General features: G+C 67.1%; 108 protein-coding genes, 2 tRNA genes, 1 other RNA gene and 1 pseudogene (1 of these 112 only partly in view). 62 read left to right on the plus strand and 50 right to left on the minus strand.

Features of this window, described 5'->3' with window-relative positions:
- On the minus strand, window positions 1–1,608 hold a 1,608-nt coding region (gene recQ / locus KBY86_RS00005), incomplete at its 3' end, for a DNA helicase RecQ (RefSeq protein ID WP_255139693.1).
- Window positions 1,609–1,719: 111 nt separating this feature from the next.
- Here recQ and KBY86_RS00010 point away from each other — a divergent pair.
- The 3 genes from KBY86_RS00010 to ssrS all read left to right on the plus strand — a co-directional run bounded on the left by KBY86_RS00010 (window position 1,720) and on the right by ssrS (window position 4,165).
- Window positions 1,720–2,628 carry a carbohydrate ABC transporter permease gene (locus KBY86_RS00010; protein ID WP_255139694.1) on the plus strand — a complete coding sequence of 303 codons (909 nt, stop codon included), beginning with the start codon at window positions 1,720–1,722 and terminating at the stop codon, window positions 2,626–2,628.
- A 76-nt stretch (window positions 2,629–2,704) separates the two neighbouring features.
- A complete protein-coding gene (locus KBY86_RS00015) occupies window positions 2,705–3,976 on the plus strand; it encodes a 5-(carboxyamino)imidazole ribonucleotide synthase (RefSeq protein WP_255139695.1) in 1,272 nt (423 codons plus the stop codon).
- A 6-nt stretch (window positions 3,977–3,982) separates the two neighbouring features.
- Window positions 3,983–4,165, plus strand: a non-coding RNA gene (gene ssrS, locus KBY86_RS00020) — 6S RNA.
- A 122-nt stretch (window positions 4,166–4,287) separates the two neighbouring features.
- On the opposite strand, the gene KBY86_RS00025 is transcribed toward ssrS, so the two are convergent.
- Window positions 4,288–4,566, minus strand: a complete 279-nt coding sequence (locus KBY86_RS00025; protein WP_094510513.1) for a DUF2103 domain-containing protein — start codon at window positions 4,564–4,566, stop codon at window positions 4,288–4,290.
- Window positions 4,567–4,634: 68 nt separating this feature from the next.
- Here KBY86_RS00025 and KBY86_RS00030 point away from each other — a divergent pair, with 68 nt between their 5' ends.
- Window positions 4,635–4,850, plus strand: a complete 216-nt coding sequence (locus KBY86_RS00030; RefSeq protein ID WP_094510512.1) for a hypothetical protein — start codon at window positions 4,635–4,637, stop codon at window positions 4,848–4,850.
- A 5-nt stretch (window positions 4,851–4,855) separates the two neighbouring features.
- Here the strand turns inward: KBY86_RS00030 and clpS are convergent, their stop codons facing one another.
- Window positions 4,856–5,221 carry an ATP-dependent Clp protease adapter ClpS gene (gene clpS, locus KBY86_RS00035; protein ID WP_094510757.1) on the minus strand — a complete coding sequence of 122 codons (366 nt, stop codon included), beginning with the start codon at window positions 5,219–5,221 and terminating at the stop codon, window positions 4,856–4,858.
- Between the two features lie 75 nt (window positions 5,222–5,296).
- Here clpS and petN point away from each other — a divergent pair, with 75 nt between their 5' ends.
- From petN to KBY86_RS00055, 4 genes are all read left to right on the plus strand, one after another.
- On the plus strand, window positions 5,297–5,398 hold the full coding sequence (gene petN / locus KBY86_RS00040; RefSeq protein ID WP_094510511.1) for a cytochrome b6-f complex subunit PetN: 102 nt from the start codon (window positions 5,297–5,299) through the stop codon (window positions 5,396–5,398).
- A gap of 24 nt (window positions 5,399–5,422) precedes the next feature.
- Window positions 5,423–5,572, plus strand: a complete 150-nt coding sequence (locus KBY86_RS00045) for a hypothetical protein (RefSeq protein ID WP_198948206.1) — start codon at window positions 5,423–5,425, stop codon at window positions 5,570–5,572.
- Window positions 5,569–6,816: a CofH family radical SAM protein gene (locus tag KBY86_RS00050; RefSeq protein WP_255139696.1), complete on the plus strand. Its 1,248-nt coding sequence runs from the start codon at window positions 5,569–5,571 to the stop codon at window positions 6,814–6,816. Before KBY86_RS00045 ends, KBY86_RS00050 begins: the two co-directional genes overlap by 4 nt.
- A gap of 101 nt (window positions 6,817–6,917) precedes the next feature.
- Window positions 6,918–8,306, plus strand: a complete 1,389-nt coding sequence (locus KBY86_RS00055) for a hypothetical protein (RefSeq protein ID WP_255139697.1) — start codon at window positions 6,918–6,920, stop codon at window positions 8,304–8,306.
- A 25-nt stretch (window positions 8,307–8,331) separates the two neighbouring features.
- On the opposite strand, the gene psb29 is transcribed toward KBY86_RS00055, so the two are convergent.
- Window positions 8,332–9,105 carry a photosystem II biogenesis protein Psp29 gene (gene psb29, locus KBY86_RS00060; protein WP_255139698.1) on the minus strand — a complete coding sequence of 258 codons (774 nt, stop codon included), beginning with the start codon at window positions 9,103–9,105 and terminating at the stop codon, window positions 8,332–8,334.
- Between the two features lie 176 nt (window positions 9,106–9,281).
- Between psb29 and clpP the strand changes: the two genes are divergently transcribed.
- On the plus strand, window positions 9,282–9,875 hold the full coding sequence (clpP, locus tag KBY86_RS00065) for an ATP-dependent Clp endopeptidase proteolytic subunit ClpP (protein ID WP_255139699.1): 594 nt from the start codon (window positions 9,282–9,284) through the stop codon (window positions 9,873–9,875).
- Window positions 9,876–10,528: 653 nt separating this feature from the next.
- Here clpP and KBY86_RS00070 read toward each other — a convergent pair.
- From KBY86_RS00070 to pyk, 5 genes are all read right to left on the minus strand, one after another.
- The gene (locus KBY86_RS00070; protein ID WP_315855819.1) at window positions 10,529–10,771 is read right to left on the minus strand and encodes a hypothetical protein; all 243 of its coding nucleotides are present in this window, start codon (window positions 10,769–10,771) and stop codon (window positions 10,529–10,531) included.
- Between the two features lie 117 nt (window positions 10,772–10,888).
- On the minus strand, window positions 10,889–12,817 hold the full coding sequence (ftsH, locus tag KBY86_RS00075) for an ATP-dependent zinc metalloprotease FtsH (protein WP_255139700.1): 1,929 nt from the start codon (window positions 12,815–12,817) through the stop codon (window positions 10,889–10,891).
- Between the two features lie 76 nt (window positions 12,818–12,893).
- Entirely contained in the window at window positions 12,894–13,184 is a 291-nt protein-coding gene (locus KBY86_RS00080; protein WP_255100914.1) for a DUF1830 domain-containing protein, read from the minus strand.
- 121 nt (window positions 13,185–13,305) lie between these two features.
- Window positions 13,306–14,535: an ABC transporter permease gene (locus tag KBY86_RS00085; RefSeq protein WP_094510504.1), complete on the minus strand. Its 1,230-nt coding sequence runs from the start codon at window positions 14,533–14,535 to the stop codon at window positions 13,306–13,308.
- Between the two features lie 54 nt (window positions 14,536–14,589).
- Complete coding sequence (gene pyk / locus KBY86_RS00090) at window positions 14,590–16,377, minus strand: pyruvate kinase (protein ID WP_094510503.1); 1,788 nt, start codon at window positions 16,375–16,377, stop codon at window positions 14,590–14,592.
- Window positions 16,378–16,443: 66 nt separating this feature from the next.
- Here pyk and KBY86_RS00095 point away from each other — a divergent pair, with 66 nt between their 5' ends.
- Both KBY86_RS00095 and KBY86_RS00100 read left to right on the plus strand, forming a co-directional pair.
- Window positions 16,444–16,773 (plus strand): nucleoside triphosphate pyrophosphohydrolase family protein, encoded by a 330-nt coding sequence (locus KBY86_RS00095; RefSeq protein ID WP_094510502.1) that lies wholly within the window; start codon window positions 16,444–16,446, stop codon window positions 16,771–16,773.
- A 332-nt stretch (window positions 16,774–17,105) separates the two neighbouring features.
- Window positions 17,106–17,561, plus strand: a complete 456-nt coding sequence (locus KBY86_RS00100; protein WP_255139701.1) for a hypothetical protein — start codon at window positions 17,106–17,108, stop codon at window positions 17,559–17,561.
- 49 nt (window positions 17,562–17,610) lie between these two features.
- Here KBY86_RS00100 and KBY86_RS00105 read toward each other — a convergent pair whose 3' ends face one another.
- From KBY86_RS00105 to ilvA, 3 genes are read right to left on the minus strand one after another with little or no spacing between them, the layout of a single operon-like run.
- A complete protein-coding gene (locus KBY86_RS00105) occupies window positions 17,611–17,916 on the minus strand; it encodes a YggT family protein (RefSeq protein WP_255100911.1) in 306 nt (101 codons plus the stop codon).
- 26 nt (window positions 17,917–17,942) lie between these two features.
- Complete coding sequence (gene scpB, locus KBY86_RS00110) at window positions 17,943–18,530, minus strand: SMC-Scp complex subunit ScpB (protein ID WP_094510501.1); 588 nt, start codon at window positions 18,528–18,530, stop codon at window positions 17,943–17,945.
- 48 nt (window positions 18,531–18,578) lie between these two features.
- On the minus strand, window positions 18,579–20,141 hold the full coding sequence (gene ilvA, locus KBY86_RS00115; RefSeq protein ID WP_094510500.1) for a threonine ammonia-lyase, biosynthetic: 1,563 nt from the start codon (window positions 20,139–20,141) through the stop codon (window positions 18,579–18,581).
- Between the two features lie 178 nt (window positions 20,142–20,319).
- Between ilvA and dxs the strand changes: the two genes are divergently transcribed.
- Together dxs and KBY86_RS00125 are read left to right on the plus strand one after the other, a co-directional pair.
- Window positions 20,320–22,230, plus strand: a complete 1,911-nt coding sequence (gene dxs / locus KBY86_RS00120; protein ID WP_094510499.1) for a 1-deoxy-D-xylulose-5-phosphate synthase — start codon at window positions 20,320–20,322, stop codon at window positions 22,228–22,230.
- A gap of 8 nt (window positions 22,231–22,238) precedes the next feature.
- Window positions 22,239–23,447 carry an NAD(P)/FAD-dependent oxidoreductase gene (locus tag KBY86_RS00125; protein ID WP_255139702.1) on the plus strand — a complete coding sequence of 403 codons (1,209 nt, stop codon included), beginning with the start codon at window positions 22,239–22,241 and terminating at the stop codon, window positions 23,445–23,447.
- A gap of 25 nt (window positions 23,448–23,472) precedes the next feature.
- Here the strand turns inward: KBY86_RS00125 and psaK are convergent, their stop codons facing one another.
- The 3 genes from psaK to KBY86_RS00140 form a co-directional block, all read right to left on the minus strand.
- Window positions 23,473–23,730 (minus strand): photosystem I reaction center subunit PsaK, encoded by a 258-nt coding sequence (gene psaK / locus KBY86_RS00130; RefSeq protein ID WP_094510498.1) that lies wholly within the window; start codon window positions 23,728–23,730, stop codon window positions 23,473–23,475.
- Window positions 23,727–24,197 carry a DUF3593 domain-containing protein gene (locus KBY86_RS00135; RefSeq protein ID WP_315855820.1) on the minus strand — a complete coding sequence of 157 codons (471 nt, stop codon included), beginning with the start codon at window positions 24,195–24,197 and terminating at the stop codon, window positions 23,727–23,729. The genes psaK and KBY86_RS00135 overlap by 4 nt, the downstream gene beginning before the upstream one ends.
- Before the next feature lie 104 nt (window positions 24,198–24,301).
- Window positions 24,302–24,601, minus strand: coding sequence for a DUF2499 domain-containing protein (locus tag KBY86_RS00140; protein WP_255100908.1), 300 nt, complete (start codon window positions 24,599–24,601; stop codon window positions 24,302–24,304).
- Between the two features lie 137 nt (window positions 24,602–24,738).
- Here KBY86_RS00140 and csaB point away from each other — a divergent pair, with 137 nt between their 5' ends.
- Complete coding sequence (gene csaB / locus KBY86_RS00145) at window positions 24,739–25,791, plus strand: polysaccharide pyruvyl transferase CsaB (protein WP_255139703.1); 1,053 nt, start codon at window positions 24,739–24,741, stop codon at window positions 25,789–25,791.
- A gap of 331 nt (window positions 25,792–26,122) precedes the next feature.
- On the opposite strand, the gene KBY86_RS00150 is transcribed toward csaB, so the two are convergent.
- From KBY86_RS00150 to KBY86_RS00195, 10 genes are all read right to left on the minus strand, one after another.
- Window positions 26,123–26,932, minus strand: coding sequence for a mechanosensitive ion channel family protein (locus KBY86_RS00150; RefSeq protein ID WP_094510495.1), 810 nt, complete (start codon window positions 26,930–26,932; stop codon window positions 26,123–26,125).
- A 200-nt stretch (window positions 26,933–27,132) separates the two neighbouring features.
- The gene (locus tag KBY86_RS00155; RefSeq protein ID WP_255139704.1) at window positions 27,133–27,705 is read right to left on the minus strand and encodes a peroxiredoxin; all 573 of its coding nucleotides are present in this window, start codon (window positions 27,703–27,705) and stop codon (window positions 27,133–27,135) included.
- Between the two features lie 19 nt (window positions 27,706–27,724).
- A complete protein-coding gene (gene rpmB / locus KBY86_RS00160; RefSeq protein WP_094510493.1) occupies window positions 27,725–27,961 on the minus strand; it encodes a 50S ribosomal protein L28 in 237 nt (78 codons plus the stop codon).
- A gap of 72 nt (window positions 27,962–28,033) precedes the next feature.
- Window positions 28,034–29,923 carry a molecular chaperone HtpG gene (gene htpG / locus KBY86_RS00165; RefSeq protein WP_094510492.1) on the minus strand — a complete coding sequence of 630 codons (1,890 nt, stop codon included), beginning with the start codon at window positions 29,921–29,923 and terminating at the stop codon, window positions 28,034–28,036.
- Between the two features lie 735 nt (window positions 29,924–30,658).
- Window positions 30,659–31,240, minus strand: a complete 582-nt coding sequence (locus tag KBY86_RS00170) for a molybdopterin-dependent oxidoreductase (protein ID WP_255139705.1) — start codon at window positions 31,238–31,240, stop codon at window positions 30,659–30,661.
- Between the two features lie 128 nt (window positions 31,241–31,368).
- The gene (locus KBY86_RS00175; protein WP_255100904.1) at window positions 31,369–31,965 is read right to left on the minus strand and encodes a cytochrome b/b6 domain-containing protein; all 597 of its coding nucleotides are present in this window, start codon (window positions 31,963–31,965) and stop codon (window positions 31,369–31,371) included.
- A gap of 1 nt (window position 31,966) precedes the next feature.
- A complete protein-coding gene (locus KBY86_RS00180; protein ID WP_094510489.1) occupies window positions 31,967–32,191 on the minus strand; it encodes a ferredoxin family protein in 225 nt (74 codons plus the stop codon).
- A gap of 57 nt (window positions 32,192–32,248) precedes the next feature.
- Window positions 32,249–33,436 (minus strand): ATP phosphoribosyltransferase regulatory subunit, encoded by a 1,188-nt coding sequence (locus tag KBY86_RS00185; RefSeq protein WP_255139706.1) that lies wholly within the window; start codon window positions 33,434–33,436, stop codon window positions 32,249–32,251.
- Window positions 33,437–33,496: 60 nt separating this feature from the next.
- A complete protein-coding gene (locus tag KBY86_RS00190) occupies window positions 33,497–34,399 on the minus strand; it encodes an inositol monophosphatase family protein (RefSeq protein WP_255139707.1) in 903 nt (300 codons plus the stop codon).
- Between the two features lie 52 nt (window positions 34,400–34,451).
- Window positions 34,452–34,820, minus strand: coding sequence for a 2Fe-2S iron-sulfur cluster-binding protein (locus KBY86_RS00195; RefSeq protein WP_255100902.1), 369 nt, complete (start codon window positions 34,818–34,820; stop codon window positions 34,452–34,454).
- A gap of 61 nt (window positions 34,821–34,881) precedes the next feature.
- Between KBY86_RS00195 and KBY86_RS00200 the strand changes: the two genes are divergently transcribed.
- Window positions 34,882–34,968 (plus strand) — tRNA-Ser (locus tag KBY86_RS00200).
- A gap of 211 nt (window positions 34,969–35,179) precedes the next feature.
- Here KBY86_RS00200 and pstB read toward each other — a convergent pair.
- From pstB to pstC, 3 genes are read right to left on the minus strand one after another with little or no spacing between them, the layout of a single operon-like run.
- Entirely contained in the window at window positions 35,180–35,989 is an 810-nt protein-coding gene (pstB, locus tag KBY86_RS00205) for a phosphate ABC transporter ATP-binding protein PstB (protein WP_255139708.1), read from the minus strand.
- Between the two features lie 60 nt (window positions 35,990–36,049).
- Window positions 36,050–36,940 (minus strand): phosphate ABC transporter permease PstA, encoded by an 891-nt coding sequence (gene pstA / locus KBY86_RS00210; RefSeq protein WP_094510484.1) that lies wholly within the window; start codon window positions 36,938–36,940, stop codon window positions 36,050–36,052.
- Window positions 36,941–36,945: 5 nt separating this feature from the next.
- A complete protein-coding gene (pstC, locus tag KBY86_RS00215; protein ID WP_255139710.1) occupies window positions 36,946–37,899 on the minus strand; it encodes a phosphate ABC transporter permease subunit PstC in 954 nt (317 codons plus the stop codon).
- Window positions 37,900–38,156: 257 nt separating this feature from the next.
- On the opposite strand from pstC, the gene dnaK reads away from it, so the two are divergent.
- The 4 genes from dnaK to murQ all read left to right on the plus strand — a co-directional run bounded on the left by dnaK (window position 38,157) and on the right by murQ (window position 42,924).
- Window positions 38,157–40,442 (plus strand): molecular chaperone DnaK, encoded by a 2,286-nt coding sequence (gene dnaK / locus KBY86_RS00220; protein WP_255139712.1) that lies wholly within the window; start codon window positions 38,157–38,159, stop codon window positions 40,440–40,442.
- A gap of 5 nt (window positions 40,443–40,447) precedes the next feature.
- The gene (locus KBY86_RS00225; protein WP_255139713.1) at window positions 40,448–41,452 is read left to right on the plus strand and encodes a DnaJ domain-containing protein; all 1,005 of its coding nucleotides are present in this window, start codon (window positions 40,448–40,450) and stop codon (window positions 41,450–41,452) included.
- A gap of 63 nt (window positions 41,453–41,515) precedes the next feature.
- Window positions 41,516–41,980, plus strand: coding sequence for a DUF3110 domain-containing protein (locus KBY86_RS00230; RefSeq protein ID WP_094510480.1), 465 nt, complete (start codon window positions 41,516–41,518; stop codon window positions 41,978–41,980).
- A complete protein-coding gene (gene murQ, locus KBY86_RS00235; protein WP_255139714.1) occupies window positions 41,977–42,924 on the plus strand; it encodes an N-acetylmuramic acid 6-phosphate etherase in 948 nt (315 codons plus the stop codon). Before KBY86_RS00230 ends, murQ begins: the two co-directional genes overlap by 4 nt.
- A 32-nt stretch (window positions 42,925–42,956) precedes the next feature.
- Here the strand turns inward: murQ and KBY86_RS00240 are convergent, their stop codons facing one another.
- The gene (locus KBY86_RS00240) at window positions 42,957–43,901 is read right to left on the minus strand and encodes an S-methyl-5'-thioadenosine phosphorylase (RefSeq protein ID WP_094510478.1); all 945 of its coding nucleotides are present in this window, start codon (window positions 43,899–43,901) and stop codon (window positions 42,957–42,959) included.
- Between the two features lie 89 nt (window positions 43,902–43,990).
- On the opposite strand from KBY86_RS00240, the gene KBY86_RS00245 reads away from it, so the two are divergent.
- Window positions 43,991–44,431 (plus strand): peptidylprolyl isomerase, encoded by a 441-nt coding sequence (locus KBY86_RS00245; protein WP_255139715.1) that lies wholly within the window; start codon window positions 43,991–43,993, stop codon window positions 44,429–44,431.
- A 144-nt stretch (window positions 44,432–44,575) separates the two neighbouring features.
- Here KBY86_RS00245 and ribBA read toward each other — a convergent pair whose 3' ends face one another.
- Window positions 44,576–46,168 (minus strand): bifunctional 3,4-dihydroxy-2-butanone-4-phosphate synthase/GTP cyclohydrolase II, encoded by a 1,593-nt coding sequence (ribBA, locus tag KBY86_RS00250; RefSeq protein WP_399220932.1) that lies wholly within the window; start codon window positions 46,166–46,168, stop codon window positions 44,576–44,578.
- 247 nt (window positions 46,169–46,415) lie between these two features.
- On the opposite strand from ribBA, the gene argC reads away from it, so the two are divergent.
- The gene (argC, locus tag KBY86_RS00255; protein WP_094512828.1) at window positions 46,416–47,492 is read left to right on the plus strand and encodes an N-acetyl-gamma-glutamyl-phosphate reductase; all 1,077 of its coding nucleotides are present in this window, start codon (window positions 46,416–46,418) and stop codon (window positions 47,490–47,492) included.
- Here argC and purN read toward each other — a convergent pair.
- Window positions 47,483–48,148: a phosphoribosylglycinamide formyltransferase gene (gene purN, locus KBY86_RS00260; RefSeq protein ID WP_094513006.1), complete on the minus strand. Its 666-nt coding sequence runs from the start codon at window positions 48,146–48,148 to the stop codon at window positions 47,483–47,485. The genes argC and purN overlap by 10 nt on opposite strands.
- A gap of 7 nt (window positions 48,149–48,155) precedes the next feature.
- Between purN and KBY86_RS00265 the strand changes: the two genes are divergently transcribed.
- Genes KBY86_RS00265 through KBY86_RS00275 form a run of 3 tightly spaced genes read left to right on the plus strand, consistent with a single transcriptional unit; the run spans window position 48,156 to window position 51,168 of the window.
- Window positions 48,156–48,497, plus strand: coding sequence for a DUF1257 domain-containing protein (locus tag KBY86_RS00265; RefSeq protein ID WP_255100896.1), 342 nt, complete (start codon window positions 48,156–48,158; stop codon window positions 48,495–48,497).
- Between the two features lie 14 nt (window positions 48,498–48,511).
- Window positions 48,512–50,239 carry a M61 family metallopeptidase gene (locus tag KBY86_RS00270; protein ID WP_255139717.1) on the plus strand — a complete coding sequence of 576 codons (1,728 nt, stop codon included), beginning with the start codon at window positions 48,512–48,514 and terminating at the stop codon, window positions 50,237–50,239.
- The gene (locus KBY86_RS00275; RefSeq protein ID WP_255139718.1) at window positions 50,233–51,168 is read left to right on the plus strand and encodes an N-acetylmuramoyl-L-alanine amidase; all 936 of its coding nucleotides are present in this window, start codon (window positions 50,233–50,235) and stop codon (window positions 51,166–51,168) included. Before KBY86_RS00270 ends, KBY86_RS00275 begins: the two co-directional genes overlap by 7 nt.
- Before the next feature lie 60 nt (window positions 51,169–51,228).
- Here KBY86_RS00275 and KBY86_RS00280 read toward each other — a convergent pair whose 3' ends face one another.
- A complete protein-coding gene (locus tag KBY86_RS00280) occupies window positions 51,229–52,086 on the minus strand; it encodes a helicase DnaB (RefSeq protein ID WP_233132965.1) in 858 nt (285 codons plus the stop codon).
- Window positions 52,087–52,296: 210 nt separating this feature from the next.
- Here KBY86_RS00280 and KBY86_RS00285 point away from each other — a divergent pair, with 210 nt between their 5' ends.
- From KBY86_RS00285 to fghA, 3 genes are all read left to right on the plus strand, one after another.
- A complete protein-coding gene (locus KBY86_RS00285; protein ID WP_255139719.1) occupies window positions 52,297–53,898 on the plus strand; it encodes a glucose-6-phosphate isomerase in 1,602 nt (533 codons plus the stop codon).
- A 47-nt stretch (window positions 53,899–53,945) separates the two neighbouring features.
- A complete protein-coding gene (locus tag KBY86_RS00290; protein ID WP_261347306.1) occupies window positions 53,946–55,064 on the plus strand; it encodes an S-(hydroxymethyl)glutathione dehydrogenase/class III alcohol dehydrogenase in 1,119 nt (372 codons plus the stop codon).
- Between the two features lie 131 nt (window positions 55,065–55,195).
- The gene (gene fghA / locus KBY86_RS00295; protein WP_255139720.1) at window positions 55,196–56,050 is read left to right on the plus strand and encodes an S-formylglutathione hydrolase; all 855 of its coding nucleotides are present in this window, start codon (window positions 55,196–55,198) and stop codon (window positions 56,048–56,050) included.
- 35 nt (window positions 56,051–56,085) lie between these two features.
- Here the strand turns inward: fghA and leuS are convergent, their stop codons facing one another.
- Window positions 56,086–58,716: a leucine--tRNA ligase gene (leuS, locus tag KBY86_RS00300; protein ID WP_255139887.1), complete on the minus strand. Its 2,631-nt coding sequence runs from the start codon at window positions 58,714–58,716 to the stop codon at window positions 56,086–56,088.
- 177 nt (window positions 58,717–58,893) lie between these two features.
- Window positions 58,894–59,115, minus strand: a complete 222-nt coding sequence (locus KBY86_RS00305) for an Hfq-related RNA-binding protein (RefSeq protein ID WP_094512834.1) — start codon at window positions 59,113–59,115, stop codon at window positions 58,894–58,896.
- A 32-nt stretch (window positions 59,116–59,147) separates the two neighbouring features.
- On the opposite strand from KBY86_RS00305, the gene dapF reads away from it, so the two are divergent.
- The 4 genes from dapF to KBY86_RS00325 all read left to right on the plus strand — a co-directional run bounded on the left by dapF (window position 59,148) and on the right by KBY86_RS00325 (window position 63,106).
- A complete protein-coding gene (gene dapF, locus KBY86_RS00310; protein WP_255139721.1) occupies window positions 59,148–60,350 on the plus strand; it encodes a diaminopimelate epimerase in 1,203 nt (400 codons plus the stop codon).
- 40 nt (window positions 60,351–60,390) lie between these two features.
- On the plus strand, window positions 60,391–61,209 hold the full coding sequence (locus KBY86_RS00315) for a DUF1995 family protein (RefSeq protein ID WP_255139722.1): 819 nt from the start codon (window positions 60,391–60,393) through the stop codon (window positions 61,207–61,209).
- A 96-nt stretch (window positions 61,210–61,305) separates the two neighbouring features.
- Window positions 61,306–61,833, plus strand: a complete 528-nt coding sequence (locus tag KBY86_RS00320; protein WP_094512836.1) for a DUF4330 domain-containing protein — start codon at window positions 61,306–61,308, stop codon at window positions 61,831–61,833.
- Between the two features lies 1 nt (window position 61,834).
- A complete protein-coding gene (locus tag KBY86_RS00325) occupies window positions 61,835–63,106 on the plus strand; it encodes a D-alanyl-D-alanine carboxypeptidase/D-alanyl-D-alanine-endopeptidase (protein ID WP_255139723.1) in 1,272 nt (423 codons plus the stop codon).
- Here KBY86_RS00325 and KBY86_RS00330 read toward each other — a convergent pair.
- The gene (locus tag KBY86_RS00330; RefSeq protein ID WP_255100890.1) at window positions 63,081–64,034 is read right to left on the minus strand and encodes a hypothetical protein; all 954 of its coding nucleotides are present in this window, start codon (window positions 64,032–64,034) and stop codon (window positions 63,081–63,083) included. The genes KBY86_RS00325 and KBY86_RS00330 overlap by 26 nt on opposite strands.
- A gap of 1 nt (window position 64,035) precedes the next feature.
- Window positions 64,036–64,527, minus strand: coding sequence for a pantetheine-phosphate adenylyltransferase (gene coaD, locus KBY86_RS00335; RefSeq protein ID WP_094512839.1), 492 nt, complete (start codon window positions 64,525–64,527; stop codon window positions 64,036–64,038).
- Window positions 64,528–64,657: 130 nt separating this feature from the next.
- Here coaD and KBY86_RS00340 point away from each other — a divergent pair, with 130 nt between their 5' ends.
- From KBY86_RS00340 to KBY86_RS00365, 6 genes and pseudogenes are all read left to right on the plus strand, one after another.
- Window positions 64,658–65,176: a flavin reductase family protein gene (locus KBY86_RS00340; RefSeq protein ID WP_094512840.1), complete on the plus strand. Its 519-nt coding sequence runs from the start codon at window positions 64,658–64,660 to the stop codon at window positions 65,174–65,176.
- Window positions 65,127–67,124: pseudogene (gene uvrC, locus KBY86_RS00345) on the plus strand (excinuclease ABC subunit UvrC); the annotation flags it as partial. The gene KBY86_RS00340 and the pseudogene uvrC, both read left to right, overlap by 50 nt.
- A gap of 155 nt (window positions 67,125–67,279) precedes the next feature.
- Window positions 67,280–68,863, plus strand: coding sequence for a cryptochrome/photolyase family protein (locus KBY86_RS00350; RefSeq protein WP_255139725.1), 1,584 nt, complete (start codon window positions 67,280–67,282; stop codon window positions 68,861–68,863).
- Between the two features lie 27 nt (window positions 68,864–68,890).
- Entirely contained in the window at window positions 68,891–69,481 is a 591-nt protein-coding gene (gene hemJ, locus KBY86_RS00355; protein ID WP_255139726.1) for a protoporphyrinogen oxidase HemJ, read from the plus strand.
- A complete protein-coding gene (locus KBY86_RS00360; protein ID WP_369803023.1) occupies window positions 69,471–70,124 on the plus strand; it encodes a PHP domain-containing protein in 654 nt (217 codons plus the stop codon). Before hemJ ends, KBY86_RS00360 begins: the two co-directional genes overlap by 11 nt.
- Window positions 70,125–70,153: 29 nt before the next feature.
- Entirely contained in the window at window positions 70,154–70,696 is a 543-nt protein-coding gene (locus KBY86_RS00365; protein ID WP_094512845.1) for a hypothetical protein, read from the plus strand.
- Between the two features lie 60 nt (window positions 70,697–70,756).
- Here the strand turns inward: KBY86_RS00365 and cobN are convergent, their stop codons facing one another.
- Complete coding sequence (gene cobN, locus KBY86_RS00370) at window positions 70,757–74,617, minus strand: cobaltochelatase subunit CobN (protein ID WP_255139727.1); 3,861 nt, start codon at window positions 74,615–74,617, stop codon at window positions 70,757–70,759.
- Window positions 74,618–74,694: 77 nt separating this feature from the next.
- On the opposite strand from cobN, the gene KBY86_RS00375 reads away from it, so the two are divergent.
- The 3 genes from KBY86_RS00375 (at window position 74,695) to KBY86_RS00385 (ending at window position 79,720) form a co-directional block, all read left to right on the plus strand.
- Window positions 74,695–75,612: a branched-chain amino acid transaminase gene (locus KBY86_RS00375; protein WP_094512847.1), complete on the plus strand. Its 918-nt coding sequence runs from the start codon at window positions 74,695–74,697 to the stop codon at window positions 75,610–75,612.
- A gap of 47 nt (window positions 75,613–75,659) precedes the next feature.
- Window positions 75,660–79,376, plus strand: coding sequence for a methionine synthase (gene metH, locus KBY86_RS00380; RefSeq protein WP_255139728.1), 3,717 nt, complete (start codon window positions 75,660–75,662; stop codon window positions 79,374–79,376).
- A 71-nt stretch (window positions 79,377–79,447) separates the two neighbouring features.
- Complete coding sequence (locus KBY86_RS00385; RefSeq protein ID WP_094512849.1) at window positions 79,448–79,720, plus strand: DUF4090 family protein; 273 nt, start codon at window positions 79,448–79,450, stop codon at window positions 79,718–79,720.
- Between the two features lie 265 nt (window positions 79,721–79,985).
- Here the strand turns inward: KBY86_RS00385 and KBY86_RS00390 are convergent, their stop codons facing one another.
- Window positions 79,986–80,207 (minus strand): hypothetical protein, encoded by a 222-nt coding sequence (locus tag KBY86_RS00390; RefSeq protein WP_094512850.1) that lies wholly within the window; start codon window positions 80,205–80,207, stop codon window positions 79,986–79,988.
- Between the two features lie 136 nt (window positions 80,208–80,343).
- Here KBY86_RS00390 and KBY86_RS00395 point away from each other — a divergent pair, with 136 nt between their 5' ends.
- Window positions 80,344–80,754 (plus strand): DUF2237 family protein, encoded by a 411-nt coding sequence (locus KBY86_RS00395; protein WP_094512851.1) that lies wholly within the window; start codon window positions 80,344–80,346, stop codon window positions 80,752–80,754.
- A 116-nt stretch (window positions 80,755–80,870) separates the two neighbouring features.
- Here KBY86_RS00395 and KBY86_RS00400 read toward each other — a convergent pair whose 3' ends face one another.
- Complete coding sequence (locus KBY86_RS00400) at window positions 80,871–81,641, minus strand: SDR family NAD(P)-dependent oxidoreductase (RefSeq protein ID WP_255139729.1); 771 nt, start codon at window positions 81,639–81,641, stop codon at window positions 80,871–80,873.
- A gap of 49 nt (window positions 81,642–81,690) precedes the next feature.
- Between KBY86_RS00400 and KBY86_RS00405 the strand changes: the two genes are divergently transcribed.
- From KBY86_RS00405 to KBY86_RS00415, 3 genes are all read left to right on the plus strand, one after another.
- The gene (locus tag KBY86_RS00405) at window positions 81,691–82,602 is read left to right on the plus strand and encodes an NAD(P)H-dependent glycerol-3-phosphate dehydrogenase (protein WP_315855821.1); all 912 of its coding nucleotides are present in this window, start codon (window positions 81,691–81,693) and stop codon (window positions 82,600–82,602) included.
- 149 nt (window positions 82,603–82,751) lie between these two features.
- Window positions 82,752–83,846 (plus strand): SpoIID/LytB domain-containing protein, encoded by a 1,095-nt coding sequence (locus KBY86_RS00410; protein ID WP_255139731.1) that lies wholly within the window; start codon window positions 82,752–82,754, stop codon window positions 83,844–83,846.
- 19 nt (window positions 83,847–83,865) lie between these two features.
- Complete coding sequence (locus KBY86_RS00415) at window positions 83,866–84,672, plus strand: ATP adenylyltransferase (protein WP_255139732.1); 807 nt, start codon at window positions 83,866–83,868, stop codon at window positions 84,670–84,672.
- Between the two features lie 340 nt (window positions 84,673–85,012).
- Here the strand turns inward: KBY86_RS00415 and KBY86_RS15180 are convergent, their stop codons facing one another.
- Entirely contained in the window at window positions 85,013–85,330 is a 318-nt protein-coding gene (locus KBY86_RS15180; protein WP_255139733.1) for a hypothetical protein, read from the minus strand.
- A gap of 34 nt (window positions 85,331–85,364) precedes the next feature.
- Between KBY86_RS15180 and KBY86_RS00425 the strand changes: the two genes are divergently transcribed.
- Window positions 85,365–86,087: a sigma-70 family RNA polymerase sigma factor gene (locus tag KBY86_RS00425; protein ID WP_255139734.1), complete on the plus strand. Its 723-nt coding sequence runs from the start codon at window positions 85,365–85,367 to the stop codon at window positions 86,085–86,087.
- Here the strand turns inward: KBY86_RS00425 and KBY86_RS00430 are convergent.
- Window positions 86,035–86,229: a sigma factor SigF gene (locus KBY86_RS00430; protein ID WP_094512857.1), complete on the minus strand. Its 195-nt coding sequence runs from the start codon at window positions 86,227–86,229 to the stop codon at window positions 86,035–86,037. The genes KBY86_RS00425 and KBY86_RS00430 overlap by 53 nt on opposite strands.
- Window positions 86,230–86,421: 192 nt before the next feature.
- Here KBY86_RS00430 and KBY86_RS00435 point away from each other — a divergent pair, with 192 nt between their 5' ends.
- A complete protein-coding gene (locus KBY86_RS00435) occupies window positions 86,422–88,089 on the plus strand; it encodes a DUF3370 family protein (RefSeq protein ID WP_255139736.1) in 1,668 nt (555 codons plus the stop codon).
- 61 nt (window positions 88,090–88,150) lie between these two features.
- Window positions 88,151–89,218, plus strand: a complete 1,068-nt coding sequence (locus tag KBY86_RS00440; protein ID WP_255139737.1) for a J domain-containing protein — start codon at window positions 88,151–88,153, stop codon at window positions 89,216–89,218.
- A gap of 251 nt (window positions 89,219–89,469) precedes the next feature.
- Here KBY86_RS00440 and KBY86_RS00445 read toward each other — a convergent pair whose 3' ends face one another.
- Window positions 89,470–89,613, minus strand: a complete 144-nt coding sequence (locus KBY86_RS00445) for a hypothetical protein (RefSeq protein WP_255139738.1) — start codon at window positions 89,611–89,613, stop codon at window positions 89,470–89,472.
- 974 nt (window positions 89,614–90,587) lie between these two features.
- Here KBY86_RS00445 and KBY86_RS00450 point away from each other — a divergent pair.
- Window positions 90,588–90,875 carry a hypothetical protein gene (locus KBY86_RS00450; protein ID WP_255139739.1) on the plus strand — a complete coding sequence of 96 codons (288 nt, stop codon included), beginning with the start codon at window positions 90,588–90,590 and terminating at the stop codon, window positions 90,873–90,875.
- Window positions 90,876–91,044: 169 nt separating this feature from the next.
- Here KBY86_RS00450 and apcD read toward each other — a convergent pair whose 3' ends face one another.
- Window positions 91,045–91,539, minus strand: coding sequence for an allophycocyanin subunit alpha-B (gene apcD, locus KBY86_RS00455; protein ID WP_094512860.1), 495 nt, complete (start codon window positions 91,537–91,539; stop codon window positions 91,045–91,047).
- Window positions 91,540–91,674: 135 nt separating this feature from the next.
- Here apcD and rlmD point away from each other — a divergent pair, with 135 nt between their 5' ends.
- A complete protein-coding gene (gene rlmD / locus KBY86_RS00460; protein ID WP_255139740.1) occupies window positions 91,675–93,063 on the plus strand; it encodes a 23S rRNA (uracil(1939)-C(5))-methyltransferase RlmD in 1,389 nt (462 codons plus the stop codon).
- Window positions 93,064–93,085: 22 nt separating this feature from the next.
- Here the strand turns inward: rlmD and pheT are convergent, their stop codons facing one another.
- A complete protein-coding gene (pheT, locus tag KBY86_RS00465) occupies window positions 93,086–95,584 on the minus strand; it encodes a phenylalanine--tRNA ligase subunit beta (RefSeq protein ID WP_255139742.1) in 2,499 nt (832 codons plus the stop codon).
- Between the two features lie 109 nt (window positions 95,585–95,693).
- On the opposite strand from pheT, the gene rpmG reads away from it, so the two are divergent.
- The 3 genes from rpmG (at window position 95,694) to KBY86_RS00480 (ending at window position 98,260) form a co-directional block, all read left to right on the plus strand.
- Window positions 95,694–95,888, plus strand: coding sequence for a 50S ribosomal protein L33 (rpmG, locus tag KBY86_RS00470; protein ID WP_094512862.1), 195 nt, complete (start codon window positions 95,694–95,696; stop codon window positions 95,886–95,888).
- A gap of 76 nt (window positions 95,889–95,964) precedes the next feature.
- Complete coding sequence (gene rpsR, locus KBY86_RS00475) at window positions 95,965–96,186, plus strand: 30S ribosomal protein S18 (protein WP_094512863.1); 222 nt, start codon at window positions 95,965–95,967, stop codon at window positions 96,184–96,186.
- 7 nt (window positions 96,187–96,193) lie between these two features.
- Window positions 96,194–98,260, plus strand: a complete 2,067-nt coding sequence (locus tag KBY86_RS00480) for an RNB domain-containing ribonuclease (protein WP_255139743.1) — start codon at window positions 96,194–96,196, stop codon at window positions 98,258–98,260.
- Window positions 98,261–98,290: 30 nt separating this feature from the next.
- Here the strand turns inward: KBY86_RS00480 and KBY86_RS00485 are convergent, their stop codons facing one another.
- A complete protein-coding gene (locus KBY86_RS00485; RefSeq protein ID WP_255139744.1) occupies window positions 98,291–100,099 on the minus strand; it encodes an FAD-dependent oxidoreductase in 1,809 nt (602 codons plus the stop codon).
- A gap of 201 nt (window positions 100,100–100,300) precedes the next feature.
- On the opposite strand from KBY86_RS00485, the gene KBY86_RS00490 reads away from it, so the two are divergent.
- Window positions 100,301–101,887 carry a methionine--tRNA ligase gene (locus KBY86_RS00490; RefSeq protein WP_255139745.1) on the plus strand — a complete coding sequence of 529 codons (1,587 nt, stop codon included), beginning with the start codon at window positions 100,301–100,303 and terminating at the stop codon, window positions 101,885–101,887.
- The gene (gene lptC, locus KBY86_RS00495) at window positions 101,884–103,032 is read left to right on the plus strand and encodes an LPS export ABC transporter periplasmic protein LptC (RefSeq protein ID WP_255139746.1); all 1,149 of its coding nucleotides are present in this window, start codon (window positions 101,884–101,886) and stop codon (window positions 103,030–103,032) included. The genes KBY86_RS00490 and lptC overlap by 4 nt, the downstream gene beginning before the upstream one ends.
- On the opposite strand, the gene KBY86_RS00500 is transcribed toward lptC, so the two are convergent.
- A complete protein-coding gene (locus tag KBY86_RS00500) occupies window positions 102,974–103,636 on the minus strand; it encodes a cofactor assembly of complex C subunit B (protein ID WP_158217467.1) in 663 nt (220 codons plus the stop codon). The two genes, lptC and KBY86_RS00500, sit on opposite strands and share 59 nt — an antisense overlap.
- A gap of 98 nt (window positions 103,637–103,734) precedes the next feature.
- On the opposite strand from KBY86_RS00500, the gene psb32 reads away from it, so the two are divergent.
- The 6 genes from psb32 to KBY86_RS00530 all read left to right on the plus strand — a co-directional run bounded on the left by psb32 (window position 103,735) and on the right by KBY86_RS00530 (window position 107,912).
- Window positions 103,735–104,403 (plus strand): photosystem II repair protein Psb32, encoded by a 669-nt coding sequence (psb32, locus tag KBY86_RS00505; RefSeq protein WP_094512866.1) that lies wholly within the window; start codon window positions 103,735–103,737, stop codon window positions 104,401–104,403.
- A 6-nt stretch (window positions 104,404–104,409) separates the two neighbouring features.
- Entirely contained in the window at window positions 104,410–105,552 is a 1,143-nt protein-coding gene (gene pxcA, locus KBY86_RS00510) for a proton extrusion protein PcxA (RefSeq protein WP_255139747.1), read from the plus strand.
- The gene (gene cobU, locus KBY86_RS00515) at window positions 105,539–106,093 is read left to right on the plus strand and encodes a bifunctional adenosylcobinamide kinase/adenosylcobinamide-phosphate guanylyltransferase (RefSeq protein WP_255139749.1); all 555 of its coding nucleotides are present in this window, start codon (window positions 105,539–105,541) and stop codon (window positions 106,091–106,093) included. The genes pxcA and cobU overlap by 14 nt, the downstream gene beginning before the upstream one ends.
- Window positions 106,094–106,096: 3 nt before the next feature.
- Window positions 106,097–106,594 (plus strand): tRNA (cytidine(34)-2'-O)-methyltransferase, encoded by a 498-nt coding sequence (locus KBY86_RS00520; RefSeq protein ID WP_094512869.1) that lies wholly within the window; start codon window positions 106,097–106,099, stop codon window positions 106,592–106,594.
- Between the two features lie 142 nt (window positions 106,595–106,736).
- Window positions 106,737–107,789, plus strand: coding sequence for a M23 family metallopeptidase (locus KBY86_RS00525; protein WP_233132971.1), 1,053 nt, complete (start codon window positions 106,737–106,739; stop codon window positions 107,787–107,789).
- Between the two features lie 49 nt (window positions 107,790–107,838).
- A tRNA-Met gene (locus KBY86_RS00530) sits at window positions 107,839–107,912 on the plus strand.
- Between the two features lie 457 nt (window positions 107,913–108,369).
- Here the strand turns inward: KBY86_RS00530 and KBY86_RS00535 are convergent.
- On the minus strand, window positions 108,370–108,648 hold the full coding sequence (locus KBY86_RS00535) for a hypothetical protein (RefSeq protein WP_144037006.1): 279 nt from the start codon (window positions 108,646–108,648) through the stop codon (window positions 108,370–108,372).
- A 407-nt stretch (window positions 108,649–109,055) separates the two neighbouring features.
- Here KBY86_RS00535 and KBY86_RS00540 point away from each other — a divergent pair, with 407 nt between their 5' ends.
- Complete coding sequence (locus KBY86_RS00540) at window positions 109,056–109,658, plus strand: peroxiredoxin (protein WP_255139750.1); 603 nt, start codon at window positions 109,056–109,058, stop codon at window positions 109,656–109,658.
- A 26-nt stretch (window positions 109,659–109,684) separates the two neighbouring features.
- On the opposite strand, the gene purQ is transcribed toward KBY86_RS00540, so the two are convergent.
- Both purQ and purS read right to left on the minus strand, forming a co-directional pair.
- Entirely contained in the window at window positions 109,685–110,338 is a 654-nt protein-coding gene (gene purQ, locus KBY86_RS00545; RefSeq protein WP_255139751.1) for a phosphoribosylformylglycinamidine synthase subunit PurQ, read from the minus strand.
- The gene (gene purS, locus KBY86_RS00550) at window positions 110,335–110,607 is read right to left on the minus strand and encodes a phosphoribosylformylglycinamidine synthase subunit PurS (RefSeq protein ID WP_094512874.1); all 273 of its coding nucleotides are present in this window, start codon (window positions 110,605–110,607) and stop codon (window positions 110,335–110,337) included. The genes purQ and purS overlap by 4 nt, the downstream gene beginning before the upstream one ends.
- Window positions 110,608–110,701: 94 nt before the next feature.
- On the opposite strand from purS, the gene KBY86_RS00555 reads away from it, so the two are divergent.
- Complete coding sequence (locus KBY86_RS00555; protein ID WP_255100871.1) at window positions 110,702–111,073, plus strand: hypothetical protein; 372 nt, start codon at window positions 110,702–110,704, stop codon at window positions 111,071–111,073.
- 141 nt (window positions 111,074–111,214) lie between these two features.
- Here the strand turns inward: KBY86_RS00555 and cobW are convergent, their stop codons facing one another.
- A protein-coding gene (gene cobW, locus KBY86_RS00560; RefSeq protein ID WP_255139752.1) for a cobalamin biosynthesis protein CobW crosses the window boundary here: on the minus strand, window positions 111,215–111,816 show its 3' portion. The gene runs 562 nt beyond the window's last position; 602 of the gene's 1,164 nt are visible here — the last part of the coding sequence; its start codon lies beyond the right edge, outside the window; the stop codon is at window positions 111,215–111,217.

Raw genomic sequence — 111,816 nt, forward strand, 5'->3', positions numbered from 1 at the left:
GCCGCTGCGTGCCCGCGAGCGCCGCTCCTGGCGCGGTGGTGGCCGCGGCAGGTCCAGCCGCTGTTCGCCACGCAGCAGCGGCCGCACCTGCGCCTCGGCCCCCCAGCGCAGCCCCCCGTGTCCATCGGGCACCGGCTCCAGCAGCCCGGCGGCGGTGAGCTGCCGCAGCAGGGTGCGCCACTGGCCCCGGTCCAGTTCCTTGCCGATGCCGTACACACTCAGTTCGTGGTGCCCCAGGGCCCGTAGGCGCGCTGTGTCGGCCCCCAGCAGCACATCCACCACATGGGCGGCGCCGAAACGCTGCCCGGTGCGGTACACCGCCGAGAGGGCTTTCTGGGCCGGGATCGTCACATCGGTCAGCTCCTGAGGCTCCAGGCAGCGGTCGCAATTGCCGCAGGGCTGCTCCAGGGTTTCGCCGAAGTGGGCCAGCAGCACCTGACGGCGGCAGCCGGGCGCTTCGGTGAAGCCGATCAGGGCCTCCAGTTTTCCGTGCTCGATCCGTTTCTGGGCCGGCTCGGCCTCGGAGTCGTCGATGAAGCGCCGCAGCTGCGGCACATCACCGGCGCCGTGCACCATCCAGGCGGTGGCCGGCAGCCCGTCCCTGCCAGCCCGGCCGGTTTCCTGGTAGTAGGCCTCCAGGCTCTTGGGCAGATCGATATGGGCCACAAAGCGCACATCCGGCTTGTCGATGCCCATGCCGAAGGCGATCGTGGCCACCACGATCACACCGCTGTCCCGGCGGAAGCGGCTGAGTGCGGCGCTGCGCTGCGGCGCCTCCATTCCCGCGTGATAGGCGATGGCGTCATGGCCAGCGGCGCGCAGGTCCGCGGCGAAGCTGTCCACCCGGGCGCGGGAGCGGGCATAGACAATGCCGGCATCGCCGCGGTGCGCCTCAAGGAAGGCCAGCAGCTGGGCCTTGGCCTCGTCCTTGTCACGCAGCAGGTAGCGGATGTTGGGGCGATCGAAGCTGGCCGTGAAGACACGGCCCTGCTCCAGCGCCAGCCGCGCCACGATCTCGTCGCGGGTGCGCGGGTCGGCGGTGGCGGTGAGCGCCAGCCGTGGCACCTGGGGAAAGCGGGTCGCCAGCTCCGCCAGCTGCAGGTATTCCGGCCGGAAATCGTGCCCCCACTGCGACACGCAATGGGCCTCATCAATGGCGAACAGCGCCAGCGAGCGCTCCGCCAGCCGATCGAGCAGGTCGCCGGCCAGCAGCCGCTCCGGCGACACATAGAGCAGATCCAGGGTCTGGGCCTGAAAGGCTCTCCAGATGGCGCTGCTCTCTTCCGGCGTCAGAGCCGAATGGAGCGCCGCCGCTCGCACCCCTGATTGCCGCAGGGCTTCCACCTGGTCCTGCATCAGGGCGATCAGCGGCGAGATCACCACCGCCAACCCAGGGCGGCACAGTGCCGGGATCTGATAGCAGAGCGATTTCCCGCCGCCGGTGGGCATCAGCACCAGCGCCGAGCCACCGTCGATCACGTGCTCCACGATCGCCTGCTGCGGGCCGCGGAAGGCCTCGTAGCCGAACACCTCGCGCAGCACGCCCTGCGCTGAAGCTCCGGGCTGCAAGGGGCCCTGCGGCGACACGCTCGGCTGCGGGTGTCCCAAGGCGGTGGCCCCTGCGCGCTGATCTCCCACAATGGCGCCATGAACGGCCCATCCGTACCGCGCCCGGCCCCTGCTGCGGCCCCGGCTCTGGCCACGCCCACGGGAACGGCTATGTCCACAGCCCCGGTCACGCCCTCGCCCTCGCTCCTTGGTCGTCGCCTCACCCCCTGGGGCTTCCTGGCGCCGGCGCTGCTGCTGCTGGCGGTGTCCGTGCTTGTGCCGGCGGCGATGGCTCTGGTGATCAGCTTCACCGCCACCGGCCTGGACATGAGCGAACCGCTGCGGTTCGTGGGCCTCGCCAACATCCGCCGCCTGCTCACCGACCCGGTGTTCTTTCAGGTGCTGGGCACCACCTTTCTCTATCTGGTGGGTGTGGTGCCGCCGATCGTGTTCGGCTCGCTGGCCCTGGCGGTGCTCGTGAACCGCAGCCTGCCCGGCATCCACTGGTTCAGGGCCGCCTTCTACACCCCCGTGCTGGTATCGATCGTGGTGGCGGCGATCGCCTTTCGCTGGCTGTACGCCGAAAACGGCCTGATCAACGGCTGGTTGGCAGCGCTGCTGGGCGGCACGTTCGAACCGATCGGTTTTCTCACCAGCCCGTTGCTGGCCTTGCCGGCGGTGATGCTCGTCACCCTATGGAAGGGACTGGGTTATTACATGGTGATCTTCCTGGCCGGTCTGCAGGGCATCTCGCCGGAGCTCTATGAAGCGGCGGCACTGGATGGCAGCGAAGGCTGGCGCTGCCATCTCGATATCACCCTGCCCCTGCTGCGTCCCTACATCACCCTGGTGGCGGTGATCTCGGCGATCGCGGCCACCAAGGTGTTCGAAGAGGTGTTCCTGATGACCCAGGGGGGGCCGGCCGATTCCACCCGCACCCTCGTCTATTACGTCTACGACCAGGCCTTCTCGGAACTGGAGATCAGCTATGCCTGCACCGTGGGCCTGGCCCTGTTCCTGATCGTGCTGATCTTCTCGCTGCTGCGCTACCTGCTGACCGGCAACCGCAGCCTCACCTGAGCCCGATGGACGCGGTGGATGTCAGGCTGCACGCTTGCTCGGCCGCCCCGGCGGACCACCATCAGGGGCAGCAACCATGAGCGGCAGCATCGGCGTGGTGGGGGGCGGCCAACTGGCCCTGATGCTGGCGGACGCGGCGCGACGGCTGGGCGTCGAGCTTCACGTCCAGACGCCCCTGGCCACCGACCCGGCCGCAGCCCTGGCCACCAGCGTGGTTCTCGCCCCCATCGATGACCTGGCCGGCACCCGGGCCCTGGCTGCCCTGTGCCAGGCGATCAGCTTCGAGAACGAATGGCTCAACCTCGACGCCCTGGCAGCGCTGGAAGCAGAGGGTGTGGTGTTCCTGCCGCGGCTGCAGGCGCTGCAGCCGCTGGTGTCGAAGCGCAGCCAGCGGGAACTGCTCGGCCGCTTGCAGCTGGCCTCGCCCCGCTGGATACCGCTCGAAGCGGTGCTCGCGCCTCCTGCGGGGCTGGCTCCCGGTCCGCTGCCACAGCCAGAGGGCGGGCCCGCCGCCGGGGGCTGGCAGCCGGTCATCCTTCAGCCTGCCAACCCGCCCGAACCTGCCGCCCCCCATCTGCCGGAGGGCTTCAGCTTTCCCCTGATGGCCAAGGCCGCCACCGGCGGCTACGACGGCCGCGGCACCGCCTGCATCCACGACGACGAGGAACTGGCCGCACTGCTGGAGCGTGTGCCGCCTGAGCAGTGGTTGCTGGAGGAGTTCGTGACTTTCGAGCAGGAACTCGCCCTGGTGGCCTGCCGGGATCGCGACGGCAATGTACGCACCTTCCCGCTGGTGCAGACCCACCAGCACAACCGCGTCTGCGACTGGGTGCTCGCCCCCGCCCCTGTGAGCCATGCGGTGCAGGCGCGCGCCCGGAACGTGGCGGCTTCCCTGCTCACGGCGCTCGATTACGCCGGGGTTCTGTCGGTGGAGTTCTTCTACGGTTCAGCCGGGCTCCAGGTGAACGAACTGGCACCCCGCACCCACAATTCCGGCCACTACACGATCGAGGCCACCGCCACCAGCCAGTTCGAGCAGCAGGTGCGCATCGTGCAGGGTCTCGACCTCGGCGACACGGCCCTGAAGGTGCCGGGCGCCCTGATGGTGAACCTGCTGGGCTTTGAAACTGCCGCGTCGTCCTACGAGGAGCAGCGCCGAGCCCTGGCCGACCTGCCCGGCGCCAGCGTGCATTGGTACGGAAAACGGGAGTCGAGTCCGAGCCGCAAGCTGGGCCACGTCACCGTGCTGCTGAGTGAGCAGCAACCGGAACAGCGGCTGCAGGAGGCCATGGATCGCCTCGATCAGGTGCGTGCGATCTGGCCGCTGCCTCCCGAGGAAAAGCCTTAGGGTGTGGGCGAACTGCTGTGTTGGTGACTGCCTTTCACAGTTTTCTGATCTGACTCCTTCTTCGACGTGGGTGGTCTGTCGCGACGGTGACGTATGCCGGCCTTGCTGCTGGAAACGAAGCCCCGCTTTGCCTGCCCCTCTGGTTCTTCCAGGTCGAAATCTGGGGCAAGACGGCACGGCGGTTCACCCTTTTCTCTCTCAAGGTCCCCGGCCGTTGCTGCGTCGTTCATGCGGGCCGGATCACTGCCTCGCCGCCGCCTGGATTCGTCCAGCAAACCGGCGCAACCTCCCGCCGCACCTCTTGCTGTCCATCAAGCCTCAGTGAGGCCATCCAACCTCGACTGCAGCGCCTCCTTCTCCAGGGTGGTCACCACGAACACCTCCTGGGCGGTGGTGCCCTTGCGCGCCAGCAGCTTGAAGCCACCCCGGATCGGTGCGGACACCTTCAAGCGCAGCACTGGACTGCGGCCTTTCACGCGGGTGATCACCGCCGGGGTCACCGTGTCGACGCCATCGCCGGCCGCCAGTCGCCGCAACACCGGAATCAGACCCTCGATGTAGGTGCTGTGGGTGATCACCACGCGACCCATCAAACGGTGTCCTTCATGAGAAACGGTCGCAGGAACTGTTAAAACAATGACAGTTCGGAGGGCATTCCGTGCATCAGACACGCGCCGCCATCGCCCGTCAGCTCAGTTCGCACCAGGGTGAAGCCGTTCAGGTGGTGAAGGCCGATGTGGCCCAGGGGCACAGAATCCGTGGATTGGCCGTATGCCCCGGGCGCGTGATGAGCTTCGTGCTCGATGCCTGCACCGGCTCTGTGCGCACGCGCAATCTGCTGGAACTCTCCTCGCTGACGCGTGATCTGGCCTGAGCCGGTCATGCCCGCTCCAGGGGCGCCATGGTGAGCCCTTCGGCGGCGAGTTGCTGGTGGTAAAGCTCCGCCTGCTCCTGCGGACCACACCACACCACCGCCGAGCCTTCGGTGTCGATCCGCTTGGCCAGGGCCCAGGCGTGGTCCGGCTGCATGCCGGGGATGTAGGTCAGCAGGCAGGCCACCACGTGCTGATAGGTGTTCACGTCGTCGTCGAGCACCACCACCTTGAAGTTGGGATAGGGCTGCTGCAGGCGCACAGGCTCCAGCACCGTGGCGGCTTTGCCAGGAGCAACGTTCCAAGGGGCAGACCCGGCCCATGGGTTGGCAGACACCCCTGCCCCTGGCGTGGCGAAGAAAAGACGAACCATGGCCATCGCGACCGGCCAATACCGGCAAGGCAGCAGCTTAGGTAAAGTGCGCCCAGTCAAAGCCGTGTCCACGCCATGCTGATCACCCTGGGTTGGTCCTCGCTCGCCGCCCTCTTCAGCTTCTCGATCGCCATGGTGGTGTGGGGCCGCAACGGCGACGGCAGCATCAACTTCTGATCTGAGCCCCGTTCGGCGCAACTGATGCCTGAAACAGCCTTCACCCTCACGAACGCTCTGGCGGTCGTGGCCTCTGTGCTGCTTGTGTTCGTGAGTGGAGGCGTCGTTTACCTGTCCACCGTCGAGTGGCGGGATCGCCGCCGCCGTCAGCGCGCCGCCAACCCGCGTCGATGACCCTCGACCCGCTCAGGCCCATCGCGCCGTGGGCCTGGCGCGAAGCGGGTGACGCGCTGGTGCCGCCTCCCCCACCCTCTGCTGCCGATCGATGGAGCTCGGTCCCCACGGACGAGCTGATCGCCAGCCTGGCCTCTGACGAGGAGCAGCTCCCCGATCCTGGCGCTGCCCTGGCACTCTGCGGCGGCGACCATCCTGCGGCAGCCCTGCAGCACGGCGCTGACGCGCTGCGCAGGCAACTGGCGGGAGAAACGGTCACCTACGTGATCAACCGCAATCTCAACTTCACGAACCACTGCGTGAAGCACTGTGGGTTCTGTGCCTTTCGCCGGGATGCCGGCGCCGAGGGGGCGTTCTGGCATGGCTTTGCGTTGCTGCAGGAGAAAGCCCGCGCCGCTCAGGCGTGGGGCGCCACTGAGCTGTGTCTGCAGGGCGGCCTCAACCCGATGGCCCGCGAGGCGGGCAGCGCCCTGCGCTACTACGAGGCGCTGCTTGGAGCCTTGCTGGAAGCCGCCCCGGGGATCCATCTGCATGCCTTCTCGCCTCAGGAGCTGCTCTTCATCGCCGAGCAGGACGATTGCCCGCTCGACACCGTGATTCAACGCTTGCGGGAAGCCGGTCTGGGCTCGGTGCCCGGCACCGCCGCCGAGGTGCTGAGTGAGCGGGTGCGTCGGCAGCTGTGCCCCGAAAAGTTGTCGGCGCGCGCCTGGTGCGCAGTGGTGCTGCAGGTGCAGCGCCACGGTCTGGCCAGCACCGCCACGATGATGGCGGGTCACATCGAAGCGGCCGCCGATCGTGTGGCCCACTGGTTCACGTTGGTGGCGCTGCAGCAGCGGGCCTGGCAGGCAGGGGTGCCGGGCTTCTCCGAGTTTGTGCTGCTGCCGTTTATCGGCGCCGCCGCGCCTGAGCCCCTGCGGCGCCGGGTGGGCCGCGACCAGCCCGATCGCGCCGCCATGCTGACACTCACCGCCCAGGCCCGCCTGCTGCTGGGGCGCTGGTTGGTGAACCATCAGCCCAGCTGGGTGAAGCTGGGCCTTGATGGGGCCACCGAGGCCCTGCGTTGGGGTTGCAACGACATCGGCGGCACCTTGATGGAAGAACACATCACCACCATGGCCGGTGCCACTGGCGGCACGAGCCGCAGCCCCCAGGAGCTGAGCAGCGCCGCCCTGGGTCTGGGCCGCCCGGTGCGGCAGCGCACCACCCTGTACGGCCCTGTCGCGGCTGAGGCATTGCCCGCATGAGCCTCACCTTCCCTCGCTGGCGTCCGCCTCCGCTCCCCCGGCCAGGTCTGCCCACTCCCAGGCTGCCTCGTTGGCGCTCGCTGCTGCCTGTCACAAGCGGCGTGATCGTGCTCCTGCTGCTGCCGGCGCTTCAGCTGCAGCGGTTCCCCCGCTCCAATGCCGCGGGCCTAGAGCGGCTGGTCCCCGTCGCTGCGCTGATTCAGAGCTTTGCCGCTGCGCCCGCTCGCCCCGTGCCCGCCCTCTGGCAGGAGCGGCTGTCGCAGCCACTGGCCGCGCGGCTGTGGGCACGGCAGCAGGGGCAATGGTGGCAGCTGTGGGGAGAGAGCGGTGATGGGGGCACCCTGCTGGCGATCAGTGGCAGGGCCTTCGAAGGACTGCCCGAGCGCGCACTGCCTGCCAACAGCTTTCGCCTTGATGATCTGCTGGTGATTGCCGCGGATCCCCTCTCCCGGCAGCAGCTGCAGCAGCAGCTGAGCCGCACGGCTCGCCCGCCCAAGGGAATGGAGAAGCGCTGCGTGGACCAGCTGCGTTCCGCCCAGACGGTCGCCTGGACGGGCACGGCTGTCAGCCAGCTGACCGGAGCCCTGGCGCCGCTGCTGGGCCGTTTTCAACAGGGTTGCCTGGTGCTGGCGGGAGATGCCACGGGCCTCACCTGGCGGGGGGAAGCCACAGGATCCGGCAAGGCCGCAGCTGCGGCAGAGCTGGCTGAACTGCCGGCCGTGCCGTCGCGTCAGCCCCTGCCCGCAACCCTGCTGCTCGACGTGGAGGGGGATCGCCTGGATCTGCTGTTCGAAGGCCTGCTCAGCCGTCAGTTGATCCGCCAGCCGCTGGTGGATCGGTATGGACTGCAGGAAACCCTCCTGCGGCGGTTAGGCGGCAGCCCGTTCCGGTTGCGGCTGAGCCCCCAGCCGGCGGGGGCCTTCCAGGCGTCCCTCGACCTGCAACTGCAGGTGGGCAAGCAACGGCAGGAGTGGATCCAGTGGCTGGCCCAGTTGCGTGAGGTGCTCAAGGAACAGGGGCTGGTGGAGCAGCTGCCGTCAGCAGCGGAGCGTGCTGGTGGAGCTGCTGCCGACCCGGCCCCACCCTTGCCCACGGGCGTGTGGCTGCGCCAGGACGGCACCGTGGTGGGGGGATGGCGCTGGATCCGGCCGACCGCCGGCGCCCCGCCGCTGCTGTCCCTGTTTCTGGGCTCGTTGCCGCCACCCGTGCCGGCGCCGCCGCTGCCGAGGATCGAGCTCATTCCTGCAGTTGCCACCCTTCCGCAGACCCTGCGGCTGCGTGCAAGACCCCAGGCGCTGGCTGCGTTGGGACTGCTGCCCCCGGCTCTGCCTCCGGTGCTGCAGCAATCTGACCAGTTAGAGCTCGTCGCCCGTTGGCCAGCTGTCGCGAAAGGAAGCAGTGGTGGTCAGTCCCAGGCCTTGTTGGCAGGCTCTCTCACCCTTGACGCTGCACCGGGCGCCGCACCGGCGGAGTCACCGCCAAGGCCCTGAGGGTCAGCCCCAGGGCAAGCCAGCTTCAGGCGCTGGGAGCTGCGGTGCCGCTGCCCGCTTCAGGACCTGCGGCGATGTCAGCGGAACCGGAGGCCACAGCCACACCGGGCTCCGCGGCAGGGGCTTCAGAGGTAGCGCCAAGGCTCTGGCGCTCACGCCGCCGCCGCTCAGCCGCCACCGTTTCCTCCATCAGCTCAACGGCCTGGGCCATCTTCTCGAGGTTGGACACATACAGGCTGAGGTCCTTGTCGACACGATCCTTGAGCAGACCCATGGCTTCGCCGGTGTCGTGGGCGGCCTGGCGCAGGGCTTGGGGCTCCACAGCGTCAGCCCCTTTGGCCTGTTGCAGCAGGCTGAGCAGCCCGACGGCAAGCAGACGCGAATAGTGGAAGTCCGGGCGCTTCACCGCCTGGAGAACACCAGCGATCGGCTCAGGAGCACCGGTGCCCTGCTCGGTGATCCAGCGGCGCACGTCTTCGACGCTGTGCTGGCCCACGGCCGCCACTGCCTCATTGCGCAGGCGGCGGAAATGATCGGCCTCGTAGCCACAGGCCGCGCACAGGGCCTGGAACAGCGGTTCCCGCTGCGCTTCAGGCCGATAGCCACGGGCGAAGCTGTCGAACACCTGGGTCAGGCCGACCGCGAACAGCGGATCGATCTGAAAGCCCTTCTGGCGGCTTAGCAGATGCAGCTCCACGAGCAATTCGTCCACCATGCGCCGGTAGAGGGGCGCGATCACATGGGGAAACGCACGATGGAACGAACGCTTGCTGTCAGCGACGGTGAGGCAGGCGCCCACACTGATTCTCCTGGTTATCTGGACCTTAGCGCTGCCCCCCTCCCGCCCGATGGGCCGCCGCCACCGCTAGCGCTCACTGAGCTGGACCAGCTCCGGCGAGCTGGCCCAGGCCCAGCGAGGGGGAACCGTGGGTGCACTGGCCTCGGTAAGATGGGGGAGTTGCTGATTTTTCGTCCATGATCCCGATCGTGATTGAGGATTCGGGCCGGGGCGAGCGCGCGTTCGATATTTATTCCCGGCTGCTGCGCGAGCGCATCATTTTTCTTGGTGAAACGGTCACGGCGGAATCTGCCAACCGGGTGGTGGCTCAGTTGCTGTTTCTGGAAGCAGAAGACCCTGAAAAGGACATCTTCCTTTACATCAACTCTCCTGGTGGCTCCGTCTACGACGGCCTTGGCATCTTCGACACGATGCAGCACATCAAGCCCGACGTCCAGACCGTCTGCGTGGGCCTGGCCGCCAGCATGGGGGCCTTTCTGCTCACGGCCGGCGCCAAGGGCAAGCGCAGCAGCCTGCACCACTCGCGCATCATGATCCACCAGCCGCTCGGTGGCGCCCGCGGCCAGGCCAGCGATATCCGCATTCAGGCCAACGAAATCCTCTTCCTCAAAGACAAGCTCAACCGCGAACTGGCTGATCGCACCGGCCAACCCCTCGAGCGCATCCAGGTCGACACCGACCGTGACTTCTTTATGTCACCGGCAGAAGCGGTGAGCTACGGCCTGATCGACAAAGTGATTGAACGCCGCCCGATCCGCCCTGTGGATTGAGACGTCAGGTCCTGGTTGCCGGCACATCCGCAACTCTTCACGCCTGGAGCCAAAGGCCAAAGCGCGGTGGTCCTCACCAGCGTCTGTTGCTTCCAGGCGTATTGCTCAGCACGCGCTATGGCAGCGCCATCAGCACTCAGTTCATCGCCCCGACGCGCACCGCCGACTTTACGCCTACCCAAGAGTCAGCAAACTTCAAAAGCTTGTTCCATGAAACAAATAGGCCCGAAGGATAACTCGAAAACTGACCCTACAATCTGACCCTAAAATCTAACCCTGCCAACTGACTCAAAAGCGCCCCGAGAGAGAGGATGGAAGGAGGCAAACAGGAGGCAAACGATAGAGCCAACCCTCAATCGATGACGATCCGCGCAAACAAGCAAGAAATTGCCGTGCATTGATAAACATTCTCAGGAGTGGTTCTCCGAGAATGGATAACTCAGAACTTGGATGATCGCGAAATCAATGACTTGATGATCAACCATCTATTAACTTAACGTTCTGTAAGCAGTCTTCCGAGAATTGGGCTAATGAAGCCTATTGAAGTTGAATCCTTCAGACTTTACAGACCTTCTGGAATTGCTGCTTTGGAAGCTGAACTCCAAGAAAGGGCGCAGGCCGGCTTCCTGAAAGCGAGGAGTCGAAACCAAGGCTCAATCTTTCGGCTTATCCGACTTAAGCAAGTAGCTCTTGCTGAATTTCAGCTCTTTCCAAAGAGAGCGGATCTGGTCGTAGGCATCGGTTTGGGTGATCTTGCCATTGGCCTGCAATCCCACGATCAGTCCCACACGGTCGGCGAACTGCTCAAGGTTTTGGTGAAAGGCTGCGCCCTCAGGAGTCCAGTCGTCACCGTGGTAACGACTGAACGACTCCATCGGGGATTTGATATCGCTCAACGCTCTGATGCAATGAGGCCAATTTTATCGGACCAAGCGCGATGAAAGGACTGATCAGGGTTAATAGCAGATAAAGGAAGGGGCTGATGTCGCAAGGTCATCAGCCCTTGGCCTGGCTCAGGTGGTGGCTGGCAGCAGGGGGGAGAAGCGTTCCTTTTCTGGAATCACACTGAATTCAGCCACGATGCTGCGGAACTCGTCGCCGTTGAGGCTTTCCTTTTCGATCAACAGTTCCACCAGGCGATCCATGCATTCGCGGTGATTGCCAACCAGCTCAAGGGTGTCCTGGTAGCAACGGTCCACGATCAGGCGCACCTGCTCATCGATGCGGCGCGCGATCGATTCCGACACGTCGCTGCGGGTCATCAGGTCGCGGCCAAGGAACACCTCCTGGTTGCCTGCCTCCAACGAAACGGGGCCGAGGTCGCTCATGCCGAAGCGGGTGACCATCTGACGGGCAAGGCCCGCCACCATCTGGATGTCACCGCCAGCACCGGTGGTGACTTCGGCGTGGCCGAACACCACGGCTTCAGCGGCACGCCCGCCCAGGGCACCCATGATCCGTGCCTGCAACTGGGAGCGGCTCACAAGCATCTGCTCTTCATCGGGGGCAAACCAGGTGAGGCCCTGGGCCTGGCCGCGAGGAATCAGCGTGACCTTCTGCACGGGGTCGTGGTTTTTCACCAGGGTGCCCACCAGCGCATGGCCCACTTCGTGATAAGCAATCAGGCGCTTGCTGCGTCCATCGGTGAGCGGCTTGCCTTCCATGCCGGCGATCACCCGATCCACAGCGTCGTCGATCTCAGCCAGGCTGGTGGCCTCCTTGCGGCGCCGCGCGGTGAGGATGGCCGCCTCGTTGAGCAGGTTGGCGAGATCGGCCCCTGTGAAGCCTGGGGTGCGACGCGCAATCGCCTCAAGCGACACATCCTCGGCGAGTTTCTTGTTGCGGGAGTGCACTTCCAGAATCGAGAGGCGGCCCTTGATGTCAGGCGCGTCGACGCTTACCTGACGGTCGAAGCGGCCCGGACGCATCAGCGCTGAATCGAGCACATCGGGGCGGTTGGTGGCCGCGATGATGATGATGCCGCTGTTGCCTTCAAAGCCATCCATCTCCGTCAGGAGCTGGTTGAGGGTCTGCTCGCGCTCATCGTTGCCGCCGCCGATGCCGGCGCCGCGCTGGCGTCCCACCGCGTCAATTTCATCGATGAAGATGAGGCAGGGGCTGTTTTCCTTGGCCCGCTTGAACAGGTCGCGCACGCGGCTGGCGCCGACGCCCACGAACATCTCCACGAACTCGGAGCCGGAGAGGGAGAAGAAAGGCACACCGGCCTCACCGGCGATCGCCTTGGCCAGAAGGGTCTTGCCGGTGCCAGGGGGGCCCACCAGCAGAAGTCCACGGGGAATCTTGGCGCCCACGGAAGTGAAGCGTTCGGGCTGCTTGAGAAAGGTGACAACCTCCTGCAGGTCTTCCTTCGCTTCTTCCACGCCGGCCACATCGGCGAACTTCACGCCGGTTTCCGCTTCCATGGCGAAGCGGGCTTTGGTTTTGCCGAACTGCATGGCCTGGCCAGGACCGCCGGGCATGCCCGAGGAGCGGCGTGCCAGGAAAATCAGGGAACCGATCAGCAGCAGCGGGAACAGCAGGTTGCCGAGCAGGCCCAGGGCCGGCGGCGAATTGCGCGGCGGGTGGATGTCGAAGCTGATGCCCTTCTGCTTGAGATTGTTGATCAGCTCAGGGGCCACGCCGGGCAGATCCACACGCAGGCGCTGCACGCGGTTGTCGAGGTCAGGGTCCACCGCCTCGATCACGGCACTGCGACCGCCGTCGTAGATGTCCACCGCGGTGACGCGTCCCGCCTCCACGTAGTCGAGAAAGCGGCCGTAGCTCATGCGGGCCACAGCCGTGTTACGTGCGCTGGAGATGCCTGCACCGGTGCTCTCAGCGAAGCGGGCGGGGCCGCCACTGCCGAGCACCTGCCAGCCAAGGAACACAGCCACTCCCACAGGGAGAAGCCAAAGTGCGATCAGACGCCAGCGCTGGTTCATGGCTGAGAGGTTGTTTTAACAACTGTAAAGCTCGGGATCCAAGATGGAGACTGCTCCCTCCAGATCCGCGCTTCCCTCAGCCTGCCATGGTGGGGCGGGTTTCCTGAGAATCCGGCTGCAGCCCCTCGGCCAGCACCACTCCTGGCTCGCTTTCCATCAGCAGGTCGTTCACCGACAGCGTTTCGATCAGGTCGGGGCCGCCCAGGGTGTGGGTCCAGATCTCCACTTCACTGCTGGGGGGTGCCTCGAAGCTGAGGAACTCGAAGGGAAACGCCACCCGTTCCAGATAGAAGGTTTCAGGGCCGCAGCAACGAAGGATCACCATGCGGTCGCTGGCGTTGCGATACCCGCAGGGGAGTAGTGCCACGGTTGGTGCCTCATCTCAGAACCCTCATAAACGCACCATCGGCACCTCCCGTTTGGTCACAGTGACCACCAATAGGCTTTCTTAATCTTTTCTCGGGATTGTGTGGCGGGGCCTGATCGGTTCAGAGGCTCCGCAAAGCCACGATCGGATCCAGCCGCGCCGCACGCCGCGCCGGCACCACCCCGAAGAACAATCCGATCGAGCCGGATAGCCCCACCGTGAACAGCACGCTGCCGGCATCGATCGATGCCGGCAGGGGCGTGAAGCGGGCGACCCCTGCCACCGTGGCCAGCCCCACCGCGCTGCCGATCAAGCCACCGAGGCTGGCCAGCACCAGCGACTCCACCAGGAACTGGGCCAGCACATCGCCGCTGCGGGCGCCCACCGCTTTGCGTAGCCCGATCTCCTGAGTGCGCTCGCTCACCGACACCAACATGATGTTCATGATGCCGATGCCGCCCACCAGCAGGGACACGCCGCCGATCGCGCCGAGCATCAAGGTGAGTCCGCCGGTGATGGTGCCCACGATCGAAAGCGCATCCTGCTGGGAGCGCACCGCGAAGTCGTCCTCGCGCAGGATGCGGTGCCGCTGGCGCAGCAGGTTGGTGATCTGGAACTTGGCGGCGCCGGTGCTGGCCTCATCGCGCGCCTCCACGCTGATGAACGTCAGTACCACGCCGTACGTTGGATCGCGGCCGCTCAGTTTGCTCACCATGGTGGTGAGCGGGATGTAAGCAGCCTCGTCCTGGTTGTTGCCGAACACCGCCCCCTTCGCGGCCGTCACGCCGATCACCTCAAAGGATTGGTCGCGGATGCGCAGGATCTTGCCGATCGGGGAATCGCCAGGCAGCAGCTTGTTGCGCAGATCCGGGCCGATCACCACCACGTTGCGGGCGGAGCTGAGATCTTCTTCGCTGAAGAAGCGGCCCTGGGCGATCTCGAAGCGGCGCACTGGCAGGAATTCAGGCGTGATGCCCGACACCGACGCGCTGGAGCTGCGCGCGCCTGCCTGCACCACCAGATTCATGGTGATCTGGGGGGCCACCCGCCGCACAGAAGGCACCTGGGAGGCGATCGCTTCCGCATCTTCCAACACAAGAGTGCGGGGGTTCTGGAGCCCCTGGCGGCGGGTGTCGTTGTTGCCGGGCACCACAAAGAGCACGTTGGCGCCCAGGGTGCTGAGCTGCCCTTCCGCCAGGTTCTGGGCCCCCTTGCCCACCCCCACCAGGGTGATCACCGAGGCATTGCCGATCACGATGCCGAGCATGGTCAGCAGGCTGCGCATGCGGTTGGCCCCCAGCGTGGAGAGCGACATCCGGATGGTTTCGCCAATGGGCAGCTTCGACGCCATGCCTGAAACGGGTTCAGGGCTCATCATGGCCAGCCCGAACGGCGCCCGGGCGTGTCAGATCTCTGGGGTCTGGCGGCCGCCCTGGGTGTGGTTGCGTGCGCCGCGGTGCACGAGGCCCTCGCGCAGCTCGAGCGTGACGAACTCGCCGTGGCGGAGATCGGTGGTGGCATTGGCCACGCCCACGATCACCGGTACGCCTAGGCGCTGAGCGATAACGGCGGCATGGCTGTCACTGCCATCCGTTTCGGCGATCACGCCCCGCGATTTGCGGATCGCCTCCACGTAGGCCACGGTGGTTTCACGCACCACCAGGATTTCACCTGCCTCCAGCCGCGCTGCGTCTTCAGGGCTGTTGGCCACGTGCACCCGGCCACTGACGGAGCCATCGCCGATGCCCAGACCGCGACCGAGCACGGCCGAAACAATGCCCACTTTCACCAGATCGGTGGAGCCGCTGACACCCGCCAGGGTGCCGGCGGTCTGCACCACCAGGTCGCCGTCCTTGAGCAGGCCCTGCTCCTGAGCCACCCCCATCGCCAGGGTGAAGGTGCTGGTGGTGGAGTCCTGGTTGCTGATCAGCAGGGGGTTCACCCCCCACACGAGCTGCAGCTGGCGGGCCACGTTCACATCGTTGGTGATCGCCAGAATCGTGGTGGAGGGGCGGAACTTGCTGACGTTCCGGGCGGTGGCACCGGTTTTGGTGAGCGGCAGGATCGCCGCCGCCTGGAGCTGGCGCGCAATCGTGCTCACCGCCTGGCTGATGGAATTGGGGATCGTGCTCGCCATATGCGAATCGACGTGCCGGGTGGGGTAGTCGCGCTCGATCCTCAAGGCGATGCGAGCCATGGTGGCTACCGCCTCCACGGGATAGTCACCCACGGCGGTTTCGTTGGACAGCATCACCGCATCGGTGCCATCCAGGATGGCGTTCGCCACGTCGCTCACTTCGGCGCGGGTTGGCCGCGGACAGCTGGCCATGCTGTCAAGCATCTGCGTGGCCGTGATGATCGGGATCCCGAGCATGTTGGCCTTGCGGATCAGGTCCTTCTGCAGCAGCGGCACTTCCTCGGCAGGCATCTCCACGCCCAGGTCTCCGCGGGCCACCATCACCCCGTCGCAGAGGGGCAGGATCGCGTCGATCTGATCGATCGCCTCGAACTTCTCAATCTTGGCGATCACCGGAGTGCTGTGCCCAAGCGTGGCAATCAGCTCGCGGATCTCCTGCATGTCGGAGGGGTTGCGCACGAAGCTGAGCGCCACCCAATCGACCCCCTGTTGCAGACCGAAGGCGAGGTCCTGGCGGTCTTTGGTGGTGAGAGCCCGGATCGAGAGCTGCACATCGGGGAAGTTCACCCCTTTGTTGTTGGAGAGCACGCCGCCCACCACCACCGTGCAGTGGAGTGTGCGACCCGTCTGATCCACCGCGTCGACCACCATCTCCACCCGGCCGTCATCCAGCAGGATGCGGCTGCCGGCGGGCACCTCATCGGCCAGCTTGTCGTACGTGATCGTGGCCACCGACTGGGTGCAGGGCACCTCCCTGGAGGTGAGCGCAAAGGGATCGCCGTTGGCGAGGGTGATCGGCCCCTGCTCGAAGCGACCGAGCCGGATCTTCGGCCCCTGAAGGTCGAGCAGGATGCCTACGTGGATGCCCAGCTCATGGGCCACCTGACGGATGGTGGCGATGCGCAGGGCGTGCTCGGAATGATCGCCGTGCGAGAAATTCAGGCGAAAGGTGGTGGCACCGGCGTGAATGAGTTCACGCAGGCGCTCGGGGCTTTCGGTGGCCGGACCGATGGTCGCCACGATCTTGGTGCGACGCGAAAGATCGGGAGCAGCCATCGGAGCGCCGGACGGTGAGCGGAAACTACCATCCGAAACCACCAGGCACCCGCCGCGCCCGTCGCCATGGAGCTCAACCACTACCAGCAGGAAGCGCGCTCCACCGCCCGCTACCCCTCGGTGGGAAGCAATCCCATCTACCCCACCCTGGGGCTCTGCGGAGAGGCCGGCGAAGTGGCAGACAAGGTCAAGAAGGTGCTGCGCGACGGGGACGGGAGCTTCGACGCGGACGTGCGAAGCGCGATCATGCTGGAGCTGGGAGACGTGCTCTGGTACGTGGCTCAGCTGTCAAGCGAGCTCGGTTTCGATCTCAACACCGTGGCAGCCGCCAACCTCGCCAAGCTTGCCGACCGCCAATGCCGCAATGTCATCGGTGGCAGCGGCGATCAGCGCTGAACCCAGCGGCAGCATCCGATGGGGCCGGCACGCGCTCGTACCGCGGCCACCTGGCCTCACCCGGGCCCACTCGCAACTGCAGGGCATGACCAGCCCCCTGTCGCTCTTGGTGCGCCTGAGCCCGTCTTTCGCCATTGTTTTCCGATGCCCTGCGTTCCTGGAGTGCCATGCAGAACCTGCGAGATCGCCTTGTTCATGCCATGTGCTGGGGGCGATTCTCCGCACCGATCCAGAACGCGTCACAAGCTTTGAGCCGGAGGTCTGCCCGCGCCCTGAAAGCCTGCCTGGCTCGCCGTCCTCAGCGCCTGCTGGGGCCGCTTCTGCCCCCTGTGATGCTGGCTTCCCTGCTGGTGGCCTTCGTGCTCCTCGGCCCTGTGCCGCCGGGCTGGGCCGCCGATCTGGTGGTGAGTGACGTGTCCCTGGAGGCCTGCCCGGCCGCTGATGCGGGCGCCCAACCCCTCCTGCGCCGTGCCGCCGAAGCCAGCTGCTATGCCCTGCGGGGCGTGGTGGAGAACCCGGGCCGCAAGCCCGTTGTCGACACTGATGTGTTCGCCGTGATCGTGGATGCCAGCGGCGAGCCGGTGCTGCAGAACCGCAGCCGGGTGGGCTCGATCGGTGATGTGCCGCCCGGCCGCTCCGACTTCGCTTTGCGCCTGGCCGTTCCCGCCGGAACGCCAGAACCCTTGCAGGTGCGCAAGGCCCGTGCCCATGGCTTCAGCGCCCCCGTGCGCACACGCGCGGCGGAAGGCGATGAATTGCTGCCACTGGAGGAGGCGGTGCAGGAGTAGGAACTGAGCTGATCGCGCAGGCCTCAGCCGCCGTGATCAGCGGGAGGAGTCAGTAACCGAAGCCGGAGCCGGCGCCCATCAGCGAGCCACTCGCTGCACCCAGCAGACTCTGGCCCAGGCTGAGCGCCAGGAAAGCGATCAGGGCAGAAAGGTCAAGGCCGCCAATGGGCGGAATCAGCCCCCGAAAGGCGTTGAGATAGGGATCGGTGATTGAGCTCACGGTGGAGAGCACCGGGTTGCTCCAGTCGAGATTGGGGAACCAGCTCAGCAGCACCCGCACCAGCAGCACCAGGCTGTAGATGCTGAGGGTCTGGGCCAGCACCGCAAACAACTGGCTCAGGATCGTCAGGGACATGGGCGCCATCGGCTCGTGCTTCGACTTTATGGGGAGGTGCGCGGTGGCGTGCGGCCGCCAGGGAGTTCCGCCTCACCACGCACGGCGAACGTGCGGTGGAACTTCTCACTGAGGCTGAGCCAATAGGAACGGCCGTCGCTCTGCCGGCGACGTTCGATGAAGTTCTGGGCCAGCAATTCCTTGATGTGGTCGTAGGCCCCGGAACCGCGCAGTTCCACAAGATCTGACTGAAGGATGCGTTTCTTCAGGGCGATGGTGGCCAGCGTGCGCAGGGTGGCGGTGGAGAGCTCCACCGGCAGCAGGTTCTGCACCAGGCCGCTGAGGCTCTCGCGGAGCTGGAGGCTGTACTGGCGCCCCTCCTGGCGAATCTCCAGAGCCGTGTCCCGATGGGCGTAGTCGGCCATCAGCGTGATCAGGGCCAGCTCAACCGCTTCGGGGACCAGCGCCACGCCAGGCTCCAGGCTGGCAAGCCGGGCCAGCTCGGCCAGATCCAGGGGCCGTCCCTTGAGATAGAGGATCGCCTCGATGCGCGCCGCCAGCGACAGGGAAGCCGCGCCCGTGGCCGCCGCACCCAGGGAGCCTCCGGTGAGGCCCGTCGTGTCGTCGCTGGACATGGAGCCGACCAGCAGAGTCTGGGCCGAACGTACCGCAGCCGTTCAGGCTCAGGCCAGGGCAGGGATCGGCGGCAGGACGGGTCCGAGGAAAAGGCGGTAGGCGGGGTTGTCGGTCTCGTCCCAGTAGCGGTAGCCCAGCCCTTCGAGAAAGGTGTGCCAGGCGGCATTGTCTTCCGGTTCCACCTGCACCCCCACCACGATCCGCCCCACGTCGGCGCCCTGGTTGCGGTAGTGGAAGATGCTGATCGACCAGTTGGGGTGCAAGGCGTTGACAAACGCCATCAAGGCGCCCGGCCGTTCCGGGAACTCGAAGCGGTAGAGCAGTTCCTGGCGCAGTTCCTGCCCCTCGCCGCTGAAGCCCTGGGGACGGCGGCCCCCCACCATGTGGCGCAGATGCAGCTTCGCCAGCTCGTTGCCGCTGAGGTCGAGGCAGGGGAAGCCACTCGCCTGCAGCTGGGCGATCAGGCCGGCCGTGTCGTCGGCGCCGCTGATCTGAACCCCCAGGAAGATGTGCGCCAGCTTCGGGTCTGCCATCCGGTAGCTGAATTCCGTGAGGCTGCGGGAACCCAGCAGCTCGCACAGCTGCCGCAGGCTGCCGGCCCGCTCCGGGATCTCCACGGCCACCATCGCTTCGCGCGCCTCGCCCAGCTCGGCCCGCTCGGCCACGAAACGCAGGCGGTCGAAATTCATGTTGGCGCCGCAGGCCACCGCCACCAAGGTGCGTCCCTGCAGCTGGCGGCGCTGCACGTCTGCCTTCATGCCGGCGATCGCCAGGGCGCCGGCCGGCTCCAGAATCGAGCGGGTGTCTTCGAAGACGTCCTTGATCGCTGCGCAGATCTCGTCGGTCGTCACCGTCACCATGGCATCCACGTGCTGCTGGGCAAGAGCGAAGGTGTGTTCACCCACCTCCCGCACCGCAACCCCATCGGCGAACAGGCCCACCGTCTCCAGGCGGATGCGTCGGCCGGCCGCCAGGGAGCGGGCCATGGCGTCAGCATCCACCGGCTCCACACCGATCACCTCCACCTCCGGCCACACACTTTTCACATAGGCGGCGATGCCGGCGATGAGGCCGCCGCCGCCCACCGCCACGTAGATCGCATCGGGGGGTGAGGAGCACTGGCGCAGGATCTCCAGGCCGATCGTTCCCTGGCCGGCGATCACCTCAGGGTCGTCGAAAGGGTGGATGAAGGTGAGGCCCGCCTCCCGCGCGCGGCGCCGGGCTTCCAGGCAGGCCTCGTCATAGGTGTCGCCGTGGAGCACCACCGCGGCCCCGAGCGCGGCAACAGCGCGCACCTTCATCTCCGGGGTGGTGAGCGGCATCACGATCACGGCCCGGCAGCCGAGGCGGCCCGCCGCCAGCGCCACACCCTGCGCGTGGTTGCCCGCACTGGCGGCGATCACCCCCCGTTCCAGCTCCTCGGCGGTGAGGTGGGTCATGCGGTTGTAAGCACCGCGCAGCTTGAACGAGAACACCGGCTGGAGGTCCTCCCGTTTGAGCAGCACGTGGTTGCCGATGCGGCGCGAGAGATTGGGCGCCGGGTCGAGCGGCGACTCGATCGCCACGTCGTAGACGCGGGCACGCAGGATCCGCTGGAGGTAATCGCTCATTGACCCAGTGTGACAAGGGCCGGCCGGTGGCTGGCTGCAGACCGCTCAACCTCGATCTGGAGGCCGTTCACAGGCGGCTCACTCCCTCAGCACTCGCCTTCCCCTGCCCATTGGTGACCATTGCCGCCAACCGGCGGGAGGGGGAACGTAGATTGACCTGTACTGAACAGGCCGGGGCATGCATCTCAGCGAGCTGAGCCATCCCAATCAGTTGCATGGGCTCAGCGTCGCCGAGCTGGAAGGCATCGCGAGGCAGATCAGAGAGCGCCACCTGGAGGTGGTCTCCAGCAGCGGCGGCCACCTGGGCCCCGGCCTGGGGGTGGTCGAACTCACCCTCGCCCTCTACCAAACCCTGGATCTCGACCACGACAAAGTGGTGTGGGACGTGGGCCACCAGGCCTATCCCCACAAGCTGGTCACCGGCCGCTACCTCCGCTTCAACACCCTGCGTCAGCAGGGTGGCGTGGCCGGCTATCTGAAGCGCAGCGAGAGCCGTTTCGATGCCTTCGGCGCCGGCCATGCCTCCACCAGCATCTCGGCAGCCCTGGGCATGGCCCTGGCCCGCGATCGGCGCGGCGAGGATTTCAAGTGCGTGGCGGTGATCGGCGATGGCGCCCTCACCGGCGGCATGGCGCTGGAGGCGATCAACCATGCCGGCCACCTGCCGCACACCCGGCTGCTGGTGGTGCTGAACGACAACGACATGTCGATCTCACCACCAGTAGGTGCGCTCTCCACATACCTCAACCGCATGCGGCTGAGCCCGCCGCTGCAGTTTCTCTCCGGCAGCGCTGAAGAGGCGGTGAAGCACCTGCCCTTCATGCACGGCGAGCTGCCACCTGAGCTCAAGACCCTCAAAGAGAGCATGAAGCGGCTCTCGGTGCCCAAGGTGGGCGCGGTGTTCGAAGAGCTGGGCTTCACCTACATGGGCCCGGTCGACGGCCACGACATCGCCGGGATGATGCGCACCTTCCAGGCGGCACACCGCTGCGAAGGCCCGGTGCTCGTGCATGTGGTCACCACCAAGGGCAAGGGGTACCCCTACGCCGAGGCCGATCAGGTGGCCTATCACGCCCAGTCGGCTTTCGATCTGAAAACCGGCAAGGCCTACCCCTCCAGCAAGCCGAAGCCACCCAGCTACAGCAAGGTGTTCGGCCAGACGCTGGTGAAGATCTGCGAGCTCGACCCCACCGTGGTGGGCATCACGGCCGCCATGGCCACCGGCACCGGCCTCGATCTGCTGGAAAAGGCACTCCCCGACCAGTACTTCGACGTCGGTATCGCCGAGCAGCACGCCGTCACCATGGCGGCGGGCATGGCCTGCAACGGCGTCAAGCCTGTGGTGGCGATCTACAGCACCTTCCTGCAGCGCGCCTACGACCAGCTCATCCACGATGTCGGCATCCAGAACCTGCCGGTCACCTTCGTGCTCGACCGCGCCGGCATCGTCGGTGCCGACGGCCCCACCCACCAGGGCCAGTACGACATCAGCTACCTGCGCGCCGTACCCAACTTCACGGTGATGGCGCCCAAAGATGAAGCCGAGCTCCAGCGCATGCTGGTCACGGCGATCGCCCATACCGGCCCCACCGCGATCCGATTCCCCCGGGGCGAAGGCGAAGGGGTGCCGCTGGTGGAAGAAGGCTGGGAGCCGATCGCCATCGGCCGTGGCGAACAGCTCGCCGATGGCGACGACCTGCTGATCGTGGCTTATGGCGCCATGGTCTACCCGGCCATGGCCACCGCAGGGCTGCTTCAGGAGCAGGGTGTGCGGGCGGCCGTCGTCAATGCCCGCTTCCTGCGCCCTCTCGACGACTCCCTGATCGTGCCCCTGGCCCAGCGCATCGGCCGCGTGGTCACCATGGAAGAAGGCGCTCTTCCCGGTGGCTTCGGCGCTGCCGTGGTGGAAGCCCTCAACGACAACGACGTGCTGGTGCCGGTGCTGCGCATCGGCATTCCAGATGTGCTGGTGGATCACGCCAGCCCCGACCAGAGCAAGCAGGCGCTGGGGCTCACCCCGCCGCAGATGGCCACCCGCATCCTGCAGCGCTTTCAACTCGGCGTGCTGCGCCAGCCACTCACGGTCTGAATCGCGCCTTGAGCTCAAGCGAACGGCTGCGCTGCCAGGTGCTGGTGGTGGGCTGCGGACCGGCGGGCGGAGAGTTGGCCCGGGGCCTGGCCCGCAGCGGCGTGGATGTGCTGGTGGTGGATGCCCTGCCGGATCTACGGACGCGTGCCTTCAGCAGCGCCGCGCTACCGCTGCAGGCGATCGAACGCTTCGGTCTGCCGCCGGAGGTGGTGGCCAGCCGCTGGACCGGTTGGCAGCTGTTCGGCCCCGGCGACGACCAGCGCCATTGGAGCCAGGAGCAACCACTAGGGGCCGTGCTCGACTTCGGGGCCCTGCGCCACTGGCTGGGGCTGCAGGCCAGTGGCTGGGGAGCTCGCCTTGCGTTGGGCCTGCGGGCGAAGCGCTGCGACGCGGTGGGCGATCGCCTGCGCACTTCGTTGGTCGGGGCGTCAGGTGCTCTGGTGGAGGTGGAGAGCGACTGGGTGGTGGACGCCAGTGGCCAGGGGCGAGCCTTGATCGGTGACCCTCCCCCCAGCCGCGATCCGCTGGTGCGTGGGGTGGGGGTGGAATGGCTGCTGCAGGTGCCGGAGCCGCTCTGGCGCCGCTGGAGCAACCGGCTCAGCTTCTGCCTCGGCTCCCAGTGGATGCCCCAGGGCTACGGCTGGGTGTTTCCCATGCAGCCCGGCCTGTTGAAACTGGGTGTGTGCCGCCTGGAAGATCCTCGCCGCCAGGGAACTCAACCGGCCCTTGGCACCTGCCTGCAGCAGTTGCAGCGCCGCTGGCTGCTACAGGAGGCAGAGGTGGTGGATCGGCACGGCGGTGTGATCCGCAGCTCGGTACGTCGCCGGGAACCCCACCGCCGCGGCAGGTTGCTGGGCCTGGGCGATGCCATCAGCACCGCCAACCTGCTGGGCGGTGAGGGAATTCGCCACGCCATGGCAAGTGGCCGCCTGCTGGTACCGGCGCTGGTAGAGGCGTTGGCCGGCAACGAACGGCCGCTGGACCGCTACCCAGGCCAACTCAAGCGCATGCTGGGCTGGCGTTGGAGCCTGAGCGGCAGGTTGGCCCAACGCACCTGGCTTGGCCTGGTGGACGAGCGGGGAGACCGCAGACTTTCAGCTCTGCTGCACGGCCTCGAGCAGACCGCTGCCGCCGGCGATCTCTCCGCGCTGTTGTTCCACTACCGCTTCGAGCGTTACGGGGGGCGGATGCTCCCCTACCTGCTGGGGTGGCGCTGAAGCGCCACCCACACGGCCCTTGAACTCAGAGCACACCCCGGGAGGCCAGGCCCTGAATGGCGCCGATGCCGAAGATGTGGCCCAGGCTGGTGGTGGCCAGCAGGGAGGCATGGCTCAGGCCGCCGAAGAACTGCGGGCTGGGCAGCTGGGCGCCTTCGGAGGGGTACTTGATGGTGGCCTTGCCGATGCCGATGGCAATCACATTGCAGACAATCATCACCAGAGCCACTTTCGGTGACCAGGAAATCGAAGCGGGGGCAAGCGCGAGGAGCGGAGCGATCATCTTGGATCTGAAACCGACGCCCCATCTTCCGGGTGAACCACTCCATCCTCACCCGGGCGTAAAACTTGTTCATGGCCCTGAGGCGGTGGGCCGTCCGCGGAGGCGGTGCTGAAACCCAGCAACACCATCAGATTGGCCACGGTGAGGAAGGCCTCGGCAGCGCCATGCAAGGGGTCCACATCCGCCAGCTGCTGGCCAAAACGGAGTTCTGCCACCACCGCGGCCACGATCGTGACGGCCACGAACACCAGCGTGAACTGAAAGCCTCGCAAGGCCAGCGGCGGGAAGCGGCCGCTGCGCCCGGCCCAGCGAAGGAAGGCCAGGTAGGGCAGCAAAGAGAGCACGAACAGGGGCGCAGGATCCACAGCTGCCAGCGGTTGCAGCAACCAGAGGCCGTGGCGCCATCCATCCTGAACAGCGCCAACGGCCCCGCTCAGACCGGAGCTGCCTGCAGCGCTGGTGGCCATGACGAACGCATGGAAAGGGGCAGCAAGCTGATTGATGGAGTGGAGGGGGGCAGTGAGCAGAGCGATGACAGACAACGGAATGACAAGAAGCGGCATGATCTCCGTCAGGCCTGACGCGGAGACGGCAGCAACTGCCAGCCAGCTACCGCCAGTGCGATGTTGCCGACCAAGGTGGTGAAGGCCTGAAACACCACCAGGCCACGCAGAGCTTCGGTGTTGTCGAACAGGTGCCAGGTGCAGGCCGCCATGGCGCTCACAAGCGCAGGCAGCATGGCCAGGGCCAGCCAGCGCCACTGCGGTTCATGGCGCCGTTCCCCCCAGCGCACGATCGCTGCGATGGCGAGCATCCACTCCAGCACCGAGGCGATGTGGATCCACCAGGTGGGCAGCGAGAGCGCGTGCATCGGAGCGTCCGCTTGAGTGGCCTCATCATGAAGGAGCCCGCTGCGACCATGCCAGCGTTGGCAGTTTCGATCTCGCCCCTGCCTGCCGCGCCCCTGCCTGCCACGTCACTGGCAGCCCGACTGATGCCGACCCCCTGATGCCGAACCGTCCCCTGCTCTGCGGCTACTACGGCGAGCACAACCTCGGCGACGACGCCCTGCTCACCGCCTTGCTGGCGCAGCTGCCAGCGGGATGCGATCCACTCGTGACCGCATTCGATCGCGAGGAGGTGGAGCGCTGCTTCGGGGTGCGCACCGTAGACCGTCGGCGCCTGGCGTCGGTGTTGCAGGCCCTGGGTGGCTGCGATGCGCTGGTGCTGGGTGGCGGCAGCCTGCTGCAGGACGTCACCAGCTTCGGCAGCCTGATCTATTACACGGGACTGATCCTGCGGGCGCGCCTGGCTGGCCTGCCGGTGCTGCTTTGGGGACAGGGGCTGGGCCCACTGCGCCGCCGCCGCAGCCGCCTGCTGGTGCAGCGCCTGCTGCCTCTGGTGCAGGGGATCACCTGGCGGGATGCCGGTTCAGCGGCCCTGGCTGCTGAGTGGGGCGTGCAGGCGCCAGTGGGTAGTGATCCGGTGTGGTCGTTGCCGGCTCAGTGCTGGCAGGGGCCGGGCGGACCGATCGTGCTCTGCTGGCGCCCCACCAGGCTGCTCAATGACAGCGGCTGGGCCGTGCTGCTGCAGGCCCTTGACCAGGTGGCGCGCCGCCTGGACCGGCCGGTGCACTGGCTGCCCTTCCACCGGGAGCAGGACACGGGCTTGCTGCAGGAGTTGAAGGAGAGGAGCCTGTTGCCGCAGGGGCTTGAGGCCCGCAGCCGGGAGCTGCAGGTGAGGACTCCAGAGGAGGCCTGCGAGCAGTTCCATGGGGCCGCGCTGGTGGTGTCGATGCGGCTGCATGGCCTGATCCTGGCGGCCCTGGCAGGAGCCCCCTGCGCAGCACTCAGCTACGACCCCAAGGTGAGGAGGGCCGCTGATGCTCTCGCCTGCCCCTGCATCGATCTGGAAGCAACGGCCCTGGCGGCGCACCAGGCAGGACCCCTGGCGCAGAGCTGGCTGAGCGCTGCCGAGATTCCCCCGGCAGGAGCCACCATTGAGCAGTTGCGCCAGCAAACGGCAGTTCACGCTGCGTTGCTGCATCAGCAGCTGGGCTGACCACCGGCTTCGGCTCGCAGAACCGAAGGACGACGGCCCCGCGGCACGCATCAGAAGTGCTGCCACATCCGGCTGGCAACGGAATTGTTGGCAGGATCCGGCTCGAAGCACAGCTGTTTGCCGTCTGTGGCTCGCGGCCGGCTTGGCGAGTGGTTTGACTGGCAAGCCGGTGACCTTTGCCCCTCTCCGATGGACCGCGTGAAACTGCAGATCCTGCTCAGCGTGCTGATCCCGCTGGGGGCGATGGCCTACTGGCTGAGCACGCTCGGCTTCTTCGACAAGCCGTGAACCTGGCCGCGGAGGGTGGTCAGCGGCCAGTGACCGCAGCCTTCTAGTTGCTGGCAGGAGCGGCCATCGCCAGCGGGATGCGGGGCACCGGGAAGCCATTGCTGCCCAGCACATCCACGATCATGCGGTTGGTGTCGAAGTAGACCTGCCAGTAGTTGTCCGTATGGGTGTAAGGGCGAACGGCAAGTTTCGGGCCGCGCTCGGTGAACTCCAGCACCTCCACATCTGCCGGCATGCCGTCGTACTGGTTGGGAACGCTCTTGATGCCCTCCTTGAGCAGGGCCACGGCACGGGCCACATCGGCGCTGTTGTCGAGCTGGGCCACCAGTTCCACCCGCCGGAACGGATGCACGGAATAGTTCTGGATGTTGTCGCTGAAGAGCTTGCCGTTGGGAATGATATTGCGGACATTATCGGGAGAGAGCACCGAGCTCACGAACATGCCGATTTCCTCCACGGTGCCGGTGACGCCGGCGGCAGTGATGAAATCGCCCACGCTGAAGGGGCGGAAGACCTGCAGGAACACCCCGGCGGCGAAATTGCCCAGCATGCCGCTCCAGGCCGCGCCGATGGCCACGCCTGCACCGGCCAGCAGGGCGGCGAAGCTGGCCGTTTCAATGCCGAAGAAGCCAAGGATGGCCACCACCAGGATCACCCGCAGCACTGCCGCGAGGATGTTGAGCAGGTAAGACACCACCGTCGCGTCGAGGCTGCTGTGGCGCAGAGAGCTGCGCAACAGGCGCACGGCCAGGGTGATGAGCCAGCCGCCGGCAATCCAGAGGGCAACAGCGCCCACCAGCTTGAAGATGAACGGAACGACGATCGCAGTGATCAGGGCGAGGCTCTCAGGCACGGAGAGAGAATCGGGGTGCAGCAGAACGCTGCTGTTTCCTGAGCCTCACGTCAACCGAATGTTGAGGTCTTGGCACGGCGGGATGGAACGTACGACGTGCAGGGTGCAGCAGAGGCACTCTGCGTCCCTCTCACCAGATGCACGCAGCAGAACGCTCACCCCATGCTCGCTGCCGCAAGTTCAGCAGGTCCCCCCCGCCATCAGGTGGTAAGCGAACCGCTGGATAGCCCGCGAAGGCGCTCGAGTTCATCAAGCACTTCCTTGCTGTGGCCGCTGGGCCGCACGGCCACCCAGCGGGTCCGCAGTATCCCTTCAGGATCGATCAGGAACGTGTGACGCTGGGAAAAGGGCGGCAGCCAGGAGCCGTAACGCTGGCTCACCTTGCCGCCGGGGTCGGAAAGCAGCGGAAAGGCCAGTCCCTCGCTGTCGCAGAAGGCGGCGTGATCATCGAGTGCATCGGCGCTGATGCCCACCACCTCAGCCTGAAGGCTGTGGAAGCGGGCCAGATCGTTCTGAAAGCCTCTCGCTTCCAGCGTGCAACCGCCGGTGAAATCCTTGGGATAGAAGTAGAGCGCGAGCCAGCGGCCGCGGAAATCTTCAAGCCCGAGGGTGGTGGGTTCCAGCTGATCGGCCGTGAAGGCCGGCAAACGAAACGAAGGAGCTGGACGGTCGAGCTCCGGAAGGGTTCCACCCATCGCTGTGGCCGCACGCGGTCGGGCCAGCCATGCGGATACAAACAGGGCGGAACCCTGGAGGAGTCGTCGACGCTTCACCGAACCGGAACGTACCGGCTCAGATTTTGGCCAGGTTGATGCCCAGTTCGCGGGCGTAGGCGCCCAGACCCTTCTTCTGGATGGTGCGAAGGGTGCGGGTGGCCACGCGCAGCTTCACCCATCGGTTGCCTTCAGCCCACCACAGGCGACGCTCCTGCAGATTCACCTGCTGGAGCTTCTTGGTGCGCACGTGGGAATGGCTGACCGCCATGCCGTTGTTGGCACGCTTACCGGTGAGTTGGCAAACCCGGGACATGACGTTCAGCTGCTGAAAATGACAAACGGGCCAGGCCCGAAGGGGCGAATCTAGCAAAGGGGAGGCGAGGCCTCAGAGGCCCCTCTCCATGAGGCGACCCATCAGGTTGGAGCTGCGCTGCTGGAAGCCCGCCAGCTCGTTGGGTTCAAGGCCTCCCACCGAAAGGCGGGCCAGCTCGTAGATGTGACGGCTGAGGTCGTCGGCGAGCTGCTGGCTGGGGGAGCTGCCGCCACCGGTGATCACGGCGCCGGCGGACAGCTTGAGCAGCCCCTCCACCAGGGCATGGCGGCGGTTGATCAGCAACACGTGGTGGTCGGGCAGGCCGGGCAGACGTTGCTCCATGAAGGCGCCCATGTCATTGATGCGCCGCATCTGCTCCGGCAACAGGATCAAGGCCGCTGGGGCGTTGTCCCCCTTGAGGGCCTGCACCTGAATGGTCACCTTGTCGTTGGCGAGGGCCTGCTTGAACAGACTGCGCAGCTGCTCGGAGCTGTCCTTCCCCTGGGAATCGGTGAGCTCGCTCTCCTTCTCCTGGAGGCTGTCGTCGAGTTCGGCGTCAACGCGGTTGAAGGTGAGCTCCTCGTGGCGTGCCTCCAGCCAGGGGATGAACTGGGCATCGATCAGGGCATCGGCCAGGAGCACCTCGGCGCCCTGGCTCTGCCACAGGGCCAGCGCTCCGGCCTGGCCGGCCTCATCGGTGCAATAGAGGATGCGCTTGTCGTTCTCAGGAGCCAGCCGGCTGCGGTAGGCGGCGAGGGTGGTGAACGCCTTACCGCCCACGGCGATCGGCTCGGGGTCGGCGGCAGCGGCCGTGGTGCCGAACAGCACCAGATCGGCCACCTGCTCGGCGAACTTGTCGTCTTCCATGGCGCCGATCTTGATGAAAGGAGCGATGCCCTCCCAGATCTCGGCGTAGCGGGTCGGTTCGTCCTTCTGGAGCTGCTTGAGCCGGTCACCCACCTTCTTGGCCACAAAGCCACCGATCGAGCGCACGCGCCGGTCGGTCTGCAGAGCGGAGCGGCTGACGTTGAGGGGGATGTCGGGAGAGTCGATCACGCCGCGCAGCGGCAGCAGGTAGCGGGGCACCACCTCTTTGATCGAATCGCTGACGAACACCTGGTTGCAGTAAAGGCGAATTTCGCCTTTCTCCCAATCGCCCCGGCCTGTGAGTTTGGGGAAGTAGAGAATGCCTTGAAGGTTGTAGGGGTAGTCGGTGTTGAGGTGAACCCAGAGCAGGGGATCACCCTGGAAGGGGTAGAGATAGCGGTAGAGCTCGATGTAGTCGTTCTCGGTGAGGTCGCGGGCGCTCTGGCGCCACGGTGCCTGCCGCTTGTTGACCGTTTCGCCTTCCAACTGCACTTCCACCGGCAGGAAATCGCAGTAGGTGGTAATCAGCGAGCGAATGCGGGATGGCTCGATGTACTCCATCTCCTCCTCCTGCAGGTGCAGGATCACATCGGTGCCAGGCTCGGCGCGGTCGCCCGATTCGAGGCTGAAGTTGGGGGAGCCGTCGCAGCTCCAGCGCACAGCCTCGGATTCGGGGCGTGCGCTCAGGCTCACCAGCTCCACCTTTGCCGCCACCATGAAGCTGGAGTAGAAGCCAAGGCCAAAATGGCCGATGATGGCGTCGTCTTCCCGTTTGTATTTCTCCAGGAACTCCTCGGCGCTGGAGAAGGCCACCTGGTTGATGTAGCGCTTCACCTCATCGGCCGTCATGCCGATGCCGTTGTCGCTGATGGTGAGGGTCTTGGCTTCGCGATCGATGCGGATCTGAATCCGGCCTTCCTCACCCTCGCTGCAATCTCCAGCCATCGCTGCCATGCGGCGCTTGCTGATGGCATCCACCCCATTGCTCACCAGCTCCCGCAGGAACACCTCATGGCCGGAATACACGGCCTTCTTGATGATCGGGAAGATGTTCTCGGTGTGGATCTGAATCTGGCCCTGTTCCAGCACCGTCATGGCAGTTGAGTCACTGACGCGACCTTAGGGATCCCCCTGGACGGGCTCAAGCCGTGGCAGGGAGGGGTCTCCGAACCCCTGGTGTGGTGGCAAGGGCATCGCGGGCGGCGCGGGCGCCATTGACGCGTGCCAAGCGCATGGAAGGGGAGACACCAGTGCAGGTCCAGGTCCTGGCCGCGCCTTGCATGGGTGCTTGCGCCTACCCCTTGGGCACGCTGTGGCGGCCTGCCGGTTGCTCTGCCATGCGGAGCCAAGCAGCACCAGGCGACGCTTTGGAGCAGGGATGGTCAGCCGCCTGCGATGGCCATCTGAACGGATGAAGTGGGCAGCCGGATGGACCTTGCAAGGGGGGATATTCGTCAGCGCTGAGATTGCTTTCACCGGCCACAAGCCAACGGGGATCTGATTCCTTCTTGCCTGGCATGGGATGAGCGCGGAGCCTTACGCGGAGCATCGAGCCATCTGGAGGGATACAGAGCAACATCCCTGCGGATAGGAGCATGGATGGTCCGGACAGATGGCAAGCTGATGAAGACTCTTTCGCTGCCGACGGATCCGGTCCATAGCCAGTCGTTGGTGCATCAGCCGTCTTTAGCTCCAACCACACGTTGTGGCCACGCACTCAACAGCAACAGCCCAGTCAGCAGCTCAGGCATCGCTCTGAGCGGATGCTGAATGCCCTGGTGGGAATACACACCTCGGCGCATGAGGGCGGAGTTCGTTGCTCCATTCCGCTCAAAGCCCGGCAAACCACTCGTAGCCGTTGTCTTCCCAGGTGCCACGCCGCAACGGGTCGAGTGAGCTGATCACCTCAAGCCCCAAGACCCATTTACTGAGCTTGTAGCCCAGCTTGATCGGCGAGGCGAGGCGCAGGGGGGCACCATTGGCCACCGGCAGCGGCGCACCGTTCATGCCGGTGGCCAGCAGGGTCTGGGGATGCAGAGCCGAGGCGATGTCCCAGGTGGTGAAGAACTGATCGGCGGATTCGATCGCCACGTAGCCGCCCAGGCTGGAAAATCCAGCCAGTGCCAGCACATCGGCGAGGCGCACCCCCGACCAGCACACGATTGCCGCCCAACCCTCCACGCACACATGGCGGATGGTGATCTCGTGCTGGGGCAGAGCGGCCAGATCGGCCAGATTCAACTGCAGCGGCTGGCGCACCAGCCCATCCACGCGCAACCGGTAGCGCGCAGGATCCAGCCGCGGCACACCGTTGAAGCTGTTCACCAGCAGCGCCGCAGGATCCACCTGATCCCGGCGAAACTCGGGCACCTTGCCCTTCCCCTGCAGCAACGCTTCAAGACGCTCGTTCAACGGCTGCGTAGCCTTTCCCACCTGTTCGCTGAAGCGATTGAGAGCGCACCCGCCCAGCAGCAAAGGAGCCCCACCGCTGTAACCCAGGCCTAGCAATTGCCGGCGGGTCAGCCAGGGGCTCTGCGGTGTCAAGCGAGCATGGAGCGCCAGAGCCGCCATCCTCCGACGCGCCAGGAGAGGGTGGCATGGGCCAGGGTGAGGATAGCGATGGCGGGAATCGTGGCCAGGTGAGCCACACGCAAGGTGTGCCAGCTGGTGGCACCGAACAGTTCCCCGAAGCTGAACAGGCCCGACAGCCACCAGAACTGAGCCGGCTTGTACATCGCCAGGCCCGTCATCAGCGCAAAGGCCAGCAGAACAAGCATCAAGGTGTAGATCAGGCGATGCGCCGCCAGGCGTCGCCTGGCCAGATTCGAACTCGCGTTCAGCGTGGCCAGATCGCTGCTCTGCGCCAGCCGGTCGCGGCGCCGCTGGATCAGCAGGGCGATCCAGAGTCCAAGGTTCAAGGCGCAGAGGCCCATGAAGCCGAAGTGCCAGTCGCGGCCGCCGGCCAGCCAACCGCCCAGGGTGAACAGCTCCGGCACTGTGGCGCCGCCACGACCACCGAACACGGGATGGGCGTTGTAAATCTGCAGACCGCTGGCAGCCATCACCAGAAACACCACCAGGTTGAACCCGTGGAAGGCCCGCGTCCAGAGCGGATGCCGATGGCGGGAGGGTGACACCTCAGCTGCGACGCTGCTCGGCCGGCCGCTCCTCCGGCACGATCGCCCCCTCCACCGGGCACACCTGCAGGCAGATGCCGCAGTCGATGCAGGTGTCGAATTCGATCCAGTAAAAGGGGGTGCCTTTGCTGTTGGCTCCCGAGCCCGGCTTGATGCAGGCCACGGGACAGGCATCCACGCAATCGGCCACGCCCTCGCAGACATCGGTGAGGATCGTGTGGGCCATGACGGGGCGGGCGCAAGCGTGGCGCGATCCTAGAAATCCGCCAGGCCCTGCTCCGGCTCAGCCAAGCCACTCCAGCCCTTGGCTGTCGCGGCTGAAGGCGACCGCCTCCGCCTCAGCGTGCGAGCCGAGCGGCTCCGGCAGCAGCTCGGCAGCGCGGCCCTGAGCATGGAGCTGATCGAGCCGTTCCAGGGCAGAAGCGAGTCTGTCGGGGTGGCTGTAGGCCACCAGCAGCGGGCGCTCCGCCAGCCTGGTCGCTTCCTTGTTGCCGGGGGTGCCGTTGAGCAGCTCGCGGATGTCTTCGATCGAAAAGGCGAAACCCACACCGGCGGCCAGGGCCGCATCGGCGCAGAAGCGACCCACCAGGGCGTCGTAGCGGCCGCCGCTGGCCACATCCACCGGTGCCGCCGCACCGCGACACACCAGCTTGAGCACGATGCCGTCGTAGAGATCGAAGTGGGGCTGGAAGCTGGGATCCAGCTGCAGTTGCACCCCAAGGCGCTCGGCCGCTGGGCGCACCAGCTCCAGCGTGGTGGCCAGCTCCGTCAGCAGTGGGCTGGACCCCAGGTGCCGCTCCAGTTCCTTCAGCACCCAGGCCGGTTCGCCGCGCAGGCGCAGCAGGGCCTGCAGCTGCGCCTGTTCCGCAGGCTCCAGCGGAATGGCAGCCAGGGCCAGCGGATCGAAGCCCGTGAGGGCACGGCGACAGGCAGTGCGGTGCTGGGAAGGCAAGCGTTCGAGCAAGGTGCTGAGCAGCCCGTGGTGGCCCACCAGCAGCTGGGGTTCATGGCTGGGCTCCAACCCGATCGTTTCGGTGCAGGCCAGCAGCAGGCGGATCAGCTCCACATCGGCGGAGGCCGTGGGCACCCCGAGCAGCTCCACACCGCTCTGCAGTTGCTCACTGATGCGTTGCCCGCCCGCATCACCCACGAGGGCGCGGAAGGTGGGCCCTTCCGCCCAGAGGCGCAGCGGCCGTGGGCGCGCAGCCATGCGGGTGGAGGCCGCCCGGGCGATTGAGGCCGTGAACTCAGGCCGCAGGCCCAGCGGTTCTTCCGCCGCCAGGCGCACCACGTCCTGCTCAGCGATGCCGCCACCGGCCTGCAGCGTGTCGAGCCGTTCCACCGACGGGGGCGCCACCTCCTGGTAACCCCAGAGCCGATAGACCTCCGCCAGGCGCTCGCGCAGGCGCCGGTTGCCGCCCACCTGGACGGGATTGAGATCCCTGGCGCCGGCGGCGGGTTGCAGGGCCATGGGAAATCAGAGGAAAGTGAAGGGGAGCGGCTGGATCCTATGGAGCGGTGTGGGGCCCGCTCAGAGCTCGGGAGCGCCGAACAACGCGCCTGGCAACGGCCGGCACTGGGCCAACCCATCCATCAGGGCGCGATGCAGGCCGGGGGTGGTGGCGATCAGCCGCCCGTCGGCCAGCACCAACGGCGTGCCGTCGTAGGCACTGACGATGCCTCCCGCCTGCTCCACCAGCACCACGCCGGCGGCCAGATCCCACGGGGAAAGGCCGCGCTCCCAGTAACCATCGAGTCGGCCGGCCGCCACGAAGGCCAGATCCACGGCGGCAGCCCCGCCGCGGCGCACCCCATGGCTGCGGTGGGTGAACCAGCAGAACTCGGTGTAGTTGGTGTCGGGTTGGGTGGTGCGGTCGTAGGCAAAGCCTGTGACAAGCAGTGAGGCGGAGAGCTCGGTGCAGCCGCTCACCTGGATCGGCTGGTCGTTGCACCAGGCGCCCAGGCCAGGCGCCGCCCAGTAGTGCTCCGCCAGAGCCGGCACTTCGATTGCCCCCAGCAGCGGCGTGCCCCGCCAGGTGAGACCCACCGAGGTGGCGAACAGCGGGAAGGAGTGGGCGAAGTTGGTGGTGCCATCGAGCGGGTCCACGCACCACTCCAGGTCGGAGCGGGTGGCACTGTGGCCGCTCTCTTCCGCAAGCACGGCCACACCGGCACTCTCAGCGGCGAGCACAGCGAGCACCGCCTGCTCAGCCGCCAGGTCGGCCTCGGTGACCAGATCCCCGGCGCGGCCCTTCTCCCGGATCTGGCGCAGCTTGCCGAAATGACGCGTGAGCTCGGCGCCACCGGCGGCGGCAGCCCGGCGGGCCACCCCGGCCAGACGCTCCAGGTCCCCAGCGCTGAGGCCCGAGGCCTGCAGAGCCTGCTGGGAAAGACAGGGATGGCCGGCGGCCGGTGGCTGGAGGCTGATGGTCATGGCTGGGGAGTCATGGCTGGGCGTTTATGGCTGAAGGGGCATGGCTGGCGGCTCACTCCTCTTCGATCGGCAGGCCGGGGCGAATGCGGCCACGTCCGAAGTGGCGGCCGAACTGCAGGTCGTAGACCTCATCCTCATCCTGGGTTTCCACCTCCAGGGGACCGGTGGCGCGGGCCACGCAGAGCAGGCCATAGCCGCGCTTGCGCAGCTCCTGCGAGAGGCCGAGCGCTTCGCGCTGATCGATCTCACCCGAGAGCACCCGCACGGCGCAGGCCGTGCAGCAGCCATTGCGGCAGCTGAACGGCAGCGGCTGGCCCTGCTGCTCAAAGCTGCGCAGCACGTACTCCCCCTCCGGTACATCCAGCCGGATCACCCTGTTCTGCTGGCGCCAGTGCACCGTGATCGGAAAACGCTTGGTCATCGCCTGACGTGAACCACAAACGGCCTGCTGCTACATTGCCACCTGCCCCATGACAGCCGCTGGAGAGGTGGCCGAGTGGTCGAAGGCGCAGCACTGGAAATGCTGTATAGGGGCAACTCTATCGAGGGTTCGAATCCCTCCCTCTCCGTCCAGATTCACCAAGACCGGCCTTAGCGCCGGTCTTTTTTTGTAGCTGCGAGGAGAGGCCCAACGGCGCACAACTGATCAGGCGCTGCTCGAACCAGACCATTCATTTCAAATGAAAATCACCAATCAGTTCGCGACCGGGTAGGCCGCGAACCAATTGAGTGAATCTGCCTGTGCAGGCAGCAGACCAAGGGAGTGAAGCCGCGTGTTGATCAGCCGAAACGGCCGGTCACATAGTCCTGGGTGGCCTGTTGCACCGGAGCGTTGAAGATGCGCTCGGTGTCGTTGAACTCCACCAGATAGCCCACCTTGCCGCTGCCGCCTTCCACGGCTTCAGCGTTGAAGAAGGCGGTCTGATCAGAGACCCGAACCGCCTGCTGCATGTTGTGGGTGACGATCACGATCGAGAAGGACTTTTTGAGCTCGTGCATCAACTCCTCGATCTTCAAAGTGGAGATCGGGTCAAGCGCTGAGCAGGGTTCGTCCATCAGGATCACCTCAGGCTCCACCGCAATTGCGCGCGCGATACACAGGCGCTGCTGCTGACCGCCGGAAAGGGCATTGCCGCTCTCCTTGAGCTTGTCCTTGGTTTCATCCCAGATGAAGGCCTTGCGCAGGGAGCGCTCCACCAGCTCATCCATGTCGCCCTTGTAGCCATTAATCCGGGCACCGAAGGCGATGTTTTCGTAGATCGATTTGGGGAAGGGGTTCGGCTTCTGGAACACCATGCCGATGCGCCGCCTCACTTCCACCGGATCCACCTCCTTGGCATAGATGTCCTGGGAGTCGAACACCACCCGTCCCTTTAACGTACAGCCCTCGATCAGATCGTTCATGCGGTTGAGGGCTCGCAACACGGTGGACTTGCCGCAACCCGAGGGTCCGATGAAGGCCGTGACCTTGCCAGCGGGAATCTCCATGTGAACGTTCCGCACCGCCTCGAAGCTGCCGTAGCTGATCGTGACGTCCTCAAGGGCCAGACAGGTGCTGGGAGCCGGTGTCGATTGCAGGGTCGAGGTCATGGGATCAAGGAGGGGTGGGATCGAAGGCGAAGAGAGGTGGAGGGAAGGGCCGCTGCCGGCTTACTTGGAAGCGAAGCGGCGCAGCCAGCGGGCAAAGAGATTCGCCGCGAGGATCATCACCACAAGCACGAACGAAGCGGCCCAGGCCAGTTCGTTCTGAGCCTCGAACGGCATGATCGCAAAGTTGAAGATCAACACCGACATGGTGGCGATCGGGTTGAAGAGGCCCTCCGGCCAGAAGGGAGAGAAGAGGGCTGTGAAGATCAGCGGTGCGGTTTCACCGGCCGCCCTGGCGATTGCCAGAACCACCCCGGTGGCAATCGGCGTGAAGGCACTGGGCAGCGTGATGCGGGTGACGGTCACGAACTTGGAGGCGCCCACGCCGATGGCCCCCCAGGTGAGCTCGCGAGGAACCAGCTTGAGACCCTCATCGGTGGTTTTGATCACCGTCGGCAACATCAGCACCGCCAGAGCGATACCGCCGGCCGCCGCTGAATACGACTGACCGAAGAAGATCCGCGTTGCCACGATCGCGCCATACACGAACACACCAGCGATGATCGAAGGAACACCGGCAAGAATGTCGTTGCCGACGCGAATGAACTGCGCAAACCAGCCTCCCTTGGAGTATTCGGCCAGGAACACCCCTCCACCCACACCCACCGGGATGGCGATCAGCGAGGCAATGAACGTCACCGTGACGGTGCCGATCAGGGCGTTACCGATGCCGCCTCCTTCCAGACCCGGTGCCGGCGGCAACTGGGTGAACAGGCTGATGCTGATCAGGCGTCCACCCTGAAGCAACACATAGAGGAGAACGAGCACCAAGGGCAGCACCGCAATGGTGCTGAACAAGCCAGCCAGGGCTGTCAAAGATTGATCCAGCCGGTTGCGCTTCAGGGAGGGGTTGAAGCGAAGCGACTTTGAAGCGGCAGGAAAGGCGGTGGTCATGGGATTCAGTATTTAAGGCTGAGTTTCTTGATGATCCACTGCGCAATGATGTTGACCGTCAAGGTGAGCACCATCAGAATCAAAGCGGCGTAGAGAAGCGCCGAAACCTGCACCCCATCGGCTTCGCCAAACTGGTTGGCCAGCATCGAAGCGATGGTGTTGCCAGGTGCCAGCAAGGAAAAACTGAAATTGTTCGAGTTACCGATGATCATGGTGACGGCCATGGTTTCGCCCATGGCCCGTCCGAGCGCGAGCATGATCCCGCCCATGATCGAAGACACTGCGGCCGGAAGGATGACGTTGAGAATCGCCACCCACCTTGTGCTGCCCACCCCATAGGCTCCCTGGCGCAGTTCCGTGGGAACCTGGTTGAGGGCGTCCCGTGAAATCGACGTGATGATCGGCAGAATCATCACCACCAGAATGATGATCGCCGGCGCCATGCCCGGCCCCTGGGGCGGAGAGTTGAAGATCGGCAGCCAGCCCAGCGTGTCGTAAATGAATTGCAGAAAGGGCCGCACGAACGGCTCCATCACGAAGATGGCCCACAAGCCCAGCACCACCGAGGGAATGGCGGCGAGCAGCTCCACCATCACCCCGATCACCTCGCGCCAGCGCAGGGGAATGAGATTTTCAGTGATGAAGATGGCGGTACCGACCCCGAGCGGGACGGCAATCACCAGCGCCATGATCGAAGACACCAAAGTGCCATAAATGGCCGTGAACGCCCCATATTCGTTGTCAACGGGGTTCCAGCTGGAGGTGGTCAGGAAAGAGAGGCCAAACTCATGCATCGCCTCCCTAGCACCCTGGAAAACAGTGACGAAAATCGCCAGCAGGGTAATCGCAACAAAGGAGGCAAGTACGATCGTGAGGTTGCGAAAACCACTGTCGATCAGGCGATCTGACGCTGGCCTGCGCCGCAACGTGAATTGATCTTTGTGGGGCGCAGATGTCATTGATCGTGGGCGCGGGAGGACGGTCGGTTCAACTCAATGGTTCAGCGTCCACTCAAAAACTAGTGCCGACCACTGCTTGAATTCCACTAAGAGGGCGTTAACGACAACCCCAGATGGGCCTGGCCGTGGGCCTTCAGCGGGGTTGGAGAGGTTCGGGGTCCTGGGCTGAGACCCACTCTTGAACCTGGCCAGCGGGAGGCGTTGCAGCGGCCGCCCGACAGGGAAGCCGGTAGTTTGGTCCTTCAGTTTGAGGCTCAATGGGTCGGATCGTCGGCATCGATCTGGGCACCACCAACTCGGTGGTGGCGGTTCTGGAGGGCGGCCGTCCCCAGGTGATCGCCAATGCCGAGGGCACACGCACCACCCCATCGGTGGTGGGCTTCAACCGTGACCAGGAGCTGCTGGTGGGCCAACCGGCCCGGCGCCAGCTGGTGCTGAATCCCCGCAACACCTTCGCCAACCTGAAGCGTTTCGTGGGCCGCAGCTGGGACGAGCTCGACGACGACAGCCTGGCCGTGCCCTACACCGTGCGTGCCAACGACCAGGGCAACGTGCGGGCTGTCTGCCCTGCCACCGAGCGGGAATACGCGCCCGAAGAGCTGCTGGCCTGCATCCTGCGCAAGCTGGTGGACGATGCCGCCACCTATCTCGGCGAACCGGTGGAAGCGGCGGTGATCACCGTTCCTGCTTATTTCAACGATGCCCAGCGGCAGGCCACCCGCGACGCCGGCCGCCTGGCGGGGCTCACGGTGGAGCGCATTCTCAATGAGCCCACGGCGGCGGCCCTGGCCTATGGCTTCGATCGCAGCCTGGTGAAGCGGGTGCTGGTGTTCGACCTCGGCGGCGGAACCTTTGACGTCTCACTGCTGCGCATCGCCAATGGGGTCTTCGACGTCAAATCCACCAGCGGCGACACCCAGTTGGGGGGCAACGACTGGGACCGCCGCATCGTCGACTGGCTCGCCGACGGCTTCCTGAGCAGCAACGGCATCGACCTGCGCCGCGACAGACAGGCACTGCAGCGCCTCACCGAGGCGGCCGAGAAGGCCAAGCAGGAGCTCTCCGGGGTGGCGAGCACCCCGGTGTCCCTGCCGTTCATCGCCACCGGTCCGGAAGGACCACTGCACATCGAGGTGGTGCTGGAGCGCCGTCAGTTCGAAGCGCTTTGCCCCGATCTGCTCGACCGACTGCTGCGGCCGGTGCAGCGCGCCCTGCGGGATGCGGGCATGGCCGCCGAAGAGATCGACGATGTGGTGCTGGTGGGCGGCTCCACCCGCATGCCGATGGTGCAGGACATGGTGCGCACCCTCATCCCGCGCGAGCCCTGCCAGTCGGTGAATCCCGATGAGGTGGTCGCCATCGGCGCGGCTGTGCAGGCCGGCATCCTCACCGGTGAACTGCGCGACCTGATGCTCAACGACGTCACCCCCCTCTCGCTGGGACTGGAAACGATCGGCGGTGTGATGAAGGTGCTGATTCCGCGCAACACCGCGATCCCGGTGCGCCGCTCCGATGTGTTCAGCACGTCGGAGGCCAATCAGTCGGCGGTGGAGGTGCACGTGGTGCAGGGCGAGAGGCAGATGGCGGCCGACAACAAATCACTGGGCCGCTTCCGCCTCTCCGGCATCCCCCCCGCTCCCCGTGGTGTGCCTCAGGTGCAGGTGTCCTTCGACATCGATGCCAACGGGCTGCTGCAGGTGTCGGCCACCGACCGCACCACCGGCCGGCAGCAGAGCGTCAGCATCCAGGGGGGCTCGAACCTCAGCGAGGACGAGATCAACGCCCTGCTGGAGGAGGCGGAACGCAAGGCGGTGGAAGACCGGCGCAAGCGGGCCGAGGTGGACCGCCGCAACCGCGCCCAGACGCTGGTGGCCCAGGCCGAGCGGCGGCTGCGCGATGCGGCGCTGGAGCTGGGGCCCTATGGGGCGGAGCGGCAGCAGCGATCGGTGGAGATGGCGCTCCGCGATGTGCAGATGCTGGTGGGTGGCGACGATCCGGTGGAACTGGATCTGGCCGTGAGCCAGCTGCAGGAGGCCCTCTATGGGCTCAACCGGCGGCTGGTGAGTGAACGCAAGAGCGAGGCCGGGCCGCTCCAAGGCCTCAAGAACACGCTCGGCTCCCTCAAGGATGATCTGTTCGCCGACGACGATGACGACTGGGACCGCCCGGGCGGCCGCGATCGCCCACGCCGTGAGGCCTGGGACTCCGCACCGCTGAACCGCAGCGCCTACGACGCTCCGGCGGCCTATGGCCCAACTGACTATGGGCCGCCCAGCTACGGCTCGCCGACCTACAAGCCGCCGAGCTACAGCCCCCCCAGCTATGGCACCTCCTCTTATCCCACCACCAGCTACGGCACGCCCCGCTACAGCGACGTGGATGGCGAAGCAGCTGACGACGCCAGCCCTCGCAACCTCTCCAGCCGCGGTCGCCAGAGCTTCGCCGATGACAACCGCTACCGCCCCTCCAGCGATGAGGAGCCGTCGGCACCGCCGCCCCGCCGCGTCAGAGCGGCCGCCGATGACCCCTGGTCGGAGGACTGACCTCGGTGACCCGCAGCGCCTCCCCCCCGGCGGCCATTGATTACTGGGCGACCCTGGGGCTTGAACCCGGTGCGGACGCCGCTGCCCTCAAGCGGGCGTTCCGCCAGCAGGCGCGCCGCTGGCACCCCGACCTCAATGGCAACGATCCCGTAGCCGAGGAACGCTTCAAGCGAGTCAATGAGGCCTACGCGGTGCTCAGTGACCCCAAGCGCCGCCAGGCCTGGGAACGGGGGCAGGAAGCCGGCGGGGCGCAGAGCGGCAGCCGTGATCGCTTCGGCAGTGGCTTCCCAGCATTTGAGGAGTACCTGGAGGCCCTGTTCGGTCGCACCACAACGGCTGCCAGCGACGACGACGAACCTGAGGACGGCCCGACCGACCTGGCTGACGAGGAGCCGCCGGAACCGAGCGAGGCGCCTGCTTCAGCGCCGGCCGGGCGCAGCCGCGAACATGGCGGCGGGCGGGTGACCCAGGCGCCAGCGTCTCCGCCGCCGGTGCAGGCCAGCGCTGATCTGGAAACCACCGTGGAGCTCACCCCGGAGCAGTCACTGGCCGGGGAACGACTGGAACTGTCCCTGCCCGACGGCACCGTTGTGGAGCTCTGGACCCCGCCGCTGGCCGGGGACGGCTGGCGCCTGCGGCTGGCCGGGGTGGCGCCCGGAGGGGCCGACCATTTCATCCAACTGCGGGTATGCACGCCTGAGGGTCTGCGCATCGATGGCCTGCGCGTGCTCTACACCCTGGATCTCTTCCCTCCCGCCGCCGCGCTCGGCTGCCGCGCCGTGGTGCCCACCCTGCAGGGCGATGTGCAGCTCACCGTGCCGCCTGGATCCTCCAGCGGACGTCTGCTGCGGCTGCGGGGCAGGGGGCTCGCCCACCGTGGCCAGCGTGGCGACCAGCTGGTGGAGATTCGGATCGTCGTGCCGGAGCAGCTCAATGACGCCGAGGCAGCGCTCTACCGGCGATTGGAGCAACTGGCCGAGCAGGCCGAAGCGGAAGCAGAAGCCGGCTGACCGGTGCCTGAGCTGACCACTGGCGCGGGGTGAGACACTGACCCCATGGCGTTGGAGCGCTCCATGACGGTCCATGTGTTGCTGTTTGACGCCGGCACAGACAACGAAGGCATCCATTCGCTTGAACTCGGCGGCCACACGGTGGTGCTGCTGTTCGAAGACCCCGACGACGCCGAACGCTACGCGGGCTTGCTGGAAGCCCAGGATTTCCCGCTGCCCTCGGTAGAGGCGCTGGAGCGGGAGGAGATGGAGCTGTTCTGCGCCCAGGCTGGCTACGAGGCACGCTTCGTGCCCACGGGCTTCCTGCCCCAGTCGCCGGAGGAGCGGCTGTGGATCTCGCCCCCGGAACGCAACATGGATGTGAGCAACTGGAACGAGGAGGCCAGCGGGACCAGCACTGCAGCAAGCGGTGCGGCAGAAACCACCGCCGGCCTGGTCTCCACCGACGACGGCGTGCCCGAAGCCGAGGCCTCAGCGGCCAGCGATGAACTGGAAGCCTTTCGGCGCCGGCTTGAAGGCTTGCTATGAGCCAGTCCTCAACCTTCGGCGTGGCCGCCGGTGACCGCGGTCACCTGCTCACCGAACAGCCGAATCCCGCCAGCAGCGCGCTGGATCAGCTGGAAACCCGCGCCATTGTTGAACTGTTCTGCGAAGAGGAGCGCTGCTCCCAGCTGGCGGTGGCCGCAGCGGCACCGGCGCTCAGCGCCGCCGTTGACGCGATCGTGGCCCGGCTGCGCGCAGGTGGCAGGCTCTTCTACCTCGGTGCAGGCACCTCCGGCCGCCTGGGTGTGCTGGATGCCGCCGAGTGCCCTCCCACCTTCTGCAGCCCGCCCGAGCTCGTGCAAGGGGTGCTCGCCGGGGGGGCGCCGGCCCTGCTGCGCAGCTCCGAAGGACTGGAAGACCGCGCCGAAGCCGGGCAGACCGACCTGGAAGCCCGCGGTTTCTGCAGCGACGACGCGCTTGTGGGAATCGCCGCGGGGGGCACCACCCCCTACGTGCATGGCGCTCTCCTGCATGCGCGCCGTCTCGACGCCCTCACGATCGGCATGGCCTGTGTGCCCACCTCCCAGGCGCCGATGCCCTGCGACATCGACATCCGCCTGCTCACCGGCCCTGAACTGGTGACCGGCTCCACCCGGCTCAAGGCCGGCACCGCCACCAAGATGGCCCTCAACATCCTCTCCACCGGCGTGATGGTGAAGCTGGGCAAGGTGCACGGCAACCGCATGGTGGATGTGGCGGTCACCAACAGCAAACTGGAAGACCGGGCCCTGCGCATCCTGCGGGATCTGGCCGGGGTGGAGCGACCGCGCGGCATCCAGTTGCTCGAGGCAGCGGGCGGATCCGTTAAGCGGGCCCTGCTCATGGCGGTCACCGATCTGGATGCCGCAGCGGCGGCGGCGGCGCTCGATGCGGCCGGCGGTCACCTGCGGCCTGCTCTGGCCGCCCTTGGCGCCCAGCTCAGCCACTGAGTGCCCGGGGCGCCCCTTGGAGGGCAGGCTGATCAGGCGGCAGCTTCGTCAGGCACGAAGGGGCCCCAGTAGGGAGCGGTGAACAGGTCAAGCTTTTCGCGCGTTTCAGCCGGCACCCGCTCCTTCGGCGTCATCAGGGCATTGCGCAGGGCGCTGTGGGCGCTGCTGGCGGGCCGTTGTGCGGCGATGCGCTCGGCCGCCACCTTCACCACCTGCTGCGCCAGCTGTGCATTGGCGTGCAGGTTCTGGATCACCAGCTCCACGCTCACCGAGGCATGGTCGCTGTGCCAGCAGTCGTAATCGGTGACCATGGCCAGGGTGGCGTAGGCGATCTCCGCCTCCCGCGCCAGGCGGGCCTCGCTGTGGTTCGTCATGCCAATCACCGAGCAGCCCCAGCTGCGGTAGAGGTTGGATTCAGCGCGGGTGGAGAAGGCGGGGCCTTCCATGCAGAGGTAGGTGCCGCTGCGGTGCAACTGGCGGCCGGCCGGCATGAGGCTGTCGGCCACATCGGCCAGCAGGCGGCTGAGGCTGGGGCAGAAGGGATCGGCGATGCCCACGTGGGCCACGGCGCCGTTGCCGAAGAAGCTCAGCGGTCGTTGGTGGGTGCGATCGATGAACTGATCCGGCACCAGCATGTCGAGCGGGCGCAGCGGCTCCTGCAGTGACCCGACAGCCGAGCAGGAGAGAATCCAGCGCACGCCGAGCGAACGCAGGGCCCAGATGTTGGCCCGGTAGGGCACCTCGGTGGGGGTGAGGCTGTGATGGCGACCGTGGCGCGCCAGGAACACCACCTCGAGGCCGCCGAGCCGGCCCAGCCGCAGGCTGTCGGAAGGGGCTCCGAATGGGGTGTCGAGCGAGAGTTCCCGCACATCCTCCAGGCCCTCCATGGCGTAGAGGCCACTGCCGCCGAGGATGCCGAGCCGGGCACCGCCCAGGTCGTGACCGGAGCCGTTGGGAGCGGGAGCGGTGGCACTCATGACGTCAGGGGTGAGGGGGAATCCCCGAGCGGAGGGTGGGGCACTGTTCTACCTGAGAGTGGATAAAGTCCGTTTTTCCCGAGCCTGCCGTGACCAAAGCCCAGATGGAGACCGATGCCGGCATCGTGGAACTCGAGCTGTTCGACGCCGATGCCCCCGCAACGGTGGCCAACTTCGTGAAGCTGGCCGAAGCTGGTTTCTATGACGGCCTGGCCTTCCATCGCGTCATCGATGGCTTCATGGCTCAGGGCGGCTGCCCCAACACCCGGCCCGGCGCAGCCGGCGCCGCGGGCACCGGTGGCCCTGGCTACAAGATCCCCTGTGAGATCAACAGCCGCAAGCACCAGGCCGGCACCCTTTCGATGGCCCACGCCGGCAAGAACACCGGCGGCAGCCAGTTTTTCCTGTGCCACGACGCCCAGCCGCACCTCGACGGGGTTCACACCGTGTTTGGCCAGGCAGCGAATCTGGATGTGGTGCTCGCCATCCGCAAGGGCACCAAGATCAACAAGGTGACGATCCTGGCCTGAACGCCTGTGGCCGGATCGGCCCGTCCGCCGGCCAACGACCTGGACGGATTGGGCGGTTCCAACCGGCGATCAGTAGCAAGCTCCGATCAGTAGATAGCGCCGATCAGTGCCAAGCGCCGGTCGGTGCGGCCCCGCCAGCCCAGCTCACTGCCAGCGCAGCAGCGAGCCGGGCTGGCGGGGCAGGGTGGGCCCGTCCTGGCGCAACTCCAGCAGCGGCCGCAGCTCCGGCTCCAGCGTGGCGCTGGGGTGGCTGCTCCGCTGGGCATCGGGGGTGAGCAGCAGGGTGATCGCCCTGCAGCCAGGCCATTCCGCCAGCAGGCCGAGCAAGGCCGTGAGATCGCCGCGACCGAGGGCGTGGCCGTCGGTGGAAGCCAGCAGCAGCGCGAGCTCCGGTTGCTGGAGCAGAGCCAGCAGCCGGGGATGCTCCTCCCGCCGCAGATCGAGGCTGCGCTGCTGGGCCCAGGCACGCAGCTGGGGCCAGTGCTCCGCTTCGGTGCGGGCGGGATCGTTGCCGCTGCCTTGCCAGGCCAGCACCGCGGTGAGGCCGAGGCTGGTGGGCTGGGGGGGCTCCAAGCCGGGGGGCTGCATCAGCAGATGCCCCAGCTTCAGGCGCTTGGTGCTCAGGTAGGCGGCGTTGTGCAGGCCCGCGTCCATCTCCAGCGGCACGCGGTCGTCGACCTGGAGGCCATAGCCTCCCAGCCCGGCGATCTTGCGGGGGTTGTTGGTGATCAGCCGCAGCCGCTTCACCCCCAGATCGCTGAGGATCTGGGCGCCTACGCCGTAATTGCGCAGATCGGCGGGGAAACCCAGGCGCTCGTTGGCCTCCACGGTGTCGAGGCCGCCATCCTGCAGGCTGTAGGCCTTGAGCTTGTTGATCAGGCCGATGCCGCGCCCTTCCTGGCGCAGATACACCACGATGCCTTCGCCGGCCTCTTCGATCATGCGCAGAGCGGCTTCCAGCTGGGGGCGGCAATCACAGCGCAGGGAACCGAAGGCATCCCCGGTGAGGCATTCCGAGTGCACCCGCACCAGCACCGACCCGGTGGTCCGTTCCGGGTGTCCCTTCACGATCGCCACGTGTTCACTGCCGTCGTGTTCGTTGCGATAGCCGATCGCGCGGAAGGTACCGAAGGCGCTGGGCATCATGGCTTCCGCCTGACGCCGCACGAACCGTTCGGTGGTGAGGCGATAGCTGATCAGATCGGCGATGCTGATCAGCCGCAATCCGTGCTGGCGGGCATACGTCTGCAGTTGCGGCAGCCGGGCCATCGAGCCGTCGGGATTCTGAATCTCACAGATCACGCCGGCGGGATACAGCCCAGCCAGACGTGAAAGATCCACCGCCGCCTCGGTGTGGCCGGCACGCTTGAGCACGCCGCCACGCTTGGCCCGCAGCGGAAAGATATGGCCGGGCCGGCGCAGATCGTGGGGACGGCTCTGGGGATGGATCGCCACCTGGATGGTGCGGGCCCGATCGTCGGCAGAGATGCCGGTGGACACGCCGTTCTCGGGGCCCGCGTCCACGCTCACGGTGAAGGCGGTCTGATTGCTGTCGGTGTTGCGATCCACCATCAGCGGCAGTTCCAGCGCATCGAGGCGCTCCCCTTCCATCGCCAGGCAGATCAGGCCCCGGGCTTCGGTGGCCATGAAGTTGATCTGTTCCGGCGTGGCGAACTGGGCCGCGCAGATCAGATCGCCTTCGTTTTCACGGTTTTCGTCATCCACTACCACCACCATCTCGCCGTTGCGAATGGCCGCCAAGGCATCCGCTACGGGATCAAACCGGATGGCCGCTTCTGCAGCATCGCCGCCTCCCACCTGCGCCGCTGGCGATGACGCCTCAACGCTGCCGCGATCATGGAGTGGGTCGGAACGGAGAGCCAGGGGACGTGGACCATCAACCTTCATTCTCCACCAGCACACCTGCGCACCGTGAAGAGATCGCTGGACGACCAGTACGCTTTCCCCTCCCAATTGCTACCGCATGGCTCCTACAGAACCAGCCCGGCGCGTGGCCGTGATCGGCGCCAGTGGCTATGGCGGTCTGCAGAGCCTGCGGCTGCTGCATGACCATCCCCACCTGGAGGTGACCTTTCTGGGTGGAGAACGCAGTGCCGGCAAGCGCTGGAATGCGATCACGCCGTTTCTGCCGCTGGCCAGGGATCTGGTGGTGCGCGTGCCTGAACCCGACGCCATCGCCGCGGAGGCCGACCTGGCGGTGCTCAGCCTGCCGAACGGCCTGGCCTCGCGCCTTGTGCCCGATCTGCTGGCGCGCGGGGTGAAGGTGGTGGATCTCTCCGCTGACTACCGCTACCGCTCGTTGAACCAGTGGAAAAGTGTGTATGCAGCGGAAGCCCAGGAGCATCCCCGCCACGACGACGCCCTGTGCGAAGAAGCGGTGTACGGCCTGGTGGAGTGGGAGCGGGAGGCGATCGCCGCTGCCCGGCTGGTGGCGGCCCCCGGCTGTTTCCCCACGGCCAGCCTGCTGGCGCTGATGCCGTTTCTCAGCCAGGGCCTGATTGAAACCAGCGGGATCATCATCGACGCCAAGACCGGCACCTCCGGTGGTGGCAGAGCCGCCAAGGAGAACCTGCTGCTGGCCGAGGCCGGCGAGGCGGTGGCGCCCTACGGCGTGGTGGGCCATCGCCACACCAGTGAGATCGAGGAATCAGCCAGCCGCGCGGCCGGTCTACCGATCCGGCTGCAGTTCACCCCCCACCTGATGCCGATGGTGCGCGGGCTGCTGGCCACCGTCTACGGCCGCCTGCGGGATCCCGGCCTCACCGCCGCCGACTGCACCACCCTGCTGCAGGCCGCCTACCGCCAGAGCCCCTGCGTGGAGGTGCTGCCGGTGGGCACCTACCCCTCCACCAAGTGGGTGCGGCAGACCAACCGGGCCCTGCTGTCGGTGCAGGTGGATGCGCGCACCAGCCAGCTGATCGTGATGTGCGCCATCGACAACCTGGTGAAGGGCCAGGCCGGACAGGGCGTTCAGTGCCTCAACCTGCTGGCGGGGCTGCCCGCCTGCACCGGCCTGCCGCTGCTGCCCTTCTACCCCTGAGCCTGCGCCAGCCGCTCGGCGGCCAGTGCCACCGCCAGCGGCAGGATCCGATGCTCCTGCTGCTGGATGCGGGCCGCCAGGCGGGCATGGTCATCGCCGGGGCACACCGGCACGGCAGCCTGGGCCAGGATCGGACCCCCATCCACTTCGGCGGTCACCAGGTGGGCGCTGCAGCCCGCCAGGGTCACCCCTGCGGCCAGCGCCTGGCCGATCGCGTCGACACCGCGGAAACTGGGCAGCAAGGACGGGTGGATGTTCACCAGGCGCTGCGGAAAGGCCTCGATCAGCACGGGGGTGACGATCCGCATCCAGCCGGCCATCACCACCAGATCCACCTGTGCCTGCCCAAAGGCTTCGATCAGGGCGCCATCGAGCGCCTCGCGACTGCTGAAGCGACGGTGATCGAGCAGACGCCAGGAAATGCCCAGCCGCTCGGCCCGCTCGATGGCCCCACAGCCCGGCTGGTTCACCACCAGCAACTCCACGCTGGCGTTGAGGTCGCCGTGGCGGCCACTGGCCACCAGCGCCTCGAAGTTCGAGCCGTGGCCTGAGGCCATCACTCCCAGCCGCAGCGGAGGATGCGCCGCCGGCCAGGGCTGTGACAACGGCCACTGGATGCCGGCATTCACGTCGCTATGGTCTGCCGCAGCAGGCATCGGGTTCATGTCCCACCTTTCCATCCTGCCAACGGTCGTGAGCGATCTCGATCACTTGGTCGCCACCCTTGAGGAACTCGGTGCGAGCCCTCAAATCGATGGTGTGCTGCAGGGCTTCAACGACGAGCAGGTGCCAGTGGCTGTGAAGGTGCGTCTGGATGGCGCTGCACTCGGCTGGCAGCGCCAGCGTGACGGCTCCCTGGCCGTGGTGGGGGATCTGCAACGGCTGAGCCGCTCCCTTGATGTGCAGCGTTTCCTGGCGGCGGTCACCCGCAGCTACGCCGCCCGCGTCGCCCTGGCCCAGGCGATGCGCGAGCTGCCCCAGGCTCACGTCCATCTCGCTGCCTGACGCCCTTGGATCCGGTGGAGCTCACGCTGGATCTGACGGCGTCTCGCCAGCATCTGATCCGCTGTCGGCTTCGCTTCACCCCCATCCACCAGGCCCTGGAGCTGCACCTGCCGGTGTGGACCCCGGGCTCCTACCTGCAGCGCGATTACGTGCGCCAGCTGCAGAACCTGGAGCTGGTACAAGCGGGAGCCGTGGTGCCGCTGGTGCGGCGCGAGCCGTCGGTGTGGACCGCCCAGCTCAAACCGCTCCTTCCGGTGGAGGTGAACTACGGCGCCATGGCCACCGAACTCACGGTGCGCACCTGCCACCTCGACGACGACCACGCCTGCCTGACTCTGGCCGCCCTGGCCCTGCAGGTGAACGGCGCACGCTGGACGCCGCACCACCTGCACCTGCTGCTGCCAGAGGGCTGGGAGCCGTTCGTGCCGCTGCCCTGTCTGGACGGACCGAGCGAACACCGCTGGATCGCAGCCAGCTTCGACCAGCTGGTGGACACCCCGGTGGAGGCAGGCCCGCACCGATGGCATGGGTTCGATGTGCACGGGGTGCCGCACCGCTGGGTGTGCTGGTCGGCGGTGGGGGGAGACCCCAATCCGCTGCTGGAGCGCTACCCACAACTGCTCGACGACGTGGCGGGGGTGTGCTCCGCCTGCTGCCGGCTGATGGGTGAACCGGCTCCGGCCGCTGCTGACTACCTGTTTGTGCTGCACCTGCTGGAGCGGGGCTTCGGCGGCCTCGAGCACGACAACGCCACCGTGCTGCAGTACGGCCTGGAGGAGCTGGCCAAGCCCGGCGGCTACCGCAGGTTTCTCCAACTGGTGGGCCATGAATACCTGCACCAATGGAACGTGCGGCGACTGCGGCCCGCGGAGCTCACCCCGATCGACTACGACCGCCCGATGGTCGTGCCCACCCTCTGGTTCGCCGAGGGGGTGACCAGCTACTACGACCAGTTTCTGCCGCGGCTTGCCGGCATCGGCACCGACGCCGACCTGTGGGACGACCTGGGCGCTGAGCTCAGCCGCTACCTGCTCACTCCCGGCCGCCTGCTCGGCCAGACCCTGCGCCAAAGCAGCCAGGAAGCCTGGGTGAAGCTCTACCGGCAGGACGCCTACAGCGGAGACAATCAGATCAGTTACTACCTCAAAGGTGCCGTCGTGGCCCTGGTGCTGGATCTGCAGCTGCGCCGGGCCGGTTCGTCCCTGGCCGCCGTGCTGCGCGCGCTCTGGCAGACGCACGGCCGCTGGCGGCGGGGCTACAGCGAAGCCGATCTGATCGAGGCTTTTGCCGCCCAGCTGCCCGAACTGCGCAAGCAACTGCCGGCCTGGCTGGAGGGGCAGGAGGACCCGCCCCTGCACGAGGCGCTGCACAGCGTGGGCCTGGTGCTGGTGCCGCACAAGGACACCGCTCCCTTCACCGGCCTGGTGTGCAGCACGTCCAATTCGAGCCTGAGCGTTCAGAAGGTGGCGCGCCACAGCCCGGCGGAAGCGGCGGGCCTGTGCGTGGCGGACGAGCTGATAGCCCTGGATGGCTGGCGGCTGCACACGCCCAGCGATCTCACGCACCGGTGGCAGGAAGGCCGCAGCCACAGCCTCACGATCGGGCGGCACGGCAGGCTGCGTTGTCTTTCTCTGCAGCCCGCAGCGCCGGCGGTTCAGAGTTGGAGACTGCAGCCGGATCCCGACGGCCCAGCGGCGGCCTTGGCCCTGCGCACGCAATGGTTGCAGTTGGTTCCATGCTGAACCACGTCCGCGGATTGGTGGTGCGCGCCCGCCAACTGGCGCCCGAGCGGGGCGGGGCGGTGGCGCTGGCTGCTGTAGCCGTGCTGGGCCTCGGTGGCCTGGGCTGGCTGGGGCGCGAGATCTCCGCCAGCAACCCCTCCGACGCCAGCCCCTCCCTGCTGGAGCTGCTCGAGCAGGTAGGGGCCCCCCGTTCCGGGTCCTCGGCCCCGGTCGCCGCACCGTCGCTCAATGCCCGCCCAGCCCCCACGCCACCGGCCCACGACCGCTGGGTGAGCCCTCTGAAGCGCCAATGCACGGCCGATCCGGCGCTGAGCCGTCGCCTGGAGGCGAAGGTGGCCGCACTGCCGCTGGAGATGGAGCGCCTCACCATCGATCCCACCAACTACGGCAGCCGCTTCCGCAGCGATGCGTTCGGCAATCCGGTGGACCCCACACCTCGCGTGGTGGTGCTGCACGAAACGGTCTACGGCATGCAATCGGCGGTGCAGACCTTCCTTACCCCCCACCCCCGCGACGAAGACCAGGTGAGCTACCACCTGATGATCGGGGAGAACGGGCAGGTGGTGCAGGCGCTCGATCCTGCTTATCGTGCTTTCGGCGCTGGCAACTCCGCCTTCAACGGCCAGTGGGTGATGACCAACCCGGATGTTGGGGGGTCGGTGAACAACTTCGCCCTGCACCTGAGCCTGGAAACACCGCTTGATGGTGAGGATGCCGACGCGGAGCACAGTGGCTACAGCAACGCCCAGTACGACGCCTTGGCGGTGGTGCTGACCGACTGGATGCGCCGTTTCGGCATCGCTCCCCAGAACATCACCACCCACCGGTATGTGGATCTGGGGGGTGAACGGGCAGATCCCCGCAGCTTCAGATGGTCGGAACTGCAGACGCGTCTCGCAGCCCTCGGCATGCTTTGCAAGTCCGGCTGACGGATTCCTACCTGGCGTTACGAACAGCTCTGGGACCGACGCTCCAATGGCGTCTGCGCCTCAAATCAGCGGAGAAAACTGTGGTTTGCGCTCGCCGTAGATGAGCGCGTGGAGAGCGGGATCCTGCATGTAGCTCAGGATGCGGGCGGGGTAATCCAGCTTGCCGTTGTGGAGGTAGGCCAGGGTGGCGAGAGCCTTGGCATCGCGGGGACCAGCGCTGGCTTGCAGGAGGCGGTCGGTGGGGAATCCCAGCAGGGTGGAGAGGCGGTGAAACTTGCCCACCAGCAGCTGCACATTCCGCTCGGGGACCAGCAGCTCACGCCGGGCGGCAGCCCGTTCTTCGGGGCTGGCATCGGCAGGCAGCAAGCCCTGATGCACGAACTCATCGACCCCCAGCTGGGCAGGCCCGTGGGTCTTGAAGAGGCCGGAATCGGCCGCCATCGGCAGATCTTCACCGGGTTTCGCCCGCTGAATCTCGTCGAAAAGCACGGCGGCAACGAGCATCGGGTTCACACCGAGCCGACGTGACTCGCTCACGATCACCGGCCTCAGCTCCTCAATGCGGCTGACCGTGTGGGCACGCAGCGGGGTGAGCTGATCCAGGCCGTGGGTGAGCAACTGGGCCAGCTTCGGCTGGGGACCATGCACGCCGAAACGGCGCTGCAGCTCACGCAGCTCTTCCGGGGTGAAATCGACCGGATTCGCCCGCAGACCCTGCATCGCCAGCTTGGCGGGTTTGCCGCTGCGGGCATTGAGACTGGTGCTGAGGGCAGCTTCGTGCAGCTTGAGCAACGAGGCAGCATCGGGGTGGCGAACGGTGGCCACCTGCGCATTGATCAGGCCGAGGGCGAGGACCCAGCTGGAGGCTCGCAGCAACGCCGGTGTGCGAAGGGAGCCAAGCGGAATGCGTAGCTTCAAGGCAGCCTTCAAACCGGGTTTTGGAGTCAATTGTTAAATAAACTCTACCGTCGTCCACTGGCTGCTCCCGCACCTTGGGCCGTTTGTGTGGCCGTCCATACAATTACGCCGCTTGCGTGTTCCGGCTCACGGCGATGGGCTGTGTCACGGTTCAGAGGGCGATTCCACCGATAGGTTCGTCGCCAGAACCTGTCACTTCCACCAGGGCGCATGACCACGTTTCCAGACTTCAAGCCGCAGCCTTCGGCGGAACAGTGGCAACGGTTCTGTTCGCTGCTCTGGCACCACGAAGGGCTGGGGATGTGGCTGGATGTGAGCCGTATGGCAGTGGGGGCTCAACATTTCGAGGAGCTGGCCCCCGCCTTCACCTCCGCGTTCGCGGCCATGGCCGCGCTGGAGGCCGGAGCCATCGCGAACCCGGATGAAGGACGCCAGGTGGGTCACTACTGGCTGCGGGCGCCGCAGCTGGCGCCCGAGCCAGGAATCGGCGCCCACGTCCGCCAGGAGATCGACGGCATTGAAGCCTTCGCCCAGCAGGTGCTCTCCGGTGAGATCCAGCCGCCGGGCCTGGCGCCCTTCACCGATGTGCTGTGGATCGGCATCGGCGGTTCCGGCCTCGGCCCGCTGCTGATCCTGCGGGCGTTGCAGCAGCAGGGTCAGGGCCTGCCCTTTCACTTCTTCGACAACGTCGATCCGCAGGGATTCAGCCGCACCCTGGCCGGCCTCGGCGAGCGGCTGCGCACCACCTTGATGGTGGTGGTGAGTAAATCGGGCGGCACGCCGGAGCCGCGGCTTGGCATGGAGCAGGCGCGGGCCCGGCTGGAAGCGCTGGGCGGCAGCTGGGCCGATCAGGCGGTGGCGGTCACGATGGCGGGCAGCCAGCTCGACCGGCTGGCAGTGGAGGAGCGCTGGCTCCGCCGTTTCGACATGTTCGATTGGGTGGGCGGCCGCACCAGCATCACCAGCGCCGTGGGCTTGCTCCCGGCCGCATTGATCCAGGCAGATCTGCGCGGCTTCCTGGCCGGTGCCGCTGAGATGGATGAGGCCACCCGGGTGCCCGAGCTCACCGCCAACCCGGCAGCATTGATGGCTGCGGCCTGGTATGTGGCGGGCAACGGCAAGGGCCACCGCGACATGGTGGTGCTGCCCTACCGCGACCGCCTCGAGGTGTTCAGCCGCTACCTGCAGCAGCTGGTGATGGAGTCGCTGGGGAAACGGCTCGACCGCAACGGTGAACCCGCCTACCAGGGCATCGCCGTGTACGGCAACAAGGGATCCACCGACCAGCACGCCTACGTCCAGCAGCTCCGCGACGGCATCGACAACTTCTTCGTCACCTTCATCGAGGTGCTGGAAGATCCCACCGATGTGCCGCCGCTGCACGGGGAACATCCCGGTGACTACCTGGACGGCTTCCTGCAGGGCACCCGCGCTGCCCTGTCTGAAGGCGGGCGGCAGAGCATCACGCTCAGCATGCGGCGCTTCGATGCCCGCCTGCTTGGCGCCCTGGTGGCGCTGTTCGAACGCGCTGTGGGGCTGTACGCGGAGCTTGTGAACATCAACGCCTACGACCAGCCGGGCGTGGAGGCGGGCAAGAAGGCGGCCGCCGTGATCCTGGATCTGCAGAGCCGGCTGGAAGCACTGCTGGCCGATGGCGAACCCCACGATCTGGCCAGCCTTCAGGGGCAGCTCAGCATCGACAGCCCCGAGCCCCTGTTCTGGATCCTGCGCCACCTCTGCGGCAATCCCCGCGGCTATGTGGCCAGCGGCGATTGGGGCACGCCCTCCTCCCTGGTGTTTCGCCGCTCCTGAGCCGGAGCCCCTGGGGGCAGGATGGGGCTGGTTTCGGGGGGCAGTCCATGATCCGTTCACGTGCGGCGGTGGCCTGGGCGGCCGGTCAGCCCCTGGAGATCACCACGATCGACGTGGCACCGCCACGAGCTGGAGAGGTGATGGTGCGGATCGTGGCCACAGGCGTGTGCCACACCGATGCCTTCACCCTCTCCGGCAGCGATCCGGAAGGGATTTTTCCCGCAGTGCTTGGCCACGAAGGCGCCGGTGTGGTGGAGGCCGTGGGGCCGGAGGTGAGCTCTCTGGCGGTGGGGGATCACGTGATTCCGCTTTATACGCCGGAATGCCGCAGCTGCAGCTTCTGCCTGTCCGGCAAGACCAACCTCTGCCAGGCGATCCGCGGCACCCAGGGACGGGGCCTGATGCCCGATGGCACCAGCCGCTTCTCCAAGGACGGCCAGACCATTCATCACTACATGGGCACCTCCACGTTCTCGGAATACACGGTGGTGCCGGAAATCGCCCTGGCGAAAATCAACCGCGACGCCCCGCTCGACAAGGTGTGCCTGCTGGGCTGCGGTGTCACCACCGGCATCGGCGCAGTGCTGAACACCGCCAAGGTGGAGGCGGGCAGCACGGTGGCCGTGTTCGGCCTCGGTGGCATCGGTCTGGCGGTGGTGATCGGCGCGGTGATGGCCGGAGCGGCGCGGATCATCGGCATCGACACCAATCCCGACAAGTTCGCGATCGCCCGCCAGCTCGGTGCCACCGAGTGCATCAATCCGAAAGACAGCACCACCCCGATCGAGCAGGTGGTGATCGAGCGCACCGATGGAGGCGTGGATTATTCCTTCGAGTGCATCGGCAACGTGGCGGTGATGCGCGCCGCCCTTGAGTGCTGCCACAAGGGCTGGGGTGAATCCACGATCATCGGTGTGGCCGGCGCCGGCCAGGAGATCTCCACCCGTCCGTTCCAGCTGGTGACCGGCAGGGTATGGCGGGGGTCGGCCTTCGGCGGCGTGCGCGGCCGCACGGAATTGCCCGGCTACGTGGAGCGTTACCAGAGGGGCGAGATCCCGCTTGACACCTTCATCACCCACACCATGGGGCTGGATCGCATCAACGAAGCCTTCGATCTGATGCACGCCGGAGCCAGCATCCGCACGGTGATTGATTTCGCCGGTTGAACCTGGAACCTGGGGGCACACCGCGCCACCCCGATCGACGGCCGCTCTGGCCTCAGCACAGGCGTTCCGGCATCGTCACTGGCCATCGGCAGCCCAGCACCGATCCGTCCCCTTCTGCGGCGTTTTCGTCCATGAGCGACTCCCTTCTCGAAGCCATCAGTGAAAGCCGGTGCTTCGGTGGCGCACAACGCCGCTACCGCCATCGCTCCAGCGTGCTGGGGTGCAGCATGCATGTGTCGGTGTTTCTGCCCCCGCAGGCGCTCGCCGGCGCCCGGGTGCCGGCCCTCTACTGGCTCTCGGGGCTCACCTGCACCGACGAGACCATGGTGCAGAAGGCGGGCGCGCAGCGGCTGGCAGCCGCCCTTGGCCTGGCCCTGGTGGCCCCGGACACCAGCCCCCGGGGGGAGGGCGTGCCCGATGACCCCGACGGCGCCTGGGATTTCGGCCTGGGGGCAGGCTTCTACCTGAATGCCAGCGAAGCCCCCTGGGCCACCCATTACCGCATGCACGACTACGTGGTGGCAGAACTGCCCGCCCTGCTGGAGAGCGCCCTGCCGCTCAACGAGCGGCGCGGGGTGAGCGGCCACTCGATGGGCGGCCACGGGGCCCTGATCTGTGCCCTGCGCAACCCGGGCCGCTATCGCTCGGTGTCGGCGTTCGCGCCGATCGCCCAGCCCAGCAGCTGCCCCTGGGGGGAGAAAGCCTTCAGCCGCTACCTGGGCCCTGAGCGTGGCAGCTGGGCCACCTGGGAGGCCTGCAGCCTGATTGCCCAGGCCAGCGAGCGCTTGCGGCTGCTGGTGGATCAGGGCAGCGCCGACCCGTTCCTCGACCAGCAGCTGAAGCCCGATCAACTGCGCAGCGCCGCTGCCGCCGCCGGCCACCCACTGGAGCTGCGGCTACAGCCCGGCTACGACCACAGCTACTTCTTCATCGCCAGCTTCATCGACGACCACCTGCGCCACCACGCCACCGCCCTGCTGGCCTGAACCGGCCATGGGGCAAGGGCGCAGGGGAGCAAGGTTCAGGGCACCAGGTTCACGAGCTTGCCGGGCACCACGATCACGCGGCGTGGCGGTTGGCCGTCCAGCCACTTACGGGCGATGTCGCTGTCGAGGGCCAGGCGCTCGAGGGTGGCGGCATCGGCATCGGCGGGCACATCGAGGCTGCCCCGCACCTTGCCTTTCACCTGGATCACCAGGGCGATGGTGTCCTGCACCAGGGCAGCGGGATCCAGCTCGGGCCAACCCTGCCGGTGCACGCTGCCGGCCCCGCCCAGCTGCTCCCACAGCTCCGCGGCCAGGTGAGGGGCGAAGGGCGCGAGCAGCACCAGCAGGGTGCGCACCGCCTCCTCGGCCACCGGTGCCGAGACAGCCTCCAGGTGAGTGCCCATGGCATTGCTGAGCTTCATCAGCTCCGACACGGCGGTGTTGAACTGATAGCGCCCGTCGGCCAGGTCATCGCTGATCGCAGCGATCGCCGCATGCACGCAACGGCGCAGCTCCCGGTCGCTCTCGGACGCATCAGCCTCGGCGCCAGGATCGGCGCTGGCAGTGACCGTGGCCGCCATCGACACGCCACGGCTGCGGGCGCCCTGAACCTGCCGCCACACCCGCTGCAGGAAACGGAACTGGCCCTCCACGTCGGCGTCATCCCATTCCAGATCCTTTTCCGGCGGGGCTTTGAACAGGATGAACATGCGGGCGGTGTCGGCGCCGTAGCGATCGATCACGGCCGCGGGATCCACGCCGTTGTGCTTCGACTTCGACATCTTCTCGAAGAACACCTCCAGCCGATCGCCATTGATCGGATCGCGGGGATCATTGGCATCGGCCACATCGGCCGGAGCAATGTATTTGCCGGTGTGCGGATTCTTATAGGTGAGGCTCTGCACCATGCCCTGGGTGAGCAGGCGCTGGAAGGGTTCATCGAAGCTGAGCAGGCCGCGGTCGCGCAGCACTTTGGTAAAGAATCGGGAATAGAGAAGATGCAGGATCGCGTGCTCGATCCCGCCCACGTACTGGTTCACCGGCAGCCACTGATCGGCGGTCGCCTTGGCGAACGGTAGTGATTCGTTGTGAGGATCACTGAAGCGGAGGTAATACCACGAGGAACACATGAAGGTGTCCATCGTGTCGGTTTCGCGCCGGGCAGGGCGGCCGCAGCTGGGGCAGGGCACGTTGACCCAGTCGTGCAGCTGGGCGAGCGGTGAGGCTCCCTTGCCACTGAAGGCGACACCGCGGGGCAGCTCCACCGGCAACTGCTCGGCCGGCACCGGCACCACGCCGCAATGGTCGCAGTGCACCACCGGAATCGGGCAGCCCCAGTAGCGCTGACGGGAGATCAGCCAGTCGCGCAGGCGGAACTGCACCCGGGCGCGGCCCCAGCCCTGTGCTTCCGCATGGGCCACGATCGCGGCCTTCGCCTGCCCCGAGGGCTGCCCGTCGAACGGCCCGGAATGGATCAGCACACCGGGCTCGGTCCAGGCGGTGCCGTCCCAGTCGTGTTCATCGGCTCCCTCCGGCACGATCACCCGCCGCACGGGAAGTTCGTACTGGCGGGCGAAGACGAAATCACGCGGGTCGTGGGCCGGTACGCCCATCACGGCACCGGTGCCGTAATCGGCCAGCACGTAATCGGCGATCCAGAGCGGAATCGCCTCCCCCGTGAACGGGTGGCGCACCGAACGGCCGAGCGGCACGCCCCGCTTGGGCCGGTCGTCGGCCAGCCGCTCTTGCTCGCTCTGCAGCCCCACCCGCTCGCAGAACACACGCACCGCGTCCTCCTGCTCGGGCGCGGTGAGCGTGGCCACCAGCGGATGCTCGGGCGCCAGCACCAGATAGCTCACCCCGTAGACCGTGTCCGGACGGGTGGTGAACACGGTGATGGTGGTGTCCTGGGTGGTGCCGTCCGGCGCCAGCACGGGAAACTCCAGCTCTGCCCCCACCGAGCGGCCGATCCAGTTGGCCTGCATCGTGCGCACCCGCTCCGGCCAGCCCTGCAGCTGGGGCAGGTCGTCGAGCAGGGCATCGGCGTAGGCGGTGATGCGCAGGAACCACTGCCGCAATTGCCGCCTTTCCACCCGCGCGCCGGATCGCCAGGAGCGGCCGTCCCCATCCACCTGCTCATTGGCGAGCACGGTCTGATCGACCGGATCCCAGTTGACGGTGGCCTCCTTGCGGTAGGCCAGGCCGGCATCTAGAAACTGGAGGAACAACCACTGGGTCCAGCGGTAGTAGTCGGTGTGGCAGGTGGCCAGCTCACGGCTCCAGTCGATCGACAGACCGAGGCGCTGCAACTGCTGACGCATCTGGGCGATGTTGCGATCGGTCCAGTCACCGGGGTCGATGCCCCGTTCGATCGCGGCGTTCTCAGCCGGCAGACCGAAGGCATCCCAGCCCATCGGATGCAGCACCCTGCGCCCCCGCTGGCGCTGCACGCGGGCGATCACATCGGTGATGACGTAGTTGCGCACATGGCCCATGTGCAGATTCCCCGAGGGGTAGGGGAACATCGAAAGGGCGTAGAAGGTCTGTTCCGTCGCCGTGGGGGCGTCGGCAGACGACGGGCCGGGTTCTGGCGTGGCATCCAGCCCCTCGGCCTGCCAGCGGGCCTGCCAGCGGCTCTCGATCGCCGCGGGCTGGTAGCGACCCACCTCTGGAGCGGTGGCGCGGCCGCTCTCGGCTAAAGGGGACGTATCGGTGGGGCCGGTCTCGGCGATGACCTTCTCGGACACGAGCTTCTCGGGCACGACGGACTTGGCGGCGGCCGCAGGGATCAGCCGTTCACTCTCACGCCCGATCGTGCCACAGCCGTTTCCGGCGCCCCCGGCTCAGGGCGTGGAGCGGATCGACACCACCATGCGGCGATTGATCAGAACCGGGTCGCCCTCGTGTTCACCGCGCAAAGCCAGGAATTCGGGGTCTTGCCAGAGCAACGAGCCGGTGACCTGCACGGAATCCACCAGCAGCAGTTCCAGCTGGTTGCGGCCCCGGATCCAGTGCTGCAGCTGGCGTACGCCTGGGAGGCTCGAATCAAGGGCGGTGATCTCCATAAGATCGGACCCAGGCCTGCTGGGAGAACGGGATGCTGGCGTTCAGCAAGTATCAGGGATTGGGCAACGATTTTCTGTTGCTCGACGGTCGCAACGCCACCACCGTTGATTTCTGTTTTGATCTCACCCCAGAACGGGTGAGCCTGCTCTGCGACCGCCGCTTCGGTGTGGGCGGCGACGGGGTGATCCTGGCGCTCCCCCCCGAGAACGATGGAGAACTGCGCATGCGCATCTTCAACGCGGACGGCACCGAGCCTGAGATGTGCGGCAATGGCATCCGTTGCCTGGCCCGCTTCCTGGCCGACAGCGACGGCGATGCACCGGGCCGCCGCTGGGTGGTGGAAACCCTGGCCGGCCTGATCGTGCCGGAGCTGCTGGCCGATGGCTCCGTGCGCGTCGACATGGGCACGCCGTTCCTGGTGCCTGAGCAGGTGCCCACCACCCTGGCGATCGGTTCGGCCGGCCTGCCCCAGGGGGAACTGAGCGTGGCGGGCGAGAGCTTCGCGGTGGCCGCCGCCGGCATGGGCAACCCGCACGTGGTGCTGCCGGTGGAGGCGGTGGCAGCGGTGGATCTGGAACGGCTCGGCCCGCTGCTGGAGTGCCACCCGGCCTTCCCCGCCCGCACCAACGTGCACTTCGTGGAAGCGATCAGCCCCAGCCATCTGGTGATGCGGGTCTGGGAGCGGGGGGCCGGGCCCACCCTCGCCTGCGGCACGGGCGCCTGCGCCACCCTCGTGGCCAGTCATCGCCTCGGCCTGTGCGAACGCTCGGCCCGCGTCGATCTGCCCGGCGGCACCCTCTGGATCGACTGGGACACCAGCTCGGACCACCTGTTCATGAGCGGGCCGGCAGAGCCCGTGTTCGACGGGGTGCTGGCGCCGGAGCTGTTTGGTGAGCTGCCGCCCGATGCCCCCGCAGCTGCTGAGCGGGCAGAGGAGAGCGATGGCCTCGAAGGCACTGCCCCCTCCGCGCCGAGCGGCGGCCTCGCGGGCGTTGCCGGCACCAGCCCTTTGGGCACAGCAACGGATCTGAACGAGGAGGCCCCTGCCGATCCAGCCATCAACTGCGCGGTGGAATGCACCAGGGGCTGTCAGCGACCAGACGACTGCCCGAATGCGGCGGCACGGGCCCGGGTGGAAGCCTTGCTCAACAGCCGCTCGCTTGATGATCTGGTGACCCTGGCCAGCAACTCCCTGGAGGCGCGCACGCGACAACGGCTGGAACGGGAGGGCTGAGCAGCCTGAGTAGGGTCGGCGCGCCCGCCACCGATTCAGCGTGCTTCCTCCCGATCTGCTCAGCGCCGAAGCCCAGGCCATGGAGGGCTTGAACGCCGCCCTGGCGGAGAGCGCCAACGGCCGCTGGACCCTGGAGTTCCGCTTTGAAGGGTTGCGTCTGCTGCCACTGGTGCTGCGGCTCGGCCAGGCCCTGCAGGCGCAGGAACGGCAGTTCCGCCTGGTGTTCCCCGATGCGGGTGCCACTGCCCTGGCCCAGCGCGACGCCCCTGATCTTGCCGCCCGCACCGGCAGCCTGAAGGACCAGGAGCGGTTGAACGCCGCCGCCGCTGATCCTGTGGCTGCTGCTGGAGCTGGGGCTGCAGCAGAGCCTTTGGATTCAGACGTCGCCAGCGCAGAGGCTGGGGATTCCAGCGCCCCTCAGGGCCCTGCCGGCGACGCACAGAGCGATGCCGCCCCTGGCGACACCCTGCTGCTGCTGGTGGCGCCAGGCCCGTCGGACTACGACGCGGTCGAGCGCCTCTGCCTGAACCATCGCGGCGGCGTGGTGCTGCTCAACGGCAGCCTCGAGGATGCGGCCGTTGGGATCGGCAGCGTGGCGCGGGAGCGGCGGCGAGGCTTCCTCTCCACCTGGCGCAGTGCCTATGCCCTGCTACCCCTGCCCGAGGGCGCCCTGCGCCGCTGCTTCCCCGGCCCGTGGGAGCTCTACCGCAACGACCCCGATGGCCACCGCCTGGTGGAGACCTTCGAGCAGAAGCCCGATGCGGAGCAGGTGGCGGAAACGCTCAGCCCCGGACAGGCGGCCACAGTGGCGGGCGGTTTGCAGGCCCTCGATCGCTTCCTCGGCAGTCTGAGGAACTGACGGCCTGCGGCCGCACCGATGTGCGAATTCAGGAGCTCCACCCCCCTGGTGGCACCTGGTCAGGCTCCTTAAGCTTGCGTGTCTGAACGTTGCGCCATGGCCGCCGAGCCCCAAACCACCCGCCGCTCCTGGAGTCTGGTGGACGTCGGAGCAGCCGCCGCCGTGCTGATGGCCCTGGCCGGGGTGATCTGGAGCCCGAAGCTCAGCGGTGCGGTGGCGGAAGCCACCGGCGCCATGCAGCCGGTCACGGTGATGGTGGATGTGCGAGGAGCCTCGGTGGCGGATCCCCAGGCCCTGATCCGCTCGATCCGCAACGACGGGGAGGTGAGCATCGTGATCCGCAACCAACCCCACGGCACGGTGAAGCTGCAGGAGCTGGTGCCGCTGCAGCGCCGCCTCGTGGCGGTCCAGCCCGACGGACGGGTGGTGACCGCCATCGACCCCAACCAGGCCGTGTTCGGTTCGCTTGATGCCCGCTTCGTCCTTGAGGGCAAAGGGCGCAAGACCAGCGGTGGCGTGGTGTTCGGCAACCAGAACCTCAAGATCGGCGCCCCTGTGGAGCTTGAAGGCCGTGACTTCCGCATCGGCGGCACGGTGTCGGGTCTGAAACTCGGAGTCAGCTGACATGACACGTTCCGCTCAGAAGCTCAGCCGCCTCGGCCTCAGCCTCGGGCTGGCGCTGGCCACCTGCGCTCCGGCCATGGCCATGCCGATGGCGAGCCTGCCGGCGGCGCCGCCGGCCGTCGGGTTGCCCCAGTTGCAGAACCAGGTCAGCTGCCCGGCCCTGCAGCAACGGGTGCGCGCCCACCTCGGCCCCGAAATCGGTGTGTGGAGTGTCACCGTGGCCGATGGCAACGGCCGGCTGCTGGCCGATGTGAACGGCCTGCGTCCACGCGTGCCGGCCTCGAACCAGAAGCTGGTCAGTTCCGCCTTCGCCCTCGACCGGCTGGGCCCCGACTACCGCCTCACCACCCGGCTCTGGCGTCTGCCTGATGGCACCCTGCGCCTCACAGGCGAGGGGGATCCCGATCTCGATCTGCCCCAGCTGCAGCGCTTCGCCCAGCTGGCGCTTGGTTCAGGAGGTGGGCCAGGCCTGCCGGGTGCCAACGTGCGCCTGGAGCTGGCCGAAGAACCGCCCCAGGCCTGGTGGCCCCAGGGCTGGCATCCGGAGGATCGCGCCTACGCCTATGGGGCGCCGATCACCCGGCTGGCCATCACCAGCAACGCGATCGACATGGCTGTGGCCAATCCACCCGGTCGTCTGCAGCGCCTGCTCACACGCACACTGACCAGCCAGGGAGGGCGGAACGTGCAGCTGGCCATGGTGTCGTCCCTTGCGCCGCTGCCGGAAGGATCCGTGCTGCTGCACGAGGAACCCTCAGCACCGATGCACAACCTGCTCAGCCTGGCGAATTCCGAAAGCCACAACTTCACCGCTGAGGTGTTGATGCGGCAGGCAAGCGGCACCTGGTCGCTGCCCCAGAGCCGGCAGGCTGCCCTGCAGTGGCTGCGGGCCCAGGGGTTGCCCACCGAAGGTGTGGTGGTGATGGGCGGCAGCGGCCTCGACCGCGGCGACCGGCTAACGTCCCGCCTGCTCGCCGGCCTGCTTCTGCGCATGGCCCAGCACCCCTTCGGCTCCAACTACATCGCCTCGATGGCCGTGGCCGGGCGGCGCGGCACCCTGCGCAACCTCTACAAGGGCACCAGCCTCGACGGACGGCTGCACGCCAAAACCGGGACGCTCACCGGCGTGCGTTCGATCAGCGGCGTGCTCGACACCACGGATGGCCCCCGCTACGTGAGCCTGATCTCCAATGGAGCCGGTTCACCGAACACCACGATCGGCCGGGTGCTCCGCGACGTGCAGATCGTCAGCCTCTGCCAGCCACCTGCCTGAGGCGTGAGGCGGCGCGGCGGGCGCGGCTGGTGAGGGGAGCCTCCTTGGCTTCAGCCTCAGCGGCGGGTTGGAGGACGGCACGATCACTGGCCGGAGGGGTCTCGCTGGTCTGCAGCCGCCCCAGCTCACGCCGCCCTGCATGCACCACCTTGTTGAGTTCACCGAGCCGCGTTTCCAGCTCCGTCAGCACCTGCTCGGCATAACGGTTGGCGCCTTCCTGCACCGCTCCCGCCTCCTGCCGCGTGCGGGTGATCAGCTGTTCGCACTGCTGCTGGGTCTGCTGGCGGAACTGCAGGGCGTCGCTGTGCAGGCGTTCGGCCTCCGCCTGGCTCTCGCGCTGAATGCGCAAGCCTTCCTGGCGGATCTGCTCGATCTCCTGCAGGCTCTGCTGACGACTGCGTTCATGCTGGTCGCCCAGCTGACGCTTGAGCTCGGTGTACTCGGCGTCGAGCTGCTGGCGGCGCTGGATCGCCTCCTGCTCCAGTTGCTGGCGGCGCGCACCGAACTGCTGCTCCATCTGGGCCTGACGGGTCTGGTGCTCCTGCTCTGCCTGGGCCACCTGCTGACGGGTGGCCAGCTGCATCTGCTCGCACTGCTGGCGGGTGTGCTCCCGGATCTGCGCCCCCTGCTGTTCCGCTTCCTGCCGCACCGAAGCGGCATTGATCAGCTGCTCCCGCTCGCGGCGGGCCTGCACCATGATCTCTTCGGCCTGCTGCCGCGCCTTGGCGATGAACGTGTCGCGCTGAGCCAGCAGCTCCTGCGCCTGAAGCAGCTCCGCCGGGAGCTTCTCGCGAATCGTGTCGAACACCTCGATGGCGTCCTGCTCGTTCACCAGCCGGCCGCCGCTGAAGGGGATGCGCGAGCCCTCCAGCACGATCTCTTCGAGCTGTTCGAGCTGTTCCAGCACGCTGATCCGAGTCTCGGTCATCTCATCGGGGCGGGAATGTCTGATTAAAGAGCCTGGCGAGTTCCTCCGCCACTCCGCCGGGCACCAGGTGGCGCACCTCACCGCCGAAGCGCGCCACCTCCTTCACCACGCTGCTGCTGAGGAAGCTGTGGGGCACGGCGGTGGCCAGGAACAGCGTTTCCACCTCCGGCGCCAGGCTGAGATTGGTGTGGGCGATCTGCAGCTCGAACTCAAAATCGCTCATCGCCCGCAGCCCCCGCAGGATCACTCCCGTACCCGTCCGGCGCGCGAACTCCACGGTGAGGCCGTCGAAGCTGCCCACCTCCACATTGCTGAGATGGGCGGTGGCGCGGCGGATCTGCGCCAGCCTCTGGTCAAGCGAAAAGCTGGGCTGTTTGGAGGGGTTCTGCAGCACCGCCACCAGCACCTGCTCGAACAGGCGACTGCTGCGCTCGATCAGGTCGAGGTGGCCAAGGGTGATCGGATCGAAGCTGCCGGGGTAGAGGGCCTTCATGGGAGCGGGGGCGAGGGGCCCGGCGGCGGGAGCGGCGGGGGGATCCTATGGAGGCTGCTGCTGGCTGCGGTCGCGAGCGGTCCCCCCCTCCGGCTTGCCTAAGGTTGGAATCACCTCCAGGAACCAGGCCATGGCTGTGGATCTCAACGTCGATGGCGCCGCCACCCCCGTGCTCGACAGCGCCGCGAAGAAAACCCTGCTGCGCAAGATCCCCCACGGCGTGTTCATCTGTGGCGTGGCCGAGGGCGATGACGTCAACGGCTTCACCGCCAGCTGGGTCACCCAGGGGTCGTTCGATCCGCCGCTCGTGGTGATGGCCGTGCGCGCCGATTCCACCAGCAACGGCATCATCAGCCGCACGGGCCGCTTCTCGCTCAACGTGCTCTCTGCCGAGCAGAAAGACCTGGCGGCGGTGTTCTTCAAGCCCCAGAAAGGCATCGGTGGCCGCTTCGATGCCGCTCCCTTCACGCTCGGGCCCCTGGGCCTGCCTGTGCTCGACGACGCACTCGGCGCCGTGGAATGCACGGTGGTGGGCCAGGTGGCCCACGGTGATCACACCGTGTTCGTGGCGGAAGTGAAGTCGGCCCAGCTGCACCGCGATGGCGCCGCACTGGAGCTGTCCGCCACCGGCTGGCAGTACGGCGGCTGAGCCGCCTCTCGCGGGAGCATTGGGCATGGGGGCCACGCTGCAACCGCTGCTGATGGATCAGGCACGCCTGGCCCAGCGGCTGAAGGAGCTGCCGGCCGAGCCGGGCTGCTACCTGCTGCGCGATCTCGACGACCGCATCCTTTACATCGGCAAATCGAAGAGCCTGCGCAGCCGCGTGCGCAGCTACTTCCGTGATTCCCACGATCTCAGCCCCCGCATCAGCCTGATGGTGCGTCAGGTGGCGGAGATCGAGTTCATCGTCACTGACAGCGAAGCCGAGGCGCTGGCGCTGGAATCCAACCTGATCAAGAACCACCAGCCGCACTTCAACGTGCTGCTCAAGGACGACAAGAAATATCCCTATCTCTGCATCACCTGGAGCGAGGCCTACCCGCGCATCTTCATCACCCGTCGCCGCCGGCTGCGCAGCCCGCTCGATCGCTTCTACGGGCCCTATGTGGATGTGGGTCTGCTGCGCCGCACCCTGTTTCTGGTCAAGCGGGTGTTTCCGCTGCGTCAGCGCCCCCAGCCTCTCTACAGGGATCGCACCTGCTTGAACCACGCGATCGGCCGCTGCCCCGGCGTTTGCCAGGAAAAGATCAGCCCTGAGGCCTACCAGCACACCTTGCGCAAGGTGGCCATGGTGTTCCAGGGCCGCAGCGACGAACTGCTTGTGCTGCTGCGCGCCCAGATGGAGCGCTACGCCGAACGGGAGGATTTCGAGGCGGCCGCCCGGGTACGCGACCAGATGCAGGGGCTCGAACAGCTCACCGCCGACCAGAAGATGGCCCTGCCCGATGCCTCCGTGTCGAGGGATGTGCTGGCGCTGGCGGCCGATGCGCGCGTGGCCGCCGTGCAGCTGTTTCAGATGCGGGCCGGCAAGCTGGTGGGGCGGCTCGGCTACACCGCCGATGCCTCGGTCGCCAGCCCCGGGGCGATCCTGCAACGGGTGCTGGAAGAGCACTACAGCCAGGTGGAGCCGGTGGAGATCCCACCGGAGGTGCTGGTGCAGCACCCCTTGCCGCAGCAGGCGCTGGTGGAAGACTGGCTGAGCGAGCGCCGGGGCCGCAAGGTGCGGCTGCAGCACCCGCAGCGGCAACAGAAGGCCGATCTGATCGAACTGGTGGAACGCAATGCGGCCTTTGAACTGGGCCGGGCCCAGCGCAGCGCCGAGCAGCACCAGCTCGCCACCGAAGACCTGGCCCAACTGCTGGATCTGCCCGAGCCGCCGCGTCGGGTGGAGGGCTATGACATCAGCCACATCCAGGGCAGCGACGCGGTGGCCTCCCAGGTGGTGTTCGTGGATGGGCTGCCGGCCAAGCAGCACTACCGCAAGTACCGCATCCAGAGCAGCAGCATCCGCTCCGGCCACTCCGACGACTTCATGGCCATGGCCGAGATCATGCGCCGCCGCTTCCGTCGCTGGGCCCAGGCGAAGGCGGAGGGGGCCGATCTGGTGGCACTGCGCAAGGCCACAGGCACCGCACTCCACACCGGCGGCCTCAACGACTGGCCCGATGTGGTGATGATCGACGGTGGCAAAGGACAGCTCTCGGCGGTGATGGAGGCGCTGCGGGAACTGAACCTGCACGAAGACCTGGTGGTGTGCTCCCTGGCGAAGCAGCGGGAGGAAGTGTTCCTGCCCGGCACCAGCCAGCCGCTGGAGACCGAACCCGACCAGCTCGGCGTCGTGCTGCTGCGGCGTCTGCGCGATGAAGCGCACCGCTTCGCGGTGAGCTTCCACCGCCAGCAGCGGGGGGAGCGGATGAAACGTTCGCGCTTGAGCGACATCCCCGGGCTGGGACCCAAACGGGTGAAGGAGCTGCTGGGGCACTTCCGCTCGATCGATGCGATCCAGCTGGCCAGCCCGGCCCAGATCGCTGCGGCGCCCGGCGTGGGCCCCGCCCTGGCCCAGCAGATCTGGAGCTACTTCCACCCCGAGGCTGACCACGACACGGCTGACCATGACGGGCCCGATCCGGACAACCTGGTGCCGGCCGCCGATTGTGAGCGGCATGAAGCCCCAAGCGTTGCGCAGGAGCCTGGTGGCCGGATCGGCAGCGGCGCCGGCGCCGCCCTCGTGCACTGAGCAGGAGGCAAGCCATGGCGGGGCTCGGGCTCTGGGTGCTGGGCGACCAGCTGCACGCGCAGCAAGCTGCTCTGGCCAGCAGCGTCCCCGGCCAGGCGCGGGTGGTGCTGATCGAGAGCAGTGGTGTGGTGGCCCGCCGCCGCTACCACCGCCAGAAGCTGGTGCTGGTGTGGAGCGCCATGCGGCACTTCAGCGCCGAGCTCCAGGCGCTCGGCTGGCAGGTGGACCTGTTGGAGGCGGCGGAATTCGGCACCACCTTGATCGACTGGATCCAGAGGCAGGGCATCCGCACCCTGCGCGTGATGGAGCCGGCGGATCGCCCCTTCCGGCAGGCGATCGAACGGCTTGATCTGGGCGGGCGCACCGGCGTGCAGCTCGAATGGCTGCCCTCCAACCACTTCCTCTGGAGCCGGGAGGCGTTCGCGGCCTGGGCTGGCCGCTACAAGCAGCTGCGCATGGAGCTCTTCTACCGGGAGGGGCGCCGCCGCTTCGGCGTGCTGATGGAGGACGGCGAACCGCGCGGCCAGCAGTGGAACTTCGACAAGGACAACCGCAAGCCACCGCGCCAGGGACTGGAAGGGCCGGCCCCGCTGCTGTTCAGCCCCGATGCGATCACGCGGGCCGTGATCGAGAAAGTGCGGCGTCTCGATGCGGAGCGGGCCGCCGCCGGGGAAGCGCCGCTACCCGGTGCGCTGGAGCCTTTCCATTGGGCGGTCACCCGCCAGCAGGCGCTGCAGGTGCTTGATCACTTCGTGGCCACCCGCCTGGCTGGTTTCGGCCCCTACCAGGACGCCATGGTCAGCGGCCAGCCCACGCTCTGGCATGCCCTGATCAGCCCCTACCTGAACCTGGGCCTGCTGGAACCGCTGGAGGTGATCCGCCGGCTGGAGTCGGCAGGTACGAGCGCGGCGAGCGGCGTGGAGCCACCGGTGCCGCTCGCCAGCCTGGAGGGAGTGATCCGGCAGCTGCTCGGCTGGCGCGAATACATGCACGGCCTCTACCACTGGTTCGGCGAGGGTTATGCAGGCCGCAACCACTTCGGCCACACCCGGCCCCTGCCCCTCTGGTTCGAGCAGCTTGGCGGCAGCGGCATGGCCTGCCTGGATCAGGTGCTCGGCGAACTGGATCGCACCGGCTACGCCCATCACATCCAGCGGCTGATGGTGCTGGCCAACTACGGCCTGCTGGCAGGGCTCGATCCCCAGGCCCTCGCCGCCTGGTTCCACCGTCTGTTCATCGACGGCCACGACTGGGTGATGCAGACCAACGTGCTGGGCATGGGGGTCTTTGCCGACGGCGGCCTGCTGGCCAGCAAGCCCTACGCCGCCAGCGGCCGCTACATCGCCCGCATGAGCAACTACTGCAAAGGCTGTCGTTTCGACCCGGCACAGCGGACCGGGCCGTCAGCCTGCCCCTTCACGACCCTCTACTGGCATTTTCTGGATCGCCACGAAGCTCTACTGCGCGGCAATCCCCGCATGGCCCTGGTGATCGCCCAGCTCGATCGCCTCCCTGCCGAGGAGCGGCAAGCGGTCGCCGTCGCCGCTGCGGCCCACCTGGAGCGGGCGGCCGGAACGGCCCCCACCGGTGCCGCCTAACTTGAACGGGCCATCCCTTCGCTGCCGATGCCGGCCCTGGCCCTGCCCCCCGAGGCCTACCTCTGGTTCAAGACCCTCCACATTGTGGGCGTGGTGGTGTGGTTCGCCGGACTCTTCTATCTGGTGCGCCTGTTCATCTATCACGTGGAAGCCGAAGCGCTGGAAGAGCCCCTGCGCGCCGCTTTCCACAGCCAGTACGAGCTGATGGAGCGCCGGCTGGCCAACATCATCACCACACCCGGCATGGTGGTGGCGGTGACGATGGCGGTGGGGTTGCTGCTGGTGCAGCCGATCTGGCTGAAACAGAGCTGGATGCACGCCAAGCTGGCCGTGGTGCTGGCCCTGCTCGTGTACCACTGGTTCTGCTATCGACTGATGGGGCAGCTCAAGGCGGGCACCTGTCGCTGGAGTGCCAGGCAGCTGCGGGCGCTCAATGAGCTGCCCACCCTGATGCTGGTGCTGGTGGTGATGCTGGTGGTGTTCAAGGCCCAGTTCCCCACGGGAGCTGCCACCTGGTTCCTGGTGGTCCTGGTGGTGGCGATGGCGGCCTCGATCCAGTTCTATGCCCGCTGGCGGCGGCTGCGTTCCGAACGGGAGGCGATCGCAGGTGCCGGCTGACCACCCACTCGTGGAGGTGCTGGCGGCGGTGGACGCGCAGAGCTGCCCCACCCGGCTCAACTTCCATTGCCACACCCATTGCAGCGACGGCAGCCTCGAGCCGGCCGCCGTGGCCGACCAGGCGCTGGCGATGGGCCTGGAGCATTTCGCCGTCACCGATCACCACAGCATCGCGGCCTACCAACCGGCTCGGGCTCACCTAGAGGAGCGCCAGCGACTGGGGCAGCGGGTGCCGCAGCTGTGGAGTGGGGTGGAAATCAGCTGCCTGCTGGAGGGCTGCCTGGTGCATGTGCTGGCCCTGGGCTTCGAGCTACACCACCCGGCCCTGGCGCCTTACGTGCGCGGCCATGCGGTGGTGGGGCCAGGGCTGCGCGCCGGCAAGGTGCGGGAAGCGATTCATGCCGCCGGTGGCCTGGCCTTGCTGGCCCATCCGGCCCGCTACCGGCGTCCCCACCAGCAGCTGATCGCGGCGGCGGCAGAGCTCGGCTTCGATGGGGCCGAAGCCTTCTACGACTACGACCTGACCAGCCGCTGGCAGCCCACACCGTTGGTGTGCGACGCAATCGCCAGCCAGCTGCAGAGCCTGGGTTTGCTGAGAAGTTGTGGCACCGATACCCATGGACTGGCCTTGTCAGGCCGCTAGGGTTCATCACAGGTTTCCGTTTCCTCACCATGGGTCTCTTCGATCGTCTGTTGAACATCGGTACCAAGGACGCCAGCTTCTCCTCCAAGCCGGCCAAACCCGAGAAGCCCGCCGCCAAGGCTGGCGAACAGACGTTCTTCCTCGACCCCGACACCTCCAGCTCCATGGGCAACGTGGAGTACATGCGGCGCTCCAACAAAATCCGGCGCACCTTCCCCGGCAATGCCGACAATCCGGGTGAAAAGGAGATGGTGCAGGAAGTCGATTCGATGTCGGCGCGGCTGGAGAAAGCCAGCAGCGGCCTGCCGGTGAACGCATCGCCTGAATCCAACACCAGCCTCACCGGTGGCGTGCCCAAGCCGGTGAAGAAAACCTTCGCGGCCCGCCTCACCTCCGCTGAACTTGGTCAGCGGCTCAAGGGCGCGGCAGTCGCCGTCAACACGCCCGGCGGCAGCTCTGCAGGGCGCAAGGCCGATGCCGCCGGCAGTTCCCAGCCCCAGTTCACCCAGAAGCCGGCCAAGCCTGGCGACATTGACCCGTTCAAGGCCATGGCCCGCGACCTCAACAACTGATCGGCTTGGTAAGCGGCCGCGGTTCACTCCTTCGAATGTGAGTGGCCGCGGTTCACTTGTTCAGGTTTCGATCAGGCTTTCGCTGCCGATCACCAAGGCCTTCAGGTGTTCAAGCTGAGCAGGGTCCGCTCCCTGCCACAGCTCGCGGTTGGCGGCCTCCAGCAGCCGCTCGGCCATGTCCCGCAGCGCCCACGGGTTCGACTGCCGCAGCGCCTGCAACACGTCGTCGTCCTGCAGCCACTGGCGGCAGATGGCGCCATAGCTCCAATCCGGCACCCGGCCCGTGCTCGCGTCGTAGGCGAACAGGTAATCGAGGCTGGCGGCCAGCTCGAAACCGCCCTTGTATCCGTGGGCAAGCATGCCCTGAATCCAGCGCGGGTTCAGCACGCGTGAGCGGAGCACCTTGTCGAATTCATGCTCCAGCCGGTGCACGCGCGGCCGCTGATGGCGCGAATGATCGGCGAACCAGAGGGCCGGAGCGCTGCCGCGCACCCGTTCGCTGGCGGCGCTGAGCCCTCCTTGGAACTGGTAGTAGTCGTCGGAATCCAGCAGGTCGTGCTCACGGTTGTCCTGGTTGTGGAGCACCACCTCCACCTGACGCAACCGCTGCTCCAGCCCCTCGCGATCGGGGCTGGCCTCGCAACGGCCGTCACCGCTGGCGTCGTAACGCCAGCCGCTCCAGTTGAGGAAGGCCTCACCGAGATCGCCCCGCTGCTCCCACTGACCACTGTCGATCAGCCCCTGAAGCCCCGCCCCATAGGCCCCCGGCGCCGAGCCGTACACCCTGCCGCTGTGGCCTTCCTGGCGGGCATGGGCTGCCAGCGGGTTGTGCCACTCGTCTTCATCAAGAGCAGCGACCCGGCGGCTGGCTTGATTCATCCAGTCGACCAGCTGCGGGAAAGCATCGCGGAAGAGGCCGGAGATGCGCAGCGTCACATCCACCCGGGGGCGTTGCAGCAGGCTGAGCGGAATCACCTCCAGATCCACCATCCGCCGGGTCGGTCCGTCCCACACCGGCCGCACCCCCATCAGCGCCAGCGCCTGGGCGATGTCCTCGCCGCCATTGCGCATCGTGGCGGTGCCCCACACCGACAGGGCCAGGTGGCGCAGGTCGTCTCCCTCCTGCTGCAGGTGGGCTTCCAGCAGCAGGGCGGCGCTGCGACGCCCCAGGTCCCAGGCGGCTTCGGTGGGCAGCCCGCGCAGATCCACGCTGTAGAAGTTGCGGCCGGTGGGCAGCACATCAGGGCGGCCTCGTGTGGGCGCCCCGGAGGGCCCGGCGGCAATGCGTTCCCCGGCCAGGCCCCGCAGCAGGGCCTGACGCTCGGCGCTGGCGCAGGCCAGCAGGCGCGGCAGCAGCTGACGCCGCACACGCTCCAGCACGGCCTGGGTTGTTGGCCCCACCACCACCGCTGCAGAAGCGGCAGTGGCGGTGGTGGGCGCCAGCAGCGGCTTCAGCAGATCGAGGGCCTGTGCTTCCAGCAGGGCAACGGCATCACCACAGCGGCGCAGGGCGGTCGGGGCAGAGGGAGAGGCCGGGTCAGAAACGGCAGCCGCGGGAGACGCCTGGAGGCGGAGGCGATCCGCGACGCTGAGTGGCGCCTCCTCGGCATCGGCCCACGGGTCCAGCTCCAGTTGCAGATCAGCGGCCAGGGCCTGGGTGAGGCCAGGGCCCTCGGCCAGGGGGGGGCGCACCAGGCACAGCAGCAGCTCCAGCAAGGGCTGGGGACCAGGCAGGTGGCCGAACACATGCAGGCCGGTGCGGATCTGAGCTTCCTTCAGCTCACACAGGTAGCCATCGGCGCCATCGAGACGCGCTTCAAGATCATCGATGGCCTGGGCAGAGGCGGATCCCACAGCAGCGCCGGCCGCGAATGATCTGTCTGCAGCTGATCCATCTGCAGATGTGCCGTCTCCAGCAGCGGCATGCGCGGGCAGCTCCAGGGAGGCGAGCAGCCCGGCGAGCCGCTCCCGTAAGGGAGCGACGCGCTCGCTGCCCAGCTGGCGGGCCTCCCAGTACTCGTCGAGCAGGGCTTCGAGCTCCTGCAGGGGCCCGTGCAGCCCGGCCCGATCGAGCGGAGGGGTGAGGTGATCGAGGATCACCGCCTGGGCGCGGCGCTTGGCCTGGGAGCCTTCGCCCGGATCGTTGACGATGAACGGATACAGGTGGGGCATGGGCCCCAGCGCCCACTCGGGAAAGCACTGATCGGAGAGGCCGAGCCCCTTGCCGGGGAGCCATTCCAGGTTGCCGTGCTTGCCCACGTGGACCACCACCTGGCTGGCGGCCACCTGGCGCAGCCACAAATACTGGGCCAGGTAGGCATGGGTGGGCGGCAGGTCGGGGGAGTGATAGCTGAGGCTGGGGTCGCGGCCGTAGCCCCGCTCCGGCTGCACCAGCACGGCCACGACGCCGAAGCGCAGACCTCGGATCGGGAAGCCGGCACCCGCCGGCCCCTGCTCCAGGCCCTCATCGGCAGCGGGCGGCCCCCAGCGGGCCTCCAGCACGGCCCTGCCCGCCGCCGGGAGTTGCTGGTACCAGGCGAGATAGGTCGCCAGGGGCAGGTGATCGAGCGGCGGCCGGTGCTGGCTTTCCGGGTCGTTGGTGCGTCCGGCCAGCAGCTGCTGGATCAGGGCATCCCCGTCAGCGGGAAGGCCTGTGGTCAGCTCTGCGGGCAGCTCGGTGGGGGTCACGCCCAGGTCGTAGCCGGCCTCCGCCAGCCAGCGCAGCATCGCCGCGGCGCTGGCGGGGGTGTCGAGCCCCACGCCATTGGCCAGGCGGCTGTTGCGGGTGGGGTAGTTGGCCAACACCAGGGCCACACGGCGCTGCTTCACCGGGGTGAGGCGCAGCTCCACCCAGGCCGCCAGCAGGCGGGCGATCCAGTCGAGCCGTTCCGGATCCGGCTGGTAGTGCATCAGCGCTGCCGAAAGCGAGGCATCGGCCCGCTCCAGCTCCTTGAAGGCACCGACCCGGCTGGTGATGCGTCCGTCAAGCTCGGGCAGGGCCACCTGCAGGCTGAGATCGAGCGGGCCGAGGCCGATGCTGCTGGCAGCCCATTGCTCACGGCTGCGGGTGCTGCAGAGCACCTGAATCACCGGCACGTTGAGGCGGTCCCAGAGCGGGGCACCCAGACCCGCTTCCTCGAACTGCACCGAGGCAAAGGAGGTGGTGCACAGCACGCCCTGCACCCCCTCCCTGTCCAGCAGGTCGGCCACCCCCTGCTGGACAGCGGGATCCCTCAGGCCACTCACCCACAGCGCCCGCGGGCAGAGTCCCTGGCGGCGCAGGGCCTGGAGCAGGACGGTGGCCAGCTGATCGTCGCCGGCCTGCAACAGGGCGCGGTAGAGGATCACCCCCACCCGTGCCCCCGGGTCAGCCCGCCAGTCGTGGGGAAGGGGGTCGGCCAGGGGCAAGGGCACCGGCGCTGGCGCCGCCTGGCCAGCGGCGAGCGCCTCCAGGCTGTCGAGCACGCGGCGCAGGTTGTCAGCACCGCCCTCGCGCAGGCAGCGGCTGATCGCCACGGCCATCTCCTCAGGCCCGTTGCCAAGGCTGGCCAGCTCCAGCTCCTGGTCGGCCGTGCCGGCCGCCACGATCAGCTGGCGCCCGGGTTGGTGCTCCGCCCAGGCATGCAGCTGCTCCAGCCCGTAACTCCAGTGGCCTCGTCCACCGAGCAGCCGCACCAACACCACGCGGGTGGTGGACAGGCTGGTGGCGATGTAGTGATCGAGGACCGCCGGCGCAGCCAGCGCGGCCAGGTTCAGCCCCCGCACCGGCACCGCACTGGGCTGCCGGGCGAGAACGGCGGCCAGGGTCTGGAGATCGGTGTCTGAACTGCTGAGCACCAGCAACGGCGTGGACTCCTGCTCCACGAAGGCGGAGTCCTCGAAGCCGGAAGGCAGGCCTGGAACGACGGCAAGACGGTGCATCACGCCATCTTCGGCCCCGGCAGTGAGAAGATCTCACCAGCGAACGCCGCCGGCGCCGCATCTCCACGCGCTTCCGCATGCAGAAGTTTCTTCCTTACGCCTGGTTCGGCGGCCGCTGTGTTCCCTTCGGTGAAGCCACGATTTCAGTGGCCACCCACGCCCTCCATTACGGAACCGGCGCGTTCGGCGGCATGCGGGCCCTGCCCAACCCGGCAGATCCCAACGAGATCCTGCTGTTCCGCGCCGATCGGCACACGCGCCGCCTCTCCCAGAGCGCGCGGCTGCTGTTGGCCGAGCTGCCGGAGGCCACGATTCTCGATGCGATTCAGCAGTTCCTGCAGGCGAACCGTCCCACCACCCCGATCTATCTACGGCCGTTCGTGTATACCAGCGATCTTGGAATCGCGCCACGCCTCCACGACATCGAGACAGATTTCCTGATCTACGGCATCGAACTCGGCGATTACCTCTCCCCCGATGGGGTGAGCTGCCGCATCAGCAGTTGGTGCCGCCAGGAGGACCGCTCCCTGCCGTTGCGCGGGAAGATCAGCGGCGCGTACATCACCAGCTCCCTGGCCAAAACTGAAGCGGTCAAGAGCGGCTTTGATGAAGCGCTGCTGCTCAACAGCCGCGGCAAGGTAAGCGAAGCCAGCGGCATGAACCTGTTCATGGTGCGCGACGGCGTGCTGATCACCCCCGGGGTCGACCAGGACATCCTCGAGGGGATCACCCGCGCCAGCATCCTCGAGCTGGCGCAGGCCATGGGCATCCCCACCCTGGAACGCGCGGTCGACAAAACGGAGCTGTTCGTCGCCGACGAGGTGTTCCTCAGCGGCACCGCCGCCCGGGTCACGCCAGTGCGCCGCGTGGAAACCACGGATCTGGCTGGACCGCGGCCGATCATGGAGAAGCTGCGCAGCGCCCTCACCGCGATCACCGAGGGCCGCGATCCGGCCTACGAGCACTGGGTGACCCGCGTGCGGCTTGATGGGTAAGCCAGCGGCACTTCCTACAGTGACAGCTGGCCTTGAGCGCGTAATCGATGACGGCAGCGGTGCAGCAGGCAGGGGCGCCAGCGACCCAGCGCATGGGGTTTCTGGAGCGTCTCCACGCACCTGAGCGGCCGGTGCTGGTGTTTGACGGGGCCACCGGCACCTCACTCCAGCAGATGGATCTCAGCGCCGCCGACTTCGGTGGCGCTGCCCTGGAGGGGTGCAACGAGCAGCTGGTGTTCACCCGGCCGGATGCCGTGCAAGCCGTGCACCGCCAGTTCCTGGAGGCCGGCTGTGATGTGATCGAAACCAATACCTTCGGCGCTGCCTCGATCGTGCTGGCCGAATACGGCCTGGAAGACCAGGCCTTCACGATCAACAAGCGGGCGGCCGAACTGGCCCGCGCCTGCGCTGCTGAATACAGCAGTCCCGCCAAACCCCGCTTCGTGGCCGGCTCGATGGGGCCCACCACCAAGTTGCCCACGCTTGGGCACATCGACTTCGACACGATGCGCGACGCCTTCCGGGAGCAGGCGGAAGGCCTGATTGCGGGCGACGTGGACCTGCTGATCGTGGAAACGTGCCAGGACGTGCTGCAGATCAAGGCTGCCCTGCAGGGAATTGAAGCGGCCTTCAGCGCCACCGGGCAGCGGCGGCCGCTGATGGTGTCGGTCACGATGGAAACCACCGGCACCATGCTCGTGGGCTCCGACATCGCCGCGGTGGTGTCGATCCTGGAGCCGTTCCCGATCGATGTGCTTGGCCTCAACTGCGCCACCGGGCCCGAGCAGATGAAGGAGCACATGCGCTACCTGAGCGAGCACAGTCCGTTCGTGGTGAGTTGCATTCCCAACGCCGGGCTGCCCGAAAACGTGGGCGGCGTGGCCCACTACCGGCTGACACCGCTGGAGCTGAAGCTGCAGCTGATGCACTTCGTCAATGATCTCGGCGTGCAGGTGATCGGCGGTTGCTGCGGCACCACTCCCGCCCACATCGCAGCCCTCTCCGAACTCACCGCCGATCTGCTACCCCGCCCGCGGGCCGTGCGGCGTCCGGAGCAACGGCTGGAGCGGCCGGCTTTCCACTACGAACCTGCGGCCGCCTCGATTTATGGCGTCACGCCATACCACCAGGACAACTCGTTCCTGATCATCGGTGAGCGGCTCAACGCCAGCGGCTCGCGCAAGGTGCGTGATCTGCTCAACGCAGAAGACTGGGACGGGCTGGTGGCCGTGGCACGCGGCCAGGTGAAGGAAAACGCCCACGTGCTCGACGTCAACGTTGATTATGTGGGCCGCGACGGTGAGCGTGACATGCATGAGCTGGTCAGCCGGCTGGTCACGAACGTGAATCTGCCGCTGATGCTCGATTCCACCGAGTGGCAGAAGATGGAAGCCGGCCTGAAGGTGGCAGGCGGGAAATGTCTGCTGAACTCCACCAACTACGAAGATGGGGATGAGCGCTTCTTCAAGGTGCTCGAACTGGCGCGGCGCTACGGCGCTGCCGTGGTGATTGGCACGATTGATGAAGAGGGGATGGCGCGCACCGCCGAGCGCAAGTTCGCCATTGCCCAGCGCGCCTATCGCGATGCCCTGGAATTCGGCATTCCAGCGCACGAAATCTTCTACGACCCCCTGGCGCTGCCAATCTCCACCGGCATCGAGGAAGACCGCCTCAATGGAGCCGCCACGATTGAGGCGATCCGCCGCATCCGCAGCGAGCTTCCTGGCGTGCACGTGGTGCTGGGGGTGAGCAACATCAGCTTCGGGCTGTCACCAGCGGCGCGGATCACGCTCAACTCCGTGTTTCTGCACGCGTGCTGTGCCGCCGGCATGGATGCGGCGATCATCAGCCCGGCCAAGATCCTGCCGCTGATCAAGATCAGCGAAGAACACCAACAGGTATGCCGTGATCTGATCGCCGATGCACGCCGTTTCGACGGGGATGTCTGCGTCTACGACCCGCTCACCACGCTCAGCACCCTGTTCGAGGGCGTGAGCGCCCGGGAAGCACGCGACGCGGGGCCGCAGCTGGCGGATCTGGAGGTCGAGAAACGCCTCACCCAGCACATCATCGATGGGGAGCGCATCGGCCTCGAAGCTTCACTCAACGAAGCCCTCGCCAAGTACCCGCCGCTGCAGATCATCAACACCTTCCTGCTCGATGGCATGAAGGTGGTGGGTGAGCTGTTCGGTTCCGGCCAGATGCAGTTGCCCTTCGTGTTGCAGAGCGCTGAGACGATGAAGTTCGCCGTGGCGTTCCTTGAACCCTTCATGGAACGGGTGGAAGGCGAGAGTTCTGCCAAAGCCAAGTTCCTGATCGCCACGGTAAAAGGTGACGTTCACGACATCGGCAAGAATCTGGTGGACATCATCCTCACCAACAACGGCTATGAGGTGGTGAATCTGGGCATCAAGCAGTCGGTGGAAGCGATCATCGAAGCCCAGAAACTGCACCAGGCCGATTGCATCGCCATGAGCGGCCTCCTGGTGAAGTCCACCGCCTTCATGAAAGACAACCTCCAGGCCTTCAATGAGGCTGGCATTCAGGTGCCGGTGATTCTTGGTGGAGCGGCGTTGACGCCTCGCTTCGTCAACAAGGATTGCCGCGCGGTCTACCGGGGGCAGGTGATCTACGGCCGGGATGCCTTCGCCGACCTGCGCTTCATGGACGCGCTGGTGGAGGCCAAGCAGAACAACCGCTGGAGTGATGCGGAAGGCTTCAGCGGTGAGATTCCGCCCGGACTTGGGCTGGAGCGCGGTGAAGACACGGCCGATGACGCCACGACAACCGCCCCCGCCGGTGCGGAAGGGGCACCGGCAGCCCCGGGATCAGCAGCAGCGGCCCAGACAGCCCCTGATGGCGAGGACCCAGCGGCTGCCGCAGTCGTGCCAGAGACGCCATCCAGCGCAGCAGCGCCGCTCAACGACCATCGCTCCGAGGCCGTTCCAGAAGAGGCCGCCATCCAGCCGCCGTTCCTGGGCAGCCGCGTGCTCGATGAGCAGGCGATTCCGCTGGCTGAGGTGTTCGGCTACCTGGATCGCAACGCCCTGTTCGCCGGCCAGTGGCAGTTGCGCAAGACGCAGCAGCAGAGCCGCGACGACTACGAGCAGATGCTGGCGGCCAAGGCCGAACCGGTGTTGCAGCACTGGATGCAGCGCTGCCTGGAGGAGAAGTTGCTCACTCCACGGGTGGCCTACGGCTACTTCCCCTGTGGCCGGCTCGGCAACGCGCTGGTGGTCTTCGATCCGGCCGCGCCTGAGCGGGAGCTGGGCCGTTTCGAGCTGCCGCGCCAGAGGGGCGGCAACCGCTACTGCGTCGCCGATTTCTACCGCGACCTCCGCCAGGGGCGGCCCACCGATGTGCTGCCGATGCAGGCCGTCACGATGGGGGAGAAGGCCACAGGGTTTGCGCGCGAACTCTTCGCCGCCGATCGCTACACCGACTATCTCTATTTCCACGGTCTGGGGGTGCAGATGGCAGAAGCGCTGGCCGAGTGGACCCATGCACGCATCCGACGCGAACTGGGCTTCGTCGCCGAGGAACCCAGCGCCCTGCGCGATGTGCTTGCCCAGCGCTATCGCGGCAGCCGCTACTCCTTCGGCTATCCCGCCTGCCCCAACGTGGCCGATTCCCGTCCCCAGCTGCAGTGGCTGGGGGCGGAGCGCATCGGGCTGAGCATGGACGAAAGCGACCAGCTGGAGCCCGAGCAGAGCACCACCGCCCTGGTGGCCCTGCACAGCCAGGCGCGCTACTTCAGCGCCTGAGGAAGCCATCCCGGGGCGATGGCAGGTAGGGGCGTGGTGGCAGGCTGGGGAGGCTCTCTTGCACTGCTGCTATGGCCATTGCCGGACCTGACGGAGTGGATGCGGCCATCGCAGCCGGACTCGACCTTGACGGCTCGCCGATTCCGGCCGAGATGCTGAGCCTGTACCGCGAGGTGATGGCACTGGAGGCCCAACGGGCCCGCAGCGGCGTGAAGAAATCGATGCGCAACCGGGTGGTGAAAACCGGGGCCAAGCATTTCGATCAGGCCAGCCTTGATGCCCGCCTCAAGGCCGCCGGCTGGGATGGCCTCAAGGACAAGGAAATCGCCTTCTTCTACGGCTGAATCGCTTGGGTTCAATCAGCCACTGGAGGAACCGGGCCGCTGACGTGCCCTGCGTTGCGTCAGCGCTTGATTCCGCCGCGTCAGCGCAACCAGCAGGCGGCAGTTCAAGCGATGCGTTTATCTCAGCCCCAAGCCTTTGGCCGGGAGCCACTGGCCCTCAGCATTCAGCCATGCGGGTTCGACACAGAACCTCCAACACCGAAGCTCCGTCAGCGAGCCATCAAGGCAACGCACTGAACGGAGAGGTTTCAGCGCCATAGCCGGATCAGAGATCTTCGAGGGTGTCGATCACCTCTTGTTGAAACGCCTGGAGATCGGTCGAATCACTCAGGTCAACCCCCTCACCAGCGGCATTCTGGGTGAGCTCCTGGAAATGGAAAGCGCCTTCACCGTGGGCAAGAAACTCCATCGCGGAGCTTTCACCGCTTTCCTTGAAGGCGTCGAGCAGCGCCATGAAGGCAGCATCTTCGGTGAAATCCCAGCTCATGAAGGGGGTATCGCAAGTCGTAAGGGCGGCAGAAGGGAGCCTTCCAGCACCACTGCACAATGACCTTTAACGCCTGCCCCCCCGATTCCGTCAACCTCCCAGGGCCATTCCCGCCATTGGTCCTGCAGACTTTGGGATGATTTCGGCACGATCCGTGGAACCGCGTTCTTCTTCAGCGCCAGTGGTGGCCCGCAATGTGCTCGGTGAGACGCTTGAGATCTGCGGATGCACACCCCGCACCGGCTGGTACCGCGATGGTTTCTGCCGTACCGACAGCAGCGACACGGGACGCCACACCGTCTGCTGTGTGGTGAACGATGTCTTCCTGCGCTACAGCCGTTCCCGCGGCAACGACCTTTCCACACCGATGCCGGCCTACGGCTTTCCGGGTCTTCAGCCCGGAAATCACTGGTGCATCTGTGCCGCCCGCTGGCTGGAGGCCTACCAGGACGGGGTGGCGCCGCCGGTGCGGCTGGAGGCCACGGAAGCGTCTGCACTTGAGGTGATCCCGCTGGAGTTGCTGAAGGAGCTGGCCCACGTGGGGTGAGCGCCGCGCCGCAGCAGCGGCATCACCTCTCTCCCACCACCTGCACCACCCTTCACGTCACCCCGGTCACATCAGCCCGCGTCAGCCGAACACTCCACCGTCTTCAAACCCCGCCTTCACCACGGAACCGGGCTCCCGTCCCAGGCCAGGAAGCTGCCGCTCTGCTCCGGCCCCTGCAGTTCCAGCACGTCCAGGAGGTGGTGGGCGGTTCGCTCGGGGCTGAACAGGCGCTCCGGCGGCACGCCGCTGCGGAAAGGCGCTGAGAGATCGGTGGCCGTGGTGCCGGGATGCAGCAGGGTCACGGTGGCGAGGGGTCGGCGGCGGCGCCACTCCAGGGCCAGGCAACGCAGCAACTGATTCTGGGCGGCCTTGGCACTGCGGTAGCCGTACCAGCCCCCCAGGCCGTTGTCGCCGATGCTGCCGACCCGTGCCGACAGGCTGGCGAACAGCGCCGGCTCTGCGGCCGGCAGCAGCGGCTCCAGGGCCTGGGCCAGCAGAATCGGGCCGTAGGCATTCACCGCGAACACTCGCTCCAGGGCGGCGCGGTTCAGCTGGCTGAGCCGCTTTTCCGGTTGCAGAGCCGGGCCGTCGTGCAGGAGGCCCGCCGTGTTGATCACGAGGCGCAAGGTGCCGGCCTGGGCCTGCAGCGTGGCGGCAGCGGCCTGCAGACTGGCGTCCGCGCAGAGGTCGAGCTGCAGGGCGCGCGCGCCCAGCTGCGGCTCTCCCGGCCGGGCAGGCCAGCCGCGGCGGCTGGCGCCCCAGAGGCAGAGCCCGGGGGCCCGCTCGGCCAGGGCCTGCACCAGGGCGCGGCCGATGCCGCCGGCACCCACCACCAGGGCATGGCCGTTCCAGCTGCTGAGGGACGGCTGGGACGGGAGCGGGGGCAACACCTGGGGCGAAGCGGTGGAGGGGATGGCGCATGATGGCGCGATGGCAATGAGGATCGCCGTTCTGGGGCAAGGGGCCTGGGGGCGCACCCTGGCCAGCGTGCTGCGCCAGCAGGGCCATGAGCTCGCGGTGTGGTCGCGCTCCCACGGCAGCGATCCAGCCGCGGTGCTCCAGCAGCAGGACCTGGTGCTCTCAGCGGTGGCCATGGCCGGGGTGCCGGCGCTGGCGCAGCAGCTGAGCGCCGGCTGGCCCGGGGCTGTGCCCCTGGTGAGCTGCAGCAAGGGCATCGACCTTCAGCAGCACTGCACAGCGAGCCAGTTGTGGCAGCAGGCCATTCCGTCGTTGGCGTGCCTGGTGCTGAGCGGGCCCAACCTGGCGGCTGAGCTGGATCAGGGCCTGCCGGCCGCCAGCGTGCTGGCCTCCATCCACACCGAACTGGCCAGCGAGCTGCAACGCCAGCTCAGCAGCCAGCGGCTGAGGCTATACACCAACGCCGATCCGATCGGCACCGAACTGGCCGGCGCGCTCAAGAACGTCATGGCGGTGGCGGCCGGCATCTGCGATGGTCTCGGGCTGGGGGCCAATGCCAAGGCCTCCCTGCTGACCCGCGGGCTGGCCGAAATGGGGCGGCTCAGCCAGCTGCTGGGCGGCGATCCCGCCACCCTCTACGGCCTGGCCGGCCTTGGCGACCTCCTGGCCACCGCCAACAGCCCCCTGAGCCGCAACTACCGCTTCGGGCTGCATCTGGCCGAAGGTGACTCTGCAGCGGCGGCCTTCACCCGCATCGGCGCCACGGTGGAGGGACCCGCCACGGCCGAAGCCGCGCTGGTGCTGGCCCATCGGCATGCCCTGCACCTGCCGATCTGTGAGCAGGTGGTGGGCCTGCTGCAGCGGCGCAAAACCCCGCAGGAAGCCGTGCGGGCGCTGATGGAGCGCGATCTGCGCCGGGAATGGGTGTGAGTCGCAGGGCCACATCCAGAGGCCCCACAGCTCCTACCAGCGCCCATCCAGGGCCCACGTCTGCGCGACAACCGTATGTTCGCGGCCGTTCTCAGCCATGATCGCTCCAACGACTAGTGGGACAGGGATGTGAACAGAGGGAAAGGTTCATGAACTGGCCGGCAGGGCAGCAGTTGGTGGCACAGGGCGCACGTGCCCTGCGTCCGTTGAAGCTCGGCAGCGAGCGGCTGGCGCGACGCCTGCAGCGGACTCTCAGCCCTCAACGCCGCACCACGCTGCTGCTCACCACACCCTTGAGCGTGGTGGCTCTGGGCATCGGCTTCTATGCCCAATCGTTCAGCCAGCCGAAGCCCGACCTTGACGCACGGGTGATGGAGGCGCTGCTGCCGGCCAGCACCACCGGTGAAGCCACCGACCCGGCGGGTGAGGAGAGCCGCCTGCGGGCGATCGAAGCGCGCCGCGCCCAGCAGCCTCCCGCTCCGGCCCAGCTGCCGGATGCCCCCGCCTCCCTGGTGGAACCGGCCGCCGGCCGCCCGGTTCCGCTTGAGGTGCGGGTGGCCCTGCTGCGTCAGGCCGGCCAGCCCAGCTTTTCGGCCACCGGCCCCTGGTGGCTGCGCAACGGCGACGGGCAGGTGCTGGCCCAGGGTCAGGCCCGCAGCCCTGTCGATCTCAGCGCCGGCAACGGCGCCAACGATCTCTGGCTGGACACCGCACCCGGAGAAGCGTTGCTGGTGAACGGCCAGCCGTACACCGGTCGCCTGCGTCTGCTGGCGGAGCGGGGAGGCATCACACCGATCAATCACCTGCCACTAGAGGCCTACATCGCCTCGGTGGTGGGGGCGGAAATGCCCACGTCCTGGTCGATGGAGGCCCTCAAGGCCCAGGCGGTGGCGGCCCGCTCCTACGCCCTGGCCCACCTGGCCCGACCGGCCAACAAGTTCTGGCATCTGGGGGACACCACCCGCTGGCAGGCCTACCGGGGCCTCACCACGGTGAATGGCCGCACCACCGAAGCTGCCGCGCGCACCAACGGCTTAATCCTCAGCTACCAGGGGGGCATTGTGGAAAGCCTGTATGCGGCCAACAGCCAGATCACGCTGGAAGCGCACGGGCACCTGGGAGCGAGCATGAGCCAGGAAGGCGCCCAGGAACTGGCCCTCGCGGGCCGGCGTTACAACGAGATCCTGGGCCACTACTACCGTGGGGCCTCGCTGGCACGCCTGCAGATCGGTGGAGCGAACTGAGCGCCTGTGGCGAACGGCCTTGCAGCAGAGCCAGGCCGCGCGCGAACGCGGTGCCCTGGTGCCGCTCGTCACCAGGGTGCTGCCGCCGGGAGCCTGGGCACCCTTCCAGCTCCGCCAGCTCGACTCGCCCGTGCCGCGCCACCTGCGCAGCGGTGGGCCCCGGCCTAACCCGTTTCTCCCCTGGGAGCGGCAACTGGAGGTGACGCGACTGGGCGACAGCCATGCGGTGATCCTGAACAAGTACCCGGTGCAAGCCGGCCATCTGCTGCTGATCACCCAGGGCTGGGCGCCTCAGAGCGGCTGGCTGAGAGCGGCCGACTGGCAGGCGGTGGCCCATGTCGATGCGGACACCACCGGTCTGTGGTTCTTCAACAGCAGCGGGCGGGCCGGCGCCAGCCAGCCTCACCGGCATCTGCAGCTGTTGCCCCGCCATCGCGGGGAACCCAACTGCCCGCTGGAGCCCGCCCTACGCGCCCAGCTGCAGGGCCAGGCGCCAACCTGGCCCTGGCGCTACCGGCTCAGCCCGCGCCCCGAGGGCGGCGGACCCGCCGACCTGGCGATGCTCTACCGCCGCCATGCCCTGGAGCTCGGCCTGGGTGATCCGGCGGATGGTGGGGAGCCCAGCTATCCCTACAACCTGCTGTTCACCAGCTCCTGGTTTCTCACCATCCTGCGAACCCGCGAACATGCCGCCGGGTTCAGCCTCAATGCGCTGGGCTTCGCTGGCTACCTGCTGCTGACAGAACAGTCGGATCTGCCGTGGCTGAAGGAGCATGGACCGTGGCAGCTGCTACGCGCCGTGGCGCCGGCCATGGACGCCGCGTAGGAGCCTGCAGAAGGCCCGCCTCAGACGAGGCACTGAGCGAGGCAGTGGGCCAGTGATTGGGCATGGAGGTGGGCTCCGATCTTCGCCGAGCCCTGTGCGCCGCGGCTGATTCCGGGAGGCGCAAAGGCAACGGTCTGGATGAGGCTGACCAAGGACCCTCAGCGCCTTGGAGCCTGTGGACGAGGAGCCTGCAGCACCCTCCAGTTGGTGCTCTGGGGGTGAAGAACTCGGTCTCGTCCTGAACCCTCTTCAAAAAAGTTCAGTGAAAGCACGGTTGCACATGGTGGCAGCAAGGGATCTTTCTGGAAAAGGAACCGGACGGAACGACCGGCGGTTCTCCCTACAGCTTCCTTCTCATCTCCGCTTCCCTGTTCATGACCTGCTCCCCACTGGCGGCCCAGCGCTCCACCACCCCGCTGAGCGTCGCACCAACACGTGTCCCGCCAACCAGCGCTCCACCCATCAGCGCTCCACCCACCAACACTCCACCCACCAACGCTTCGGCTGCAGCGTCGGCATCGGCGTTGCTCTTGCCTGGCCGATCGACCAGCAGCAAGACCGCTGCTTCAGCAAGCCGCCTGAGCGCCGTCCATACGGCCACAAACGCCACCAAGGCGAACACGCCGACCACGCCGACCACGAAGCGCAGGACGAACACGAATGCCGGCACTCATGCCAGCCAGCACGCCACCGTGCGACAACGCAACCAGCGGGTGGAGGCCTACAGGGAGCTGGTACGGCCGATCGCTCTCCACTACGCCGCCCTTTGTCGGGAAGGGGCGGATGATCTGATCCAGGTGGGCCTGCTGGGCCTCATCCGCGCCGCGGAGCGGTTCGAACCATGCACCGGAACGCCGTTTTCCGCCTTTGCTCGCCAGCACGTCCGGGGCGCGATCCTGCACTACCTGCGGGATCAGGCCCCGCCCATCCGGCTGCCGCGGCGTCAGCAGGAGCTTCAGGACCGGATGCGGCAGTTCACCCGTGACTGGCAGACGCGATTCGGGCAGAGCCCGAGTGAGGCCGAACTGCGCAGCGGCCTGGAGCTGTCCGTGGCCCAATGGTGCACGTTCGAGCGGCTGGAGCGGCTGCGCCGCCTGGCACCGCTCGAAGCCTCGATGGAGGGCATTGCGGCAGACCATGACGACGACGACTGCGTCGATGGCGGAACCGCCCAGGCAATGGCCCTGCTGACGCAGCTGGAGAACCGGCAGCGTCAAGTGGTGGAGCAGGTGGTGCTGGAGGGGCGGAGCCTGCGGGAGGCGGCCCGCCGGCTTCAGCTCAGCCCGATGACCGTGCACAGGGCCCTGCACAAAGGTCTGGAGCAGCTCAGGCAGGAACTGGACCGCGGCCTTCAGCAGGTGGTTACTCCGCCGGCTGGACCCCATCACGCTGCATCTGCTTCTCCAGGGTGCTGATCGCCGCATTCACGGCAGCGAGCTGACGCTCCACTCCGTCGCGCCAGTAGGTAAGCATGCGCATCTTGCGCTGCTGATGATGGCGGCGCATCGCTTCATGATCACCGCTGCTGGATCCGTAACAGGCAAAGGGCGGGAACATGGGAAAATTTCACAGTGCCTGAAGGTTCTAGCCAGTGCTCTGGTGCCCATGCGTTCCCTGCCCCACCCGTTGGTGAACTCGGCCTTCAAGCGTCGAAACCAAAGGCAGGCAGGGATACTGGCCCACCACATCCACCCCCGCACCGCCACCGTTTTGCCGTTGTCCCCCCGCCAGATCAATCAAATGGGACCCATGATTCCCACAAGGTTTCTTCGCCCCTGTCTGGTGGTGATCGCCGGCACGCTCGTGCTGCAGGCGCCTGCCGCCCACGCCTACGTGGCCTTGATGGCGGGCCAGTCAGCCCGTCCACTCAACGGCGCGTTCAACACCGTGCCGGTGCTGCATTCCAACCAGCCTGAGGAGGTCTTCGGCCCGGGAATTCTGGTGAACACAGCGCCTGGCCAGGCTATCGCCACGGAAACCCGTCAATATCTCAACAACGCTACTTACACTTTCAACGGAGATTTCGGGCTCCACGTTCATCACAAGTATTTCCCAGAAAATGCCAGCCGTCTCGGCGGCCGTTATGTGCGCGGCAAGCTCACGATCGCCACGATCGTGATGAACCCGGGCTCGCGTCCTGTCACCCTTGAGATGGAGCGCGGCGCCGTTCGCAACAGCTTTGAAGCGCCTTATCTAGGCAACCACCTGATGGGCGTGAAACCACTGGGGCGGCGCCCCTGGAACACCGGACCGGGCGATGCCACCTCCGTGATCATGTTGCGCGGGGAGCTGGATCCCAAGATGCCGGAAACCCTGGTGGTTCCTCCCTATAGCCGCCGGGTACTGTTCCACACCCGTCTGCCCGCCCGGGGCATCGCCAATGGCCTACTGAAAGGCCGCAGTGACGGGCCATTCCAGATGGCGGTGGTGGCAGCGGAGGATCCGGAAACTGATGCCGATCTGTTCGCAGTGCTGGATCAAGGGATGCTCGCACCAGGCCGCATCTACCTCGACATGCTCTCAAAGATCCACTACGGCCAGGTGTTCTCACGGGTCGGTGGCGTGGCGATCGGCGATGAGTACCAGGCGAGCCTGGTGCACGATCTCAGTCAGGGCCCATTGCACGTGCCCTTCACAAGCACGAACCGCCACACCTTCGGCACCCGCGAAGTGCAGGTGAACCCGCTGGCCAGCCGCATGATTGATTCCTCCCTCGACAACGTGGGCACCTATGGCGTGCGTTTCGATGTGGATCTGAATCTCAAAGGCAACGGGCCCCATGAGCTGGTGATGAGCCATCCCACCGCGAACGGCCGCCAGTTCACGGCCTTCCGCGGCTCGATCGGCATCCGTACCAAGGAGGGCTACAACGACGTGCACGTAGGCCTGCGTTCAGGCGAGAGTCTTTCTCTGGCCTCGTTGAACCTGGTCCCCGGTGTGAACAACCCTGTGCGGGTGAGCATGGTGTACCCAGCCGATGCCACGCCCGGACACCTGCTGAGCGTGGTGCCCAGCTACCAGCTGGCTCAGCTGCGCGAGCGGGAACAGCGCATCGCCATGGCCCGTGCCGCCGCCGCGGAAGCCGCCCGCCAACGGCCCGCTCCCAAAGCTCCCCCCACCCTGGCGGCCCCAGTGCCGGTTACCCGTCCCGCCTCCGGCCGCACCGCCAGCGCACCGCCCCCGGCACCAGCACCCGCGCGTCCCACGCCGCCACCCCCGGCACCGGCTGCCGCCCCCCGTTTTCTGCCCACCTTGGTGCCGGCCTGGATCCGCCCGCTGCCGGCCATCCCGCTCCCCCTGCTCAACCAGCTGCCGGGTGAGGGCCCCAACGACGGCACCCAGACCGTGCTGCTTGGCCGTTATCGGGAAGCGGCCGAGGCCCAACAGCGGTTCCTCAGGGAGATGATGGGGCGCTAGGTCCACTCCCATCGGTTCCGACGTGGCTGAGCCGGTACGAAAGGAGCGCAAAACTCTGTCGATGACGCTGCCGACCGAAAGGATCGCGCAGTTCAAGCAACTTCAGCGGGAGTGGGGTTTCTCCACCCACGGGCAGGTCATGGAGCACCTGCTGGAGTTGCTGTTGCCTGATTCCCCTGACGAGGAGGCGGAGCAGGACGATGGCGACGATCAAGAGACTGAGGTACTGCTCGAACGGGGAGCCCTGGTGCTGACGTCCAGCGGCGAGAGCACGCAACTGGTGTTCGCCGGGGAAGACGGTCTCATTGAATTCGTACAAGACCCGTCGCAGGACACAGGGCAAGTCTCGAATGAGATCAGTGGACATCCTCGGACTCTGCCGGGTCTGCGCAAGGGGCGGTCCACGGCCGCAGCAGGCAGCGGCGGCTCCGGAAGCCGAGGCCCGGGAGGCGGAATCGATCTGCCGGGATTCGTGCAGCAACGATCGGCGCGGTTACGCCAGAGCCTCCACCCGCAGCCGAGCACGCCAACACGGCCCAGTGATCCGTTTCCGGAAATCTGCGAGCACGATCTGAGCGCCGCCCTCAGCGCCGCCAGTGCCCACTGGGTGGGCCTCTACGGCACAGCCGCCAACGAAGCCGTGCTGGAAGCGGCGATGGTGTGGCTCGGTCAGGAGATCTGGCCCCAGTCCGACCAGGCGGAAGGTCGACCCTTCACCTGGTCGGCGCTGGAACACTGGATCGTTGGCTGTGCTCCGAGCTGGCCGTCTGGCCCGCCCAGCTTTGAGCGGGTGATGGTGGCCGCCGGACTGCTGGAGGATCCCTTCAGCGCTGCCACGTTGAGCGTGCGCCTGCCCACCTTGATCAGGCGGTTCGTGCACCGCTTCCGCCGCCGCCGGCAGGGCACGTCCTTCCAGACCCTTGAGCACACGATGACGCTGCAGGGAGCCCTCAAGGTGCTGGAGATTCCCTTCGAGGTCGGCGAACGGCTCACGTTGAAACGGATCCGCGAGGCCTATCGAGAGCAGGCCCAACGGCACCACCCCGATTCCGGCGGCAGCGCCGACACGATGCGCCGCCTGAATGAGGCCTACCAACTGCTCAAGGAGCTTTATCGCAAATCCAGCTGACCCTCTGGCCAGGCCAGAGCTCCTGCTTGGCTCATGGTCCTTTCAGGCGGAGACCTCTGCCAGCCTCCGCCTGAAAGGCTTCGCTCATCTGTCCACGGTGAGACGCGGTAAGAGTCTCGTGACAGGACCCGTATGAGATTAGTGGCACATTGTGGCAATTCTGTCGCCCCTGAAGGGGAACACCCCCAGCCGCAAAACGATGCAGCCGCAGCGTCCCAACACAGACACAACACCCTCCAGATCGAAAACCATCAGAGCGCCATGCACTCGGTACCCAGCCAAAGCCCCGGGCGGATCGCTGACGAGGAGAGGCAACCACTGACCATCAGTTCCGCAATCGTCTGGCTAGGGATCACCGCGCCAATGACACCTTTGTCCTGCAGCGGCTTGTCCACCAGCCAACGGGGCAGGTGTCCAGCAGGTGGACATGGAATCGGGAGGACCTGAAAACCCAAGCAGGACAGGGGAGCTTCGCGCAAAAGTCCAGCTGCGTACCTGCGTGAGACACAGGTACGCAGAGGGTTGACCAAGGCGCAGCTTCGACAGGCTGCACCGGAGTGAGCGCGAGCGAAATCACGATGGCGTGGCATGAAGCCACAGGCAGCGAAGGGGTGAGCCGGCTCAAAGACTCTGTGGTGGAGTGCCATGTTGCTGGCTGGACCAGCTCAGGATCCGCCAGGCTCGCAGAGAGCCGGGGGTTGTGTGGGTCACGGTCGACGGCGATCAGCACTGAACGTCCAAGGCGGCACAGATGAACAGGAAGCAACTCCAGCCAGCCCCATGACCGGGCTGACCATCTCTGCAGGCTCAGTGGGGAAAAGGTCGATCTGCACAGGTGGAATTGCAGGAAAATCTGGCTTTCAAGCTGCGCAGACAAGACTCAGTACTGGACCCGTAGCTGGTCGCACATGGGACAGCTGGGAGAGTGCGGCCTTCAGTAAACACCGGGCGTCCAGCGCCAGGCGACCCAGGAAACAACGCAGCCAAGCCATGACGAGGTGAGTGCCGACAAAGCCTGCGCGATGAGGGAACTTCTGGGTGAATTGTTCCCACCGAACCTCTTCTGCGCACCTGAAAGATTCCCGATGAGCGAGACACAGTTGGAAATGACGCCCTTGCCTCACCTCACCGATCCATGAGGCGAGGCTCGATCGTTCGCTTAACCGCTGCTTAGGGCGATCCTGCTGTGGCTTTCATTGGATCTCATGTGCCTCAAGACAGAACCAGCTCGGGACCTACTACATGTCCAGAGTGAGACAGTGGAGAAGAGACGACTCCACGACTGTCCTCAGCGCAGAAGCCAATGGATTCATTCCCTCTTGCAGGACAGAGGCAATGGCGATCCTGCTTGGCCTGATTCGGCACAGGGATGGCAGGCACGGCGCTTCTGTTCTGCACTGCGTTTGTCTTCTCGGCAGCCGTTCAAGAGGACGAGCCCGGCAACTGGAACCTTGACAACGGTGCGAGCCAAAGGCTGGGCGCCTTGGTTGCGATGAGGTCGTCCCAGTTCGAGGCCGGTTGCCTGGATCCGATCCCTGCAGCTGGGATGAGCCTTCAAATCGTGCTGCCCAGTTCCCTGGAAGACCTCAGCTTTGATCTCACCCCAGGGCAGGTGCAGACGCTGCACTCCCTGTCAGAGGTGTGCGCAGCCAGCTGAACAGTTGCCTAGATGACAGAGGGCTTGCGAAGGGCCTTCACCTGTCGATGAGGGTGGCGCAACCGAAGCAGACGAGACAAAGAAACGCCTCAACGCAAGCTGGGTTGCTGGCTCAATAGCAGAAGATCAAGCCAGGCCAGACACGATCAGATCCGACAGGGCAGGCAGATCAGCCGGGCGTCTGCATCCCCTGGATCAGGAAGTCGAAGTAGGGGCCAGCCATGACGGCATCCTCGGTGGCAAGCAGCGCCAGTGACGCCTCTTTGAGTGTGCGCATGCTTTCGACCATGCCCGCCATCGGCACCCCGAGGCTGTTGTACATCTCGCGGGCTCCGATCAGGCCGATGTCCTGGATCTTTTCGGTGCTGCCGGCAAGCACACCGTAGGTGACCAGGCGGAGGTACCAGCTGAAATCGCGCAGGCACTGGGCCCGTTGGCGCTGGCCATAGGCATTGCCGCCCTGGGCCACGTATTCGGGCTTGCGCAGAAACAGCTGCCGCGCCGCCTCATTGACGATCTTTTTCTCGTTTTCCGTGAGCACGCGGGCGACACGAATGCGCTGGTTTCCGCCGGAGAGGTACTCCGCCATGGAGCGCAATTCACCGCCGCTGGGGTAGCGCAACTGATCATCGGCTTGCAGGATCAGGTCCCTGACGACGCTCATCGAAAGCACCACGCTGGGGCCGATCTTACCGAGAAGAGTCCCTCGCGATGGCCGCAAGCGCCTTTGTGTAACGGCCCTTTGCATCCGGGGGGGCCTTTAGGGTCAGGGGCTGCCCGTTGTGTCGCAGGTCTTTGGATGGCCCTTCTCTTGCCCCCCTCCGGCACGGCCCTGGAGCTGAGCATCACCGGGTTGAACCACCTCGGCGAGGGTGTCGGTCGCTGGGGCGCAGCCACGGAAGGGGGAGGCGAGCGGGGCGTGGTGGTGTTTGTGCCACAGGCCCTGCCCGGTGAGGCGGTGACGGCCCGCGTGACCTACCAGGCCAAAGGCCACGTGGTGGCGGAGCTGATCGAGCGGCACAACACGGCGGCAGAGCGCCGGCGTCCTCCCTGCATCCTTGCCGAGCGCTGCGGCGGCTGCAGCGTCCAGCATCTCGTCGATGAGGCCCAAGCCCGCTGGAAACAGGATCTGGTCCAGCAGGCCTTGCAGCGGATCGGTGGCTTTTCCCTGGCGGTGCAGCCGATCCTGGCGGCGGCTGAGCCGCTTGCCTATCGCAACCGGGCCGTGATTCCGCTGGAGCGAGGGCCCGACGGCACCCTGAGAGCAGGCTTCTACCGCAGCGGCAGCCACAAGATCGTCAATATGAACCGCTGTCCGGTGCTCGATGCGCGCATCGACTCGCTGATCGCGCCACTGAAGCAGGTGCTGGAAGCCAGCGGCTGGCCCGTGGACGCGGACCTGAGCGAAGGCGGTGGTCTTCGCCATCTGGGCCTGCGCGTCGGGCATCACAGCGGCGAGGTGCTGGTGACCCTGATCAGCAGCCACAGCCAGCTGCCCGGGCTGAGCGAACGTGCAGACGCCTGGATGGAGCGCTGGCCTGAACTGGTGGGCGTGTGCCTGAACCTCCAGCCCCTGCCCACCAACACCTTGATGGGTCCGCGCACCGAGGTGATCGCCGGGCGGGGCTGGCTGAGCGAACGCTTCTGCGGGCACGAGCTGCGCATCGCGCCGGACACCTTCTTTCAGGTGCACACCCCCCAGGCCGAGCGGCTGGTGCCGCTGCTGCTGGACGCGCTTGAACCACGCGCCGGACGCACGCTGGTGGAGGCCTACTGCGGCATCGGCACCTTCGGCTTGCCTCTGGCGGCCGCCGGGGCAAGCGTGCGGGGGCTGGAGCTGCACCTGCCCAGCGTTGAGCAGGCCCGGCTCAATGCGGCGCTCAACGGTCTCAATGGGTTGTCGGTGGAGAGCGCCGACGTGGCCACTGCGCTGGTGGAGCTGCTGCCGGAGGCGGATGGGCTGCTGCTCGATCCACCGCGCAAAGGCCTTCCCGAGCAGGTCACGGCCGTGATCCGTGCCTGCCCGCCCCGACGGGTCGCCTACCTCAGCTGTAACCCCGCCACACTTGCCCGCGACCTGGCCCGCCTCACACAGGACGGGGGGCTGACGCTGCAGAGCGTGCAACCCGTCGACTTCTTCCCTCAGACGAGCCACGTGGAGGCGCTGGCGGTGCTGACCGCCAGCTGAGTGTCAGGCCCGCTGCTGGGGATCAGGCTCGCAGCTGGGCGTCGAACTGCTTCTCGACGGCCTGGCGCACCGCCGCGTGGGCCTGCTCCACCTCCGCTTCGGTGAGGGTGCGGCGCGCATCGCGGTAGCGCAGGCGGAAGGCCTGGCTGGCCGCTCCCTCGGCCACCTGGCTGCCGGCATAGCGGTCGATCAGTTCCGCCGACTCCAGCAACGGCCGGCCGGCCTTGCGCATCACCGTGAGCAGCTGGGCAGCCGTAACGCTGGCAGGGATCACCACGGCCAGGTCACGTTCAGAGGCGGGAACGGTGGGATAGGGGCTGAAGCTGGGCTGCCAGCGGTTGCTGCGGGTGGCCGCGCGCAGCAGCGGCTCCAGCGAGAGCTCAAACAGATGGGTGGCTTCCGGCAGGTCGAGGGCTTCGGCCTGGGCCGGGTGCAGTTGTGCAAACCAGCCCACCGCGCGGCCTTCGAGCACCAGCTCCGCCGCCCGGCCCGGGTGCAGCAGCGCATGGCCCTGCAGGGGGCGGTCGTCGCAGGTCAGCGACAACTGGCCGAGAGCCTGCTGCAGGACACCCCGCGCTTCGTAGTACCCCAACGGCCGGGGCTTGCCGGCGCTGCTCCACAGCTCGGAGCGCCGTTCCCCGCAGATCACCCCCGCCAGCTTTGCCTCGCTGATCACATCGGTGTCGGCGGCATCGCCGTTGGCACGGAACACATGGCCGATCTCGAAGGCCCAGAAGCCTGGCTGTGAGGCCTGCAGGTTGCGGCGTGCCGCCAGCAGCAGGTCGTCGATCAGCGAATCACGCAGGTGGCCGTATTCCGCCAGAAGAGGATTGGCCAGCGCCACCCGCTCTGCCGTCGTCAGCCCAATGCCCCTGCTCACCGGGGCCTGGGCCGGCCCGAGCGACAGCGAGCAGCATTCCTGCAGTCCGGCAGCGCAAAGGGCACGGCGCAACAGACGCTCGGCCTTCTGGGCAGGCTCCAGACCGCCAGGGCAGATCGGGTCCGGCAGATGGCTGGCGAAATGGTCGTAACCCACGAGCCGGGCCACCTCCTCGATCAGATCCACCTCCCGCTGCAGATCCATCGCCCGCGACGGGGGCACGGTGACCCACCAGCCCTCCTCGCTGTCCTCCAGCTGGCAGCCCAGGGCCTCCAGGGTGGCCGTGATGCGTTCATCAGCCAGGTCGTCCGCCACGCCATCGACGAGCACGGGACCCAGCAGCTGGTGCAGGGCATCGCGGCGCAAGGCCAGCGGTGGGCGGGGATCCACAGGCACCTGGTGCAGCCAGCGGCCCTGGATCTCGCCGCCGGCCAGCTCCACCAGCAGGGCAGCGGCACGATCCGCCGCCGCCAGGGTGACCTCCCGCGGCAGGCCTTTCTCGAACCGATGGCTGGCATCGGTGCGCAGGCCCACGCTGCGGGCGCTGCGGCGCACCGCCTGGGGCGCGAACACAGCGGCTTCCAGCCAGATGGCGCCGGTGCCGGGGTGCACCGAGGCGTTGCTACCACCGATCACCCCCGCCAGGGCCACCGGCTGGTTGGCGTAGGTGATCAACAGCGCTTCGGGGGTGAGGCGATGGCTGCTGCCATCAAGCGCCTCGAAGGGCTCGCCGTCGCCGGCCTGACGCACGCCGATGGCGCCGGGATCGGCGCTGGCAGAGCCTGCCGGGCCGAGCAGGGCGAGCCGCTCGCTGTCAAAGGCGTGCAGGGGCTGGCCAAATTCCAGCATCACCAGATTGGTGACATCGACCACGTTGTTGATCGCCCGCAGGCCGGCCCGCTCCAGGCGCTGCTGCAGCCAGTCCGGCGAAGGCCCGACCTTCACGCCGGTGATGGCCGTGAGGCTGTAGAGCCCACCGGCTTCGATCGCGGCGGCGTCAGCAGCCGCCACCGGCAACGGCACGGCGGAGACCTGCGGAGCCGGCGCTGTGAGCGTGAGCGCTGCGCCGGTGAGGGCCGCCACCTCGCGGGCGATGCCCTGCATCGAAAGCCCATCGGGGCGGTTGGCGGTGATCGCCAGCTCCAGCACCTGATCGTCAAGACCGAGGCTGGGTCCCACCGGGGTGCCCAGGGGCGGCACGTCGCTGAGCAAATCGTCGAGCACGGCGATGCCATCGCTGCTTTCGGGCAGTCCCAGCTCCCGCAGCGAGCAGATCATGCCGCTGCTGGCCACGCCACGCAGTTCGGCGGGTTTGATGGTGAGATCCACCGCCGGCAGGTGGGCGCCCACCAACGCCACGGGCACATGGATTCCGGCCCGCACATTGGGGGCGCCGCAGACGATCTGCAGCAGGTCGTCGCCTGGAGCGGCCGAGAAACGCACCCGGCAGACGCTGAGTTTGTCGGCGTTGGGATGGGGGCTGCGCTCCTCCACGAAGCCCACCACCACGCCGGCGGCGCGGGCAGCAAGATCCTCGATCGCATCGACTTCAAAGCCGGCCATCGATAGACGTTCGGCCAGTTCAGCGGCGGGCATGGAGCAGGCCACCAGCTCCCGCAGCCATTGGAGCGAGACCTGCATCGAATCCACGGCGTCGAGTCGCCGAGATCCTAATGACCGGCCCGGTGCAGGCCGGAGAGTATGTTGTTCAGCTGTCAGCTCGCCTCGCTTCAGCGGCGCACGTCCTTCCATGGCAAAGAACAAGGGCGTCCGGCTCGTGATCACTCTTGAGTGCACCGAATGCCGGTCCAACCCCGCCAAGCGGTCTCCTGGTGTGTCTCGTTACACCACCCAGAAGAACCGCCGCAACACCACCGAACGGCTCGAATTGAAGAAGTTCTGCCCTCACTGCAACAAGAGCACGAACCACAAGGAGATCAAGTGAGTGAGGGCTGGCGGTGATGACCGCCAGCCCCACAGCTTTTCCTCTCCCCACGTCTTCTTCCTTTCTGCCCTTCCCCATGTCCAGCTCCTTCTTCAAGAAGCGTCTTTCGCCCATCAAACCCGGCGATCCGATCGACTACAAAGACGTCGATCTGCTCAAGAAGTTCATCACCGAACGCGGCAAGATCCTGCCCCGCCGGCTCACCGGGCTCACCGCCCAGCAGCAACGCGACCTCACCAATTCCGTGAAGCGCGCCCGCATCCTGGCGCTGCTTCCCTTCGTGAACCCCGAGGGCTGAGTTCGCCTTGGCGTTTCAGCCCGGCGACCTGGTCGGTCTGAACGGCTCCAGGGGGCCTGAGCTTGCCGTCATCGACACCCTGTCCGGCAGCAAAGCGGCCCTGCGGGTCGGCTTTGAGGCCAGACGCCAACAGGTGCCGTTGCGTGAGCTTGATCCCCTGGTGTCGTTGCCAGGCACCTTCAACCCGCCCGCCTCTATGGTCGCCCCCCCCTGGGGGCTCACAGCGGAGCTGCTGCAACAGCAGCGGCCCTCCAGCCGTGATCTCGGCGCCGCTTGGCTGCTGCTCAGTGAGCCGGCGTCGCCTGCCGCCGCCGGGGCTTCTTCCCATGGCGCACCTCCTGCGGCCATGCCACTGGAGGAGCTCGTGGCCCTGGTGGCCCCTGCCGACACACCGGCGGCTCGAGCCGCCTGCTGGTTGGTCCTGCAGCACCAGGAGCAGCACTTTTTTCGCTGGCGCCACGGCGCGGTTCAGCCCCGCACGCTGCGGGATCTCCGCCAGCTGCGCCGTGAGCGTCACCTCGAACGCCTGAGCCGGCTGCACGAACAGCGCTGGCAAGCCTTGCTGCAGCAACGTCAGCCGCTCGATCCGAGCAGCCTCGACGCCCAGGCCCGTGCCCAGCTCGACCACCTGCTGGCCCTGGCCGGCGGGGATACCACCACGCCATTGCCGGTGGCCCTGCGCCAGGCCCTGCACGGCGCCCACTGCAGTGCGGAGCCGGGGGCGGTGCGACGCCTGCTGGTGGATCTGGGCCAGTGGGAGCCCCACGCACTCCCCTCGCTGCAGCGCACCGTGTGGGAACAGGGCTTCGTGCCCGAGCTGCTGGCCGAGGCCGAGCGGTTGATCGCTGCCGCCGCTGACCCGCAACCCGGCGACGACCAGCGCCGCGACCTCACCACCCTGCGCACCTACACCCTCGACGATCCCGACACCCTGGAGATCGACGACGCCCTCTCCCTGGAGCAGCTGGGCGATGGCCGTCAGCGTCTGTGGGTGCACATCGCCGATCCTGGGCGGCTGGTGCCACCGGAGTCGCCCCTGGATCTGGAGGCACGACGCCGCGCCTCCAGCCTCTACCTGGCCGACCGGGTGGTGCCGATGTTTCCCTTTCCTCTGGCCACCGGCCCCTTCAGCCTGCGCCAGGGTCACCGTTGTGCCGCCTGGAGCACCGCGATCGAGCTGGATGACGAAGGTGCAGTGGCTGCCGTGGAGATTGTGCGCAGCTGGGTGCTGCCCACCTATCGCCTCTCCTACGCCGACGGCGATGCCCTGATCGAACTGGCTCCAAAGGAAGAACCGGATCTGGCCAGCATCGACGCCCTGCTGGAGCGCCGTCGCAGCTGGCGTGTGGCCCAGGGTGCCCTGCAGATGGAGCAACCGGAGGGCCGCATCCGCGCGGTGGACGGGCAGACAAGCGTGGAGATCACCGACCCGAGCCCGGCCCGGGCGCTGGTGGCCGAAGCGATGATCCTCAACGGCGCCGTGATCGCCGCCTATGGCGTGAGCGAGGGTCTGGCCCTTCCTTACCGGGGCCAGCCCAGCGCCGAGCTGCCGCCCGCTGCCCAGTTGGAGGCCCTGCCCCCTGGTCCGGTGCGACACATGGCCCTGCGCCGCTGCCTCACCCGAGGTGTCACCGGTGTGCAGCCCTGCCATCACTTCAGCCTCGGGCTGAGCGCCTACGTGCAGGCCACCTCACCGATCCGTCGCTACGCCGATCTGGTGGTGCAACGCCAGCTGGCGGCCCATCAGCAGCACCAGCCGCCCCTGGATGGAACCGACCTCGGCGCCCTGCTCGATCAACTCGATCCGCCGCTGCGGGAGGGGGTGCAGATCAGCCGCGAAGACCAGCGCCACTGGCAGCAGGTGTGGTTTGAGCAGCACCCCCAGGAACGCCTGGAGGGGGTGTTCCTGCGCTGGCTGCGGGAGCAGGACCGGCTGGGCCTCGTGCATCTCGAAGCGCTGGCGCTGGACGTGGCTGCCCGCTGCCCCGCCGCCGCCGAACCTGGCACCACCCTCACCGTGCACGTGCAGATGGTGGATTCGCTGTCGGATCTGCTGCGCCTCGAGGCGCGCTGAGGGGGCCTCAGGCGATGGCCAGCGCAGGCGTCAGTCTGCGACGAGCCGTGACACCCGCAGCCAGGGCCCCCAGGGATTGGCGCAGCCGATCAGCTGCACCGTGCGAGGTCGCTCAACAGCGGCCAGCCAGTGGTGCAGACCGGGTTCGAGCGTGATCACAGGCCAGGGGCGCTTGCCGGTGTCGAGGAAAAAGCCGCCGTTGCCATCGCTCTGCAGGCTGCCCTGGAACAGGCGTTCGTGGGGCTCCGCTGGGGCAACACCGGGATCCGTTGGCGCGGCGCCAAGCAGCTCGCCGCCCGGCGACAGGCGCTCGGGCGCGGCCAGCGCCGCGTGCTGGCGCAGGCGCCACTCGGGGTGATGCCAGGGGGTGTCCCAGAGCGGTAGCGGCCCGGCAGGCGCCTGCGGGTCGTTGATCAGGGCCTCCTGCAGCTGGCGCACCGGCAGCTCGGCCGGCAGCAGTGCGTGGGCCACGCACAACGCCGCCGCCGCTCCCGCCGCCTGGCCGATGTTGAGGATCAGCGGCTGCAGCCGGGTAGCGCCGTTGGCCATGTGGCTGGTGCTGAAGGACTTGTCGGCGGCCAGCAGGTTGTCGAGGTCGGCGCACACCAGTGCGCCATAGGGAATCGTGAAGGGGGTGCCGCTCCAGCGTCCGCCCCAACGGCAGCTCTTCGGGGCCAGGGGCCAGTCAGGGCCGGGGTAGTGGTGATCGTTGGGGTAATTGCCCACGGCAATGGAGCTGATCGTCCCGTCTGGGCCTGTGGCCAGCGGGGCCAGGCGTGCCTCGGCTGTGCCGCCGGCGCAGGCCTGGGGCAACAGATCCCCTTCAGTGACAGTGGCCAGACCGTGCAGGCGACGGCCCTCGCGCCAGTAGGGCATCAACGCCAAGGCCGAGGAGCCCTGCAGGGCCGCCGCTGCCGCCGCCTCCGGGAACACCGCCGCCGTCTTTACCCAGCCGTCACTGGCTTCGCCCAGGGCCGCCGCAAACGCGAGGCTGTGGGCCCGCATCTCCGCCTGCAGCGCCTGCTGCTGCTGCGGATCGGCGCTGAAGGCCCGCTCCAGCCCGTCGTGCCAGTCATTGCCGTGCAAGGGCCAGTTCAGCATCACCAGCCCGCCCGGCAGGCGCCCATAGGTGAGCGTGCGCAGCAGGCCGTGGGCCTCGGTGGAGCGCGCGAAGGGTGGGGCCGGCGGCCGGCCGGAGGGGCAGGGGCCCTGCCCGAGCTGGCCCAGCACCACCCAGGTGGGCGACTGCACCGGCTGCCGTTGGAAGAAGGCGTCGTTTTCCAGCTGTTGCTGTGGCGGAGCGCTGGGTTCTCCCCACTGTTCGCGGGGTTCCCAGCCGCAGCGGAACGGCACCTCCGCCAGGGGCAGCAGATCGCCTCGGTCGCTGCCATCGATCAGCACCTCCAGAGCGATCGACTGGGGCTCGTGCTCCCGCTCGATCTCCACGGCGGTGACCCGCCGTCCCTGGCGCCGTACGCCGCGCAGCGTGCAGCACGGCCACCAGCGCAGGCGCGGTTCTGCCGCCACCCAGCCGCGCAGGATCCGTTCGGCCGTGGCCGGCCGCCAACCGAAGCAGCTCACCCAGTTGTGATCGAGCCCTTCGGCTTCCGCCTGCTGCAAGGCCCGCAGCAGCGCCCCCCAGAGACCGGTCTGCCAGGGGGTGAGCTCATTGCCGTCGGGCGCGCAGACCCCTGCAGCGCTCACCATTCCCCCCAGCCAGCCGCCGGGGGTGAGCAGCAGGGTGTCGGCGCCGGCGCGGGCCGCCTGCAGCGCCGCTGCCACGCCGCCACTGCCACCGCCCCAGACCACCACCTGGGCTTGTTCCGCTGCGGCGCCCATCAGCGGCAACCGGGCAGCGGAAGGCGGTCACACAGAAGCAAGGCCATCGGCGGCAGGGCGGCTGGTGGGGAAAGGTTGTCAGAGTGCCCGAAAGTGCTGAGGCACCGCTGGCAGAAAGGCCTGCGCCAAGAGACGCTCGGTAGGATCCGTCGCCGGCGCAGGGCCGCTTTGGCGGGCCAGCGAGCCCTTGATCCCCGCCGAATGACTTACACGCTCACCACCCCCCTTTACTACGTCAACGACAAGCCGCACCTCGGCAGCGCTTACACGACCCTGGCCTGTGACGCCCTGGCCCGTTTCCAGCGCCTCCAGGGGGAACGGGTGATCTTCATCACCGGCTGCGACGAGCACGGCCTGAAGATCCAACGCACCGCCGAGCAGGCCGGGCTCACCCCCCAGGCCCACTGCGACCGCGTCAGCGCCCAGTACCGAGAGCTGTGGCAGGCGTGGGAGATCAGCAACGACCGCTTCATCCGCACCACCGATCCACGCCATCGCCAACTCGTGGATCAGTTCTTCCGGCGGGTCGAGGCCGCCGGCGACGTGGTGGAGGGCCGCCAGCAGGGCTGGTACTGCGTGGCCTGCGAGGAATTCAAGGACGAGGCCGCCGGCGCCGATTCACCCAACTGCAGCATTCACCACCGCCCGCTCGAGTGGCGCGATGAAACCAATCTCTTCTTCCGGCTCTCGCGCTACCAGCAGCCGATCGAGGAGCTGATCCGCCGTCCTGGCTTCATCGCCCCGCCCGGCCGGCAGAAGGAGGTGGAGAACTTCGTGCAGCAGGGCCTGCGCGATTTCTCGATCTCCCGCCTGAACGTGCCCTGGGGGCTGCCGGTGCCGGGCCATGAACCGCAGACGTTCTATGTGTGGTTCGATGCGCTGCTGGGCTACCTCACCGCCCTGCTGGAGCCGGGTGATGCCCCCGATCTCGATCTCCTCAGCCAGCGGGGCTGGCCGGCGTCGGTGCATGTGATCGGCAAGGACATCCTGCGTTTTCATGCCGTCTACTGGCCAGCGATGCTGCTGTCGGCTGGCCTGCCGCTGCCCGAGCGGGTGTTCGGCCACGGCTTTCTCACCCGTGAAGGGCAGAAGATGGGCAAGTCGCTGGGCAACGTGCTGGATCCCGCCACCTTGCTGGAGCGCTGTGGGCCCGATGCGGTGCGCTGGTATCTGCTGCGGGACATCGGCTTCGGCGACGACGGCGACTTTCAGCAGCAGCGCTTCACTGACCTGGTCAACAACGACCTGGCCAACACGATCGGCAACCTGCTCAACCGCACCTCCTCCATGGCGCGTCGCTGGTTCGCCGAGGCTGTGCCGCCGGTGAGCAGCGCCGTCACCGATCAGCATCCGCTGGCCCTGGCCAGCGCGGAGGCCACGCAGCGGGTGATGGCGGCACTGGAACGGCTTGATTTCCGCGCGGGGGCGGAGGCGGCGCTGCAGCTGGCGGTGGCCGCCAACGGCTACCTCAACGAGCAGGCCCCCTGGAGTCGCATGAAACGGCAGGAGGGGGTGGAGCTAGTGGCGGATGATCTCTACGCCGTGCTGGAGGCTGCCCGGATCGTGGCCCTGCTGATCGCCCCTTTGCTGCCGGATCTGGCCGGGCGCATGCTGGTCCAGCTGGCGCAGGCCCCCGTGCTCAGCGGTGCGCCTGAGCCGGCCCCCGCCGGCAACCCCGCCAATCCGCCATGGAGCGAACGGCTGCGCTGGGGTGGCTTAGTGGCGGGTACACCCCTGCCTGAGCCGGCGCCGGTGATGGCCCGCCTCGAGCTGGAGGAAGCGCTTTGATCGCTTCCCGCTCCACACGCCGCAGCGGCCTTCTGCTGCTGGTGCTGCTGCTGGGGGTGCCGTTGTTCGGTTGTGCGCGCAGCGCCAGAACGCCGGCCAAACCGCAGCCGTTCGTGTTCCGCGCCCTCAACCTCCGCCAGCAGGATGCCAAGGGACGACCCAGCTGGGAGCTGACCAGCCCTGAAGCCCGCTACGACCTGCAGCGCCGCGTGGCCACCGCCAGGCAACCGCGCGGTGTGATCTATGCGGCCGGCAAGCCGCGCTACCGCATCCAGGCCGGCAGCGGCACCGTGATCAACGACGGCGAGGTGATCCAGCTGGAGGGGAAGGTGAGCATCGTGGTGATCGGCCCCCAGGGCGCCACGATCACGGGCGATCGCGTCCGTTGGACGCCATCCCGCTCCCTGATTGAGATCAGCGGGAGGCCCGTTGCCACCGACCGCTCCACCCGCCTGACGGCGGATCGCGCCCGTTTCCTGATCGCCGAAGACAAGTTGGAACTGCGCGGATCTCCCCGTCTGCTCCAGCCGGGCCTCAACCTGCTCACCCGCGAAGCCGACTGGTATCCGCCGAGCGGCAATCTGAAGGCGGCCGGGCCGGTGCTGGCGCTGAGGCAGCAGCCCGGCAAGCCCGCCCAGCGCCTCACCGCATCAGCACTGGAGGGCAACACGCGCGAGCAGGTGTTCGACGGGATCGCGCCGGTGCAGTTCCTCGACCCCGCCGCCAAGACGGAGATCGCCGCTGGGCGAACCCGCTGGAACCTCGAGAAGCAATGGATTTCCAGCGCCGAACCCTTCACGGGCCGCTTCGATCAGCTCACGGTGCGCGGCAAGGCACTGGAAGCGAATCTGGCGGACACCACGGCCTTCATCCCCGCCGGCTGCGATGTGCGCCAACCAGGCGAGTGGTTGCAGGCCAACGTCTGCCGGTGGAACTGGACCTCGAAAGAGGTTCAGGCCCAGGGGGCCGTGCGGCTGGAACGCGAGGCGAACCGGCAGATCACCCGCAGCGAGGCGCTCAGCGGCCAGGTGGGCAAAGACGGCACCGTTGAGTTTGTCAGTCCGGGGGCGCGGGTGTTCACCGAGCTCACGGTGCCGCCACGGGCGCCGGGCCCGGCGCGGAAGCGTCCTCCAGTGTCGTTCTGAGCTTGCGAGCCCAGCCCTCCAGCCACAGTTCATCGGCGCGGCAGAAGCATCGTGGCGACCAGCCCCCCACCAGCAACCAGCCCACCGCACCGATGGGTTGCACGATCACGGCTGGCGTGCCCAGCGGCAGGCCGGTGAACTCCTGGCGGCCGGGATAAAGGCGCAGGTCCACCAGCGAAACGCAGCGCTCCGTCCGTCGGGCCCGCTCGCAGATTGCGCCCGGGAAGAAGGGCTCTTCGGCCAGCACCCCGCGGCGCAGAACCACCCGGCCCTGCCAGAACAGCAGCACGCTGGCGGCGGGCGTGGCGGTGAGCAGCATGTGGCTGCCCCAGGCGAGTTCCTGCCGGGCCAGGGGCGGGAGGGCCTCATCAAGTTCCAGCCCCTGGGGCCCGGGCAACTCCACCCGCTCCGGTGCCGCCGGCAGGGCCCGCGTCCATAGCACGGCCACCAGCATCAGGCCCACCGCCATCAGGCTGGCGAGCACGGCTGCCCGCTCCAGAGCGGGAGAAAGGTCGGGTGCCGTGAGCTGGTTGAGCAGGCAGAGCAGCAGGCCGAGCACTCCGGCAGCCAGGCAGAGCCGTGCCGGCGGCGGGAGACCGGCCATGGGATTCTGGCGATTGGAATACGAACGCTGACACATCAGGGCGCGACAGCAGGGCCTGCGGGCGGCAGACTGACAATCACAACTGTGAGGCCCGGTCTTTGCGTCTGCCGCTGCGTCTACTGGCTGCCATCACCGTGTTGCTGCTCCAGTTCCTGCCCGTAGCGGCGGCCTGGGCCGTCGGAGCCAGCGCCTATCCCGCTCTGCCCCAGCAGCACCTGATCGATCCCGCCGAGCTGTTCAGCAGGGCCACGGCGGTGGAGCTGGAACGCCGGCTCAAGGAGCTGCAGGCCGATCACATCGAAGCCCGCCTGGTCACGGTGCAGCGCCTCGACTACGGCCTCGATCTCGAGACCCTCGGCCAGCAATTGATCGACCGCTGGTCCACCGCTTCCAGCGACGACTCCTCCCAGCTGATCCTGCTGATCGATTCTCAGACGAACACTGCCGCCGTGGTGGCCAGTGACACCCTGCTGGACCAGCTTCCTGAATCCCTGCTGCGCAACACCGCCGATCGCACCATGGCGATTCCAATCCGGTTGGGATCACGCTACCGACAGGCCTCACTCGATGCCCTCGACCGCATCACGGCCGTGCTGGCAGGCGGCGAAGACCCTGGCCCGCCGCTGGAGCAGGTGATCGTGCCAGTGGAGTCGAACATCCCCACCCAGGAGGAAACGGCCTCCAGCAATGGTTTCACCTGGATCGTCGTGCTGTTGGTGGTGGGCACGGTGGTGCCGATGCTCACCTGGTGGGTTTTCTCCCGCTGAGCACCCATGGGTCTGAACGACTGGATGGGAACCTTCGGGAAGGCCCGCACCAAGGATCTGCGCAGCAATCTGGAGCGCGCCTATGAGGCCGCCCTGCTGATCCAGAACATTGAGCTCGAATACTTCAACGACCGCCCTGTGCGGCCGGAGCTTGAGCTGAGCATGCCGGCGTCGGTGCAGGCGCAGATGATGCGGCGGTTTCGCAGTTCACTGGAGCTGTGCCGGCAGGTGGTGGAGGAACTCCAGCCCCGCCGCCACGAACTCGATCCCCAGGAGCTGCGGCAGTTCCAGCTGATTGAAACAGTCGAGGGGCGCTACTCCAACCGCAAGCCGCTCTCCACCCTCACCCGCTCGCCGGAGTTGTTGCCCCGCAGCCTGATGGGGTTGATGGAGAAGGTGCGCCGCCAGCTGGATCCCCAGGCGGAGGCCACCGTGGTGGCTGGCTTTCGCCGGCGCCGCGATTCCACGCTGGTGTCGCTGCGCATCCTGCTGCTGCTGGTGCTGGTGCCGCTGCTGATGCAGCAGGCCAGCCGCACCTTCGTGATTTCGCCCTTGGTGGATCGCTTCGCGCCCGACGTGCCCTTCCTCACTTACCCCAAGCCGCAGCTTGAAGAGGCGGCTGTGGAGAAGCTGCGTGTGTACAAAGCGGAGCTGGAATTCGATGCCCTGCTCAAGGGCGAAGACCTCCCCGATCCGGCGGCGATGCACAAGGCCCTGGCCAGCCGCGCCGCCGAACTGAAGGAAGAAGCGGATGGACAGAGCACCCTGGCGATCAAGAACGTGCTCTCCGATGCCTTCGGGCTGCTCAGTTTCGGGCTGGTCTGCCTGCTGGCCCGTGAGGACATCCGGGTGCTGCGCGGCTTTCTGGACGAACAAGTGTATGGCCTGAGCGACAGTGCCAAGGCCTTTGCAATCATTCTTTTTACCGACATCTTCGTGGGATTTCACAGCCCGGAAGGCTGGACTGTGTTGCTCGATGGTGTAGCCACCCACCTGGGACTACCGGTGAGAGAGAACTTCGTGATGCTCTTCATCGCCACCTTCCCGGTGATTCTGGCCACGATCTTCAAGTATTGGATTTTCCGCTATCTCAACCGTGTGTCCCCATCTTCTGTGGCCACGCTGCGCAACATGAATGGCGGGGGCTGACGCCATGCTCACCCTGGTGACCGGTCCGAGCCGGAGCGGCAAGAGCCGCTGGGCCGAGCACCTGGCCCTGCATTCGGGCCGGCCGGTCACCTACATCGCCACCGGCCCCCGCCTCGAGGACGATGCCAACTGGAGCGAGCGGCTGGCCCTGCACCGCCGCCGCCGGCCGGCCGACTGGCCTACCTGGGAGGTGGAAGGGCAGCTCAGCGCCGCGCTGGAGCGGGCGCCCGCTGAGCGACTGCTGCTGATCGACTCGCTCGGCACCTGGCTGGCGCACCACCTCGAACTGGACACAGGCGCCTGGGAGCAGGAACAGCAGCATCTGCTGTCGGCGTTGCAGCGTTGCCGCGCCGCCGCGCTGATCGTGTCTGAGGAGACTGGCTGGGGTGTGGTGCCCCCCACGGCGATCGGCGGGCGCTTCCGGGATCGGCTCGGGGCGCTGCAGCAAGAGCTGCTGCCCCGCTGCAACGAGGCCTGGCTGGTGGTGCACGGGCGGGCGATCGATCTGCTGCGGCTGAGCAGGCCGGTGCCGGAGCTCTGAGCCATGCCGCGCGTGGTGCTGTTTGAGCCGGAGATCCCGCCGAACACCGGCAATGTGGCGCGCACCTGTGCGGCCACCGGCTGCGAGCTTCACCTGATCGAACCGCTGGGCTTCCAGATCGATGACCGGCAGCTGAAGCGGGCGGGCCTGGACTATTGGCCCTGGGTGCAGCTGCACCGCCACGCCAACCTGGTGAGCTTCGAGCAGCACCGCCGCAGGTGCGGTGGGCGCCTGGTGGCCTTCAGCAGCCAGGTGGACCAGCCCTACACCTCCTTCGCCTTCCGAGACGACGACTGGCTGCTGCATGGGCGTGAATCGAGCGGCCTGCCGCCGGATGTGCTGGCCGCCGCCGATGCCAGGCTCACCGTGCCGATGCCGGGCTCGGTGCGCAGCGGTGGTGGGGTGCGCAGCCTCAACCTCTCCGTGGCCGCCGCCGTGGTGTTGTTTGAGGCCATTCGCCAGTTGGGGACAGGGATCTCCAGCACCGCCAGGGACGCTTGAACCCCGTTCGCTCCGGCCTTCAGGTTGTCTAAAGGAGTTCAGGCCGCTACTGTCGGCGCGACCCGGGGGGTGGCGGCTTCTCCACCGGGTTTTGTCCAATGGGTGAATTTGCATGAAGCCTTCGCAACTGATCCTGCCTCTGATGGGAGCCCTCCCGGTTCTCTCTCTGGTGGCTGCTGCGGCCATCCCTGGCATCGCCGACTCCCGCTCCAGCGGGGTTGATGAGCTGTCTGCCGGCTTCGGGGATGCTCTGGGGCTGACGGCCGAACCCAAAGCGGTCCAGCAGCTCGCCTCGCTCCCCAAGGCCAGCGACAGGGTGTGGATCCAGGTGCGCGCAGAGGTCACCCTGGATGAGCTCGCTCAGCAGCTGCGCATCCAGGAAACGCCCCTGGCCCGCATGAATGATGTGACCGAAGACCACAGGTTCAGCCAGGGCGACTGGCTGGTGATCCCTGGACGGGACACCAACCGGGCCCGCAGCGTGGCCGCCCTCGATCCCGAGCAGATCCGGCGCTCCGCCCCGCTCTCCGAGCTGCCACCCCTGGAATCCACCGGAGTGGTGCGCTTCGGCGACAGCCTGATGAAGCTCGCCAAGCGCTACAACCTCACGATTCAGGAGCTGCTGCGGCTGAACCCCGGCCTAGAGGCCGCCCGGCTCGTGGCCGGTACCCAGGTGCGGCTGGCCCGTTCCGCCCCCGGCCGCACCCGGATGGTGCTCGGGCTCAATCCCGTGGGCAGCGGCGGGCTCAGCTGGCCGGATCTCCCCTCCTTCGGTGGCCGTCCAGAGGTGGAGCAAGGCCCCACCCAGGGCGACGCCACCTGGATCTGGCCCACCAGAGGGGTGTTCAGCTCCGGCTTCGGCTGGCGCTGGGGGCGCATGCACAAAGGCGTCGACATCGCCAACAACGTCGGCACGCCGATTGTGGCCGCCCGCTCCGGCCAGGTGGTCTTTGCCGGCTGGCATGACGGGGGCTACGGCTACCTGGTGGAGATCCAGCACAGCGACGGCAGCAAGTCGCTCTATGCCCACAACAGCCGCCTGATGGTGAGAGTCGGCCAGATGGTGGGCCAGGGAACCGTGATCAGCTCGATGGGCAGCACCGGACGCAGCACCGGGCCTCACCTCCACTTCGAGATCCATCCTCCCGGCCGTGGTGCCGTGAATCCCCTGGAGTTCCTCCCCGGCCGCGCCTGAGACGCGCCGCACGGGAGGCGTCGGGCCGTCGTTTAAGCTCTCCACACAAGGCTCGGTAGCTCAGCTGGTTAGAGCGTGGGATTCATAACCCCAAGGTCGGGAGTTCAAGTCTCCCCCGAGCCATTGCCCTGAAAATCGATCCAACCCAGTGGTAGATCCGGTGGCACTTCAATTCTTTGACATTGATGGTTTGACATCCTTGTCACCTCAATGGGTTGACAGCTGACGTTGGCGAGACTTTGTTGGCGCCTGAAGCTGGCGAGCTCTGCTGAGCGCTCTGCACGGCTCGGCCAATGACTCAATCCCGGCCCTGCGTGCCGGGGCGTGCGAATCAGCCAGCACTCAAGTTGGGTCCGCATGAAAACGGGATGGGTCCCATCCGGGGTTGGTTCCATCCGCGGTGGATTGACTGTGGGGTGCGTTCAATCCGCGGGGGATCAATGTTGGGTGGGTTCCATGCGGGGTGAACGTGATCGTCTCTCTCGCTTCCTGAATCAACCTGCCGCTTTCTGACTCAGCGTCTCGCTTTCTGATTCAGGCTCTCGCTATCTGAGTCACCATCGCGCATCGCCGCGTGATCTCAGCGCATTTCGATGGCGTTCAGGCGCTCACGAAAGCTGGGGGCGGAATTGGCTGAAGCGGCTCCGTAATCCGAGGTGGTGTTCGCAGCCTCGCTGGCGCCACCACGGGCACCGGAGCGCCTTGAGGAGGATGAGGAACCACGGCCACGGCGTGCCGGGCTGCCATCGGCCTGGGGACGCTGAATCGGGTGGGAGACGATTTCGCTGCGCAGCTGGCTGAGCAGACGGAAATGCCCGGTGGCGTTGTACTTGCGAAGCAGGACGGGATCCCAGGACATCAGGGCAGGCAAAAGAAAAGGACCACCGAAACCGGGTGCGCTCCAGGCTGGCGTTCGGTGCTGCGGACAGGAGCTGACGAAGCAGCCTGCCACCTCACCTGCCTACCGCGCCAACGACCCCATTCAGGCATGCAGCCAGTGTTTTATGACAAAAGTTCTTGACCCGCTGCGCTTGGCCGGCAAGGGCTGCCCTGATCCGTCTGGCTGAGGCCCCTGCTGATCGGCTGCGAGCGCCGCTGATCCGCGCCACGGCCGCTGCAGACAGACAGCGCTGGATACAGTGATAGAGACGGCAGGAACATCGCGGCACACCTCCTATCGCAGCTGCAATCTCCGGCTTCCGGCGTGATGCTGTCGCCGGCGGCCATAGCCTCCCCAACCTTCCCGTCCCTGAGCATCTCTCCGCCATGACGATCAACGCCTCCCTGCGCGTGGGTCAGCAGGCGCCCGACTTCACCGCCACCGCCGTGGTGGACCAGGACTTCAGCGAAATCCAGCTGTCGCAGTACCGCGGCCGGTATGTGGTGCTGTTTTTCTATCCGCTCGATTTCACCTTCGTCTGCCCCACGGAGGTGACAGCCTTCAGCGATCGGCACGCAGAGTTCGCCGCACTTGGCGCTGAGGTGCTGGGCGTCTCAGTCGACAGCCAGTACAGCCACCTGGCCTGGATCCAGACCTCGCGCCAGGACGGTGGTGTCGGCGAAATCGCCTATCCGCTGGTGGCCGATCTCAGGAAGGAGATCGCCCGCGCCTACGGCGTGCTCGACGAGGAGGTCGGTGTGGCGCTGCGGGGCCTGTTCCTGATCGATCCGGACGGCATCGTTCAGCACGCCACCATCAACAATCTCTCGGTGGGTCGCAGCGTGGAGGAAACCCTGCGCGTGCTCAAGGCCTTCCAGCACGTGCAGGGGCATCCCGGTGAGGTGTGCCCCGCCAACTGGATGCCGGGCGCTGCGACCATGAAGCCCGACCCGGTCGGCAGCAAGGAGTACTTCGCCGCCCACGGCTGAGCTACCCCCTGCCACCGCCTTGGCGGTCAGCCCAGCAGCGAGGCCAGCAGGCGGGTGCCGTCTGTGCCGCCGGTGATCGGGTCGCAGGCCCGCTCCGGGTGGGGCATCAGACCCAGCACATTGCCTTGGGCGTTGCAGAGGCCGGCGACATTCCCCACCGAACCGTTGGGGTTGGCGGCGTAACGCAGCACCACCCGGCCTTCCCCCTCCAGCTCCGCCAGCGTGTCAGCGTCGGCCTGGAAGCAACCTTCGCCGTGGGCGATCGGCAGGCTGATCTGCTCACCTTCGCTGTAGTGGCGCAGCCACTGGGAGGCGCCCGGGTGCACCGTGAGCGGAGCCGCTTCACAGAGAAAGTGCAGCTGGCGGTTGCGCGTGAGCGCTCCGGGCAACAGGCCCATTTCTGTGAGCACCTGGAAGCCGTTGCAGATGCCCAGCACCGGGCCGCCACGGGCCGCGAAGCTGGCCAGTTCGCTCAACAGCGGCGAGACATGGGCAATGGCGCCGCAACGGAGATAGTCGCCATAGCTGAACCCGCCGGGCAGCACCACCGCATCGATGCCCTCCAGGCTCGACTCCTCGTGCCAGAGGAAGCGGGTGGGAATGCCGAGGCATCCTTCCGCCGCCCAGCGCACATCCCGATCGCAGTTCGAACCGGGAAACACCACCACTCCGATCGTCATGACCCGGCGCCCTCCACGGGCTTGAGCTGCTCGAGGCACCAGTTCTCGATCACCGGATTGGCCAGCAGGCGATCGCTGAGCCGCTCGATCGTGCTGCGCGCGGCGTCGAGATCCGGCGCATCGAGTTCCACCTCCATCGCCTTGCCAATGCGCAGACGCGTGATGCCATCGACGCCGAGCCGCTGGGCGGCGGCTCTGGTGGCTTCTCCTGCCGGATCGAGAACCGATGGTCTCAGGGAGACCAGCACACGGGCTTGAAAGCGGGGCACCGGCAGGGATGTCGTTTGTTAAATCTTGGCAGCTTGCCTCCCCCTCGGGACCAGCGCCGAAGCATGGTCAAAACAGAGGTGGGCGTTGGAAGCGATGCAAGCGACAGGCGCCAGCCAACCCTGCCTGGGAGCCCGGCTGGCCCGGGCGGGGATGGTGGCGGTGTTGATCGCGATGGCAGGCACCGCTCTGCTTGCTCCGGCCCTGGCACAGGTGCAGCGGGTGCCCCTGCGCTGCCGGCTGGCCGATGGCCCCTGGCTTCCCTGCGTGATGACGGTGGAAGCGGTGGGTGAGCGCTGGAGGTTGCGCTTCGACAACACACAGCTGAGCTTCCGCCACGATGGCAAGGGTGTGGTGGAGATGCAGCGACCAGCCGGCAGCTGGGAGACGGTGAAGGCCCGCTGGAGCGAGGATCAGGCCCTCTGCTGGGACGGCATCTGTGCCCAGGGGGACATCCCCCTGGACTGAACCGACCATCGGATTTAGTCGGCTGGAAGATTTGGTCGGCTGGAAGTGGATGGCACACCTGGGAAGGCTGTGAATGGATCACAGACAAGCCGCCATCGAATGGATCGCAGGCAGGCCGCCTGAGCTTGGCTGCGAGCCTGCTCAGGCGGCCTGCCTGCGTCGGGTGCCTTCGATCGCCTGCAGCAGCAAGCTGCGCTCGACACGCAGCCCGAGCGCCACCAGCTCAAGCCGACCCTCGTGGGGGCTGCCAGGGGAGCCAATCTCCCTGGGTGCGGGGGCTATCGGGCCTGCGGGGGCTGCCCTCTGTGCGTCGTGGTCCTCGTACCAGCAATCGAGCCGCGGACCAACCGCCTGGATCTGCAGAGGCCGTCGTTTGCCGGGCTGAATCAGCCAGCCCTTGAGGCGCAGCAGGGCCTGGTGCTGGATCTGCTCCAGGAGCGTGGCTTCAAGGGCCTCACGATCGAAGGAGCCAGCGAGCTGAATCGCCACCGATTGCATGGGCACGTGGGTGTGGTCGTGATGCTCGTGGTCGTGATGACCGTGATCGTGGTCGTGATGGTGGTCGTGGGAGGCCTCGCCATGGGGGCCAGGAGCCGGCGCGACGGCTGGGCGATCCAGGCCCAGCAGCAGCTCGGGCGGCACCTGACCGCGCTGCATTGGCAACACCTGGGCGCCGGGGCGGCAGGAGGCCTGAAGGCGCCCGCGCACCCGGTCCAGCTCTGCAGGCGTGAGGCGGTCGCCGC

The sequence above is a fragment of the Synechococcus sp. Lug-A genome, assembly GCF_024345655.1.
In the GTDB taxonomy this organism is placed as follows: domain Bacteria; phylum Cyanobacteriota; class Cyanobacteriia; order PCC-6307; family Cyanobiaceae; genus MW101C3.

Coding starts and splice junctions, on each gene's coding strand:
- KBY86_RS00010 (WP_255139694.1), top strand. CDS start 1,720: ATGTCCACAGCCCCGGTCACGCCCTCGCCCTCGCTCCTTGGTCGTCGC.
- KBY86_RS00015 (WP_255139695.1), top strand. CDS start 2,705: ATGAGCGGCAGCATCGGCGTGGTGGGGGGCGGCCAACTGGCCCTGATG.
- KBY86_RS00025 (WP_094510513.1), bottom strand. CDS start 4,566: ATGGGTCGCGTGGTGATCACCCACAGCACCTACATCGAGGGTCTGATT.
- clpS (WP_094510757.1), bottom strand. CDS start 5,221: ATGGTTCGTCTTTTCTTCGCCACGCCAGGGGCAGGGGTGTCTGCCAAC.
- petN (WP_094510511.1), top strand. CDS start 5,297: ATGCTGATCACCCTGGGTTGGTCCTCGCTCGCCGCCCTCTTCAGCTTC.
- KBY86_RS00045 (WP_198948206.1), top strand. CDS start 5,423: ATGCCTGAAACAGCCTTCACCCTCACGAACGCTCTGGCGGTCGTGGCC.
- KBY86_RS00050 (WP_255139696.1), top strand. CDS start 5,569: ATGACCCTCGACCCGCTCAGGCCCATCGCGCCGTGGGCCTGGCGCGAA.
- clpP (WP_255139699.1), top strand. CDS start 9,282: ATGATCCCGATCGTGATTGAGGATTCGGGCCGGGGCGAGCGCGCGTTC.
- ftsH (WP_255139700.1), bottom strand. CDS start 12,817: ATGAACCAGCGCTGGCGTCTGATCGCACTTTGGCTTCTCCCTGTGGGA.
- KBY86_RS00085 (WP_094510504.1), bottom strand. CDS start 14,535: ATGGCGTCGAAGCTGCCCATTGGCGAAACCATCCGGATGTCGCTCTCC.
- pyk (WP_094510503.1), bottom strand. CDS start 16,377: ATGGCTGCTCCCGATCTTTCGCGTCGCACCAAGATCGTGGCGACCATC.
- KBY86_RS00095 (WP_094510502.1), top strand. CDS start 16,444: ATGGAGCTCAACCACTACCAGCAGGAAGCGCGCTCCACCGCCCGCTAC.
- KBY86_RS00100 (WP_255139701.1), top strand. CDS start 17,106: ATGCTGGCTTCCCTGCTGGTGGCCTTCGTGCTCCTCGGCCCTGTGCCG.
- KBY86_RS00105 (WP_255100911.1), bottom strand. CDS start 17,916: ATGTCCCTGACGATCCTGAGCCAGTTGTTTGCGGTGCTGGCCCAGACC.
- scpB (WP_094510501.1), bottom strand. CDS start 18,530: ATGTCCAGCGACGACACGACGGGCCTCACCGGAGGCTCCCTGGGTGCG.
- ilvA (WP_094510500.1), bottom strand. CDS start 20,141: ATGAGCGATTACCTCCAGCGGATCCTGCGTGCCCGCGTCTACGACGTG.
- dxs (WP_094510499.1), top strand. CDS start 20,320: ATGCATCTCAGCGAGCTGAGCCATCCCAATCAGTTGCATGGGCTCAGC.
- psaK (WP_094510498.1), bottom strand. CDS start 23,730: ATGATCGCTCCGCTCCTCGCGCTTGCCCCCGCTTCGATTTCCTGGTCA.
- KBY86_RS00135 (WP_315855820.1), bottom strand. CDS start 24,197: ATGGCCACCAGCGCTGCAGGCAGCTCCGGTCTGAGCGGGGCCGTTGGC.
- KBY86_RS00140 (WP_255100908.1), bottom strand. CDS start 24,601: ATGCACGCGCTCTCGCTGCCCACCTGGTGGATCCACATCGCCTCGGTG.
- csaB (WP_255139703.1), top strand. CDS start 24,739: ATGCCGAACCGTCCCCTGCTCTGCGGCTACTACGGCGAGCACAACCTC.
- rpmB (WP_094510493.1), bottom strand. CDS start 27,961: ATGTCCCGGGTTTGCCAACTCACCGGTAAGCGTGCCAACAACGGCATG.
- htpG (WP_094510492.1), bottom strand. CDS start 29,923: ATGACGGTGCTGGAACAGGGCCAGATTCAGATCCACACCGAGAACATC.
- KBY86_RS00180 (WP_094510489.1), bottom strand. CDS start 32,191: ATGGCCCACACGATCCTCACCGATGTCTGCGAGGGCGTGGCCGATTGC.
- KBY86_RS00185 (WP_255139706.1), bottom strand. CDS start 33,436: ATGGCCCTGCAACCCGCCGCCGGCGCCAGGGATCTCAATCCCGTCCAG.
- KBY86_RS00190 (WP_255139707.1), bottom strand. CDS start 34,399: ATGACCATCAGCCTCCAGCCACCGGCCGCCGGCCATCCCTGTCTTTCC.
- KBY86_RS00195 (WP_255100902.1), bottom strand. CDS start 34,820: ATGACCAAGCGTTTTCCGATCACGGTGCACTGGCGCCAGCAGAACAGG.
- pstB (WP_255139708.1), bottom strand. CDS start 35,989: ATGACCTCGACCCTGCAATCGACACCGGCTCCCAGCACCTGTCTGGCC.
- pstA (WP_094510484.1), bottom strand. CDS start 36,940: ATGACCACCGCCTTTCCTGCCGCTTCAAAGTCGCTTCGCTTCAACCCC.
- pstC (WP_255139710.1), bottom strand. CDS start 37,899: ATGACATCTGCGCCCCACAAAGATCAATTCACGTTGCGGCGCAGGCCA.
- dnaK (WP_255139712.1), top strand. CDS start 38,157: ATGGGTCGGATCGTCGGCATCGATCTGGGCACCACCAACTCGGTGGTG.
- KBY86_RS00230 (WP_094510480.1), top strand. CDS start 41,516: ATGACGGTCCATGTGTTGCTGTTTGACGCCGGCACAGACAACGAAGGC.
- murQ (WP_255139714.1), top strand. CDS start 41,977: ATGAGCCAGTCCTCAACCTTCGGCGTGGCCGCCGGTGACCGCGGTCAC.
- KBY86_RS00240 (WP_094510478.1), bottom strand. CDS start 43,901: ATGAGTGCCACCGCTCCCGCTCCCAACGGCTCCGGTCACGACCTGGGC.
- ribBA (WP_399220932.1), bottom strand. CDS start 46,168: ATGGTGGTGGTAGTGGATGACGAAAACCGTGAAAACGAAGGCGATCTG.
- argC (WP_094512828.1), top strand. CDS start 46,416: ATGGCTCCTACAGAACCAGCCCGGCGCGTGGCCGTGATCGGCGCCAGT.
- purN (WP_094513006.1), bottom strand. CDS start 48,148: ATGCCTGCTGCGGCAGACCATAGCGACGTGAATGCCGGCATCCAGTGG.
- KBY86_RS00265 (WP_255100896.1), top strand. CDS start 48,156: ATGTCCCACCTTTCCATCCTGCCAACGGTCGTGAGCGATCTCGATCAC.
- KBY86_RS00275 (WP_255139718.1), top strand. CDS start 50,233: ATGCTGAACCACGTCCGCGGATTGGTGGTGCGCGCCCGCCAACTGGCG.
- KBY86_RS00285 (WP_255139719.1), top strand. CDS start 52,297: ATGACCACGTTTCCAGACTTCAAGCCGCAGCCTTCGGCGGAACAGTGG.
- KBY86_RS00290 (WP_261347306.1), top strand. CDS start 53,946: ATGATCCGTTCACGTGCGGCGGTGGCCTGGGCGGCCGGTCAGCCCCTG.
- fghA (WP_255139720.1), top strand. CDS start 55,196: ATGAGCGACTCCCTTCTCGAAGCCATCAGTGAAAGCCGGTGCTTCGGT.
- KBY86_RS00305 (WP_094512834.1), bottom strand. CDS start 59,115: ATGGAGATCACCGCCCTTGATTCGAGCCTCCCAGGCGTACGCCAGCTG.
- dapF (WP_255139721.1), top strand. CDS start 59,148: ATGCTGGCGTTCAGCAAGTATCAGGGATTGGGCAACGATTTTCTGTTG.
- KBY86_RS00320 (WP_094512836.1), top strand. CDS start 61,306: ATGGCCGCCGAGCCCCAAACCACCCGCCGCTCCTGGAGTCTGGTGGAC.
- KBY86_RS00325 (WP_255139723.1), top strand. CDS start 61,835: ATGACACGTTCCGCTCAGAAGCTCAGCCGCCTCGGCCTCAGCCTCGGG.
- KBY86_RS00330 (WP_255100890.1), bottom strand. CDS start 64,034: ATGACCGAGACTCGGATCAGCGTGCTGGAACAGCTCGAACAGCTCGAA.
- coaD (WP_094512839.1), bottom strand. CDS start 64,527: ATGAAGGCCCTCTACCCCGGCAGCTTCGATCCGATCACCCTTGGCCAC.
- KBY86_RS00340 (WP_094512840.1), top strand. CDS start 64,658: ATGGCTGTGGATCTCAACGTCGATGGCGCCGCCACCCCCGTGCTCGAC.
- KBY86_RS00350 (WP_255139725.1), top strand. CDS start 67,280: ATGGCGGGGCTCGGGCTCTGGGTGCTGGGCGACCAGCTGCACGCGCAG.
- hemJ (WP_255139726.1), top strand. CDS start 68,891: ATGCCGGCCCTGGCCCTGCCCCCCGAGGCCTACCTCTGGTTCAAGACC.
- KBY86_RS00365 (WP_094512845.1), top strand. CDS start 70,154: ATGGGTCTCTTCGATCGTCTGTTGAACATCGGTACCAAGGACGCCAGC.
- cobN (WP_255139727.1), bottom strand. CDS start 74,617: ATGCACCGTCTTGCCGTCGTTCCAGGCCTGCCTTCCGGCTTCGAGGAC.
- KBY86_RS00375 (WP_094512847.1), top strand. CDS start 74,695: ATGCAGAAGTTTCTTCCTTACGCCTGGTTCGGCGGCCGCTGTGTTCCC.
- metH (WP_255139728.1), top strand. CDS start 75,660: ATGACGGCAGCGGTGCAGCAGGCAGGGGCGCCAGCGACCCAGCGCATG.
- KBY86_RS00385 (WP_094512849.1), top strand. CDS start 79,448: ATGGCCATTGCCGGACCTGACGGAGTGGATGCGGCCATCGCAGCCGGA.
- KBY86_RS00390 (WP_094512850.1), bottom strand. CDS start 80,207: ATGAGCTGGGATTTCACCGAAGATGCTGCCTTCATGGCGCTGCTCGAC.
- KBY86_RS00395 (WP_094512851.1), top strand. CDS start 80,344: ATGATTTCGGCACGATCCGTGGAACCGCGTTCTTCTTCAGCGCCAGTG.
- KBY86_RS00405 (WP_315855821.1), top strand. CDS start 81,691: ATGAGGATCGCCGTTCTGGGGCAAGGGGCCTGGGGGCGCACCCTGGCC.
- KBY86_RS00410 (WP_255139731.1), top strand. CDS start 82,752: ATGAACTGGCCGGCAGGGCAGCAGTTGGTGGCACAGGGCGCACGTGCC.
- KBY86_RS00430 (WP_094512857.1), bottom strand. CDS start 86,229: ATGTTCCCGCCCTTTGCCTGTTACGGATCCAGCAGCGGTGATCATGAA.
- KBY86_RS00435 (WP_255139736.1), top strand. CDS start 86,422: ATGATTCCCACAAGGTTTCTTCGCCCCTGTCTGGTGGTGATCGCCGGC.
- KBY86_RS00440 (WP_255139737.1), top strand. CDS start 88,151: ATGACGCTGCCGACCGAAAGGATCGCGCAGTTCAAGCAACTTCAGCGG.
- KBY86_RS00450 (WP_255139739.1), top strand. CDS start 90,588: ATGGCAGGCACGGCGCTTCTGTTCTGCACTGCGTTTGTCTTCTCGGCA.
- apcD (WP_094512860.1), bottom strand. CDS start 91,539: ATGAGCGTCGTCAGGGACCTGATCCTGCAAGCCGATGATCAGTTGCGC.
- rlmD (WP_255139740.1), top strand. CDS start 91,675: ATGGCCCTTCTCTTGCCCCCCTCCGGCACGGCCCTGGAGCTGAGCATC.
- pheT (WP_255139742.1), bottom strand. CDS start 95,584: ATGCAGGTCTCGCTCCAATGGCTGCGGGAGCTGGTGGCCTGCTCCATG.
- rpmG (WP_094512862.1), top strand. CDS start 95,694: ATGGCAAAGAACAAGGGCGTCCGGCTCGTGATCACTCTTGAGTGCACC.
- rpsR (WP_094512863.1), top strand. CDS start 95,965: ATGTCCAGCTCCTTCTTCAAGAAGCGTCTTTCGCCCATCAAACCCGGC.
- KBY86_RS00485 (WP_255139744.1), bottom strand. CDS start 100,099: ATGGGCGCCGCAGCGGAACAAGCCCAGGTGGTGGTCTGGGGCGGTGGC.
- KBY86_RS00490 (WP_255139745.1), top strand. CDS start 100,301: ATGACTTACACGCTCACCACCCCCCTTTACTACGTCAACGACAAGCCG.
- KBY86_RS00500 (WP_158217467.1), bottom strand. CDS start 103,636: ATGGCCGGTCTCCCGCCGCCGGCACGGCTCTGCCTGGCTGCCGGAGTG.
- pxcA (WP_255139747.1), top strand. CDS start 104,410: ATGGGTCTGAACGACTGGATGGGAACCTTCGGGAAGGCCCGCACCAAG.
- cobU (WP_255139749.1), top strand. CDS start 105,539: ATGGCGGGGGCTGACGCCATGCTCACCCTGGTGACCGGTCCGAGCCGG.
- KBY86_RS00520 (WP_094512869.1), top strand. CDS start 106,097: ATGCCGCGCGTGGTGCTGTTTGAGCCGGAGATCCCGCCGAACACCGGC.
- KBY86_RS00525 (WP_233132971.1), top strand. CDS start 106,737: ATGGGAGCCCTCCCGGTTCTCTCTCTGGTGGCTGCTGCGGCCATCCCT.
- KBY86_RS00535 (WP_144037006.1), bottom strand. CDS start 108,648: ATGTCCTGGGATCCCGTCCTGCTTCGCAAGTACAACGCCACCGGGCAT.
- KBY86_RS00540 (WP_255139750.1), top strand. CDS start 109,056: ATGACGATCAACGCCTCCCTGCGCGTGGGTCAGCAGGCGCCCGACTTC.
- purQ (WP_255139751.1), bottom strand. CDS start 110,338: ATGACGATCGGAGTGGTGGTGTTTCCCGGTTCGAACTGCGATCGGGAT.
- KBY86_RS00555 (WP_255100871.1), top strand. CDS start 110,702: ATGCAAGCGACAGGCGCCAGCCAACCCTGCCTGGGAGCCCGGCTGGCC.